We start from the raw sequence: 115,343 nt of genomic DNA on the forward strand, positions 1-115,343 counted from the left end.
CAATTCAATATGTTTATGAACTTTTTTATCTTTCTTTCTTAACGCGTTTCCTTGCTAAGCGGGTGCAAATATAAAACCCTTTTTTAATCCCACAATGCTTTTTTTCGTTTTTTTTAAAAAAAATTTTAATCCCTTTTAATCAATCCAAAATATTACCTGTAGAACGTATTGCCGCAAACATATACTACCGTTTTTAGCGGCTGCAAATATACCACCATTTATTATCCACAAACAAACTTTTTTAAACCTTTTTTTAAACCTTTTTTTTATTAAGCACTAAACACCTTATATACCAACACTTACATCTCAAATCTTTTTTGACTTTATATCTAATTAACCCAATAGATAAAGCCCGTTTGAATATTAAATGTAATTTATATCTGTATATGTAGTACTTAATATGACAATATTTAGTTTAATACTATTGTAAACTTATAAATTTATGAAGTACTTTTTCCCCGATTAATTAAGAAATTCAAACTAACTTTTGCTATTTCTGAGAAAACCTTTAATCTTCTCTTTAAACAATCTAACCTTAAACTTTCTAATTCGTTTACTTAATACTTTCTTCGCTTTTGGGGTTAACTTCACATGTTTTAAAATAGGCTCAAGCGTATTTAGTGTTTGGCTAATGCGATAAGCCTTTGATTGGCCCGACCACACTGAATCATTATGAATTCTGTAAACCCCCATTACTTCATTTAAATATTTGATCTTTTTATCCTGTACTTGAATAATAAATAAAGGCCAATCTCCCATAGGTAATAAGTTAAACCAATTTGGCAATTCGAAATTATTACGCATAACAACGGTATTAGTTGCAATAAAATTTCTTATTAAGATATCTTCAATGGTCGTTGTCTCTGCAGTATCACCCACAATAAAATCATCCCCAAAAACACCTTCATTTTGATAATATATTTTTGATGTATTAAAACAGATATTATAATCCTCATGATTTTCTAGGAAGTCAACTTGCTTTTGTAATTTTAATGGATCCGTCCAATAATCATCCCCATCACATAATGCGATATACTTCCCTTTTGCCTTTGGGAACATAAAACTAGACCATGGCATTTTTTTTTGTGAATATTGATTTTCAGTTTGAAGTATAGGTACTATTCTACTATCCTTTTTAGCATAATCCCTAATAATTTCGGCGGACATATCTGTAGAAGCATCATCATGAATTATAATTTCTATTGGAAAATCTGTTTTCTGCATCAAAAAGCCTTCTATAGCTTCTTGAATAAACTTTTCATTGTTATATGAAGTACAGCAGATACTTAATAATGGCTCCATCTAATATGATATTTTTAGTGTTCTAATTGGTTTTTAATAAATATCACATATTCTACTATTCATAGCTAAACTATAATCCATACTTTTTTTTGTAAAGAAATTGTGCAAATTCAAAATCAATTTGAGTATCCACATCCGCAGCCTCTTCTTGAGAAACTTTCATAAAATAGGGCTTAGAACAAATAACATTCTTAGCCTTTAACATGGCTTCTCTATTCGCTATAACTAAACCAAATGTTGGAGCTAAATATTCTGGCAGATTTTGTGAATTAGGTGCGTTTTTGGGGTCGTAATTAATTGCTTCCCCATGATGCCATAAAAACTCTTTGACAACTTTAACAGACATTAAACTATTGCAGTCATTATAATAAAACTCATTAATAGCCTTTAAATATGACTCCGTCTCAATTAATGGCGCAGTGACCTGGGCAATCATAATATTTTCAGCTTCAGTAACTCTGGCTAAATACTCATGAAACTCACTATTTGAACATTTAGAACTTGCAAAATAAGGTTCTCTTTTACAATACTTAACACCCTTTTTTATTGCTATTTCAATAGCATAATCACTGTCCGTATTAACAATTATATCGTCTAAAGGTAACTTTAGAACTTGATCTAATTTATGTTCAAAAAGAGATTTGCCTGCGAATGGCTTAAAATTCTTATTATTAACCCTTTGAGACCCTGCCCTCATTGGAATTACAGCAACTAATTTTTTCATAACATTTACACCTTATTCTATTGAGTCGTTTTTAAATTTATTTGTAAACTACAATTTCATAATTATTCTCTTTTTGAATTTAGTTAGAATAAACAAAAAGAAACAAAATTAATCTTTTTATCAAGCCTAGCCTAATTGGAGCAAATTCATCCCACAATAGAAACTAATCTTAAAGGGTTCAGTACCCCTTCAATTCATTAATAAACGATTCTATAGATTTCTTCTGAATCGTTTTTATCTCACTTATTTTACTCAGGTTGATAATTTTATTTTTGTTTTTAGAATAACTAATAAGCTCAAATGGATATATTTTCATTTCCCACAAGCCCTTACTTGAATTTGAAATATTTTGAATATTTTTCTCATTTTCAACTATTTTTTTCAAATCTTCCTTATCATCCTTAAAAAAGTGATGTCCGTAAGAATTTGTAAAATCAACACCTATAAGGTAAATCTTATCAAACCCCATATACAAAGCTAAAGGTATTGCTCCTTCTGGAACCACGCTAGTAACGGATGTAACACCTTCCTCTATTTTAAATGGGTTATTATAAACATCGCTTAATCTATTCCATAGTCTAACATTGGCCATACTATGGTCAGCACTCGTTTCAAAATGAAATAATTCAATATCATTTTTGGTTAATTTCTCCCTAAGTTTTCTCTTGTCCTGATTCCATATCAAATTAATGAATGTCACTCCCCCTTTATTCCTTAATGCCTTAAGAGCTTCATCTAGCCAAGAGAATTGGGCGTCCACAATTACATTATAATCTGGAACATAATGTTTATAAGACGAATTTGTACCGATAACAGTAAACTTTTTTAACACCTCCACTGGCAAATCTTTTAAAGATGGTCCAGCCCCCATTATTATACAAGATTCTCCTTTATGCTTATTTCTAAAAGGCGCTATTTTTTTTTTAAAGAGCCTTTTCCTAAAAGGCTTTCGAACTAGATTATCAATAACATTGCTTAAATTCATGATTATTAATTTATCATATCAGGAGCAAAAACAGGTATGCCATGAGTTTTAGCTACATCATTCCGTTCTACGTAACTATCGTCAATAAATATTGCCTTATGCCCTTCTATATATTTTGATTTTTTAGATTTATCATCAATATGAATTACCTCATCAAACAAGTTACTAAGTCTATACTTGGCCAAAGATTCATTAATATCAAATTCATGACGGGTAATTAAATATACATTTTTTTCTTCGTTTATCCATTGATATATCTTAGCTACCAATTTGACATTAACCTTTCCGTCAAGCACTAAACAATCATCAAAATCTACATACACCTTATCAAATTCATAGTCCATTTTAACGACTACATCTAAGGCTCTATCAATCTCTATATTCAAATTATTTTCAAGGATGTTAACATCATAATCAAATGCATCAAAAACACTAAGTAAAGCAAAATTTACACCTTTATACCTGTATAACAAAGAAGACCCTCCCATACGAGAAGCCACCTCCATTAATGCCAACTTATTATTGACATCTCTTTTAACTTGGAAAAACCATGCCCCCCTGAATACTAATTTGGAGTTAATAATTTTCGCAAATTCTTCAAATTCTGTTCTTTCATTAGGATCGATAGAAACTGTATTCACTGAAATTCCAGTCCTTGTTCTTCTCCGCGGCCTAGGACCTACAAACATGAGCTCTCCCTTTCTGTTTGTAAAACAATCTACGGTATACTCTTCACCTGGTAAATAATCACAAATAATACAATCTCCCCATATTTTTAAATGATTTTCACCGTCATCGAAAGATTCAATAATTTTTGCTCCTTTGGAGCCATAGCCAATAGTAGGTTTAACAAAAACAGGAAAACTTTCTATTTCACCCAAGTCCTTATAAACTTTAGGAATATTAACAAGGTTTTCTAAACGAGAATATGTTTCCTTTTTTGACGAACAAACTAGACTTGTCTTAAGAGGTGAAGAAATAATTTTACAATTCAACTGGGATTCTAAAGGCTTCAGAAATGATATTAACATATCCATTGCTGGATAAATAGCATCTATGCTATGCTCGTCAATAAAATTCTTTAAAAAGGAAACAAAATTGGGTTTTGAAATAAAAGGAAAATTACCATAATAGTTTTCAAAAACAAATTTGCCATGATCATCAATACTGCTACCACCTATTAGATGAACATGCCTACTAAACTTCAGTGAGCGATGAATTTCAAGCCCCACTTCAGAACCACATGGAAAAACTAATATATTTTTCTTCATTAATTATATATTTTGAACTTATATAAAAAAGGTTAATCTTACTTTTTACCAAATAACAGAATTTGCCTGCTATACTACCCAATCGTAATATTTATAATTTCACAAATATTATCAACATCATCTTCGGTAAGATCAAAATACAACGGCATACACAATATTCGTTTTGAAATATCCTCAGCAATTGGCATGTATTGACCACTTAAATATTCTATTGTATTTAAAGCCGGGTAAAAATAACGTCTTGGAAAAACATCTTGTTCCCTTAAAGCTTTTGTAATTTTATGCAACTGCCGTTCTGATTTAAAAACAATCGGCATATATGCATAATTATATTCTACTTGTTTTTTTATCTTTTGAAAAGACAGGTTATTATTCCCTACTAAATGCTCCATATATCTATCATACAAGTACCTCCTTCTATATAAAATCTTATCAAAGTAAGGAAAAACCGCCAACCCCATGGCAGCTTGAAGCTCGCTCATTTTAGCGTTTATCCCTAACCCATGAAAAGCTTCCTGTCCATCATGTCCAAAATTATGATGATAAAACATGATATCATACAATTCCCTATGTCTTGTAAACATCGCTCCTCCTTCTCCGGTATGAAATATTTTTGTAGCATGAAAACTACAGGTACTGATATCACCATATTCAAAAATAGACTCATTTTTATAAGTCACACCAAAAGCATGGGCAGCATCATAAATGACCTTAAGATTATTTCTATCAGCTATAGCCTGAATCGCCTTTACATTACAAGGATTGCCAAACACGTGGGTTGCTATAATAGCAGTCGTCTTTTTGGTTATTTTTGCTTCAATTTTATTAGGATCAATATTAAAAGTATCTTTGTCAATATCCACAAAAATAGGTGTACAACCTTCCCATACTATACTAGATGAAGTAGCTATATAACTAAAAGGTGTTGTAATAACCTCATCTTTTAACTGCAGTGATTTAATTGCAATTTGCAAAGGTAAAGTCCCATTAGTTGTAGCAATTATATTTGAAACATTAAACTTATCACAAATTTGCCTTTCTAATGATTCAACTAATTCGCCTCTGTTAGTAAGCCATCCTTTATCCCAAGCCTTTTTTACAAACGCATGATACTCCGCTTGATTGGGCAAAAAAGATTTAGAAACATTTATCATCTAAAAAGTAATGGATTTAGGTTAAAGCAAATATAATTCTTTAGAATTGATTAACTGTTTTTATTTCATTTTTGCCCAATTCATTTCTTCCGTCATAAGATGAAACCTTTAAAGAAATTGGCCATGAGGTTTTTAAAGGTGTACAGTATATTGTAAATTTGCACAAGAAAAACACCTTTCTCTATTCCATCAAGAAATAGTTTGAAAAACAATGTTATCGTAAACCCTGTAAGAGCTTAAAATCTCAATAAAAATCAATGAATTATAAAGAAGCACTTATACATCCTATTTTTAAAGTTATTTCAAAATCAGCACAAGAATTGCACTTAGATGCTTTTGTAATTGGGGGTTTTGTTCGGGATTTTCTTTTAAGTCGTGGTGATGCTAAGGATATTGATATAGTGGCTATTGGAGACGGGATACAACTTGCAAAACAAGTTGCAAAAAACCTACCTAATAATCCTAATGTACAGGTATTCAAGACCTACGGCACTGCCATGCTAAAATACAAGGATATTGAGATTGAATTTGTTGGTGCAAGAAAGGAATCGTACACTGAAAACAGTAGAAATCCTGCTGTAGAAAATGGCACTTTAGAAGATGATCAAAACCGAAGGGATTTTACAATCAATGCACTAGCCCTAAATTTAAATGTGGCTAATTTTGGTGAATTATTGGACCCTTTTGATGGAGTTAAAGATTTGAAAGAAAAAATCATTCGAACACCTTTAAACCCGGACATAACCTATAGTGATGATCCATTACGCATGTTACGCGCCATTAGATTTGCCACGCAATTAAACTTTGTTATTGAGGAACATTCTTTAAATTCAATTACGAAAAACAATAATCGCATACGCATTATTTCTAAGGAACGCATCATCACTGAAATAAATAAAATATTAGAAAGTGATGTGCCCTCGATTGGCTTTATTCTGCTTGAAAAAACAGGTTTGCTTGAACATATACTCCCTGAAATAACAGCATTAAAAGGCATTGATGAAGTTGAAGGTCAAAGACATAAAGATAATTTCTTTCACACCTTGGAAGTGGTAGACAATATCTCTAAACATACAGAAAACCTTTGGTTGAGATGGGCTGCATTACTGCATGACATTGGAAAAGCACCCACCAAAAGATTTAGTAAAAAAGTAGGGTGGACATTTCATGGTCATGAATTTGAGGGCTCAAAAATGGTGTACCGATTATTCAAAAGGCTTAAAATGCCATTGAATGACAAAATGAAATTTGTTCAAAAAATGGTATTATTAAGTTCAAGGCCGATTGTATTGGCTCAAGACTTAGCTACAGATTCCGCGGTAAGACGTCTCGTTTTTGATGCGGGAGACCATATAGAGGATTTAATGACACTCTGTGAAGCGGATATCACGACAAAAAACCCGAGAAAATTCAACAAATATCACAACAACTTTAAGATAGTAAGAGACAAAATAGTTCAAGTTGAAGAACGAGACAAGGTTAGAAATTTTCAACCGCCCATTACTGGAGAAGAAATCATCAAGACCTTTAACTTAAAACCATCTCGCGAAATTGGAATAATAAAAGAATTTATTAAAGAAGCAATTTTAGATGGTAAGATTCCCAATGAATATGAAGCCGCACAAAAGCTTATGCTTGAAAAAGGCAAAAAACTGGGACTAAAAACGAGTTCTGAAGATGATTAATATTATAAGAACAAATGCGGAACACAAAGATTTTGTTAAACTAGTTCATTCTCTAAATGAGTATTTAAAAGTAATAGATGGTTCTGATCATGCTTTTTACAATCAATATAATGGCTTAGAAAACTTAAAGCACGTTATTATTTTATACATAAATAATACGCCTGCAGCTTGTGGCTCATTTAAGTTATTTGATAAAAATACCGCAGAAATAAAACGAATGTATACAGTTCCTGCATTTCGTGGCCAGGGTTTGGCTTCTAAAATACTGCAAGAATTAGAAAAATGGGCCATGGAAGAAGGTTTCAAATCCTGCGTTTTAGAAACTGGAAAGAGGCAGGATCAAGCGGTCTCACTCTATCATAGAATGCAATACATTTTAACACCTAACTTCGGTCCGTATAAGACGATGAGCAATAGTATTTGTTTTAAAAAAGAGTTTACTCAAAATGAAAAAAGATAACAAAAAAGTAATTTATTGGTTATTAACCGGATGTATATTAATCTTTATAATGGTGGTAGTAGGCGGTATTACAAGGCTTACACATTCTGGGCTGTCAATATCAAATTACAAGCTGATTTCTGGTACAATTCCGCCGTTAAACAATGTTGAATGGGAAGCAGCTTTTGATCTTTATAAGCAATATCCGGAATACCAAAAATTAAATAAAGGTTTTACGTTACAAGAATTCAAAGATATTTATTTTTGGGAGTGGTTACATCGCGTTATAGGAAGATTTATTGGCCTAGTTTTTCTGCTACCTTTCTTATATTTTATAATTACAAGGCAACTCACCAAAGCAACCTTAAAAAAATCTCTCGTGCTATTGACCCTAGGTGCTTTTCAAGGTTTTTTAGGCTGGTATATGGTTAAAAGTGGTTTAGTGGATAATCCTGATGTAAGCCATTTTAGATTAGCTGCCCATTTAACAACAGCATTTATAACCTTTGCCTGTACCTTATGGGTAGCTCTAGATTTACTTTTTCCTATTCATAAAAAGATAAACAAGCCGTTTAGAAACCTTTTACGTTTTGGACTATTACTTCTAATTATTCAAATTATTTATGGCGCATTTGTTGCAGGTTTAGACGCTGGATTCATTCATAATCATTGGCCTTTAATGAGCGAGGGCAAATTTATGCATCAAACGGTTTACATTGAACAAAATCCGCTTTATAAAAATTTCATTGAAGGAAAAAGTGGGGTACAGTTTGTTCATAGAGTTCTTGCATTTATCCTAGCTGGTTACATTATCGCCATTTATATAAAATCAAAGCGTCTTAATTTAACCAAATACCAATCCATGGGTATACAATACCTCCTAGTAATTCTAGTTTTTCAATTTCTGTTAGGCGTTTTTACCATATTATTACAGGTACCCGTATGGTTAGGTGTAGCCCATCAAATAGGCGCCTTCTTTCTGTTAAGCGCCATGACATTTACACTGCATCGTTTTACGAAATAAGATAAAATAGCTACCTTTGCAAAATTAATTTTATTCATTAATGGTTTATAGATTTAGAGTCATTTTAGATAATGACACAGATGAAGATATCTTTCGAGATTTAGAAATTCTAAAAAGCGACACGCTAGAAGATTTACACAATATTGTGACGCAATCTTTTGGATTTGACGGTACGGAAATGGCTTCTTTTTATATAAGCAATGATCAATGGGATCAAGGTGAAGAAATCTCTTTATTTGATTTAAGTGAAGACTCATCTGCCCGTTTAATGAATGAAACCACATTAGACAATGTTGTTCATGAAAAAAGTACAAAACTTATTTATGTTTACGACTTTCTTAATATGTGGACTTTCTATGTAGAATTAGCAGAAATTGTTGATCAAACAGAAGGACATGATTATCCGAATCTTATGTTTGTTCAAGGCCAAGTACCAGAAAATGCTCCAGAAAAATTATTTGAAGCTGACCCAAACGATGATTTTGATGAATTTCAGGACGGGATTGATGTTGATGATTATGATAATCTAGACTTTGACGAAAACTGGAATTAAAGGCGTTTAGTGTCTTAAATTGACGGGATTGACATTTTCATAATTACGCGTTAAAAACTCCAAGGAGTATTTAACTATATCCCCCATGTTTTTACTCTTCTTAAAGTTTACATCATGCGTATAATCAAAGATGGTCATTTTTAATAGTTTCACATGTTCGCGTGTTGAAATTTCATCACTTCCCATGCAATCTATTAGCCTCCCCACTCGATTGTAAAAACTCTTTAAACGTTTTACAACTATAGAACGTTCTTCTGTTTTATATTGGTCAATGGATAATTTTTGTATACTATTAGCCACCAATTTTACCATTTCATAGTTTTCTTTAAAATACTGTGGTCTGTAAATATTAAACTTTCCTTCATAAGATTGCTGGTCAAAATCTATAGCTCTAATTTTATAAACCACCTTATCAAAATCATGTGTTGGAACTATAACATAATTATAAGATCTCATATCTCCTAGCAACCTTATCATGCAACGTTCATTAAACTTAACAAACTCTTTGGCTATTTGAGATTTTTCACGTTTACTGCAATTTGGCAACATATTTTTAATAAACTCATCACCAGGAATACCAGCAATATGCTCTTCAATTAACGTGTTTTCATAAACCAAAAAATTTAAATTATAAGGCGATAGCATATGTTCTAATTCCAAGCCATAAATACGGGAAGCATCAGCGGTTTTTACATAGAAATAGATGGAATTGTCATTTAAAACATTTCTTATTTTTATTCTAAAAGGCCTAGAATTACCAAAGGTGCAATAATCAATGGCATCAACACTCAAAAAAGGCAAGATATTCTCATTACCATCAGAATGAAAAATAGTATACACTTTTTTTAAGGCCGACTCAATTTCCTCTCTTTCAAACTCGTTGTAATAAACACGTATCCATAGGGTATCATTTTCGTTCTTATCATACACAACTATAGAACCCTGAAAGCGCAATAGGTCATCGTAAAAAATAGGTATTTTAATATTACGGTTGTATTTTGTTAAATACCTATCTAATTTTGAAGAAATAGGAAACGATGGTTTTCTTTTAGATATTTTTAAATCTTGCATAGTCTTAATCTTATTCAAATTTAAGGCTTTTAAAGATATCTTGTAACAAATTTTAATCACTTTCGTCATATCTATAAACTAACTCATGCCTTCTATTAGAATGCATAAAAAATATGATTCTTTGGAACCAATTCTCACAATTACAAATCTCACGAAGAAATTTGGTTATTTAACAGCTGTTAAAGATTTATCCTTCACCATAAATAGAGGAAATGTTTATGGTATTTTAGGTCCCAACGGCAGTGGAAAATCTACCACTCTAGGCATTGTTTTAAACGTGGTTAATAAAACAGCAGGTAATTTTCATTGGTTTGACGGAAATATAAGTACACATGATGCTTTGAAAAAAGTAGGCGCCATAATTGAGCGTCCCAATTTTTACCCTTATATGAGTGCCGCTCAAAATTTAAAACTGGTCTGTAAAATTAAAGGTGTAGATTATCAAAAAATTAATGAAAAACTTGAAATTGTTGGACTTTTAGATAGAAAGGACAGTAAATTCAGAACCTATTCTTTGGGCATGAAACAACGATTAGCCATAGCCTCTGCCCTACTAAATGATCCTGAAATCCTTATTCTAGACGAACCTACAAATGGCTTAGACCCCCAAGGTATTCATCAAATTAGAGAAATCATTAAAAAAATAGCAGAAAAAGGAACGACCATTCTATTAGCTTCCCACCTGCTTGACGAAGTTGAGAAAGTATGTTCTCATGTAGTTGTGCTCCGGAAAGGCGTAAAATTATACGCCGGCAGAGTTGATGAAATGATTTCTAGTCATGGTTTTTTTGAATTAAAATCAACCAATGAAACTAAACTTATAGCCCAATTAGAAAACCACAAATCATTTAGTAAAATCATATCAAAAAATAACCTAATAACAGCCTTTTTAAACGAACCTATGAAATCAGAAGACCTCAATGAATTCCTATTTAAACAAGATATCATTCTGACTCATTTAGTCCAACGTAAAGAAAGTTTGGAGGAACAATTTTTGAAATTAACTGATAATTCTTAATTCAACAAAAAACAAAAACTAATGTTCCGACTTTTAAACCTAGAATTACAAAAGTTACTGCTTAATAAAGCAAGTAAAGTACTCATTTTCATATCTTTCATTTTACCGTTTTTTGTTATACTCCTTTCTTCATTAAAATTTAATGTGTTTGGCTTTTTTACTTTAGAATTAGGCGAATTAGGTATTTTTAACTTCCCAATCATTTGGCACTTAACTACTTTTTTTGCTTCACAATTCAAATTTTTCTTCGCCATTGTAGTGGTTAGCATGATTGGTAATGAATACAGCAACAAGACCTTAAAACAAAACCTTATTGATGGATTAAGTAAAAAAGAATTTATACTATCCAAATTTTATACAATTGTATTCTTTTCACTAATTTCTACATTAATTATAGGTGTAATTTCATTGTGCATTGGTTTGTATTATTCCAGCTATACTGAAGTTTCCATAATATTTAGAGAAACAGAATTTCTTTTGGCCTATTTTATCAAGCTAGTTGGCTTTTTCAGCCTTTGTCTCTTTTTTGGCATGTTGGTAAAGCGCTCTGCATTTGCATTAGCCTTTTTATTTATTCTTTATATTATTGAATGGATTATTTACGGACTTATGATGTGGAAACTCAATGCTGACATAGCAGAAAAAATACAAAACTTTTTTCCATTAAAATCCATGTACAAATTGATTGACCAACCCTTTCAACGTATTGCAATGTCGAAATTTCCTGATAAAGGAAATTTATCTTATGATTATGGCGCTCATGGTTATGAAATGCTTATTGTCCTTTGCTGGACAGCATTATTTATATTTTTATCTTATAGATTGTTAAAAAAGCGTGATTTATGATATCTTTGATAGCGTTGCTATAAAAGATGAAAAAAGCCCTATTCCTAATATTCTGCGTATTACGCCTGACCACATATGCACAAAATGAAGCTACAAATTGGTATTTTGGTTTCAACTCGGGGATCAAATTTAACTTAGCCAATAATACGGTTTCTGCGCTTTCTGATGGAAAGCTAAATACAATTGAAGGTTGTGCCACAATATCAGATGATCTAGGTAAGCTTTTGTTTTATACGGATGGCATCACTGTATGGAATAGAAATAATGATATTATGCGCAATGGTACTGGATTGCGTGGCGACCCTTCAAGTACGCAATCTGCAATTATTGTTCCTAAGCCTAATAGCGATACTATTTATTATATTTTTACAGTTGACGATCATTCCTTTGACTTTTTTGGTAATCCCCTACCCCATTATGGCTTAAATTATTCGGTTGTTGACATAAGTCTAGATAACGGTTTAGGAGAAATCATATCCAAAAACATCAATCTGCTCCAAGAATGTTCTGAAAAAATTACAGCCGTCATAAAAAATTGCATTACCGGTTCTATTTGGGTAATAGGCTTTGCTTCACAAAATAGTAACACAGACATTTTTGATACTTTTCACGCCTTTGAAATTGGGGATTCAGGAGTAAGCCCATTCGCTGTTAAATCCACTTTTAATATAAGTATTTTAGATAAACGCGGGTATTTAAAACTATCTCCAGATGGGACAAAAATGGCATGCGCCAATGCCATTGATGGCTTATATTTATATGACTTTGATGCGAACACGGGAAAAGTTAGTAACCAAATTCCTTTAACTATAGATTTCAAAGCCGATAGGCCTTATGGTGTTGAATTTTCTCCGAATAACCAATTGCTTTATGTGAGTTCCTCAAATGATTTTTTTGACTTTGAAAACCCAAGAAATAATGATATTGAATCAAATCATAAATCTTTATTAACCCAGTTCAACCTTAACGCTACTAATATTGATGCTTCTGCAATTACTATAGATGATAGGAATTTGTTTCGAGGAGCACTTCAGTTAGGACCTAATGGTAAAATCTATAGAGCCCTAAGTGGTACATATTTTAACGGAAAAAATGCACTAGGAGTAATCAATACCCCGAATCAACTTGGTGTTGCCTGCGACTACAAACATAACGCAATTAGCCTAGGGGCTTCAGAATCATCACAAGGTTTACCACCTTTTATATCCTCTTTTTTTAACAAGAAAATCGATATCATAAAAAATGGCAAGAGTACCAGCAGCTTGGGATTATGTGCTGGGGATTCTTATACACTTTCTGCTGATATAATTCCAAATGCCACCTATTCATGGACACGTGACAAAATAGAATTATCTGAGACAAGTTCAACATTGGAAATTTTAGAATCAGGGTATTATGAAGTTTATATTAACCCAAACAATGGTGACTGTGCCATTGAGGGAGAAGCTTTTGTCACCTTTAACGCTAATCCAGAAGCTCTGAACAATACCCTATTGCAATGCGATGATGACAGTGATGGTTTGACTATTTTTAACCTCGAAGAGAGTATCTCTGCCTTAACAAATAATAAGCCAGACAGAACTGTGAAATTCTTTTCAAACGCATCCAGAACTAATGAAATATTAGAGGACGCCTATAGAAACACTACGAATCCTCAAACCATTTTTGTTAAGGTTATTGATGATATTACAGATTGTTTTAGTTTTTCTGAATTAACCTTGGAAGTTAGTGTAACAAGCGCTGAGGATTTTGATTTGACTGTTTGTGATGATGATGGTGTTGAAGATGGCCTTCACAGTTTTGATCTCAACCAAGCGGGTAATAATATAACAGAAAACCTATCTTCGGATTTAACCATAAATTACTATGAAACTTATAATGACGCTCTTTTAGAGCAAAATAAACTCAATACGTCCTACAGCAATACCACACCAAACTTTCAAACTATTTTTGCACGCCTTGAAAACAATAATAGTTGCTATTCCATTAATTCTATAAACCTTATTGTTAATGCCCTTCCTAACATCACCTTTGACGAAGAGACTTTTTATTGTTTGAATACGTTTCCAAAACCTATAACAATTAATGCAGGGGATTTAGATTCAATTAATAGTTATTCCTATCAATGGTCTACAGGAGAACGTTCTCATGAAATAAATGTAAATGAAATAGGAATTTATTCGGTAACAATAACCAATAGTTTTGGATGTTCCAAAACAAAAAGAATAACTGTTGCTCCTTCCAATATAGCAACTTTTGAGTCCGTTAATATTACTGATGCCTCTGAAAACAATACTATTACTGTAATAACCTCTGGTGATGGCGCCTACCAATACCAATTATTGGACAGCAAAAATTCCGTAATAACACCTTTTCAGGACAGCAATATTTTCTTAAATGTTTTTCCCGGCATTTATACTATATCGGTTAGAGATACTAAAAATGATTGCGGAATCACGACCAATAAAGTATCTGTTATTGGGTTTCCTAAATTTTTCACACCTAATAATGATGGTTATCATGATACTTGGCAAATCTATGGCGTGTCTGAAATGTTTCAACCGAATACTAAAATTCAAATTTTTAACAGATATGGGAAATTAATCAAAGAGTTAAATCCCCTAGGAGAAGGATGGAATGGCTCTCTAAACGGTATAAAATTACCCGCTGATGATTATTGGTTTTCGGTCACATTACAAGATGGTAGAGTGTATAAAAACCATTTCGCTCTAATTAACTAAAAGGAACATTTTTTTAACCTACGTTGATTTCTGCCTACAGGGAATTACTTGTATTTAAAAAGCCTAATAATACCAAATGCTATAAAATTGGTCTAAAAACCGTAAAAATAATGTTATGAAATCAGGCAATCTATTAAACCTTTTGTCCTTTGTAAAGTCATATTTAATTAAATAACTTATTTTAGTAGCCGTTCTTGGTAAAAAGACCCTAATAAAATAGCCCTAACTAAAAAAATGCACCTGCTAAATTACAAACTGCATATCCTCCTGTTTCTGTTCCTATTTTCGGGATATTTTGGTTTTTCCCAACTAAGTAAAACACATTTTATACCACCTTTAACAAGTTCTTCTTTTGGTAATGCAAATCCAGATGATCAATATATTTATTTATCTACAACCAGTAAAGCTGATGTTGCTTATACCATAATACCTATAGGCATGCCATCATCTAGTAACATAACAGGTACCGTATCAAATACCAATACTCAAGAAATTCCAATAGGCTCAGGAAACAGTCAATTATTTATTGCTTCAACAGAAAGCAGTACAGTGGTAGGTAACAAGGGCTATATTATTGAGGCCGATGCGCCAATCTATGTATCTGTTAGAATGAATGCTGGTGGAAGTGCCCAGGCTGGTGCTTTAGTGAGTAAGGGTATTTCAGCTCTGGGAAACACATTCAGGGTAGGAAGTTTTACCAATCAAAACCCACAAAGTAATTATTTGAATTTTGTTTCAGTGATGGCCTCTGAGGACAATACTAGTATTACATTCGATAACCTTCCAGCTGGGTTAATCATAAAAAACTACACAGGAACCACACCGGTAACTTCAACTTTAAATAAGGGTGAAAGTTACACTATAGCCACCAATAGTTTTGATTCGGTTATAAATCAAGATGGACTAATAGGTACCCTTATCACTTCAGATAAACCTATCGCAGTTAATTGTGGTTCAGCAAATGGTAGTTTTGGAAGTGGTGGAGGCCGCGACTACGGTATAGACCAAATAGTAGGCCTATCAAAAGTTGGAAAAGAATATATTTTTGTTAGAGGTGATGGCGATAATGAATGGGAGAACGTTCTACTTGTTCCTCACACAACAGGAACCACGATAAAAATTAATGGAGGCCCTGCAACCCCAATTTCGTTTCCTTATACTGTAATTGAAGGCAATCAATTTAACACAAACGGCAATCTTTATATAGAAACCTCTGAACCTGTTTTCGCTTATCAAGGGGTTGGAGGCTTAGGAAATAATGGTTCTCCAAGCGAAGCCAATCAAGGTATGTTTTTTGTACCTCCTCTAAGTTGTGAAACAAGGGGTAATCTTGATAACATAGCCAACATTAACAATATTGGTAATACCAATTACCAAGGCGGAATTTCAATAGTAACTAAAGTAGGTGCCACAATTACCATTAATAACAACCCCATTAATACAACACCAAGTGCTGTTGATGGAAAACCTGATTATGTTACTTACAAGATAAAAGGTTTAAATGGTAATATTTCTGTTCAAAGCTCGGACGAATTGTATTGTGCCTATTTCAATTATAATGGCGCTGCCACTTCAGGTAGTTTTTATTCGGGCTTCCCATCAGCTCCTGAGATTAGTTTTGACCCACAGTTTGAAACCTTAGGTAATTGTATTCCTAATATCACTTTAGAAGCGGCAAATGCAGAAAACTTTGACAGTTTTAAGTGGTTATTTGATGATGGTTCTGGATCAGGTTTTATTGATTTAATGATAAATATTCCGGAATTTTCGCCTTCAATTCCCGGTAAATATAAATTAGTGGGTATTATCACCTGTACCGGTGAAGAGCTTGAATCAATAGAAATTCCTGTTAGTATTTGTCCTGATGATCGCGATAATGATGGTATTATTGACAATTTAGATATTGATAATGATAATGACGGTATCCTGAATTGTACAGAATCTAAAGGAGATGTAGTTATGGACTTATCCAACACAAGACCTCCTAGACTTATATTTCAAGATGGTTCGATTAATTCAACTATAGCCACAGACAATATTGTTATAAACCGAACAACCCCAGGCAATAGCTCAATTAGACTAACGGCTACCGGAAATATTATAAGTACCATTCCTCCAGACACAAACGGAGAGAATAGCTATGACATGACATTTACTGAATCCGTTAATATAAAATTATCTGAAGACACCGCTTACATTCATACTTCGGTTTCAAATGAAGTCTTCATATTCAAAGTTTTACCGGTAAACAAAAACATCACTTTAGTTGATCCAGACAATAGATTACTGGTTGACTCTAATTTTGACGGCCTTTTTGAAACGGGTGTTACTCAGATATCTGGATCAGAAATTCATTTCAAATACAATCCGAATCCTAATGGCAATACACCCTATGAATTTCGAGCAAATCAGGTTGATGGATTTCAATTTATTCACAACCTTCAAAATACTTTAGATACATCAAATTTTCAGACTCAAATGGCTTTGACTTGTTTTAAAAACGATAATGACCTTGATGGGATAAAAGATTCTTTTGACTTGGATAGTGATAATGATGGTATTCCTGATATTTTAGAAGGCGAAGGGCAAGTTTTAACATTAAGCGGCATTGACGCCAATAATGATGGCCTTGATGATCAATTTGAACCAATTAAAGTTCCTTTAGACAGCGATATCGATGGTGTTTTTGATTTTTACGATCTGGACAGTGACAATGATGGTATTTATGACTTAGAAGAATCTGGTAGTGCACTCAATGACACAAATCTAGATGGTATCATTGACAATATTAATGCGACTATTGGCGTCAATGGTTGGGATGATAATGCAGAAAGTGCTCCTGACAGCAACCTAATAGGTTTTGAGGTTAGTGATACAGATTCTGATAAATCCTTTAATTATTACGATTCTGATAGTGATGGCGATAGCTGTAGCGATGTTATTGAAGCTGGTTTCTCAGATGGAAATAACAATGACTTTTTGGGCGATTTACCACCAACGGTAAATGAAAATGGCGTAGTTAATAATGCAAATGATGGCTATATCACACCTAATGGTGCCTATTTAGACTATGCACCACTCTCCATAACATTACAACCCACTAATACCCAAATATGTTTGTTCGCTTCAGGTATGATGTTTGTGGACTCTCCCGAGGCTGAAACATTTCAATGGGAATTCAGTGTGGATGGAACAAATTGGACTCCTATTTCAGATGACTTGATATATAGTGGTTCTCAAACAAATACTTTAAATTTCACTAATATTCCATCAAGCATTGATAAATATTTATATCGCGTAAAACTTGATAGAATTGGGAACACATGCGGGCTATATTCTGATGTAATTGAATTGACTATCTATCCTTTACCCAGTGTAAATATCCCAAGTATATATACACAGTGCGATGACGTATCAAATGATGGTCAAGCATTTTTCAACTTAACATTAAATACTATTAAAGAAGAAATTAACCCAAATTACAGTGCTGAAAATTTAGTTTTCACTTATTACGAATCTGAAAATGAAGCTGAATTGGACACGAATAGAATCGCCAATCCTGAAGCCTATCAGAATAGTTTAGGGTCCGCTATTGAAACGGTTTGGATTCGGATTGAAAATCCTAATAACTGTTTTAGCGTGGTATCTTTAAACCTTCAAGTTAGTCCTTCCAGTACTGCCTTAGAAGCCTACACACCAGACGCCTTCTACCGTTGTGATGACGGCGCAAATGTAAGGGATGGCATTTCAACATTTGATTTCTCAGAAATTCAAACCTATATCAAGGATGTTATTTTTGCGTCATTCACGGTTTCCGTTCAATTTTATGAGAGCCAGTCAGACGCCGAACTTGAAATTAATCAAATACCAGACATAACTAATCATCAAAACACCAACTCTCCAAATAACCAAGATATCTGGGTTCGTGTAAAAAGTGATGCCGGGAACGATTGTCTTGGGCTCAAAGTGTTCCCTAACTTACTCATTGTGGAACAATTACCGGTTGCAAATTCAGTAACCATAGACAGTCAATGTGATTATGATTTAACTGATGATATCCTTTCTTTTCCTTTCGATACTGCTGAAATCGAAAATAATATACTAGCTGGTCAGGACTCTAATGCCGTAATTATAACATATTTTGATGCTACCGGAGTCATGTTACCAAGTCCATTACCAAACCCATATTTGAGTACCAATCAAACCATAAATGTTCGCGTTACCAATGCAATAACCTCAGCTACTAATGGACCCTGTTATGATGAAACAACATTAACGTTTACGGTACATGAACAAGCTATAGCAAACCCAATTATCGATCAAATAGCTTGTGATGGCTCCGCTGGAGATATTGATGATGATGGTTATTATCCATTTGACACATCCAATTTCACAAATACCATTTTAGGATCTCAATCAAACATGGCTATTTACTATGACTATATAGATGAAAATGGCACCTTACAAGTTAAACAGTCCAGCCTACCAAATCCGTTGATTTCAAAAAGTCAAGTTATTAAGGCTGAAGTTATAAACCCAATTAATAATGGTTGTTCTGATTTTACAGAAATCACTTTAACGGTAAACCCATTACCAGTCTTCTCGGTTGAGACGCCAAGACTAGTTTGTTCATCTGACCCAAACTTTTCTATTGTTCTTGAACCATTTGAAGAGAACACATCTGAAACATTTCAGTATAAATGGTTTTGGACAAGTTTAGATGAATCAACAAAAAATGAGTTTATTTCAAATGACCGTAGAATTACAGTTTCTAAACCTGGTACTTATAGCATCGTATTAACAAAAACAGACGGTACCGGTTGTTCTAGTAGTCAAGAAATATTTGTTGATGCCTCAGAATTGGCTACAATCACAGCTGATGATGTCACCATTAATGACCTGTCAGAAAATAACACGGTTACCATAGATACCACAAACTTAGGTTCTGGAAACTATCAATATGCTTTAAAATCTGAGGATTCAAACTTCATTACTTATCAAAATGATCCAGCTTTTTACAATGTGATTCCAGGCTTCTATTCCATTTATGTTAAGGATGACATTTGCGGCACAGCAACCTTAGATATTGCTGTAATTGGTCATGACAAATTTTTTACGCCAAACGGCGATGGTTATAATGATTACTGGAAAATAGAAGGGCTGTCATCAACAAGTCAACCCAATAGTGTGATTTTAATCTATGACCGCTATGGTAAATTGTTAAAACAACTCACGATAAACTCTAATGGTTGGGATGGTACATTTAATGGGGCAAAGCTTCCTTCAGATGATTATTGGTTTAGAGTAATGTTGGAAGATGGTAGAGAATTTTCAGGTCATTTTACCTTAAAACGGTAATTTACACCCCTAAAAAAACCGTTTTATCGTAAATATCTGATTTAGTTCTATCTCGCCGTGATATTCTTCATTTTTTTAAATAAATTTACTCCCTCTCTTAGTTTATCTTATGCGCATGTTTTGCTAAGATTAATGAAAATTACCATAAGCATGAAAACTATTTTTTCACTAACCTTATTGCTTGGCTTATTAGTTAACTTTACAACTAATGCGCAACAAATTACTACGGATAGTTCGGCTTCTTTGGAAAGTCTTATATCTAATAATCTAGCAGAAGGTTGTGTTGAAATCACCAATATAACTTCTTCTGTTAATGGTAGCAGTAGTAACATAGAAAGCTATGGTTATTTTGAAAAAGGCGCATCAAATTTCCCTTTTGAAAATGGCATTGTACTTTCAACAGGTAACGTGAATTCAGCTGGAAATGTGGTTAACACGGAAATTTTAGCTGAAGGCGATGATAATTGGAAAACCGATACAGACCTTGAAGACGCCCTAAACATATCAAATACAATAAATGCAACCTCCGTAGAGTTTGATTTTGTATCCTTCTCTAATCAAATTCAATTTAACTATCTCTTAGCCTCAGAAGAATACTATCAAAACAACCCTTGTGAATACTCTGATGGATTTGCATTCTTAATCAGAGAAGCAGGCAGTTCAGATCCTTACCAAAATATTGCTCTTATTCCAGGAACTAATACCCCTGTAAACACAAAAACGATTCATGAAAATATTGTGGGTTTTTGTCCTGCTGAAAATGAAGCTTATTTTGACAGATTAAATTCTGGTGACACCAACTTTAATGGAAGAACAAAGGTACTCACTGCTAATGCTGCAATCACACCAAATGTAAAATATCATATTAAACTAGTCATCGCTGATCAAACCGACTACAAGTTTGATTCCGCCGTTTTTATTGAAGGTAATAGTTTTAATGCGTCTGTAGATTTAGGTCCAGATATTTCAACCTGTGCTACAACAGTTGACTTAGATGCTAATATTAATAACAACCAGGCAACCTATAGTTGGTTTTTAAACGATGTCCTAATTCCCGGTGCAACTGACCCTGAATATAAGGTAGAAGCCTCTGGGCGTTATACTGTACAAATTACAATCCAGGTAAATAGCACCTCTTGTATTATTACAGATGATATTGAAATCACGCTAGAAGGAGAACAAGTTTCTACAGGAATTCAAGATTATATTCTTTGCGATGACAAAAGCAATGACGGCATAGAAACGTTTGATTTTAATACTAAAAACGATGAAATTAGGTTTTCTGTCCCTAGTGGTAATTACGTGATTTCATACCATACTTCTAATAATGATGCCGTAAATAAAACAAACAGCTTACCGCCTGCATACGAGAATAAAGCAAATCCAGAAACCATTCATGTAAGAATTGAAGATATTGACAATGGCTGTCTTGCGTTCTCAACATTTAACTTAATGGTAAATGAAGTTCCAGATGTTACAGCTCCTGAACCTTTAATTGTTTGTGAAGATCTTGATAATGATGGATTTGTTATTATTGACTTAACACAGGCGGATGATGGGATTACAAATAATGATAGCACGCTTCAAGTGACCTACCATTATTCGCAGGAAGATGCGGATAGTGGTTTTTACCCTATCTATCCCCCATACCAAAACACAAACCCAACAGACACTCTATTTGTGAGAGTATACAATCCTTTCACTGGCTGTCATAACACAACGACCATAGAGGTGACGGTAAAACCAAATCCAAAAATCAACATAGAAGATCCCCATTGGATTAATGCCTGTGAAGAAAACTCAGATGGCTTTGCTGTTTTTGATTTAACTACTGTTTTGGGCAGTATCTTAAATGGTGTTACTGATGCCGGTACCACATTTCATTTAAATGAAGAAGATGCTATGTCCGGTCTTAATAAGATAGAGAACGTTACAGATTATGAAAATGTAAACATAAACACGCAAATAATTTATGTTAGAGTGGAAGATGCCGAAACAGGTTGCTATTCAATTACCACTGTTCAGCTCACAACAAACTTAGTACAAAATGGTAATGATTATGACCGATATTCAGTTTGTGATGATATATCTAACGACGGCATTGAAGATTTTAACCTCTTAGAAATTGAGGAGGACATAATAAGAGAATATGGCGCCAATTTAGAGGTGATTTTTTATAGAAGTCAAGAAGATTTAGATGCCGAAATCAATCCTTTGAACAAAGCTATTCCTTTAACAGTTAACACAAGCCCAACGACCATTTACACTCAGGTTGTGGATGATTTATGTATAGTAAATTTACTAATAGATTTAGTAATAAATCCTGCATTAGAGCTACCAGACATAAATAGTTTGGACTACTGTGATACCGATACTGATGGTTTTACGTCTATAGTCCTTGAAACCTTTAATGCAGAACTAACTCAAGGCATATCTCCGGTAACCATCAATTACTATTTATCTGAAACAGATGCGCTGAATGACGAAAACAGATTACCTGAAACGTATTTTAATGATGAGAATCCAAAAGAAATCTTTATTAGAGTTACTAACCCTCAAAGTGGTTGTGTCGCTGTTAAGCCCATTCAACTTAATATAATTACTGCTCCGGCAGTAAATTTTCCGGATCCAATAATTATTTGTGATGATGATCAAGATGCTTTTTCTATTATTGATTTAACTCAAATAGTACCAGATATTGTTTCAGATACGTCCAATTTAGAAATCTCTTATTTCGATGATTACGGAAAAGCGTTTAACAATCAAAACCCTATTGATACTCCTGAGTCATTTAATGCCACCAATCAAAATATTTATTTTAGAGTAGAAAGCACAACCACATCTTGTTTTAACATTTCAACTGTTTTTGTTAATGTAAATACGCTTCCCGTATTTCCAGATATTAGCACTTTTGAAAACTGTGAATCAGATGGAAATGAAATAACCGATTTTTATTTTTATACTAAAGATACCGAAATTCTTAATGGACAATCTGGAAAACAGGTGCTTTACTTTGAAACCGAGCAAGACGCCATTAACAGAACAAATGAAATTGATAAGTTTAATGCCTATGAAAACAAATCAAACCCTCAAGATATCTTCGTTAGGGTTGAAAGTATATCTGACCAAGATTGCTATGGTACTTCTTCATTTGATTTAGAAGTAGGTTCTATTCCGCTATTTAATGAGCCTGAAGATTTTCGAGTTTGCGACGACATTTCAAATGATGCCATAGAAATATTTGACCTTAATTCTAGAATTGAAGCTATGAAGGCAGGCATCAATGATAATTTAACCATAACACTTCATACCAGTAGTTTTGATGCAGAAAACGGATTTAATGAAATAGATCCGGTTTTCTCTAATACGGTCAATCCCCAACAAATTTATGCTAGAATTACAAATGGTACCTATTGTCATGGTACCACCTCATTTGCCCTTAGCGTGGTTCAAGTTCCAAATACCACAGAACCTTCACCATTAAGAGTCTGCGATACTGATTATGATGGTTTAGCTACTTTTGACTTAACCCTATCTGAGCTGCAAATTTTGGATCTAAGACAAAATAATCTAGAAATAACATATCATACGTCACAAACCGGAGTAGATAACCATACAGAAATTATTACTGATCCTGAGAATTTCAATAACCTAGCAAATCCTTCGCAAGTATTTATTAAAATCAACAATGTCATATCAGATTGTTATGTAAGCCTACCTATTGATCTTGTTGTCGATTTACCGCCACCTATTATAAGATTTGACACCTATGAAATATGTGATAACCCCAGTCGTTATTTCGACCTTAACACCATTAATTCTGAAATATCCGATAATGATTCTGACGCAATAATTTCATATTATTCGAATGATACAGATGCAGAAAATGGTACTAATGCAATAAGTACAGATTATAATTATGTAACCACTAACGACACCATTTTCCTAAGAATAGAGTCTGCAAGTAGAGGTTGTCATTATGTATATCCTTTTCAACTTAAAATCAACCCTTTACCTATTGCCAATCAACCAAACGATCTTGAAATATGTGATGATTCAACTGCTGATGGCTTTGAGTTCGTAAACCTAGCTTCTGTGAATAACAGCATTTTAGGAGGGCAAAACCCCGTTGACTTTACGGTATCCTATTATGATAACTTGGCTTCTGCTAATTCTGCTATTTCTAGCTTATCAAGTAATTTCAACACCCAAAATGGCCAAACAATATACGCTAGAATAGAAAATAATGTAACGGGCTGCTATAGCACCACACAATTTAACACCATTGTTCACCTCTACCCTAATAATGTAGACCCGCTTGTACAGTGTGATGTTGATTATGATGAAACTGTTGTATTTGATATTTCTACAAACGAAGCTGCATTATTTGCCATACCTTCAGATAACATTATTGTTTCGTTTTATGACAATTTAGATGACATCGATAACGACGCAGCAGCCATTTCAAATCCAACCAATTATACCAATTTATCACAACCTCAGAATGTATATATTAAAGTTTTTAATATCTCGGCTAATTGCTATAACATAATAAGTCAAGAACTTATTGTAACATCACCTCCCGAAATCATAAGGTTTAACACCTATGAAATTTGTGATAACCCGACCAAATACTTTAATTTAAGCACCATAGACAATATCATTGTTAACAATGACTCTGATGCACTAATAAGTTATTATAGTACTGCGTTAAATGCAGAAAATGGCATTGATGCATTAGGTTTTGATTACAACTACACAACCACAAGTGACACTATATATATTAGAATTGAATCTCGTTCAAGAGGTTGTCATTATGTATATCCCTTCCAACTCATTATAAACCCATTACCAATCGCGATCACACCAAATAATATGGAAGCCTGTGATGATGATTATGATAATAGTTATGAATTTGATTTGACACAGCAGAATAGTCAAATTATTGGCAATCAAAACGCTAATGACTTTGAAATCTCTTATTTCTTAGACGAAAACAACGCCAATGGATTAATAAATAAACTGAATGATTTTCACACGGTAAATACGGATGCACAGATATATGCCCGAATAGAAAATAAAGTTACAGGGTGTTACAGTCTTACCAATTTCTTAGTTTTCGTTAGAAGAAAACCAGTAAATAATATTGAAGATCAGGTAATCTGTCTCGACAATTTCCCATTGCAAGTAAATGTAGACACAGGCTTTCCAACAGATACTTATCTGTGGTTACCAGGTGGGCAAACCACGCCGGAAATAGATATTACAGAAATTGGAGATTACAACCTAACCGTTACCTCAGCTTTTGGATGTGTTACTTCGAAATCATTTAATGTTATCGAGTCAGAACAAGCGACAATTGAATTTGAGGAAACCGTAGATTTTTCAGACCCTAATAACATCACCATTACAATTAGTGGTATTGGAGATTACTTATATCAAATAGATGATGAAGAACCACAACGTTCCAATTTCTTTGATAATGTTAGATTGGGATTACGAAAAATTACAATCATAGATTTAAATGGCTGCAGCTCAGTAACTAAAGATGTCATGGTTTTTGACACGCCCAAATACTTTACGCCCAATAACGATGGCTATAATGATACTTGGCATATTACGGGGGTTGACCAACTTAATGGAACACTTATTTATATTTATAACCGTCAGGGTAAATTGCTAAAAACACTACCTCACACGTCCATTGGTTGGGATGGCACTTATAATGGCGCCAATATGCCTGCAGATGATTACTGGTTTAATGCTGACATTAATTATAAAGGAGAACGTCTAAATCTTCAAGGACACTTTGCTTTGAAACGATAGCATAACTATTTTGCTTAATTTTGCCATATGCAATTTAAAATAGAATCCGAATTCAAACCTACAGGTGACCAACCTGAAGCTATAAAACAATTAGTACATGGTATTTCATCTAATGAAAAGTATCAAACCTTACTAGGAGTAACAGGGTCAGGGAAAACATTTACGGTTGCCAATGTCATTGAAGAAGTGCAAAGGCCAACCTTAGTTTTAGCTCATAACAAAACGCTTGCTGCACAATTATACTCTGAGTTTAAACAGTTCTTCCCTAACAATGCTGTGGAATACTTTGTGTCTTATTATGATTACTACCAACCAGAAGCTTACATTCCTGTTACTGGCGTTTTTATAGAAAAGGATTTATCTATAAATGAGGAAATTGAGAAAATGCGCTTGAGCGCAACCTCTTCCCTACTTTCTGGACGCAGAGATGTGTTAGTAGTAGCATCCGTTTCCTGTATTTATGGTATTGGAAACCCTATTGAATTTCAAAAAAGTGTGATCTCCTTGAAACGCGACCAAGTCATTTCAAGAACAAAATTACTTCATCAATTGGTGCAAAGTCTTTACTCTAGAACTGAAGCCGATTTTAGACATGGTAATTTTAGAATAAAAGGAGATACTGTTGATATTTTTCCGAGTTATGCAGATGACGCATTTAGGATTCATTTTTTTGGCGATGAAATTGAAGATATTGAGTCATTCAATATTCAAACAAATCAAGTGGTTGAAAAATATGATCAACTCACTATATACCCGGCAAACATGTTTGTCACATCGCCTGATGTGCTCCAAAACGCAATCACTGCCATTCAAGATGATTTGGTGAAACAACACGATTATTTTAAAGAAATTGGCAAACATCTAGAGGCCAAACGTCTTAAAGAACGTACAGAATTTGACCTTGAAATGATTCGGGAACTTGGTTACTGCTCAGGTATTGAAAATTACTCACGTTATTTAGATCAAAGATTACCCGGAACAAGACCCTTCTGCTTATTAGACTATTTCCCAGATGATTATTTAATGGTAGTTGATGAAAGTCATGTCACCATTTCTCAAGTACACGCCATGTATGGTGGTGACCGCAGTAGAAAAGAAAACTTAGTAGAATATGGATTTAGATTACCGGCTGCAATGGATAACAGGCCTCTTAAATTTGAAGAATTTGAGGCCATTCAAAGGCAAGTGATTTATGTAAGTGCTACCCCTGCAGATTACGAACTACAAAAAACAGATGGTGTTTACGTAGAACAAGTGATAAGACCAACAGGCTTATTAGACCCAATAATTGAGGTTCGACCAAGCTTGAATCAAATCGATGATCTCATTGAAGAAATCCAGCAGCGTATTGAAAAAGATGAACGCACATTGGTAACGACCCTAACCAAACGTATGGCAGAAGAGCTTACTAAATACCTTGATCGTATTCAAATAAGATGTCGCTATATACACAGTGATGTAGATACGTTGGAACGTGTTGAAATTATGCAGGATTTACGTAAAGGACTATTTGATGTTTTAGTTGGTGTTAATTTACTTCGTGAAGGTTTAGACTTACCTGAGGTATCCTTAGTTGCTATTCTGGATGCAGATAAAGAAGGCTTTCTGCGCTCGGCGCGTTCTTTGACACAAACCGTAGGCCGCGCTGCTAGAAACCTAAACGGTAAAGCCATAATGTATGCTGACAAAGTAACAAAAAGTATGCAGAAAACCATTGACGAAACCGCATACAGAAGAGAAAAACAAATAGCCTATAACACAGAAAATAATTTAAAACCTCAGGCCTTAAATAAGAATTTAGATAACGTTCTGACTAAAAACTCTGTAAGTACATACAGTTATGAACTCGAAGCTGCCAAGGCTGCTGAACCAGAAAGTTTGTATTTGAGTAAGCCTGAACTTGAAAATAAGATTCGCGAAAAAAGAAAGCTTATGGAACAGGCTGCAAAAGCACTAGATTTTATCGTTGCAGCTAAACTCCGTGATGAGATTAAAAGTTATCAGGATAAACTAGAAAAGCTAAAAGTGTAACTTTTAGCTTTTCTTTTCCCAAAAAGTGGGCAACATGATACTCCCACCTATCTTTGCTATTAATTATATTGGGTTTTAAAAATATCTATTAATACATCTGGTGGTACAATTTTATTAGGAAAGCTTTCCATTAAATAGAGTACCTTGGTAATAGATTCATGACTCAGCCCCATTCTTAATCCAAAATTGTATAATTTTATAACGCTCTTAGAGTTATTGTCTTCATTAGATTCCTGCTCTATATTCATTAAAAGAACTAGTCTATGAAACTGTACAATACGCTCACTATGAGATTTTAAATGGGTATAAGTTACAGGGTGATTAATTAAATATTCAAAATCAGTACGCGTAATCTCTAGCTGTCTAGCGACACCTAATAAAAAATTATACTCCATATTTCTTATATCTTTGTCATGTTTTGCAAAAGCTATCATTTCAGACAAAAGACTTAATTTTTCTACTCTATTAACCATTACTTAGTGATTTCTTATTAATAATATAAAGTTACACAGAAGAGCCTTTTAATAATCCCTGATTATTCGTCACTTATCGAAAACAAGGACGTATTTAATCGTGATTTTGTTATACTTTATCAACCCTTCTATTTTTTTATCCTAAAAAACAGCACTTCATCTTTTGTAACCTTCTAGGATAACCGCGTAAAAAAACACCTGTAAAGTATTACAATACAGGTAATTAACAATTATTTTCGCAGCAAAATTCGTACGTTTTTTAGATTTAATAATTAAAGTATCTTTACACATTCAACAAAACGCCAATTAGCATGGTTACTCTAGAAGAAATCGATGAAATGCATCAGCTAAAGGCTTTAGAATTGCCACCCTATGACAAATAATGATATTCTAAAAAAATTACGCGTTGCTTTAAAACTTCGTGACGATGATATTGTAAAAATTTTAGCTCTTGTAGATTTTAGAATATCTAAAAGTGAACTTGGTGCTTTTTTCCGAAGAGAAGATCACCCAAAATATGTAGAATGTGGGGATCAAATTCTAAGAAATTTTTTGAATGGCTTAGTTATTCATATGCGAGGTCCTATGCCTCCCAAACAAAAATCGACTCCCAAAGGAGAAGGTAGAAAACAAAAAAAAGAGTAACTCCTAAGGGTTACTCTTTTTAATAACTATTATTTAAATATTAGCTAAGCTAATACCTGCTGTACTTTATCAGCGGCCTCTTGAAATTCAGTTGCACTCATTACGTCTAATCCTGAATTATCAATTAACTCTTTTGCTATATCAGCATTTGTTCCTTGCAAACGTACAATAATAGGTACATTAATATTCCCCATATTCTTGTAAGCATCAATAACACCTTGAGCTACACGGTCACAACGTACAATTCCACCAAAAATATTAATTAAAATCGCTTTAACTGCTGGATCTTTTAATATGATTTTGAAAGCAGCCTCAACACGTGCAGCATCCGCAGTTCCTCCTACATCTAAAAAGTTAGCCGGTTCTCCCCCTGCTTGCTTAATTAAATCCATAGTAGCCATTGCTAACCCTGCTCCATTCACCATACACCCAACATTCCCGTCAAGGTCTACATAATTTAAGCCTAATTCACCAGCTTCAACTTCAATGGCACTCTCTTCACGCACATCTCTTAAATCAACATAATTTTTATGTCTGTAAAGTGCATTATCATCAATAGTTACTTTCGCATCTACCGCCATTATTTTATTATCGCTTGTTTTAAGTACAGGATTGATTTCAAATAAAGATGAATCTGATTTCACATAAGCTGTATAAAGATTAGTAACAAACTTTGTCATCTCTTTAAAGGCTAAACCAGATAATCCTAAATTAAACGCCACGCGTCTTGCCTGAAATGGCATCAAACCAACTGCAGGATCTACTTCTTCTGTAAAAATTAAATGTGGCGTTTCTTCAGCTACTGTTTCAATATCCATTCCTCCTTCTGTGGAATACATGATCATATTTCGTCCTGTACCTCTATTTAACAGCACAGACACATAAAACTCACTGGTTTCCGATTCACCTGGATAATATACATCTTCTGCAACCAATACTTGATGCACTCGTTTACCTTCTGCTGAAGTTTGCGGAGTAACTAAATCCATTCCAATGATTTGTCCAGCTATTTCTTCAACCTCTCTTAAGTTTTTAGCAAGCTTAACGCCTCCTCCTTTTCCTCTTCCACCTGCATGGACTTGAGCCTTTATAACATGCCAACTAGTTCCTGTTTCACTAGTTAATTGCTTTGCTGCTGCCACTGCTTCTTGAGCATTTTGGGCAACAATACCTCTTTGGATGCGTACCCCAAAACTGTTTAATATTTCTTTACCTTGATATTCGTGTAAATTCATAATATGCTGTATAATTATAAGAATCACAAATGTAAATAATAGGCTTAACTTACCCTAATATTTAATTATTAAAACTTTTAATATTTATTGACACATTGTAATTGTTAAATAATTAACAAAATGTTTATTTTGTATAATATTTCATCTAATGCTTTGTAATTTTCGATAAAAAAATATCTTTGACAAAAATTTGAATATTATGTTAGAAAATCAATTGCTGAAAATTGCACAAGATTTCGGAAGTCCAGTTTATGTATATGATGCTGAAAAAATAGAATCTCAATATCATCGATTAACAAATGCCTTTAAAAGCGTAAAACATTTAAAACTTAATTATGCTGTAAAAGCATTATCTAACATATCTATTTTAAAGCTTTTTAAATCTCTAGGTTCAGGAATTGATACGGTGTCTATACAAGAAGTTCAATTAGGGTTAGCTGCAGGGTTCTCTCCAGAACAAATTATATTTACACCAAATGGTGTTTCTTTACAAGAGATAGAAGAAGCGGCCCAGTTAGGTGTTAAAATTAATATTGATAATTTATCTATTCTAGAACAGTTTGGAACTAAACATCCTAAAACACCTGTTTGTATTCGTATTAATCCCCATGTGATGGCTGGTGGAAATGCCAATATTTCGGTAGGCCATATTGACTCTAAGTTTGGTATTTCCATACATCAAATACCTCATATTTTGCGTATTGTTGAAAATACTAAAATGAATATCAATGGTATTCACATGCATACGGGTAGTGACATCTTAGATATTGAGGTATTTCTTTATGCGAGTGAAATATTATTTGACACAGCAAAGCAATTCAAAAATTTAGACTTTATTGATTTCGGTTCTGGGTTTAAAGTACCTTATAAAGAAGGTGATATTGAAACCAATATTGAAGAATTAGGTAAGAAATTATCAAATAGATTTAATGCGTTCTGTAAAGAGTACGGTAAAGATTTAACCTTGGCTTTTGAGCCTGGAAAATTCTTGGTTAGTGAATCTGGTAGCTTTTTAACTCAAGTTAATGCTGTAAAGCAAACTACGTCTACTGTTTTTGCTCAAGTGGATTCAGGATTTAATCATTTAATTCGCCCAATGTTTTACGGTTCTCACCATGATATCGTTAACATTTCCAATCCTAATGGACGTGAACGTTTTTACACCGTGGTAGGCTATATTTGTGAAACTGATACTTTTGGAAATAATAGACGTATAAACGAAATTAAAGAAGGGGATATACTTTGTTTTAAAAATGCAGGGGCTTATTGTTTCTCAATGGCCAGTAATTATAATTCAAGATGCAGACCAGCAGAAGTACTGTGGTATAATAACAAAGCACATGTGATAAGAAAACGAGAAACGTTTGACGATATATTAAGGAATCAAGTAGAACTTGATTTTTCACCTAAAAAGGAAAAAGTCATCGCATAACTAAAAAAAGCGTTTCAATTTTGAAACGCTTTTTTTGTCTAATATAGTTATTGAATTTATTGTTTAATAAACCTCTTATTAATTATTCCCCTTTGGGTTTGTATTGAAGCGACATACATACCTGATGGCAAATGGCTTACATCTACAATCGCTTTTTTAGTTTCAAGCTTTAAAATTACCCGTCCAGACAAATCTGAAATACTGATGGCATTAACTTCTACTCCGTCATTAGCACTTAATCTAAGTATATCTTTCACTGGGTTATTGGTTAATTTTAAATCGGCTTCAATTCCCTTAAACGTTGTTGTACTTAAAACAGATGATGATAAACTTTCCATAGTTGTATTATCAATATTGGCAAGGGGGACTTGAAGACGCGTAGATCTAAAAACAAGATCATCACTATTTGCGTCATAATAAAAGTATGTAGTCTGAGTACCAGTAGCAGGAACAAGTCCTCCAACCAAAAGATTTAAATTTTGCACAATTTTCAAACGCGTAACAGCACCGTCAAAAGCTTCTAGTTTTAAAATACCCCATGCGTCAACTGCTACATCAATAGTGCTAGAGTTTAATATATTACCTGAAACTGGTCCTGTAAACGTACCCTCTAGATCGTCAGTATTGGAATAACCATAACTTAAAGGAAAAGCGCCTATAACGGCAAAATTAGTATAAGACAGTTGAATACCTGATGACAATGCAGATGTAACAGATAATACATCATCGGTAGTATTTAGTCCAATTTCACTTATTAAAATAGAACCTTCACTTGTTCGAATTACTGAGTTAGGAGGTGTTTCAACAAACGTATCGGTTAATAATGTTGTTGTTGCCGCAAGTCCGGTAAAATCCCAAGACACATTAGCTCCTGTCGGCGATTGATCAATAGCTCCTGTTAGCAAATAATATTGAGAACCTGTGGCACTTTGAAATGACTCAATGTCCGCTTGAGAAAAACCATGTAAGTTTATAAATACTAGTAATGTCGTTATTATTCTTAATTTCATGAGAATTTGTTTTATTGTTTTAATTTAAACATAACAAAATTACAAAAAAGGAGTTCCCGCATATCGTAGTTATCCTACAGTATGTAGAATATATAATAAAACTTGAATTAGAGGTTTTACATAAATATTGATTATAATATCCCGGTCGTAATCCAATTATGAGTTTCCCAAATTGGTGGATTAACACAAAACTGATAAACAAATGTTAACGCAATTTTAATCATATGCCATTTTTCATATGTTTTCCGAAAACAAGTTGTTAATATTCAATATTTTAAACTATCTTAAAAAACAATACCCTAAATCTTTTTGTTAGTTACAATTCAAAAGATATAATTATGAGAAAATTCAATGGTATTTTTCGTGTGGTGTTCTGCTTCTTTTCTAAACATTTTTATCATACATACCACACGCCTTAGTTTTTTAGCTCTAACTTATGCTTAGCTTTAATTCTATGATATTTATCTAAACCAACCAATTTGAAATTAAAAACCTTACAATTAGAAAGAAACAGGCTATTCCTTTCTGAAAATCCAGTACTACGTTACATAACTTTCTCTACACTTTATATAGCCCAAGGTATCCCGGAAGGCATTACCTTTTTTGCTATTCCGGCATGGTTGGCAATGAACAATAAAACACCTACTGAAATTGCGAGCTTTGTAGCCGTTATTGGCATACCATGGAGTTTTAAAATTCTTATGGCACCATTCATGGATAGATTTACCATACTAGCTATGGGGCGAAAAAGACCCTGGGTTATTTTTGGTCAACTAGGATTAATAGTTAGTTTTTTGTCTATTGGCTTAATTCATGATCCTTTAAATAATCTAAACGAATTAATGATTGCAGGCTTCTTTATTAGCTTTTTTGGAGCCTTTCAAGATGTTGCCACAGATGGCATGGTCATAGACGTTGTACCTCTGCAGGAACAGGCAAGAGCAAATGGTTTAATGTGGGGGTCTAAAACTATTGGAACAGCTTTATCTTTAGTCATTGGCACCGCACTTATTAATATGTTAGGATTTACAAGTGCTGTTTCTTCATTATCTATCGCCGTTGCATTTATTATACTTGTACCTGTATTCATAAGAGAACGATCTGGAGAAAAATTAATGCCATGGACAGATGGTAAAGCCCATGAAAATTCAAAAAAATCCCAACTAAAAAGCTGGAAAAAAATAATTACTAGCATTTTAAAAGTAGTTATTCTACCTTCCACTATTATAATGGGAATTGCCTCCATTATAAATGGCGCCCTGTATGGTATGGTTGATACGCTTTTACCTATTTTTACCATTCAACAATTGGGGTGGACCAATACATCATATTCCGAAGTTTATTCAATTACTTCTGTTGTAGGCGGTATTTTTGGTATGTTCGCAGGCGGGGCGCTTGTTGATTTTTTTGGGGATAAAAAGATGATTATTATTTATCTTTTTATAATAATGGTTTTAATTGGCGGTTTGGCCTTTTTACCCCATTTCTGGAGCAATGATAAATTTATCTTTGGGTTTATCTTACTTTACTCCTTGTTTTATACATTCTTATGTATTGGTATGTTTGCGGCAAGTATGAAACTATGTTGGCAGGTTGTTGCAGCAACACAATTTACAATGTTTATGGCACTTTCAAACATGGGCCGTGCCATTGGGTCTGGTCTTGTTGGCACACTCAAGGATCTCATGTCTTGGGAGTATGTTTTATTATGTACTGCTTTATCTCCTCTATTTACTATAATACTCGTTAAAATTATCAACTTTAAAGAACACAGAAACAAACTTAACACCTTCAACAAAACCTAAACACTTAATAAACAGACACTTAATTACAATCCCGATTATTACAAGATAAACACTGCTTTTTTAATAAAATTTTACTAAATTTAGAATTCTCTTACTAACCACCAGAGTACAATTCTCAATAGTTGAATTAATAGCATAGACCAGCCCTAAATTGATTTTTTAATTTTAAACGCATTAGTATTAAAACACTGAATGCAATAAAACTGTAACTATTTAAAATCAATTATAACCAAAACCAAAATTATGCGAAAATTAATTCTCACACTGCTATTAATTCCAATGGTAGTATTGTCACAAGAAAATGAAAGCTTTTTATTAAACATGAGCGAAATTAGCGTTAAATATGGGCATACAGCTCAATTTATTGAGGGTGTAAAATCCTGGAAAAAATGCTACAAGGAAAACGACGGAAAAGAGCCATGGAATATGTGGAGAAGAGTACAAGGTAAAGGTAGCGTTTTTACTTTAACAAGCGCAATGGCCAACTGGGCGGAAATGGATGAAGATAGCGACCCGGCAGCAAAAGCATGTCGCATGACTGTCGTTAATTCAATTAGACCGCATGTAAAAGGCATTCATTACAATATTGCCAGATCCATGCCTGACTATAGTATGGATAAATTACCTGAGGGTACTACCGTTGTATGGGTTTACAGTGTAAAAGTTAATAATTCAACAGATTTCAAAGATGTAGTTAAACAAGTAAATACAGCTCTTAAAAATGCTGAAGGTTCTTCAAGAGGCCTTTGGTATGGCGTTGTTGGCGGTGGTCCTGATGTTCCTGATTACTTTGTATCCACACCTTTCAAAAATTTTGCTGACTTAGACAATGATCAAGACGGTGTTTGGAAAATTTATGAAGATGCTAATGGCAAGAAGAAAACTGATGCCTTAAGAGCGAAATTTAGAGCTTCAGTTTCAAGTGACTGGTCTTACATGTATGAGCTTATGCCAGAACTTTCATTTTAATCACATTCTAGAATCAAATAATACAGTAATGCTTAATACCATCTAAGCATTACTGTATTATTACAAACCAAGAGTTCGAAAAAAGGAAACATTTCCATATTACCTGATGTTTTATTTTTTATAATGTCGTTTTCTTTTGGTATTTTACTAAAGTATGGCCTATTTTTTCAACCTGCTTTAGCTATTAAGAATATACTATCTAAGTTTATCTCCTTCTTTTCGTAACCCTTTTTTTTTGGTTTAACATGCAATTCATTAAGATGATAACCAAACTGAAACTATCAATTATTCCTGCATCGTGGCTAATTTCAATAGCCTTAACTTTTTTAGAATTGTATGGCACACTAAACCAGAATATTTTATGGTCTATTTAGAACATGATGGATACTTATGGGGTGAACATAAAATGTTAATTAAAACACTAAGGACCAGCGATTTAATTCTATTAAGTAATTCAAGAACAGGATATAATTTTAGCACGAATGTTTGGGGAAGAAATAAAAGATATTAAATCAATACCTCTTTTTTGGAAAATATACTAACAAGCGATGGCTATTTAATAAAACAACAACCAAAACCAACCAGAAAATGAAGTTAAAACAATCGTTAATAATTGCCCTTATATTCGTAATTATAGGCATCACTTCTTGGGAATCCTACTGGCGGGCTCAAGGGCTACACCCAACGTTAAACGATGAGAAAGCTCTATGGGCAATGACCAGAGCTAAAGTAGAAGAAGCCACAAAAGAAGATGTTATAATACTCGGCTCTTCTCGAGCGTATTTTGATATTCAAGTGGGACAATGGAAAAATGAAACCGGAAAAGAACCTTTACAACTAGCTTCTACAGGATCTTCTCCTCTACCGACCTTTCATGACATTGTAAATAACACAGAATTTAATGGAACTATAATTGTAGGAGTCACACCTGGCTTACTATTTTCAACCACCTATCCGAAGGCATTTCCATGGGAAAGACCGCAATCTAAGGTAGACTTTTACTTTAACAGAACTTATGCGCAAAGGCTCAATTTTTTATTATCTGTTCCATTACAACAAAATTTAGTTTTAATGTCAGCCGATGAAGAAGAATGGAATGATGATATTGATCTAAAAGCCTTATTAAAGCGTATTAATTGGGGGAAACTCGATACACTTCCTCCAACGCCTCCATTCTATAATTTTGGAGATGTATCGCTTCCTAGAAATATGAGCATGATGCCGAGAGCTGCAACTGATACTGCCTTTGCCAACTCCATTATAAAAGTATGGCATTTCTTTGGTAAGGGCTCACCCCCACCAGAAAAAGATGCCACCACAGCGTTCTTTATGCACGATGTGAAAAAATTCAAAGAAAGAGGTGGTAATCTTATTTTGGTGAGACCGCCTTCAAGTGGGGGCGTACGAATTGGAGAAAACATGGGGTTACCCCGCGACAGATTTTGGGATTCTTTAGTCCATGTTGCTCAGGTAAAAAGCTACCACTTTGAAGATTACGCCCAGTTAAAAAACTTAACCTGCCCTGAAGAATCACACCTATCTCTTGAAGATGCAAATTTTTTCACCAAAGAACTCGTAGAAATTTTAAAAAAAGATAACGTTTTACCTAACCATAAAACCAAATAATTATGCTTTTTAACTCATTAAGTTTCATTTTATTCTTAATCATTGTTTTAGTGCTATACTATTCCAAATTATTTGGTTGGACGAACAAAAAAAGAATGCTCTTGCTATCCAGTTATGTCTTTTATGGCTTATGGAATCCGCCATTAGTCATACTATTATGGATTTCAACCATGATTGACTGGACAGCTGGTAAACAATTAGCTGTTGAAGAAAATCAAACGAAGCGCAAAATGTGGCTTATTTTAAGCATGGCCGTTAATCTAGGGTTTTTAGGATTCTTCAAATATGGTGATTTCTTACTAGAAAATTTTGTAATCATAGTAAATAGTATAGGCATAGATTTTCAAGCGAAACCAATGGATATTATTCTTCCTATGGGAATTTCGTTCTATACCTTCCAAACCATGTCCTATACCATCGACATGTATAAAAGAAAAACTGAACGTGCTAGGACCTTCCTTGATTTTGCTTTGTATGTTACATTCTTTCCGCAGCTGGTTGCCGGTCCTATTGTAAGAGCTAAAGACTTAATTACACAGTTTTATGAAGAGAAAAAAGCTACTTCAGAACAATTTATTTGGGGGCTGTTTCTTTTAACTATTGGGTTATTTCAAAAAGTTGTAATGGCAGACACCTTGCTATCTGAAACAGCTGATAAGGTATTTGGCTCAAAAGAATTACTACATGGTGTAGATGCGTGGGTAGGCACCATTGCCTTTTCCGGGCAAATATTTTTTGATTTTGCTGGTTATTCTACCTGTGCCATAGGCATTGCGCTCATGCTAGGGATTGTATTACCAGACAACTTCAGATACCCTTATGCCTCCTTGGGGTTTTCCGATTTATGGAAACGTTGGCATATATCATTATCCAGTTGGTTAAAAGACTATTTGTATATCCCTTTGGGAGGAAACCGTCATGGCATTACCAGAATGTATGTAGCACTTATGCTTACCATGCTCATAGGTGGTCTTTGGCATGGAGCTGCTTGGACTTTTATGGTTTGGGGTGGTTTACATGGGACATACCTCATTTTAGAACGTTTGCAAAGACGGTATATACCTTTTGAAATAACTAAATGGAATGGTATATTCCTCGCCTTTATCACCTTTAGCTGTGTTAATATTACATGGGTTTTCTTTAGAGCAAGATCTTTTAAAACAGCTTGGAACATGATAAAATCTATGTTTTACGCACAATCTGAAGGTGCAAAAATACTAGATACTTTTAGCATCATAAAAGTAACCGTTGTAATTGCTATATTATTTTTGTGTCATTGGATTATGAGAAATACCTCTATGAAAGAAGTGTCTTTAAAAACACCGCCCTATATTTTGGGTATTGTTTGGGCCATCATGACCTTTTTAATAATTATTGCTCAAGGGAGTGGTGAACAGTTTATTTATTTTCAGTTTTAGAAATAAGGACTAAATTTAGAAAACAAAAGATGCAAAATACGCTATTGCATTAACATTCTACTAAAATATAAATATGGAGTCCATGTGCTTATTCGAAACTTATTTTTGATCTGAAATCACGACCTATTGATCGCTACTAAAAAATGTACAACGTCCCAATAAGCAACTTAACTCTAAACGATAAATTATATGACGACATTACAACCGACAATTAGGGCATGCTTTAGTAAATTAATACTATTCATATATGATTAAATCTACCAGAATTGAATCCATTGACATTTTGAGAGGGCTGGTCATGGTGATCATGGCTTTAGATCATACTAGAGACTATTTTCATTACGACGCATTTGTTAATAACCCTACTAATTTAGAAACCACCACCCCTTTTCTATTTTTTACTAGATTTATCACGCACTACTGTGCCCCTGTATTTGTGTTTTTAGCAGGAACATCTGCTTATCTGTACGGCACTAATAAATCAAAAAATCAGCTTTTTAAATTCCTGATTACGCGTGGTATATGGTTAATCATTCTTGAAATTATATTAAACAATCTTATCTGGCAATTCAATCTACATTACAATTTAATTGTATTACAAGTTATCTGGGCTATTGGGCTTAGTATGTTTGTTTTGTCCTTTCTAATTTATCTTCCTAAAAAAGCTCTACTTATTGTAGGTGTTATATTGGTAGTAGGACATAATAGCCTAGATGGAATAGTTATGCAAAACACGAATTTTAAATCTATTATTTGGTACATTTTACACCAAAGAAACAGAATTATTTTAGATGCAGATCATTCTCTAATTTTCGCTTACCCAATTATGCCTTGGCTTGGTTTAATGATATTAGGCTATTGCTTAGGAACACTTTATAAAAAAGGTTTTCCTGCTACCAGAAGAAAAAAATATTTACTTGGACTTGGTATAACCAGCGTTATATTATTTTTTATTGTAAGAGGCATTAATATATACGGAGATCTAAAACCTTGGAGCGTTCAAGATAATCCAGTTTTTACATTTCTATCATTTATGAACGTAACCAAATATCCACCTTCATTACTATACATTTTAGTTACTATAGGCCCTGCTCTTTTGTTTTTATATGCGATTGAAACTATTAAAAACAAAACAACAGATTTCCTAATTGTTTTTGGTAGGGTACCACTTTTTTACTATTTCATGCATGTACTTGTTATTCATACACTAGCCATTCTAGCAATTATAATATTTAGTGATAACTGGCAAATTATTACATCATTGTCACCTCCTGGTCTAGCTAAGCAAGGATACTCTTTGTTTATTGTTTATATCGTCTGGATAGGTGTTATAACTATACTCTATTATCCTTGTAAAAAATACATGACATATAAAGCAAACAATAAGAATAAATGGTGGTTAAGTTATTTGTGATTTTTATAGAAAAGAATAACTAAAATGAGAATGAATAAGATCTACCTATATCTAACAAACCTTTTGTCTGTCTTTTCTATTTATCCTTCCCCATCTTTACAAGAATGACAAAATCTTTAATAGTTATATAAAAATAAATCAAATCCCTTTATGACAAAATCAACACGAGTTCAATCCATTGATATTTTAAAAGGTGTGGTAATGGTGCTTATGGCACTTGACCATACACGTGACTATTTCCATTATGATTCTTTCCTCTTTAGTCCTGAAGACCCAGAACAAAGTAGTCTACCTATATTTTTTACGAGATGGATTACCCATTTTTGCGCACCAGCCTTTAGTTTATTGGCAGGTATGTCTGCCTATATGGTAAGCAAAAGAAAAACTAAAATACAGCTATCCCAATTTCTAGTTAAAAGAGGTCTTTGGTTGGTATTTATTGAATTGACCATCGTAAACTTTGCTTGGTATTTTGATATAACCTTTTCCAGTCCCGGTCTATTTGTAATCTGGGCTTTAGGCGTAAGTATGATTGCTTTAGCTGGGCTAATATATTTACCAAGGAACTATATATTAGTTTTTAGCTGTGTTTTAATTTTCGGACATAATCTATTAGATACCGTACATTATGATGGCAGTATATTTTGGGCCATATTACACGAATATCATTCATTTGATTTAGGCAACGGCTATGATTTTGAATCTGCTTATCCACTTATTCCATGGGTAGCTGTTATGTCTTTTGGTTATTATTTGGGCGCCTTCTACAATACATCTTTTGATGCTCAAAAGAGAAAAAGAATTTTCAATATTTTGGGCACATCGGCTATAGCCTTATTTATAATTTTAAGGTTTACAAATATTTATGGAAATCTAGTCCCATGGACAACATATGACAGCATATCTAAAGATTTAATTTCTTTTTTTAATCCTGCCAAATATCCACCTTCATTAACCTATTTATTAATGACTTTAGGAGTCACATTTATTTTTTTGGCTAATACTGAGAAGTTAAAAGGAAGGCTCACAGAATTTTTCAAAACCTTTGGAAGAGTGCCATTCTTCTATTACATTATACATATTTACTTAATTCATGTCTTGGCTTTAATTTATGCTGAGTTATCAGGCTTTGGATGGGAAGTCATGATTTTAAAAAATTGGATGACAGAAACTCCCGCCCTAAAAGGCTATGGTTTAAATCTTGGTTTAGTATATTTAGTTTGGATTAGCATCATTATTATTCTTTACCCCATTTGTAAAAAGTTTGACCAGTACAAACAAAATAATAAAGATAAATGGTGGCTTAGTTATTTATAATTTATTAAATTCAAAACATATGAAGACAGCATTAACCCTAACACTATCCATTCTTATTGGTTTTCAATTGAATGCGCAAGAATTCACTAATCAAGTGAAGACTTTTATATCTGTAGACACGACCCTTGTAGCCATAACCAATGTGACTGTTATTGACGGAACGGGTAATAGTATTCGTTATAACCAAACGGTAATTATTAATGAAGATAAAATCCAAGACATTGGAGATTCCACATCTATAACGGTTCCTCAAAATGCTCTAAAGATTGATGGCACTAATAAAACGGTTATACCCGGACTCGTGATGTTACATGAGCATCTATTCTACACAAAATTCTTTGAAAATTGGTTTAGTGTAGGGCAAATGACCTTTTCTTTTCCAAGACTATATTTGGCAGGAGGTGTTACTACCATGCGAACCGCAGGAAGTATTCAACCACAATCTGATTTAAATGTAAAAAAATGGATTATTGCAGGTAAAATGACTGGACCTAAAATGGATGTCACAAGTCCTTTCATTGAAAGAGAAGGCGCACCAATTGCTGAATTAGGTTTTATTGAAGACACTGACGAAGTTGGTGAAATTGTTAATTTTTGGGCAGATCGGGGGGTGACATCTTTCAAACTCTATAATAATATTACTAGAGAAGACATGAAACTGTGTATTAAGCAAGCGCATAAACGAGGAATGAAAGTTACCGGTCATTTATGCTCTGTTACCTACGAAGAAGCGTCTAATCTTGGTATCGATAATTTAGAGCATGGTTTTATGGCTGCATCAGATTTTATTAAGGATAAAGAGCGTGACCTATGCGATCCATTTGAAGCCAGAAATTCTTTAACAAATGAACCTGTTGATAGTCCTCAAATAAGTACTCTTATTGATTTACTCATAAAGAATGGCACCACAATAACTTCTACGCCCAACGTATTTGAACCTTATACCAATAGGGAACTAATTCCTGGTGGCGGAGAAAGTGCAGTCACTCCCGAGGTACTAAAAGATGTTAAAAATATTTATGATCGCATGATTGATAAAGACTCATTAAACCTAGCGCGATTTAACAAAAACTTCACTTGGCTTAAACGTTTTTATGATAAAGGAGGTAAACTTGCTGCAGGTACAGATCCTACGGGAGCAGGAAGAACGGTCGCGGGTTATGCCAATCAACACACCATAGAACTTTTTGTTGAAGGCGGATTCGGGCTTACAGATGCTATAAAGATATGCACCTTAAACGGAGCGACCTATTTAGAACAACAAGATTCTATTGGCACAATAGAATCTGGTAAAATTGCCGACCTTATTTTAATTGATGGTGATTTAGAAACCAATATTAAAAATATTCGAAACATGGAAATCATCTTTAAAGACGGTATTGGTTTTGACTCAAAAAAAATGTTTGAATCTGTTAAAGGAAAAGTTGGTCTAAACTAATACAATACCAATAATCAAATCAAAAGAAAATGCATTCTACTCCTTTAGTTTTCCCTGAAAAACACTCACTTTAGAATTAAAAGGATTACCTGATGCACGTCTTAACATGACCACCTGACCGCAATGCCATAATGCATCGGCAATAGGGCCGTTGATAATATTCCAAAACGGCACTTCAGTTTCATCAAGTTTTATTGGTTCTTCCACATTATGCAAGGCATTAGAAACTTTTTTCAAATTCAATAAGGTTTGTTTACGCTTTTCAATAAAGTTCAGTTCGGAAGTATTATTATCTTTATCATTAGATAATATACTATTACGGATAAACTTAGACAAACCATATAGGTGCTCAATAGTTTCCGCACTCGTTCTCCCCGATTCACTTGCTTTATGTGCTAAATCCTTTTCTGTTAGTCCTTCTGTTGCCCAATAATATCTAAAGCCTAAACCATCTATCATTCTGGCTGCTACTGTCTGACTTGTATATACCTCAGGACTTGCGGGTATTTCATAAAATGGCAAATCATTTGTTTTTACTTGTGCCATAACCATTGTAGTTATTAATAAGGAAAAAATTAAAATACTCTTTTTCATACTTTCTTTAGGTTTTAAAGTCTAAAACACAATCACACCTTTAATTACTGTCTTGCTCAATTAGGGCAAAAGAACATATAGCGTTACCGTAATTATCTCAATTTCCTTTTCTAATATAAAACTATTATTTTTTTATATTATCAAGATTTGATATTGGGTTGACCCCATATTTATCAAATAAGTAAACCAATGATGTCATTGTGGCGGCTCCCAATTCTAACTCCCTTTTGTTTATTGCATCAAATGTATCATTGCTTGCATGATGATGATCAAAATAACGCTGACTATCAGGACGTAAACCCGCCAAAACATTAGATTCTGTTTTAAGCGGACCAACATCTGCTCCACTGCCACCTTTTTCAAAATAATGAATTAAATAAGGTTTAAATAAGGGCTGCCAATTAAGCACTTGATTAAAACTGGCATCCGTACAATCAAAACTAAAACCTCGCGGAGTGAAACCACCAGAATCACTTTCTAAGGCAAAAATATGATTTTCGCCCTTTTGCTTTGACTCTTGAGCGTATTTCTTACCGCCTCTTAAACCATTTTCTTCATTCATAAACAACACGACTCTAATACTCCGTTTTGGTTTAATACCAGATGTTTTCAACAATCTTAGAACGTCCATAGATTGCACCACTCCAGCACCATCATCATGAGACCCGTCACCTAAATCCCAAGAATCTAAATGTCCTCCTACTAAAATATACTCATTAGGGAATTCACTTCCTTTTATTTCTCCAATGACATTGTAGGACTGAACATCTTTTAACTGTTTACAGTTTTGTTTGAAATAAAACTTGGTATTCGTATTCAGTTTAAGCATGGTACTTAATAACTCAGCATCATTTGTACTAATTGCCGCCGAAGGAATACGCTTATTTACGGGTAAATCATCATAAGTCATACTTCCGGTATGGGGTAAATCATCAAGACGCAAATTCATGGATCTTACAATGACTCCAGCTGCACCATACTTAGCTGCCTCCACGGCACCTTTGTAACGCTGATTAACACATCCACCATAGGCCTCATAAGTTAAAATTAAGTCTGCTTGCATAGGACGGTTATAAAACACAATTTTGCCTTGAATACTATCCTTACCTAATAGTGCTAATTCTTCAAAGTTTTTTACCTCAACAACATTGGCCTTTATACCTAAGGCAGGCGTTGCAATTGAACCGCCTAAAGCACAAATATTTACTGTATTTGTTTTTCCTAGAGCGGACTCAATATAGCCATACTCCTTTGTTCCTCTTATCCAACGTGGCACCATTACAGGTTGTAACCATACCCTATCAAGACCTAGATTTTCAAGTTCTGCCTTGGTATAAGACACAGCTTTTTCTGCGCCCAAAGAGCCCGATAACCTACTCCCAATTTGATTGGACAAATGATTCAGCCAATCATAACTTTTACCATTGGTTAAAGATTGTTTGTATATTGTTTTAAGAACATCGGCATCTGTTTGAGAAGCAACATTTAAAGTAAGACATAGGGTTAGAAGTACAAAGGCAGATTTCATTAGTTTCATAAGCAATTCCAGAAGTGATATAATTAGTTTTTAAAAAGACATTTGAATTTCTCAGTCAAACATAAAAAATAAACAAAACTTATTCATTATTAAGCTGCTGTTTATATGCTTCGATATGCGCTTTTATGTCATCATCAAGTTCAGGTTCTTCAATGTCAGAATATGCACTTAAGGTGTCATAAATAATTTTTGCGACAATATATCTAGCGCTGGGTTTGTCATCAGCCGGAATGGCATACCAGGGTGCATGTGGTTTAGACGTTTTGTTTATAGCCTCTTGATAACAGGCTTGATACGCCTCCCAAAGTTTGCGTTCTTTTAAATCTCCTGGAGAAAATTTCCAGTTCTTTTCTTGCTTATCCAAGCGTCGTAAAAGTCTGCTTTTTTGTTCTTTCTTAGAGAGGTTTAAAAAGAACTTAAAAATAAGTGTTCCATTTTCTGATATGTGTTTTTCAAAGTTATTAATTTGTTCGAAGCGTTTTTCCCAAAAAGCATCATCAATATCATCCACACTATTTATATTTGGATTATTTTCTCCCATTATATACTCTGGATGCACTCTAGTCACTAGCACATTTTCATAATGTGTTCTGTTAAAAACACCGAACTTACCACGTGCTGGCAATGCGATATAATGCCTCCACAGATAATCATGTTTTAACTCCAAGGAAGTAGGCGTTTTAAAACTATGCACCTCAACACCACGAACATTAAAATCTTTGAAAACTTCACGGACTAAACTATCCTTTCCTGCAGTATCCATACCTTGTAAACAAATTAAAACAGCGTATTTGCCATGAGCATAAAGCACATCCTGAAGTTTACCTAACTTCTTTCTAATATGTTTAAGTTCCTTTTCAGCATCCTCAATAACTACTTTAGTTTCAAAAGTTTTAAGAGAAATGTTTGAGTTAACCTTATAATTATCCATTAATAATATTTTGTTTGGATTAAATATATAAAATAACCATTGATTTAATGACTGTTATTCTAATTGTTTCATGAATTTACATTCTTAAGAATAAACTTAAACTTAGTTTTCAAACCTCTTTAATAATCAAACCATTAGAGTCAAAAGAATTATAAGGATTCTATTCGCAAAATCCTTAGTAATAACAAAGTTGACATGGTCCTTATTATTAGGATTACAACCCTCATTGAACACTTAAAACCATCTATTTCACAATCAGCACTACACGTTTAATTAACTAATTATCAGTTAATTAAAAATTAAAACCCTATCTATTCGATGAACTACACGCCTAAACACATGATTTTTAATACATTCGTGACACCTATTTATGACTTTAACCTCAATTTTATGAAAAATGCTTTGCAATTTTTTTTCATCATAATCCCTATAATTATGGTAGGACAAACTAAGTGTGATGACGCCAACTCTTACCTTGTTAGTGCCTATTCTCATGTCAAGAATGCGTATGAATCTAACAATATTAGTCATTTAAAATATTACGCCAATCGCTCTTTAGAATCTTTTAAGCTATCAAGGGTGAACTTAAAAGACTGTAATTGTGATGAAGTTTTAGAATTAAATCAGAAGGGCATTGATATTCTAGCAAAGGTTGAGGCAACCACCACTTTTGAAGATGGTCGTTTCTTTGTCAATAGAGCCAGAAAAATTGGAAAAGAAACGGTTATTGCATTAGATAAATGTTCCTTTTCAACAGCCTCAGAAATAGTAAAGAACCTTTCAGATCCAGACCACGAGACACTATCCGTGCTTAAACAAGAACAGATGAAACTTAATGAGCAACAGGAAGCTTTAAAGCGTCAAGAACAAGAAATAAAGATGAAACTAGCAAGACAAAAAGAAAAGGAATTATTGCTAAAAAAACAACAACTAATTAGTTCTTATAAATTAGTAATTTCATCTAATATAGAAACTTATAACCAAACTTTAACGCTTTGTAGCTGTGATCATACCAAATTGATTACTCCAAAATTGACGGAAGATATTTCCACCAAAACTATTGATGCAATCAAAAGTTATTACACCAATAACTTAAAAGAATTGGCTTCTAATTATTTATCAGAGCTTAATATGTGCAACTAATCAAAGCTTGGTTATTCATCTAAGACCTAACCAAATTAAAACAATCTTCTGTTACTTACTCGCAAATAGCTTAACATCCTGTTCACTAACCTCACTCCCACCAAGAATTATTAGGCGTTCTATAACATTACGCAGTTCGCGAATATTACCAGTCCAATCATATTCTTGAAGTAACTTAACAGCTTTACTTGTGAATTCCTTCTTCACAACACCTTGTTCATCAGCTATTTTCTTAGAAAAGTGAGCTATTAATAACGGAATATCATCTCGTCTATCATTCAATGCAGGCACTTTAACAAGTATTACTGCTAATCTATGATATAAGTCTTCTCGAAACCTACCTTCTGCAATCTCCTTTTTTAAATTCTTATTTGTCGCGGCTATAACGCGCACATCCACCTTTATATCTCGATCACTTCCCACACGTTGAATTCTATTTTCTTGTAGAGCTCTAAGCACTTTTGCTTGAGCAGATAAGCTCATATCCCCTATTTCATCTAAAAATAAAGTCCCCTTATTTGCCGCCTCAAATTTTCCAGCTCTATCTTTATTGGCACTAGTAAAAGCGCCTTTGACATGACCAAAGAGTTCACTTTCGATAAGTTCACTGGGAATAGCTGCACAGTTAACTTCAATTAAATTAGCCTTTGCTCTATGGCTTTTTTCGTGTAACCAATGGGCAACAAGCTCTTTCCCTGTACCATTTGGCCCAGTAATTAACACACGTGCATCTGTGGGCGCCACCTTATCAATAATATCCTTTATTTGAGCAATGGCTTCACTCTCGCCAATCATTTCGTACTTCTTGCTTACCTTTTTCTTAAGAATTTTATTTTCTACAACTAATTCTTTCCTATCTAAGGCGTTTCTAACGGTATTCAATAAACGGTTTAAATCTGGCGGTTTAGATATGTAATCGAAGGCACCAAGGCGCATGGTATTTACAGCGGTATCTAAATCACCATGACCAGATATCATAACAATTGGGGTTTCTGGTTTAATCTTTTTAACAGCCTCAAGAACCTCAACTCCATCCATTTTGGGCATTTTAATATCACATAGAACCAAATCAAAATCATCCTTTTTAATTTTCTCGATCCCTACTAAACCATCTTCTGCTTCTTGAACCTTATAGGCTTCATTTTCTTCCGATAGGATTTTTACAAGCACACGCCTTATGGCTGCTTCATCTTCAATTACTAAAATTTTTGACATATTATATTTTAAATTTAAGTCCCGTTCTTAAATAAAACGCATTCACATCGTTTAACCTAAAAACTTCATCTCTATTTTTATTTCTTAAAACATTATTGAGCCTAAATGTAAACCCGGTATACATATAAGCTGCTAAATGTTCTGTAAAGCAATATTCATACCCAACTCCCCCCACAACAACAGATAATGAAATATATTCTGAATCTTGTCCATTTATCGTCGGTGGATCTTGTAAATGTGCCATATATCCATCAAGACCAACAAACGCCTGAATATTACTTTTTTCACTAAACGTATATTTAATATTGGATTTAGGAATCCCGGCATTATAGCTCCATGATTCATTAATTAGTCTTGTATAACTCACAAAAGGTAAAGGAAAAGGTAACCCTGTTGTAGCATTATACGTAAGACCTATAATAAGCCGGTATGGATGTTCAAGACTGGAATCGTTTATTCGGTTATCGATTAAAAATACACCACCATTAATAAAATAATCATCAGCAGTTAAAGGGCTTGTTAATGTAGAGGCAATCCTTGGATTAAACTGAATGCCTGCCCGCCATTTTTCATTCCATTTAAAAGTATAACCAAAATTCAAGTCTATCACATGAATTCTATCCAATTTTGAGGTTTCAAACGGATAGTCATCTTCTAAATTGAGAATAATACTATTATATTCGCCACCAACTATTAAGTACTTGTCTTTTTTGAGCTTTATGGGATAATTTAAAATAGCTCTAAATCGCGTATACTGATCCTCAGATTTACTTGCTGGAATAAAGGAATATTCCAATCTTGCTAAGTCTGTAATTTGTGCCTGACCATAGTATAAACAAAAAAAGAGAACCCAAACCATTGTTCCCTTGTTTTTCTGTTTTACCATAATGATGACGTACCTTTTAACTTATTCTACTCTTGATTTGGAATAATATGAATATCCCTTTGAGGAAAAGGAATACTTACTTGATGCTCTCTAAATAATTTGTCTATTTCAAAACGCACATCACTCTTGGGAAATTGTGCTTTAAAGCTATCATTAATGGTGAATACCAATTTAAAATCTAACGAACTATCTCCAAAATCAGTAAATATCACCGTTGGTTCTGGTGTACTTAATACATCTGGATGTGTACTAGCCGCCTGTAAAAGTAGTTTTCTTACTAACTGGACATCACTACCATAAGCTACGCCAACCGTTACAGACTCTCTTGTGGTTGTACCATTTTGAGTCCAATTAAACAGCATATTAGTTAAATAGAAATGATTTGGAATAACCAAAACTCGATTATCTATGGTTACCGCCCGAGTTGTTCTTAACTTTATTTCAATGACACGACCCACTTTCCCGTCTATCTCAATAATATCTCCCACTTGTACTGACTGATCAACAAGAATAAAAATACCCGAGATAATATCTTGAAAAAGTGTTTGCAGTGCCAGACCTATACCAATAAGTAAAGCCGCAGATGCCGCAAAAATGGCGGTAATATTAATTCCGGCAGAATCTAAGACGATTAACAAAACAATGAGATAAATAACCCATCTCACAAAGGAAAAAACGGTATTAAACTTCGCCTTATCTTCACCAGGCATTTTTCTTGTTACCAATCGTTTTACCCATCTTAGAACGTAGGTAGTTGCCATTAAAACAAGAGCAACCAACAAAACGTACTTTACTCTTAGTTCAATATCGTGGGCTTCGTTACCAACCCCATAATTAAAGTCAATGATCTTATATTCTAGAAAATTTACAAACTTTTCCCAGAATGAACTTTCGGTAATAGCATCACTTACCTTATCTACATGATTTTCTATTTTTCCTTCTGAATTCTGTTTTTGCATGCTAGTACTTAATCCATTTTATTAACTCTTTATAGCTTGGTTTTTTACCATACATTAATATCCCTACGCGGTAAATTTTTGCAGCAAACCAAACAGTTACTATAAAAGTACCAATTAAAAGTAATAGTGACACTATTTGCTGCCATAAAGGTACGCCAAAGGGTATGCGCATAAGCATTACAACTGGCGATGTTAAAGGAATAAAAGAAAATATTGTAGAAACCGTGCCATGGGGGTCTTCAATTACTGTGAAAACTCCTATATATACAGCTAATACTAGTGGCATAATAATTGGCATCATAAACTGCTGGGTGTCAGTCTCATTATCGACAGCCGCTCCAATAGCCGCATAAAAAGAACTGTAGAGTAAATAGCCGCCAATAAAAAACAAAATAAAGGCTATTACTAAATTCACTAAGGGTAAGCTAAAAAAAGCATTTGCAGCATTCTGAATTTGAGCATTAATCTCTGGATTTTCCATAGCCTGATTAACGATTTCCCTTTGTGGGGTCTGCAATTCAGTCATATCAACACCAAAAAAAATAGAAGTTAATGAAACTAAAACACCTCCCAAAATAAGCCATATGACAAACTGTGTAATTCCAGCTAACGAAGTCCCTATAATTTTCCCGAGCATTAATTGAATAGGCTTTACTGAAGAAATGATAACCTCAATAATTCTGCTGGTCTTTTCTTCGATAACACTTCGCATTATCATGTTACCATAAATAATAATAAACATGAATAATAAATAGCCCGCTGCACCGCCAAAAATAAGTTTAATAACACTATCAACTTTTGAGGTCTTTTCCCCTTCAAAACTTTCTTGCAAGATATCAACCCTAATTTTTGATGCATTAATCATATCTATATCTACCCCTTTCCGCTTAAGGTTTAAATTAGTAAGTCTTTTTTCTAGTCTGCGCTCTAAGTCAGTTATAAACCCAAGTGAAGGCGCCTCTTTAGAATAAAATGAAATAGTATTCTCATCATCCTCTGTGCTCACATTTAAGGAAATATGCAATAAACCGGTTCCATCTGTTTCATTGACTAATTTTTTAGCATCCTGCAGTGACATGTGCTCCAGAATATTATAATGCGTATGCTCCGTATTATTAAACATATCCTGAACCAGACCTGTTTCATCTAAAACCGTAACAACTCTGATTTTATCCTTATTCAATTGAGACAAATAAGCAACTAGAGCAATAAGTCCCATAAAAATTATCGGGCTTAAAAACGTCATAATTATGAACGACTTATTCCTAACCTTAGTAAGGTATTCTCTTTTTATTATTAGAGGTAAATGATTCATTTAATTATTCTTTACAGTTTGAATAAAAATATCGTTCACGCTAGGTATTAATTCAACAAAGTGAGACACCGTAGCTTTTGAGGTTAAATAATTTAATAAGGCATTTGGGTTCTCATCTTGATCTAGTTTGATATTAAGTTTTAATTCATTTTCTAAAGTTTTAAAATGAGCATTAGAAACACTAAATTTCTCAGCTATATCTTGTTTCAATACGTCATGATTCTCACTTCTTAAACCAACTTCAAACGTATTTATTTTATAGGCACGTTTTACATCAACAAGCTTTCCATCAAGTATTTTATTGGACTTATGAATAAGCGCAATATCATCACACAATTCCTCAACGGATTCCATACGGTGTGTTGAAAAAATGACTGTAGCGCCAAGGTCTCTTAAGCGCAAAATTTCATCTTTAATTAAATTGGCATTTATTGGATCAAAACCAGAGAAAGGCTCATCAAAAATGAGCAACTTAGGTTCATGAAGAACAGTGACTACAAACTGTATTTTCTGGGCCATACCCTTAGAAAGTTCCTGAATTTTTTTGTTCCACCAATCGCCAATATCAAGGCGATCAAACCAAAATTTCAATCTACTGTTAGCCTCTGTCTTACTTAATCCTTTTAATTGCGCTAAGTACAATGCTTGCTCTCCAACTTTCATTGATTTATACAAACCGCGTTCCTCGGGCAAGTAACCAATATCTTTAATGTGCATTGGGCTTAGAAAATCTCCATCCAAATGCACCGTACCTGAATCAGGCATGGTAATTTGATTAATAATGCGTATTAACGTAGTTTTCCCTGCGCCATTAGGGCCAAGCAACCCAAATATACTGCCTTTTGGTACTGCAATTGAAACTTCATTTAAGGCCTTATACTCTCCAAAATGTTTCGAAACCTTATTAACCTCTAGTAAATTATTCATCATTGCTTAGTTGAAAAAAGTAACACATGTAATTTTTGCTAAGTAACACTTTTAGTATAACATATGAATTTCTTGTTACAATTTTTTGTGTAAAATATTCATAAAAACAAAACCCACCCTCAAAAAAATTAAGGATGGGAAAAAAATTGCTATGAAAAAGAAAAATTATCACTAAAAGAATTAGTGATAGTCAAATATAGTTTTTTTTTCAATACTAATAGCAAAACTATTAGAATTCTTAGTCGATATATCAAAAAAAATCCGCATAAAAAGCGGATTTCTTAATTTTATTATGTTCTTTTTAAGAAAACATATCTTTTACCTTCTCAAAGAAAGACTTATCAGAACTTTCAGGTCTTGGTGCAAAATGCTCATCGTCTTTCATAGCTTCAAAAAATTCTTTTTGTTGCTTATTTAATGTTTTAGGTGTCCAGACATTAACATGTACTAGTAAATCTCCTTTACCATAGCCATTAATACTAGGTATTCCTTTACCTCGTAAACGCAGTATTTTTCCAGATTGTACTCCGGCCTCAACCTTGATTCGTACTTTTCCTGTTACAGTATCAATTTCTTTTGATGTTCCTAATACGGCATCAGGGAAACTCACGTATAAATCATAATGTAAATTATCGCCTTCACGTTGCAAAGAATCATGATCAACTTCCTCAATAACCACAATTAAATCACCAGAAATCCCATTTCCAGGAGCCTCATTACCTTTACCTGAAACTTTGAGTTGCATACCATCAACTACACCAGCAGGTATTTTTATGGATACCGTTTCCTCTGAAACTTTTAACCCTTGGCTATCAGCATCTTTCGGTTTTTTATCAATACTTTGTCCTGCACCGCCACATGCATTACAAGGAGCCGACGTCTGCATTCTACCCAAAATAGTATTTGCTATTCTTGTAACCTGGCCACTACCGTTACAAGTTGAACAGGTTTTATATGTAGTTCCAGGCGCTTGTACTTTACGTTTAACTTTAACCTTTTTCTCTACACCATTTGCTATTTCATCTAAAGTTAATTTAACACGTATCCGAAGGTTACTTCCCTTTGCACGACGTTGACCTGCGCCACCGCCAAAACCAGAAAAGCCACCACCAAAAATATCACCAAATTGACTAAAGATGTCATCCATGTTCATACCGCCACCCCCAAAGCCGCCGCCGTTTTCAAAAGCTTGATGACCATATTGATCATAGCGCGCTTTCTTATTGTCATCACTCAATATTTCATAAGCTTCTGCCGCTTCTTTAAAATTAGCTTCAGCCTCCTTATTGTCAGGATTTTTATCAGGATGAAATTCTATCGCCTTCTTTCTGTAAGCTTTCTTTATTTCAGAAGCACTTGCTCCTTTATTAATTCCTAATACTTCGTAATAATCTCTCTTAGCCATACTTTCTAATTATTGTCCGATAACAACTTTTGGGAAACGAATAATTTTTTCACCTAATACATATCCTTTTTCAACGATATCAATGATTTTTCCTTTCAGGTCTTCTGTAGGTGCTGGAATTTGTGTTATCGCCTCATGCTTGTCTGCATCAAAAACATCGCCTTTTTCTACTTCCATTGGCTTCAAGCCTTCTTTTTCTAGAGTACTTACCAATTTTTGATATATTAATAACACTCCTTTTCTTAACTCCTCTGCTTCTTTGTCATCTTCAATGTGACTTAAGGCGCGTTCAAAATCATCAAGAACAGGAAGTAATGTTTTCATTACACCTTCACTTGCCGTTGCAAATAATTCAATACGTTCTTTTGATGTCCGTCTTTTATAATTTTCAAACTCTGCGAATAAACGTAAAAACTTGTCCTTCTCTTGTTTTACTTCTTCCTGTAGTTTTTCTTCTACGGTCTGCTCTTCAACTTCAACTGCTTCATTTGGCGCAACTTCAACTTGTTCGCTTTCCACTGTATTTTCTTTATCTTTTTTACTCATCGTAAATTCAATTTTTCAATCCTAAAATTTAAGTTGGCAAAAGTACTGCCAATATTATAAAAATGTCATAATGTCATCATTTTTTTTTCACAGTTCTGTTTAACTTCCTTTCTGGTATAAAAATGAGCGCTTTGAGTTAGCACGGCAAATCTTGGATTAGAATATAAAAATGAAATGTTTTCGTTTTATTCTCGTCATTGTTAGCATGACATCATTTGTTATGATATGCTGGAAAAACCAACCCATAAAGTAATACTTAGCATAAATTTTAAATGTTATTAGGGTCGCTTTATTTTAACAAATTATTCAACGCTGATTCGAGATAGTTGTATTTAAATACAAACCCTTTATGCTCTATTTTTTTTGAACTTACACGCTGACTTTCGAATAATAACATATGCATATCACCCAAGATAATTTTCATAAAAAACTTAGGAATATTTGGCATAATCAAAGGTCTTTTTAAGACACCAGCAGTTATTTTAGTTAATTCTTGATTACTTACGGGGTTTGGCGCAACACCATTATAAACTCCTCCAATCTTCTTTTCAAAAAGGAATAAAAATATGTTTGATAAATCTTCAATATGAATCCAAGACTGCCACTGTTTACCGTTACCAAAAGCAGCTCCCACACCAAATTTAATAGGCCTTACAATCTCAGGAAGCACACCCTCGCTTTTAGCTAAAACTAGTGCTATTCTTATCTTAGTAACCATAATCCCCAATGCAGAAAATTCATCTACTGCTCGTTCCCAAGCATCTGTTACTTCTCCTAAAAAAGATGTGTTCTTCTCTTTAAAGGATTCTTCATAATAATTGGTCAGGGAATTTGGATACACACCAATGGCACTTGCAGAAATAACTTGCTTTATATTGTGTTTCTCTCCCTTAAGTGTGTTAATTAATAATTTAGTAGAAACGGTTCTGCTTTCTAAAACCAGTTTTTTATACGTTGGGGTCCAACGTTTTGATAAAGAAGCTCCTGCTAAATGTATAATGGCATCAACGTCCTCAAAGCAATCCTTATCCAATTCTTGATTTTTCGGATTCCAGTAAAAGCCTTTATAGTTAGGTATTTCCTGTATTTTAGATTTTCTTGTGGTTAAATAATTAACTGAAATATTCTTTTCATGGCAGCGTTTCACAATTTCTTTGCCAACTAAACCCGTTGCCCCAGTGATTAAAACTCGCATTTTCTTTTTTTCTATAAATTTACGAAACCACAACAGGGATTACCACCGTTTTATGGTAGCTTTAACAATTAGAAAGTCTAAAACTTAATTATCTTTCTTGATTCCTCTTAACATCTCACGCTTTCCTGGTGGACCAGGCAATCTTTCAACGATAAAACCTACGGCCTGCATAGCCCGTCTTACGCTTCCTTTTGCTGAATACGTGACCAGAACGCCATCCTTTTTTAAGGCATTGTACATTTTTAAGAAGATATCTTCCGTCCATAATTCTGGTTGTACTCTAGCTCCAAAGGCATCAAAGTAAATAATATCAAAAACCGCCTTATCTTCTATCTCCTTAAATAATTTTTGTTTCTTGGTAAGCGAAAAATAAGGAGAAACTTCATGCTTATTTTCCCAAGACATTTTATGGATCTTATCAAAACGAATGGTTTCTCTTTCAGCTTGCAACTGCTTTACGTAATTAAGTTGTAAAATCTCTTCCGCAGAAACAGGATAAGCCTCAACACCAACATAATGCATGGGTTGTTTTAATTTTTCAGCTTCCAATAAAGTGATAAACGCATTTAATCCAGTCCCAAATCCAATTTCCAAAATGCAAATTTTGTCACTTTGATTCCAAGTCTCTTCATTATAATAATGCAAACCCTGTTTTATAAATACATGATATGCTTCTTGAATAGCACCATGTTTAGAATGGTATTGCTCGTTCCATTCCGGAATATGTATGGTTGATGAACCATCAGCAGTTATTATTATTTCTCGTTTCATTAAATAAAACCTTAAAACACTATACCTATGACTCCGCAAAAATACACCTAGTTTTCCAACCTTCAAGATGTAAAACTAAATTCTTATTTTCTAGATTTGGTTGTTCCTTTAACACAGAGTTCTTAAGCAAGCTGTAATAAAAGGGAACTAGCAAGATTCTCAGGAACTTTTATCTTTTAACGTCTAACTTCTTCGTGTAGATTACATCAATTCATAGATGGTCATGAATACGCAATATTTGACTTGCTCACATAAATGTTTCAATTTTAAAGGATTTATTAAAATATACCATTTTTTGAATTTGAATTTACTTAAATTTGTATCATAAAATTACTAGACATGAGCGCTATAATCAACGATATCGAGATTATAAAAGCCAAAACTACAAAGATTAATGATGTAGATTTTGACAATTTAAAATTCGGACATGTGTTTTCAGATCACATGTTAGAATGCAATTATGAAAATGGTAAATGGCAAACACCTAAGGTGGTGCCTTACCAAGGGATTACATTAGACCCGTCTGCAAAGATATTTCATTACGGTCAATCTGTATTTGAGGGAATGAAAGCTTATAAAGATGCGGATAAAAATGTTTGGTTGTTTAGGCCTTTAGAAAATTTTAAACGACTAAATATTTCTTCAAAACGTTTGGCAATTCCGGAGCTTCCAGAAAATTATTTCATGGATGGCTTACAAGCACTTTTAGAAGTTGATAAAGACTGGATTCCTACAAACGAAGGTTCTTCATTATATATAAGACCTTTTGTATTTGCTTCTGGCAATGGATTTCATGCATCTCCAGCTGACGCTTATAAATTTATTATATGTACAGCACCTTCTGGATCCTATTTTGCAGGAGACGTTAAGGTGCTAATAGAAGAAAAATATTCACGTTCTGCAAATGGCGGTGTAGGTTTTGCCAAGGCTGGCGGAAACTATGCTGGACAATTTTATCCTACACAATTAGCCATTGAAAAAGGATATCAACAAGTTATTTGGACTGACGACAATACGCATGAGTATATTGAAGAGGCAGGTGCCATGAACATATTTGTTCGCATCAACGATACCTTAATTACAGGACCAACTAGTGATAGAATATTAGACGGTATAACTCGAAAAAGTATTATTGAGCTTGCTAAATCAGAAGGCATTCCGGTTGAAGTTAGAAAAATCACAGTAAGTGAAGTTGTAGAAGCGGCCAAAAATGGTTCGCTAAAAGAAATGTTTGGTGCAGGTACAGCTGCGGTAATTTCCCCGATTTCAGGATTCGGATATAAAGAGGCCGATTATGACTTACCTCAATTAGAAGATACTTATGCAGCTTATTTGAAAAAGCGCATTACAGATATACAAACTAATAAAGCTGAAGATCCATTTGGATGGAGATTTCAAGTGAAATAAGGAATAAAAAAAGGAGCCAAATGGCTCCTTTTTTTATTTTTCCAATATAGATTGAATATTAGGTTTAAAATAATTAGGTCCCTTTAACACTTTACCATCTTCACGGTAAATAGGCTGTCCGTCCTCCCCTAACTTACTCATATTACTGCGTTGAATCTCATTAAACACTTCCTCAATTTTATGTTGCATTCCATGCTCTATAATTGTACCACATAAAATATAAAGCATATCTCCCAAAGCATCTGCAACCTCAACCAAATCATTATTATTAGCCGCGTCTAAATACTCTTCATTCTCTTCTCGCATCAATTTATAACGTAACATATTTTTAGCTAAACCTAAATCTGCTTTGGGGCTTTCTAAATGCCCTATTTTAAATGCCGTATGAAACGCCTTTACTGCTTCTATTTTTTTCTTCATAAATTATTCGTTTGTCATTCCCGTTAAGACAGGAATGTCACCATTATTAGTTAAATTTGCCTAAAAATAATGATATGTTTAGTAATGGTCAAATCATTTTTGGGGTTTTATTTTTTATTGTCTTTGCCATAATTATTGGCTATACCTACCGAAAAGATTTAAAACTCCACAAACGCTTTTATAGCGGTAGCATTTGGATTCTTGCGGCTTTTATTGCTTTTATATTGTTTATTTCTGCTATTAAGTTTTTTCTTTAAGCCACCTTTACTACGGTTTTTATTACTATTCATCGATGTTTTTAGACTTAGAAAATTTGTTTTTTGTAGGTTTATTATTCTCTCTATATTTTTTTTAAACTTCGGTTTATTTAAAAGCATCTTTAATTAAACCTTTTTTTCCTTCTTAAGAAGCTGTTTTACTATATAAGTAATCTTATAACTATCTTTCTTCAAGAATATAAAAACTAAAATTAATAGCAAGTTCAAATTAGAGCTAATTCCATTCGCTTATGCGAAAGAATTTGTAATTAAATCAGAATGTACTGGATGCGAAAAAAAGTAATAAAAAACACTTTGAATACAAATAAATAAAATTCTAAACCCTCTCAACATGAAACAAATATTATTTTTACTTACTTGTAGTGCATTTATTTTAAGTGCTTATTCCCAAACTATTACAATAACTTTTGACGGACAGATTGCAAGTGCTGGAAATAATGCACCTCTTGACAGAGTTCTTATTGAAAATTTGACCAATAATGAAAGTAGAGAATTGACCTCAATATTTGAAATCAATTTGTCACAAGCACTTAGTTTAGAAGATAATGTCATTAATAATACAAAAGGAGGCTTTCAAAGTATTTACCCGAATCCATTTGAATCTGACTTAAATATTAATATTTATTCAGATGGTATTGGTTCTACAGAACTAAGCATATATAATTTATTGGGACAGGAAATAGCTTCGTTCTCAAAAGAATTGACGCTTGGAATCCATTCGTTCGAATTCTCAGCAAATAGTAATGGGATTCATTTTCTAGTTATGAATGATAATGGAAATACGTACACACAAAAAGTGGTTTCAAACAATAACGTAAATGCTTTTGTTAAGCTTACGTATAATGGTAACGATATAAAACAAAATACAAGCAAAAATGCTTTCACTAAAAATTCTAAGCTAAATCCATTATATGAAATAGGAGATATTTTAAAGCTTACAGGATTTTCGGGTAAAATGACGAATACAATATACTTAACACCTCGGATTAGTCAGAATGTAACGTTTCAATTTTCTGATTATTTTAAATTTGAAGAGTATTTAATTGAAACTAGTCCCCCTAGTTTTGTAGATATTATGTTTTCTGTTACCGACCAAAAAAATCTTGGGGTAGATTATTTATCTGGAACTGATTTTAATGTACTAGAAGATGGTAATACAATTTCACCAACAGAAACCTTCAGATGTATAAAAAAATTAGATGAAGTAGCGTACGAACAAAAAATTGTAATAATGCTGGATAATAGTGCTAGTGTAGCGAGTGTACTACCACAAATAAAGTCATCTGCAATTTCTTTGGTAAACCAAATACTAAACAATCCCGTTATAACCAATCAAGAAATAGCAATCTATAGCTTTTCCAGTAGCACTACTCTTATTCAAGATTTCACTGATAACGTTATGGATATTGAAAACGCAATTAACAGTATCAGTTTTGGTTTTCCTTCAACAAACTTATATGGCTCATTAATAGAAGGTTTAAATAAATTCTCTAATAATTATAGTTTAGACCTAATAGAAGAAGGTTATTTAATTGCTTTAACAGATGGCGACGACACGCAAGGTTCAAGTACCTTAACACAGGTAGTAGCTGCAAGAAATCAAAAGCGTGTATTTATGTTAGGATTGGGTAATGAAGTAAATCCTGAAAACTTAAATCAAATTGATAATACTGGAACGTCTTTTAGCTCCATCGCGTCGATAGACGATTTAGAAGCAGAATTTGAGCAGATCAGTTTAGATTTAATTCAATATGCTAATAGCTTTTATTGGCTTAACTACTTATCGCCAAAACGTAACGGTGGGCATACCTTAACCATAGGACTTCCTACAAACACAAATACAGATATCGACAAACAAATAGATGGTAATTTCAGTGCCAATGGTTTTCAAGATGCCCTATTTGGTGTTTATGCTAATATTAACGCGCAAAATATTTACGGCATTGATGAGGTTATTTTTGATTATCAAGGAAGTCCATTAGAACCTTTTGCAATTGAGGCTGTAAGCTATTGGGCATTCAATTGCCCTAATTTTACATGGAGTATTGCTGATATGAGCGTTGCAACTATTGAAGTTGATCCTATTGACTCTTCAAAAGCAACAATAATTCCTCAAACTACAGTAGCAAGCGGTACTATTTTAACTTTAACGGATGAGGCAAATAATTATACTAAAGAGATTGTTATTAGAGTTACAGATCAGTTGCCTATTGTGGAGACTTTAAGTATCTCAAATGTTACAAATTCTGGCGCTAATGGAGTTGGGGAAATTATTGATATTGGTGATTCTAATTTAATTAATAAAGGGTTTTGTTGGAGTATTAATCCTAATCCTACAATCTCAGATGTGAATTCAGTTAATAAACAAAACGTATCCGTCTTTAGTGTAAATTTAAGCGATCTAAAAAGTAATACAACTTATTATGCTAGAGCTTTCGCAACAAACAATTTTGGCGTATCTTATGGTAATGAAATTAGTTTTTTAGCTCCTGAAGGGCTACCTCAAATAATAACTGACTCATTTACTAATTTAACAGCAATTTCTGTAAGACTAAATGGAGAAGTAACAGACGAAGGAACTAATAATTTTATAAAAAGAGGAATCTGTTGGTCAAATACAACGTTTACTCCTACCATTGACAACGACAATCTGGAAAATGCAGGAGGTAAAGGGGATTTCTTTATCGATGTAACAAGCTTATTTCCAAATACAACATACTATTACAGAGCTTATGCTATTAATGATTTAGGAATTACTTACGGTGAATCACTAACGTTTCAAACTAAAACTGGGATACCTCAATTATCAATCAATAATATTACTGATATTACTAACAATTCAGCACAGACTAGTGGTAATACATCTTCAAATGGGGCAGAAATTATTGAAAAGGGGACTTGTTGGAGTACAAGTATAAACCCTACTTTATCTGATAATTTTACAACTGCCGGTCCAGGAAATGGTTTCTTTACCTCTATTATTAATAACCTGCAACCAGGTACTACCTATTACGTGCGAAACTATGCAACGACCAGTTTAGGTACTACGTTCAGTTTTGAAAGAAATTTTACAACCAAAGATATACCTAATTTAGAACAACTGATTATTACCAACACTTCGGTGGATAGTGCTCGAGCTTTAAGTTCGTTATCCTCGGACGGCGACTCTGTAATTACCGAAATTGGGTTTTGTTGGAGTTTAAATCCTAATCCTACAATACAAGATAACGTATCATTCGTTTCGGATGTAATAATAAATTCTAGTTTTTCTAAAGTCATTGATGGTTTAAATGATGATACAACATACTATATAAAGTCTTTTGCCACAAATCAATATGGTACCGGATATAGCGAAGAACAAATTTTCTCAACGAAAAGTGCAACATTTATTGGAAATATACAATTTACGTCACAAAATGAAATTGATAACTTTGCATTAAATAGATATCGCAGAATAACAGGTAATTTAACTATTTCGAACTTTATTGATTCTAATGCTATAACTTCTTTAGCCTCACTTTCTGATTTAACCACTGTAGAAGGTGAATTAAACATTTCAAATAACCAAGCTCTACAAAATTTAAATGGTTTAGAAAATATTACAAACTTAGGTGGTCTTTTTATGCGGAATAATAATTCAATTGTTAATTTATTTGGACTCCGGAATTTAAATATTGTAAATGGAAGGTTTGTTTTATTCGAAAATTTGAATTTAAGTAATATAAATAATTTAACTAAGTTGAGTGATATTAACGGCTACATAACCATAAGTGCAAATGGAAACATCAATAGTCTAAGTTTATTATCTAACATAGAACAATGCAAGGGAGATTTAACAATAAATGCTGAAATTTATGATTTAAATGATTTAAGTAATTTGACTTCAGTAAAAGGAAATATTATGATGGCTAATTGCCAAAATTTAAGTAATCTAAATGGTCTAAGTAATTTAATGGAAGTCACAGGTGAAACAATCAATTTCTTTAACTGTAACCTCACTCGTTTAGATGCTTATTGCGGCCTTAAGCCACTATTTACTTCTGGTGCATTTAGTGGAAGATTAACAGCAGAGTCTATAAGTTCTCGCCCAGTCACAATTCAGTCTATAATTAATAATGATTGTAATTAACGACGCTATCCTAAAAACTGCTATTAAAAAAACCCTCTCCGTTATGAAAAAACTATTTTTAAATTGCCTATGCTTATTAATTCTAACTTTATGTGCCCAGGCTCAAAACCCAAATATTTCTCGTGATGCACTTTTCTATCCTAGTCAACAAATAAATGATCCAAATACTTCTGGTTTTAATGAGTTTGGAGCAATAACAAAAATACAAGGGCAAACAATGGTAATAACTGCTCCTATTACTAAAGTTGTATACGTTTATCGAAAAACAAGTACCAATGGTTCTTGGCAGTTAAATAAAACGCTAAAACCATCATCATCTGGATGCGGTACAGGTAATTGCACCCAAGGTTTTGGAACTGGAGTTGCTATTGCCCCAAACGAACGTATTATTGTTATACATGGCAGCAAAGGCATTTATATATACGAGAAAACAAATACTGGTATTTGGAACCAATTTGAAACGCAGTTCATTTCAATGACAGGAAATTGCGATGGCAAGTTTTCAATCGCCATTTCAGAAGTGTTAAATTTTCAAGGAGCTAATAATTCGGGAGTTAGAATAGCTGTAGGTAGATGTGATATTAATAATCAAAGTGGAGTCACAACAGTCTTGCATAAAAGACCTATTAGTTCTGTTAATCCAACTAAAGTATGGCAACAAGAAAAAACAGTCTCTAGATCAGGAGGCAATATAAGGAACACTTTCTTTGGTAACGCATTAGCTTGGTCTGGTTCAACGTTATTTGTTTCTGCTCCAGGAGAAAATGATGGAAGAGGTGTAATATATACTTTTAGAGTTTATGAAGAAAATAGTGGAATCGCAGGGTTTAGAATGAATGTTGAGCATGTAAAAAGTTTGTCTTCAACTGATTCAAGACCAAATGATCTTTTCGGTTCTACGTTAATAGCAAACTCAACTAGGCTAGTTACATGTGGAGGCAAGAAAGCTTATGTTTTTTACAAAAACACTTTAAATCCCTTAAACCACTATTGGCCGCAAACTCCGGATAAAACTTTAATATCAAAATCTAGTACTTCAAATTTTGGAAAAGACCTCACTTTTACTACTTCTGGTTTCGCTATTGGAACGTCTTCAAAAGAAGTCTATAACTATGAATTTTCTGGTAGCACTATAAGATTACGAGAAATTATTAAGCCCGAATCTGTGTTTGATCAGCCTTTGGATATATTCGGTGGTTCATTGGCTGCAAGTGGAAATGACTTATTTGTTTATTCAAAGTCTCAATCAAATTCACGATCTTTTGTTCGGCAACTCGTTAAAGCGAATCCTATAACTACTAAATCTATATTAACTAATTTTTATAGAGCCACTGGTAGAAGTAATTGGAGCAATAACAATGGTTGGGATACTACTCAAAAAATAAGATATTGGTATGGTGTTTCTACAGATGTGATTAATGGTACTGAACGGGTTACAGCACTATCGCTTTCCAATAATAATTTAAAAGGAAGGATACACTCACAACTCGATGAATTAGATTACCTAACTAGTTTAGATTTATCCAATAATGCTCTTAATAGCAGCATTCCTGATTTCTCATCAAATACAAACTTAACAGATCTAAATTTAAGCAATAACAATTATCAATTTGGTGATTTAGAAGATAATTTTACTGATTATCAGGATGCTTTAGGGGCGAATTATGTTTATGCTCCGCAAAAAGAACTTCCATCAAAACCTGATTTTTTAGCAGGTCTTGGCGAACAAATCTCTATACCAGCTGATGTTTCAGGTACACAAAACAACTATATATGGTATAAACGTAATGCTGACAATACTTCCAACGTAGTTAGTACTTCAGAAACACTTACGCTAATTATGGATAGTTCTAGTTTTGGAAGTTATTTTCTAGAAGTAACAAATAACTTAGTTCCTAATCTTAAATTAACATTACCAGATTTTTCCATCAGTCAAAGAGGGGCAGATTATGAAGCACTTTTGGCTTTTTACAATGCAACCAACGGAGCTAATTGGACAACTAACACAAACTGGTTAGATAACACACAACCTATTTCAACATGGCATGGTGTTACCGTTGAGAATGGTAGGGTGGTTAATTTAAATTTAAACAATAACAATTTATCGGGTTCAATTCCTGCCGAAATAGAAGGTTTAACGTTTCTGAAAACCCTTTATTTATATAATAATCCATTGAGTGGAACAATTCCATCAGAAATTGGAAATCTTTCAAACTTGGAGGCTTTAAATTTGAGTTTGAATAGTCTTACCGGTAGTATTCCGAGTGAATTAGGTTTACTATCGAACCTAAAGAATCTTATACTAAATGACACCAATTTGATAGGGCAGATTCCTGAAACCATTGGGAATTTATCTAATTTGGAATCATTGCGATTGGTAAGAGTTCCTTTAAGTGGTGCTTTACCATCTGAATTGATGAATTGTATCAATCTTAAGGATATTTTAATTTCAGAAACTAATATTGAAGGAGCTATTCCTAGCGAAATCGGACAGTTACAAAATTTAACACGTTTATTGATTTATCAAAATACTAATATGTCAGGTGAAATCCCAGAAGAATTGGGTTCGATTTCCAGCTTACAATACATATCAATATTTGAAAACAATTTAGACGGTAATATACCAAACTCATTAACTAATCTGCAAAACTTAATTACTCTAGAATTGAGAAATAACAATCTTACTGGGTTTATTCCTGATTTTACTAATTTAAGTCAGTTAGAGTATCTTTTGTTAGGTTACAACAAATTTCAATTCGGAGACTTAGAACCAAACTTTAATTTTTACAAAAGTAATCTTTCTAAATTTGATTATGCACCACAAAACAGTGTAAGTAAATCGGAATACATACAAGGTGACATTGGATCCACAATAGTGTTAAAGGCAGATAATTCAGGTATTAATAATACCTATCAATGGTATAAAGATAATACCTTGTTACCTGGCGAAACTAATATATCACTAGAATTAACTAACGTACAGCCCTCTGATTATGGATCGTATTTCTGTGGTCTTAATAACACGCTAGTAGTTGATATGACCCTATTTTCAGATTTTTTTGAGATTGGTAACTTAAAACCTGTTCCATCCACAGCTATCCCAGATCCAAATTTCGAGCAACTACTAATAAACTTAGGGCTAGATTCTGGTGCTCTTAATGGCGGAGTGCCAACTGCTAATATAGAAAATGTAACTATTTTGGAAGTTCCTAGTGCTAATATTTTTAATCTTGCAGGTATTCAGGATTTTACAGCTTTAGAAGAGTTTTCATTAGCTTCAAATACCGTTAATAGTTTAGATTTTAGCTCTAATCCAAACTTAAAAAAGGTTACTATTTATAATAATCCCATTTTTTCTGTAAATCTTACTAAAAATGCATTGCTCACAGATTTGATTGTTTCAAATACTACAGGACTATCATTAAGCGCTATTGATTTAGCTCAAAACAACAACCTTAAAACATTAGATTTAAGTACAAATAACATTTCATCCATAAACTTGAATAATAATGCCAAATTAATTTTATTACGAATTGGTAATAACCCAATCAATTCATTGGATATATCTAAAAATTTAAATCTAGAAATATTAAGTACTTGGTCAACTGCCATTACTAATCTAGACTTATCTAATCATAAACATCTTAAAGAATTAAGATCTTATTCAGGAGAATTAACCAATTTAAATTTAAAAAATGGAAATAATTCCAGTATTGATTTTATAGATGTTTCCAGTAACCCCAATTTGACATGTATCGAAGTTGATAGTCCATTTTCAGCACTAGCAAATACCAATTGGATCAAAGATCCTACGCCTACCACAATTTACAGTTTAGACTGCACAAGTGAAGTTGCTTTACAAGAGGAAGAAAGAAATACATTAATTAGGTTTTATAACGCAACGACTGGCGCTAATTGGTTTAATAACTTAAATTGGTTAAGTACAGAACCTGTTTCTAAATGGTCTGGCGTAACAGTGAATGAATTTAATAGAGTCAAAGAATTAGTGTTGGTAAACAATAACCTGACAAGCACAGAACCTTTGGATTTAGGTTCTTTAAGTGAATTAGAAATTCTATCTCTTGCAAACAATAATATAAGTAGTCCAAACTTATCGGGATTTAAATTCCCGCAGCGTTTAACCAGTTTGATAATACCAGGTAATAATATATCAGGAAATATCCCGGCGACAATTACAAATTTGTTAAATTTAAATACCTTAATACTTAGTGCTAATAATTTGGATGGTTCAATTCCATCTGCAATAGGCAATCTTAGCAATTTAAACATACTTTTTCTTCAGGATAACAATTTATCAGGAGCGCTACCTGATAACCTAGGAAATTTAACTAATCTAGAGGTTGTTAATTTATCAAACAATGCCTTAAGCGGCTCCTTGCCGTCAAATATCTCAAATCCAAATCTTATCAGATTTTTTATAAGTTTCAATGAGTTTTCTGGTTTATTACCAGATTTTAGTGGTGCACCATTAGAACAATTATGGGTTGACAATAACAATTTCTACTTTAGTGATCTACTGCCATTAGTAGAATCTAATATTGTAAACTCTTTTTTATACTCCCCGCAACGTACTAAAGATGTTGCTCAAAATCTCGAGTTTGCCATAGGGGCAGATATCGTTTTAAATATTGATGACACCAACCTTAATAAAACAAAATCCCTAAAAGGAATAGGAGATGAATACCAATGGTTTAAAGATAGTATTGAAATAAATGGAGCAAACCAAGGCAGTTTTACTATTGTTAACGCTCAAGAACTAGATAGTGGTATTTATCATTGTGAAATAACCAACCCCTTGTTACCCGACCTTATTATAAAGCGAGCAAACATTACCATAATTATTGATTCAAATTTGAGCTTGAAAGAAATTGATAACACTGATGCCACAGTATTTCCTAACCCAACTAAAAATACCCTAAATTTAATATTAAAAAATTCCAACAAAGCTGATCTTAATATCTATGATATTCATGGCCGACTAATATCAAGACAAAAAATAAAATCAAAAACATCTATAATTGACACATCACATTTGAATTCTGGTTTATATTTATTTGAGATGATCACTAAAAACTCGACAATTATTAAACGTATTGCAAAGCGGTAAATGTTGTCATTGACTTTATTTGAGTCAATATCATGATCTAATATTTTGATGTCTTTTTGTTTTTATTACAAAGCACGTGCTAATAGAAAATATTTAAAGCTAAATAAAAACTTTTATATTACTAGCATTGCGATATCGGTATCCTTCATGGCTTTTATTTTGTTTATGCTTATTAATTGATTTTGAAATGATATCATATATCCTAATCAAGTACCAACCTTAATGGGGACTATTAAATATTGATTTTGATACTAAAGTAAAAGGGATAGACCTAAATTTGGAGTCCGGAACATATTTCTTTGTACTTTAAAATAATGAAGAAAAATTGAATTTTAGATTTTTAGTTAATTAATATTCGTTATTAATAAAAGGTAATAGCATATTTTGTCAAGACAAGACAAGACAAGACAAGACATAATCCTTCTTGAACATCGAATCATTGACAATTCATGATTTAAACGGTAAGCTAATAAACACTGTTGACATGCCTTTGAACAAAATAAACTTAAGAAATTTAAGCTCAGGTGTTTACTTTTTAAAATTTAAAATTGACAACGTGCATATTATGAAACGTCTAATAAAAGAATAGCAAAAACTATAGCTCTTTAACAAGCCTAAAAATCTCCATTTATTTGGAGGTTTTTAGGCTTGTTAATAAAGTAAATACAACACCTAATCAATAATGAATTAAACTTTTAAATTTAATTGCTATTCACACGCAACCTTTTTAACATATAGGCATCTAATTATTAGCTATTAAAACTAAAACCATACTAAAACATGCAGATCTTGCTAATTTTAAGCGCACTTATTCTTGTTAATATACTACTACTCGTTTTTAGTGTTAACAAGAGAACCGATCCTTAAGTTTAGTATTTAGAGTTAAGGCTCTGATATTAAATTATTTCTTTTCATTTAATGCATAAAAAAACAGAACCTAATTAAAGATTCTGTTTTTTTATGTCTATTATTTCTTAATTGACTTCAGGTAAGAAATTATAATTTTTACTATAATCTAACATTTGCCCTTCGAATGTTTCTGGCTGTTCAACTGTAATTGCAATTATTTCTCCGGCATCATTTTTTTCTGGAACAAGCACGGGGTTTACAAAACCGGAGTATGGTGCAGAATTAAACTGTTTATTTCTTTCTAGTACTTCTGCATGGATACTTTGATCAACTTTTACTCCATAGCCTTCTACCAAAGCTTCTACAGCTGCGTAATCACCTTCTGACTTAATACGTTGCGTTTCTCTTAATAATTCACCAAATAATTCACGTAGCTTGGCATAATCATTTATATTATAATATGTTTTACCGTTTCGGGTTACCTTTTCGATAACATTATCTGGCTGTCCTTTTTCAAAAACCCAAGCAGAAATCCATTGTCTGTTACGCATATGCGCCTCTTCAACATCATCACCCAGATTTAATCGAACTAATTGCATCATTAAACCATTTCTGATATAGCCATCATAGCTTGCTCTTCCTGCGGCTTCCCAATCCTCTACTAGGCCCAATTCTTGAAGCTTCACATCGTATTGATAATATAGAGCTACCAAATCAGCTCTACCCTCTTCTAAAGTTGATGCATAATTTTTTAAGGTTTCTTTGGTCTCCCCTACTCCAGGGTTTAATTGACCAGAAGCATGACCAACAACTTCATGCAACGCTGTATGCAATTTATCAGCCAATTGACCGTACTTTTCTTCCAATTCTAGCTCCTCATCGTCATGAACAAATTCTTGTAATCTTCCTGATCCACCAGCATTATTATAGGCATTTGTTATGTTTCCTAAAGAAACCGATTTGCTTCCCACTGCAGCACGTATCCAATTTGCATTAGGTAAGTTAACACCAATAGGTGTACTTGGTGATGCGTCTCCGGCTTCACCCGCCACGCTAACAACTTTATAAGTAACTCCAACCACATTTTTCTTTTTATGAGCATCCATGAGTGTAGAATTATCCTCAAACCACTGAGCATTATCTGATAATACTTTCATTTTTTGAGACATATCGAAATCATTTATTTCAATAATACTTTCATAAGATCCTCTATATCCTAACGGGTCATTATACACTTCAATAAAGCCATTGATATAATCAATATTCCCCTCTGTGGCTCCTGTCCATGCCACATTATAATCATCCCATGTTTGTAAATCACCAGTTCTATAATACTCAATTAATAAACCCAAGGCTTTACCTTGCGCTTCATTTTCAGCAACCTCTTGCGCTAATTCTAGCCATTTTATAACTTCATCAATTGCAGAACCATAAAGACCACCTGATTTATAAATACGTTCTTTTAATTGTCCATCTTCCTTTATTAATTGAGAATTTAAACCAAAAGCTATTGGTCTTTCTGCATTTGGAGATTTCTTTGTTTTATAAAAACCTATAACATCATCATTGGTTACACCTTCACCATAAAAGTTAACAGCCGATAGTCCCACATTGTCAATGCCTTTTGCTTGATTCACTTTCTTTGAATCAGCATCATTAAAAATAACTTCAAACGCCTCTCCTTCTAAAACTGTATTTGTAGCCTCTGAAATTTCTTTCAAATAATCAGAATTGAAATCTGGTTTAATTTTATCATTTGAATAATGATGATGAATACCATTACTAAACCAAACCCGCTTCAAATAGACCACAAAAGCATTCCATGCTTCAGTTGACTTATCTCCAGAATAATTAGTGTAAACATGCTCTAGAGCTTTTCTTATAGTAAGATTATGTCTATAGTTCTGGTCCCACATTATATCTCTTCCCGATAACCCGGCCTGAGTAAGATAATACACTAATTTTTGTTCTTTTAGGGTTAGATTTTCCCATCCCGGAATTTGATATCTTAATACTTTAATGTCTGCAAATTGCTCAACATTATAATCAAAGGCTTCAGTTTCCTCCTTAGCAGTAGCAACTTCCGATGTTTTTTGCTTATCATTTGCACATGACCATAGTATCACACTAATAAACAGTACATTTAAAATTGATTTTAGCTTCATTTCATTTAAATTATAATAGGTTACTTATAAAAATACAGTTAAAAAGAACTTATTGATTATCAATTAAAACTAAAAATTCAACTTTAACTACATAATAATTATCAATAAGAGTGCAAATGTAATAATTTATTAATAAAAATTTTAAAATGATTATATTTGGTTTTATTATCCCACAATTCATTTACAATGAAAGCTTTTAAATATTTTATATTCTTATTATTGATTGTTTTTATAGGATTAGCCATCTTTATTGCTGTTCAACCCAATGAGTATAGTTTTTCAAGAAATAGGGTTATTAAAGCGCCAAAATCCATGCTTTATAAAAAAGTAAATGATTTTAAAAATTGGCCCGACTTTTCCCCGTGGATAGAACAAGAACCTGAAGCCACTCTAACTTATGGCGAAAAATCATTTGGCGTGGATGGAAATTACTCTTGGAATGGTGAAGTATTAGGAGAAGGAAAGATGACCACAATTGCCGTTGAAAAAAATAAATCTATATCGCAGCACATTACATTTATTAAACCTTTTGAATCACAATCTGATATCAATTGGACTTTTGAAGATACTGAAGAGGGTATTAATGTGACTTGGGCCATGAAAGGCAAACAAGATTTCATGACTAAGATGTATACTACTTTTGCTGGTTCTATTGAAGAAAATACAGCTTCTGATTTTGATAGAGGTTTATTTAAATTAGACAGTATTGTGCATGCCGACATGAAAGTGTTTAGTATTAAAGTTAATGGCGTTACAGAACATGGTGGTGGTTTTTATTTGTATAATACTACTTCATGTAAAATTTCTGATTTATCTGACAGAATGCAAGAAATGATGCCCAAGGTTATAAACTATGCTCTGAGTAACAATATACAACTAGCTGGCTCTCCTTTTGTTAACTATCACAAATGGGATGAAGCTAATAATGCTGTCATGTTTTCTAGCTGCGTGCCAACTACTGAAAAAGTGGTTTCAAATGAGCCTGATATTTTAACTGGCCAATTAAATCCTTTTAAAGCGATAAAAACAACTTTAAAAGGAGATTATATCAATTTGAAAGCGGCTTGGGATACTACCATGAAATATATTCCTGAAAATGGTTTGGAGTTTGAAGAAACAGGTCCAAATATTGAGTCATACCCTACAGACCCGAATAATATACCAAACCCAGCTGATTGGATTACAGAAATATATATTGCAGTCAAATAAACATGAAACAACTCATCTTAGTTTTTGTTGGTGGCGGTTTTGGAAGTGTATTACGCTTTATTATTGGCAAATATCTTAACAATGCTGAAACCGGTATTCCGTATGGTACTTTTGCAGCTAACATTCTTGGTAGTTTACTAATTGGTTTTATTTTAGGCTTTGCGGCTAAAAATGAAGTCCTCACACAAAATCACACATTACTTTTGGCAACGGGGTTCTGCGGGGGATTAACAACCTTTTCAACATTTGCCTATGAAAACCACGTGTTTTTACGATCTGGTGATTTCTTGAGCTTTGCCGTATATACTTTTGCAAGTTTTATACTCGGTTTTTCAGCAGTTTTTGCCGGAATATATTTGATTAAATAAACCAAAAAGAAGTCCTACTAATGTTTTTTAAAAACCTTTACACCAGCTTCAATCCTTACCTTTAAATAATTTTCTCGCGGTACTAATGGACATGAATATTTATCATTATAGGCGCAATAAGGATTGTAGGCTTTATTAAAATCAATAATCATAGTGTCATTCCTAGGAATTTTAGCATCAATATAGCGTCCTCCACCATAACTTTCTACGCCATTAGTTTCATCTAGAAACGGCAAAAACAAATAATCTTCAGAACCTTCGACATCAACCAAACTTTGGTTTTGATAGATATTCAGTTTAAATTGTTTTCCCTTTAATTGAAATACTAGCTCGCCATATTTTAAATACTCAGGGAGTCGGTCTGTTGTTGTTTTCATTTTAAAAGGCTTCTCATTTGGTGTGCGTATAAACCTAGCCTTTACAACAAACAAAGAATCAAATTGAAAAAAATCTAAACCTTCAAAAGTCTTTCGGTCCTTCTTTTTTAACGGTGATTCAGTTACATCCTTAAATTGAGCATTTAATTCCCTTTGAAATGCCGTATCGCCTTTCAGCACTCTTTTTTCTTTTGTACAGCCTAAAATCAATTGAGTACAAAAAAGAAATATTACTATTTTATTCATTTGCTTTCTTAATTTATTCTTATAACATGAACCATGAGAATATAGGTCCACGCATATTGATTTGTACTGCTAAAATAGAACATCTATTGCTTGCTCGACTTTATACTTAAAAGAAAAAATTTTATCAAGTCAACATCCTTCCTATGTAAATCACAAATTATTGCAATGCTTAACCCAGTTCCTGATAAATACGTCCTTTGACACCTAATTATTGTATCGGTACTGTAATGATGCGATTCCAATGTTAAGGCTTGTACTAATCACAAAGCAAAAATAACCGACACCTAAGCAACTAAAACGAATAATATTGGGAAGCATTTCGTAAATAAATCAATTCATAAATATAAATTACAATTATTTTAATTAGCTTTGGTTCTTCAAAAGAAAAAAAAATGATGTATAACGTCTCAATTTGTAGAAAGCAATCGACCTCTTTAAAGAGAAAGCGTTGGGCTTGTCTTATATTGTGATGATATTATAAAGTATATACAATATGTAAAAGTCCGACTGTAAAGTCGGACTTTTTTTTTGCCCATTACCTACTCATAAAACATATTTAAAACGTGAACATAGAAACTTGAACAATTAGAACTAATGAAAACCTTAATTACCAATTACCTAAACACTTTTAAAGGCTTATCTACTGAAGTATGGTGGCTATCACTAATAACGCTTATAAACAGAGCTGGAACCATGGTGATTCCGTTTTTATCGCTATACCTTAGAGAAAGTCTTAACTTCTCCTATAATCAGGTTGGTTGGGTAATGAGTGCTTTTGGAATAGGTTCAGTTATTGGTTCTTGGATGGGTGGAAAACTCACAGATAAAATAGGCTACTATAAAGTGATGGTTTTTAGTCTAATTTCTACCGGTTTACTTTTTATCGCACTGCAGTTTTTAACCACCTTTAAATCCTTTTGTTTTGGTATTTTTCTTGTTATGCTCGTAGCAGATAGTTTTCGTCCTGCCATGTTTGTTGCTCTTAGCGCATATAGTAAACCTGAAAACAAAACACGTTCTGTAACCCTGATTAGACTTGCCATTAATTTAGGTTTTTCAGCTGGACCTGCCATTGGCGGGCTCATCATCACGACACTCAGTTATGGTGGATTGTTTTGGGTTGACGGCATTACTTGTATAGCCGCAACATGGGTACTCATTAATGTTTTAAACCCAAAGAAAACGAAAACTTTAGATGACGTTAAAACTAACAACCCAAAATCTGCCTATGCTGATAAAGCATTTTTAATATTTCTCCTAGCTATGGTTTTATTTGGAATAGTATTCTTGCAATACTTTTCAACCATGCCATTATATTACAAAGATATCCATAAGTTAAGCGAACTTGATATTGGAATAATTCTAGGTATGAACGGTTTTTTAATATTTGTTTTTGAAATGCCTTTAATCAAATGGCTAGAAAATTCAACATTCACAAAAACAGGTCTTATGTTATTTGGAGCTATTCTTACGGGACTAAGCTTTCTGATTCTGAATTTCACGTCATGGTCTGGAATTCTGATTATTGGAATGCTATTAATGACCTTTGGGGAAATGATTGCCTTTCCTTTTTCGAATGCATTCGCCATGGACAGAGCCAAAAAAGGAAATCAAGGAGAATATATGGCGTTATATTCCATTGCATTCTCTGTTTCTCATATATTTGGCCATAATGCAGGCATGCGTTTGATTGATCAACTTGGCTTTGATAATACTTGGTATATCATAACCTTACTTGCAGCACTTTGCGTATTTTTAATATTTATTTTAAGTCGATATTTAAACGCTAAAAAGAAACTAAAACAAATTTAATATTTTGAAAACGGAGAAGAAAGATATTGTAATAATTGGAGGGGGGCCCATAGGAATAGCTTGTGCGCTAGAGTTTCAGAAAAGAAATTGGGATTATGTGGTGATTGAAAAAGGGGCACTAACCAATTCATTATTCAATTACCCCAAAAATATGACCTTTTTTTCTACTTCTGAAAAATTAGAAATTGATGACATTCCATTTATAAGTAATAATGCAAAACCTAATCGAGATGAAGCTTTAGAATATTACAGACGGGTTACTACATCAAACCAACTTCAAATTAATTTATATGAAACGGTTAATTCCGTCCAGAAAGGGGCACAGCATTTTACCATTGAAAGTAGTAAGTCAACATACATCTCAAACCAAGTCATTTTATGCACCGGATTTTATGATATTCCAAAAATGCTAAATATTCCAGGAGAACAATTAAATAAGGTTACGCACTATTATAAAGAAGCGCACAACTACACCTTACAAGATGTGGTAATTGTAGGGGCTAGCAACTCTGCAGTAGACGCAGCCTTGGAAATTTATAGAAAAGGCGGAAGAGTGACTATGGTGGTTCGTAGCGAACACATTGGTGAACGGGTAAAATATTGGGTTCGACCGGATATTATAAACCGCATAAAAGAAGGTAGCATAAAAGCCTATTTTAACTCTGAAATTAAAAGCATTGAAGACCATCAAATTAACATATGTACTCCTGATAAGGACATAGAAATTCCTAATGATTTTGTAATTGCACTAACAGGTTATCTTCCTAACTTTGATTTATTGAGCCAGAGTGGAATAACACTGTCTGATGACAAAAAAGCGATTCCAAATTATAACCCAGAAACCATGGAGTCAAATGTGCAAGGGCTATATCTGGCAGGGGTGATTTGTGGTGGAAAAGAAACACATAAATGGTTTATCGAAAACTCCAGGATTCACGCAAAAAAAATTGCCGAACATATTGAAAGCATAAAAGAATAATGAATTTAAATCAAGTCACCATACCCGCTTTGGATGTTGAAAAAGCCACTGAATTTTATAAAACGTTAGGGTTACGCCTTATTGTGGATGCGCTCCCAAGATATGTCCGATTTGAATGTCCAGATGGGGATGCCACATTTTCTATTCATAAAGTTGATAAATTACAAAAAGGCTATGGTACCACTATTTATTTTGAAGAAAATAATTTGGATGCATGGGTGACCCAACTTCAAAATAAAGGTATAACATTTAATGAGTTGCCTAAGGACCAAAGTTACTTATGGCGGGAAGCTCGACTGCAAGATCCTGATGGCAATCAGATCATATTGTATTATGCAGGAAAAAACAGAAAAAACCCGCCTTGGCGAATAAATTAAAATGTTACTTGAGAGGCACAACTGCTTTCTGCTTAACCACTCGAGACAAAACAATTTGCGTTTTAGATTCGCCATAACTAATTAATTGGTCAATAAAAGTTTCAAGGTGCTTATGATTTTTCAAAACCACTTCCATAACAATATTTTCATCGCCAGTAATTCGGTAACAATTAATAACTTCATCATAAGTTTTAACCTTTTCTAAAAAAGGTTTAAGTTTTCCCATAAAAGCCCGTAGGGTAATAATCGCTTTTAATTGATATCCTATTTCAAAAGGAGAAACAATAGTTTTATAAGCTTCAATAATACCTAAATCTTCCATCTTTTTTATGCGCTCAGAAACAGCAGGTGAACTTATACCTACTTGCCTTCCTATTTCTGCATTTGAGAGCCGTGCACTTTGCTGTAAACACTTCAAAATCTTTTCATTAAGGCGATCTACAATCATTCGAAAGAATTTTAACTATATTAAATTAATATTTAAAGCAAATATAGTGTTTTACTTTAAAACCTAAAGTTGAATTTCAATTCTTGTCAGTAATTTTGAATAAAATGCTAAGAATAAAAGAAGATGTCAACTAATACCCCACTAAATCTATCGGAATTACCGATTTATCAAAAAGCTTTAGAAATTTTTGCGCTTTCTCAGGACATTTCGGGCTATTTAAATTATGACTTATCAGAATTAAAAGCTGATGGTTCTGAGGACAATAATATTTATTTTTCCGGCGATATTATTCAACAATCAGTGTCATTGGCACCAGAAATATTGAATGCTGAACTTGAACGTCATTCTGAAAAACGTCATAAGCACATTGCTTCTTTAAGAAAGTTAACCAATAGACTTTATAAAAACTCCTACCGTCTTGAGCGTTCAAACAGTAATGGAAAAGACTTTTTGCCTATTTTAAGAAGTGAACTAAAGAAATTCAAAAAGCTTCAAAGTTCTTGGATGCTCACTCTATAAATATAGGAGTTATGCCGATATAAAATTCAAATGAAGAACTTCTATCTGAAGATAGCAGTCTAAAGACCGTTATTTACTAGTTGGCATTAAATCTAAACCCATCGTTTTTTCTGCTTTTTATTTAAGATTAATTTCGAGGCTGAAGCCTCCTTTATTAATTCCTGCATACACATAAGCGAATAATCATCAACCATCCCCATTAATAAAACATTGGAAAACAGGCAATATAGTCAAGACAAGTCCATAATTCACCATACTCTGGCAAAACGAATTTTAAAAGTAAGATTACATATTTCTACGGTACTGCCCGCCTACCTCAAATAATGCTTTAGTGATTTGACCTAAAGAACAGACTTTACAAACTTCCATTAAAGCCTCAAAAATATTTTCATTATTAATGGCACCCTTCTGAAGATCACTCAACAAACCTGTAGTATCATAATCTTTATGTAGATTTTCTAGAGTTTTAATTTGATATTCCTTTTCTTCTTCAGTGGCTCTTATTACTTCCGCAGGCAATACTGTTGGAGAGCCTTTACTACTTAAAAACGTATTCACACCTATAATTGGAAATTCACCATTATGCTTCAAAGTTTCATAATACAAACTTTCTTCTTGTATTTTACTGCGTTGATACATGGTTTCCATAGCGCCCAAAACACCACCTCTATCTGTAATCCTATCAAATTCAAGCAAAACAGCTTCCTCAACTAAATCTGTTAATTCTTCAATGATAAAAGAACCTTGAATTGGATTTTCGTTTTTCGCTAAACCTAATTCTTTATTAATAATAAGTTGAATAGCCATAGCGCGACGCACAGACTCCTCAGTTGGCGTTGTTATTGCTTCATCGTAAGCATTGGTGTGCAAAGAATTACAATTATCATAAATAGCATAGAGAGCTTGCAGTGTTGTCCGAATATCATTAAAATCAATTTCTTGAGCATGTAAACTACGCCCGGAGGTCTGAATATGATATTTTAACATCTGAGCTCGAGGATTTGCAGCATACTTATACTTTAATGCCTTGGCCCAAATTTTTCGAGCCACTCTACCAATAACCGCATATTCTGGATCAATGCCATTTGAAAAAAAGAAAGATAAGTTGGGACCAAACTTATTAATATCCATCCCTCTACTCAAATAATATTCCACATAAGTAAAACCGTTGGATAAAGTTAAAGCCAACTGCGTAATAGGATTTGCCCCCGCCTCAGCAATATGATACCCCGATATAGAAACCGAATAAAAATTTCGAACGTTATTATTAATAAAATACTCCTGAACATCCCCCATTAATCTCAAGGCAAATTCTGTTGAAAATATACACGTATTTTGAGCTTGATCCTCCTTTAAAATATCAGCTTGAACAGTTCCCCTTACCTGAGAAATGGTTTTCAATTTAATAGTTTGATATACTTCTTTCGGTAAGACTTGATCTCCTGTAACACCCAATAGCATCAAACCTAAACCATTATTCCCTTCTGGCAATTCACCATTATACTTAGGTCTATCTTTTCCTTCATACAATTTGGCAATCTTGGCTTCCACTTCTTTCTCAAGACCATGTTCTTTTATATAGACCTCGCATTGTTGATCTATAGCAGCATTCATAAAAAACCCTAAAAGCATAGGAGCAGGACCGTTAATAGTCATGCTTACAGAAGTCATAGGGTTGGCTAAATCAAAACCTGAATATAACTTCTTGGCATCATCTAAACAACAGATAGAAACACCTGCGTTTCCTATTTTACCATAAATATCAGGCCTATAATCTGGATCATTACCATACAGTGTGACACTATCAAAAGCTGTAGACAAACGTTTGGCTGGTAGGCCAGCACTGACATAATGGAAACGTTTATTTGTGCGCTCTGGACCACCCTCTCCTGCAAACATTCGGGCAGGATCTTCTCCTGTTCTTTTAAAAGGATAGAGCCCTGAAGTATATGGAAACTCACCAGGAACATTTTCTTGTAAACTCCATTTTAAAATATCGCCCCAAGCTTGATATTTAGGCAGAGCTACCTTCGGAATTTTAGTGTGTGATAACGATGTGGTTTGGGTTTCAATTTTAATTTCTTTATCTCTAACCTTGAATGCATAAATAGGACTTTTGTATTTGTTAACAATTTTGTTCCAGTTTAGTATAATGTCCCAATTGTACAAATCCAAATCCATCTTAATTCTATCAAACTCAGTAAAAAGAAGTTTAATAAAATCTCCCTTGCCTTCATTTATTTTATTGATAATTTCATCTTGAACAAGTCCTTGTTTACTTAATACTTCAAACTCATTTTCTAACGAAATATTTGCCACAGAACATATGGTTTTAAAAATACCATATAATTTTTGAGCCACCTCCGATTGATCATTCGCTTTCTTGTCATAGGCTCTATTGTTTTCGGAAATCTCAGAAAGATAACGCGTTCTAGATGGCGGAATTACATAAACCTTCTCGCTCATTTCACTAGAAATGGTATAATTAGAGTGTAAATCAGCGCCTGCTCTATCTACCAATTTATTCATGACCGCTTTATAAAGCGTATTCATTCCTGGGTCGTTAAATTGTGAGGCAATTGTTCCAAATACAGGCAAATTTTCTTGTGGCGTATCCCATAAATTATTATTCCGCATGTATTGCTTTTTCACATCACGTAAGGCATCCAAAGCTCCTCGCTTATCAAACTTATTAATGGCTACTAAGTCTGCAAAATCAAGCATATCAATTTTTTCTAATTGAGTGGCTGCTCCAAATTCGGGCGTCATTACATATAATGACACATCAGAATGCTCAATAATTTCAGTATCAGATTGCCCAATACCAGAAGTTTCCAAAATAATTAAATCATACTCAGCAACTTTTAATACCTCAACAGCCTCATTAACATGTTTAGACAAAGCCAAATTTGATTGACGTGTTGCCAAACTGCGCATATAAACTCGAGGCGAATTGATGGCGTTCATTCTAATTCTATCCCCTAATAAAGCGCCTCCGGTTTTACGTTTTGACGGATCAACAGAAATAATTCCAATTGTTTTACTTGGAAAGTCAATTAAAAATCGCCTAACCAGTTCATCTACTAAACTTGATTTACCAGCACCACCCGTACCCGTTATTCCTAAAACTACGGTTTGCGACTTTTCATTCTTCTTATGTATTTTAAGTAATGTATCTTTTGCAACTTCAGGAAAATTTTCCGCCGATGAAATCACTCTCGCTATTGCCTTAACCCCTTTATTTTTCAATTGACCAACCTCAACATCTAATTCATTTCCAATTGCAAAATCAGATTTCTTAACTAAATCATTAATCATGCCTTGCAGCCCCATTTCTCTTCCGTCATCTGGAGAATAAATTCGTGTAATGCCATAATCCATGAGTTCTTTGATTTCTGATGGCAAAATAACGCCGCCACCTCCGCCAAAAATCTTAATATGCCCTGCACCTTGCTCTTTTAGAAGATCAAACATATATTTAAAATACTCATTATGACCACCTTGATATGATGTCAAACAAATAGCATTCACATCCTCTTGTATAGCAGTATTAACTACTTCCTCTACACTGCGATCATGCCCCAAATGAATAACCTCTACACCAGTATTTTGAATGATCCTTCTCATTATATTTATGGAGGCATCATGACCATCAAAAAGAGATGCAGCGGTAACTATTCGTACTTTGTATTTAGGTATATATGGTTCTTGTTGTATCATTCGTAAAAACTCTTGTGATTTCAAGTTGCAATTTAAGAAATATTCAAAAAAATCAAGCATTTACGCATGATTATCTAAAACTATTCTTAAATGTTTACAAAAGATAATTTTAACTAAATTTGACCGACCAAATACTGATTAACATGAATAAAATAACCATTCTAATTCATTGTACAGATAGATCAAACATCATAGCATCTATTACCAGCTTTATTGCTAATAAAGGTGGTAACATTGTTTATGTTGATCAATATGTTGACAGAGAACAAAACATATTCTTTATGCGTTTGGAAAGTGAGTTTGTCTCTGAAGATTTTTCTACTGAAGATTTTAAGCTAATGTTCAAGACCGATTTAGCTGATACCTTTGAAATGAAATGGCGCATGTATTCTTCTGAAAAAAAGCCAAAAATGGCCCTTTTTATATCCAAGTATGACCATTGTTTATATGATATTTTAGGACGTTATAATTCAGGAGAACTAAACTTAGAAATTCCGTTTATTATAAGTAATCATACAGATTTAAAACCTATTGCAGATAGTTTTAACATACCTTTTTATCATATTCCGGTTACCAAGGCGACGAAACAAGAAGCTGAGGATAAACAACTAGCATTATTACAAGAACATAATATAGATTTTATTGTCCTTGCACGTTACATGCAAATAATATCTGACAAACTGATAAGTAATTATTCAAATAAAATAATAAATATCCATCATTCGTTTTTACCGGCCTTTGTTGGTGCCAAACCTTATCATTCTGCTTATAAGCGTGGCGTAAAAATTATTGGAGCTACAAGCCATTATGTTACCGAAGAGTTAGATGCAGGCCCTATAATTGAACAAGATGTTACAAGAGTGTCTCATGCTCATAAAATAACAGATTTAATCACAAAAGGACGCGACTTAGAAAAAGTTGTATTAGCCAACGCGATTAAACTTCATGCCAACAGAAAAGTGATGGTACATAATAATAAGACCATTATTTTTACATAATGTAGCACATACCCCATTTTTGAATGTATTGGTTTCAATACAATTCATTCAAGAAATACGGGATAATTAAACCGTTATAGCCGCTTCGATATCTTGTTTTGTTAATAATGCGTTAAAGGATTTCGTGCATAGTGCTGAATTAAAAATGTACATTTCTGCAGAAAACACACATAAAAAAACCGCCCAAAAACTTAATATATTAAAAGAAGGTTTTGTGTATACGGAACAATAAACCATTTCACATCAAAGAAAAGGCCAAGCATATTTTTGGTTTTTTCACTTTATTTCTTCAAACAGTTTATATTTTGGAATAAAAAATGTATATTTAAGTCATTGAATATCAGACCAAAAATGAACAGAATCGATTCATTAAAAATTCATCAAGTTGAACTCATCAAGAAATACAAAAGTCTCGTTGAACAGGCTTATAATTTTCGTCAAACGGATTCTGCGCTTAGCGACATCTCAGAATACAGAGCCATTAAACTACTTAATAAGCTCAATAGATTAAAATATCTTCATAGAGAACAACAGCAAAAAGCTGTATAATTTTTATCATTTCTTTAACTTTTCTTGCACATCTATAGAGACAGTAGCGCCGTAACTATAGTAAATAAATATTACAGACATGAATACAATGATAAAAAATCACCAGAAGAAATTAAAAAAGAAGTATAAACAACTTATAGAATTAGCCTATAATTTAAGACAAAGTGATGCTTCATTAAGCGACGCTTTAGAGTACAAAGCAATTCTTTTACACAATAAAATTAACAGATTAAAATACCTTAACAGAGAGCCATCTCAATCGCTATTTTAAATTTCATAATTTTTTAACCTTTTAATTACATCTAAATTAAAGGTTTACACGTACTTTATATAAACTAAAAGAACGTTATGAAAACACATTTTTGTAGAGTTGGTAAAATAAAGCCCAACTTAAATAAGCTAATAAGCTTAAACAAACTAGAAAACAGAATAGCAAATCTTGTTGAAGATAAAACTAAGATTGATTATTCTGAAGATTTGAACGGAGCGATTTAAAATAATGAAACGCTTTTACAAGTCTTGAACCGTACCAAGAAAACATTTCTCCATCCGCTAGCATAATTGTGGTTTTGGGAAAGTGTTCTTGCACCTCCTTTATGTGCACTTCCTTAAACGGAAATGGTTCTGAGGACAACAGTATTAAGTCAATTTTTAAATTTTGACCTTCTACTTTCATATCTATTTCTGGATATCTTGTTTTTTCCTTAAAAACATTTTCAAATTTATTCAATTGGAGCAAATAATTAATAAACGTTTTATTTGCTGCAACCATCCACGGTGCCTTCCAAATAAAATAGCCTACTTTGAGGACTGGCATATTTCTAGTAAAATATTGAAATTCATCAACCTCTTTTTCAATAGCTTCAATTATTTGAGAAGCTCGCTTTGCCTTATTAAATATAGCTCCATAAACCCTTGTTAACTCGAGACTATCTTTAATACTATAAATATCAGAAACATGCACAGTGCAAATGGACTGGCACACCTCAACAATTTCCCTGGTATTTTCCTCCTTATTACAAAGAATAATATCTGGTTGAAGGTTTTTTATTTTATTGATATGAATTTGTTTCGTTCCACCAACCACGGCTACCTCTTTTCGTATATGTCCCGGGTGTGCGCAAAACTTTGTAACGCCAACCAATGACCCTTGTAAACCTAAATCACAAAGTAATTCGGTCTGACTTGGAACCAATGAAACAATACGTTTTGGAACTTTTTTTAAAGAAATAGTTCTGTTTAACTGATCTTGGAGTTTCATTATTCTAAGATTGCCACGTCGTGCTTCCTGACAATGATGTTGATTAACTTAAAATCTGCGCCATCTCCTTTTGAAGTTCTTCTGCTTTTCCTGCAGCAGCACTCGCAAAATCAGTCCCTTTAGAAGCATAAATTATACCTCGAGAAGAGTTAATGAGTAAACCAATGGAATCGGTCATACCATATTTACAAACGTCTTGAAGATTACCACCTTGAGCACCAACACCAGGAACTAATAAAAAACTATCAGGAATGATTTTTCTAATATCTCCCAAGTACTCAGCTTTTGTAGCCCCTACAACGTACATTAGGTTTTCAGAGTTTTCCCAAGTTTTAGAAGTTTCCAAAACTTGTTTATAGAGTTCTTTACCCTCAACAGTCTTTGTTTGAAAATCAAAAGCACCCTGATTAGACGTTAACGCCAAAAGAATAGTATGCTTATTTTCAAAAGCTAAAAAAGGCTCAATAGAATCCTTACCCATATAAGGAGCAACAGTTACAGAGTCAAAAGCTAAATCTTCAAAAAATGCCTTAGCGTACATGGTGCTCGTATTCCCAATATCACCACGTTTAGCATCTGCAATGGTAAAAATTTCTGGATGCTTATCATTCAAGTAATTAATGGTCTTTTCCAAGGCTTTCCAGCCTTTTAAACCATAAGCCTCATAGAAAGCTGTATTTGGTTTATAAGCAACACACATATGGTGTGTTGCATCAATAATGGCTTTATTAAAAGCAAAAATAGGATCTTCTTCGCTTAAAAGATGCTCCGGAATTTTATTCAAGTCCACATCTAATCCAATACATAAAAAGGATTTCTTTCGCTTGATTTCTTGTACGAGTTGGCTTGTAGTCACGTATTATATTTTAAATCTGATCATTATTAGCCTTCAACTTCTCTGTATTTTCAGCCAATTGTAATTCATCAATAATTTTTTGAATATCTCCATTTACAATATTGGACAGATCATAAAGGGTCAATCCTATTCTATGATCTGTAACACGTCCCTGTGGATAATTGTAAGTTCTAATTTTCGCACTTCTATCACCACTAGTTACCATTGTACCACGTAATGCAGCGTCCTCTTCCATCTTCTTAGCCAATTCTAAGTCATATAATCTTGAACGTAATACTTTAAACGCCTTCTCTTTATTTTTATGTTGCGATTTCTGATCTTGACACTGAGCCACTAAGCCTGTTGGAATATGTGTCAAACGTACTGCAGAATATGTCGTATTTACGGACTGCCCACCAGGTCCTGAAGAACAGAAAAAGTCAATACGAACATCTTTAGGGTTAATTTCAACATCAAATTCCTCGGCTTCAGGAAACACCATAACCGTAGCAGCACTCGTGTGCACTCTACCCTGAGTTTCCGTTTGAGGAACACGCTGTACTCGATGTACCCCGGCCTCGAACTTTAAAGTACCATATACATCCTCCCCTGTAACTTCAAATTGAATCTCCTTAAAACCTCCGTTTGTACCTTCACTAAAATCAACTGTATCAACGCGCCATCCACGACCTTCACAGTATTTTGTATACATTCTAAATAAGTCTCCGGCAAAAATACTAGCCTCATCACCCCCAGTTCCTGCACGTAATTCTACAACAGCATTTTTAGCATCTTCTGGATCTTTAGGTATTAATAGCACTTTTATTTCTTCTTCCAATGCTGGGATTCCCTCTTTAGCTTCATCATATTGCATTTTGGCCATGTCTACCATTTCGGCATCACTACCATCTGCAATTATTTCTTCAGCTTCGGCTAAATTATTAGTCAGTTCAATATATTGCTCACGTTTTTCCATAAGAATACGCAAGTCCTTATATTCTCTATTTAACTCAACATACCGTTTTTGATCTGTTATGATATCTGGTTGAATAATTAAATCACTAACCTCATCAAAACGTTGTTTCACTATTTGTAATTTCTCTAACATCTGCCTTTTTTAATTGGAAGTCAAAAATACGATAATTTATGAATTTTTAATGATTGCAATCCGCCCTAATAGCACAATAATAAAATAACTTTTAACATTAAGCGTTATTACAGTTACTTATGCGGCAATTGATTGCAATTTTCTTTTTTTACAGACCTTTTCTCATTTGGTCTATTGGCATAAACCTATTTTTTTTGTCCGTACACTTTCATGTTATCCCTATTCTACTAATTAAAATAATTCTGATTGGTTTTTTATGGTACATTTTAAACGAAACTGATGGTAAGCGCAAACTTATTTTTTACAAAAACTTGGGCCTTTCAACGTTTAAGCTATTTTCTTTGGTATTCATTATAGATGCTATCTTTTCGTTACCTTTCTTACTTATATTGCAAGAATTTATATGATCCTAGAAATAGATAATGTTGAGCTTTATTTTAAAGAAAAATGTATTTTACAAGGCATTTATTTAAAGGGCGAAATAGGACAGGTTACTAGCATACTTGGTAGCAATGGCTGTGGAAAAAGCTGTTTATTAAACATTATTTTTGGAAATTTAAAACCGAAGTACAAACTGATACGACTAAATAACAAGCCTATATTAAAACCGCTATACCGAACTAAATTAGTAGCTTATTTACCTCAGCACCATTTCATACCGAAGGCCATGAAACTAATACTAGTTTTCAAAATGTTTAACATAAACTGGTACGATTTCATCATTTATTTTGAAGCTTTCGAAATTTACAAAAATCATAAATTTGGAAATTTATCAGGTGGTGAACGTCGGATTGTTGAAACCTACATCATTTTAAGAAGCCATAGAAAAATCATATTACTTGACGAACCTTTTTCTCATCTAGCACCTCTACAAATTGAAACTTTTAAAAACATAATTTCTGAGGAAAAACATCAAAAAGTCATCATTTTAACCGACCATATGTATCAACATATTATTGATGTTTCAGACCATCTTTACCTCCTTAAAAATAGACACATCAAACCTATTAAAGATTTAAAGGATCTAGAAGATTTCAAATATTTAAGCACAGGTAGTTTAAACTAAATAAAAAAGGGAACCTTCAGGCTCCCTTTTTTAGTGAATAATACTTAAAAAAATTATCCACATTTAGAAGAACCACAATCTTTACAGGTTAAGCATCCTTCTTGGTAAATTAAATTTTTAGATTTACAATTATCACAAGCTTGCCCTTTGGCTTTAGTACCATCGGCAACATAACGTTTTAAGGCCCGACCAACGCCATTTTTCCAGGTGTTTATTGACTCACTATCTAATTGCAAACTATTTATTAAGTCCACAATATTATCAATAGGCATTCCGTGACGCAACGTACTAGAAATTAATTTGGCATAATTCCAAAATTCGGGATTAAACTTATGAGATAAACCTTCAATTGTGGTCTTATATCCTCTTGTATTCTTGTATTGAAAATCATAACGCGATGCGCCTTGTTCATCCCTATTTTTAATAATCAATCCTTTATTTACCCATCTTGGAATTAAAATACCATCTTCATCATCAACTAAACCGGTAAAAACCTCATATGGTTTGTCATCAATTAATCCAATAAATGCAATCCACTTTTCTTTATTATTTTGAAAACGCACAACGTCTGCTTCCAAAATCTGTGGTCGCTTTATAGGGAATGCGGTAAGCTTATCTTCTAACTGGTCTTCCTTTTTCTCTTCATTAGAAATTAAAACCCCAGAACGCGAACCATCTCTATATACCGTAACGCCTTTACAACCTACTTCCCAAGCTTTCATGTACAATTCACCCACCAAATCTTCAGACACATTGTTGGGTAAATTAATAGTCACACTAATGGAATGATCTACCCATTTTTGAATAGCACCTTGCATACTAACCTTACTCAACCAATCGACATCATTAGAGGTTGCCCCATAATAAGGCGATTGCTTTATAAGTCCATCTATTTCTTCTTGTGAATAATTTTTAGAGCTATCAATTCCATTGACTTCCATCCATTGTTTGAATCTATGATGGAATACCACATATTCTTCCCAAGAATCCCCAACTTCATCAACAAAATCAACCCGAACTTCTTTATCATTAGGATTCACCTTTCTTCTTCGCTTATAGACAGGCATGAATACGGGCTCAATACCAGAGGTAGTTTGAGTCATTAAACTAGTCGTTCCGGTTGGAGCAATAGTTAAGAGCGCAATATTTCTTCTGCCGTATTCCAACATTTCATAATACAATTTACTATCAGCTTCTTTCAACCTTTGAATAAAAGGATTATGCTTTTCGCGCTCGGCATCAAATATTGAAAAGGCCCCACGTTCTTTTGCCAAATGTACTGATGAACGATAAGCCTCAATAGCTATAGTTTTATGAACTTCTAATGAGAATGCATTTCCAGCTTCACTTCCATATTGAATACCTAATGCAGCAAGCATGTCCCCCTCAGCAGTAATACCTACGCCTGTTCTCCTACCTTCTTGGGCTTTTTTTCTAATATTCAACCATAAATTATGCTCAGTCGCCTTCACTTCATCCAACTCGGGATCTGAATCAATTTTCTTTAATATATTATCAATTTTCTCAAGTTCTAAATCAATAATATCATCCATTATTCTTTGCGCAATGGCGACATGCTTTTTGAATAATTCAAAATCAAACTCAGCTTTATCCGTGAACGGGTTCTCCACGTATGAAAATAAATTAATAGCTAACAATCTACAAGAGTCGTATGGACACAATGGTATTTCACCACATGGGTTGGTAGACACTGTTTTATAACCAAGATCAGCATAACAGTCAGGTACTGATTCATTAATAATAGTATCCCAAAATAAAATACCTGGTTCAGCAGATTTCCATGCATTATGTACAATTTTTTTCCAAAGCGCATTAGCATCAATAGATTTCGATACTTTTGGATCAGCACTAAACACAGGATATTTTTGCGTATATGAGTCTCCATTTTTAACAGCCTGCATGAAATCATCATCAATTCTTACAGACACATTCGCGCCAGTAACCTTACCTTGTTCTAATTTTGCATTGATAAAATCCTCTGAATCCGGGTGATTTATAGACACAGATAACATCAATGCTCCACGCCGACCATCTTGCGCTACTTCTCTAGTAGAATTTGAGTAACGCTCCATAAAAGGGACAAGTCCCGTAGAGGTTAAAGCAGAATTTTTTACTGCTGATCCTTTTGGACGAACATGAGACAAGTCATGTCCAACCCCACCGCGACGTTTCATAAGTTGCACCTGCTCTTGGTCAATTTTCATGATGCCTCCGTAAGAATCTGACTCTCCTGAATTACCAATAACAAAACAATTTGACAGAGAACCTATTTGAAATGGGTTTCCAATACCAGCCATAGGGCTCCCTTGTGGTACAATATATTTAAAGTCTTTAATTAAATCAAAAATCTCTTCTTCTGTATAAGGATTGGCATATTTTGCTTCAACGCTTGCAATTTCCCTGGCAATACGCTTGTGCATATCATTAGGGGTTAATTCATAGAGATTTCCTTCTGAATCCTTAAGCGCATATTTATTGAGCCAAACACGAGCTGCGAGGTCATCATTTTTAAAGTATTTCAGTGATGCCTGAAAAGCGTCTTCTTGAGAATAAGTTTTAGAGGGTTTTTGGGTAAGTTTTACTTTCATTGATCGTTTTAAGTTTTAAGCGGGTTACATTATTAGCGAAGCCTAAATAAACCATAAATATACAACTTAAAACATGACATAAATCATAAAGTTTACACCTAAAAACAATCAACACACTGATTTACAGATGTTTAATTATTTATCAACACAAAAAAGTTAACAAATAAATCAAATAAAATTTACATTTTTAAAAATCAAAAGCTATACCAATACCCAAAAACTGCTTCCACTGCACTTTAGCACCGGCCTCATCAAACTCCCCTTCAATTTCTGAAGGTTTTTGCGTTTTTACATCATCATCATACCTTAAATGCGAGCCAAAAGTAGCTTTAACAAAGCTATTTACTTTAAAGTTAAAATCTAACCGCCAATCCACATCAATATTACCAAACTGATTTAAGTAGTCAGAATACAAACTCAATTGGTTTTTAACATCAATATTTTTAGCCAATTTCATCTCGTAACTATTGGTAAGTAGTATCCCGAATTCCTTCCTAAATTGTTCTCCAGGAACAAGTATATTACCTTCGTCATCATACTCCGCAGGTCTAACACCAAAAGAACCAGCGTTAGCCAAAACTTCGTCTAACACAAAAGTTCCTTTTAAAGTTAAAGGGGAAAAGTAAAAAGACAATTCTTCCATATTTCTACCATATTCAATACCCCCTCCAAAAAACACATACCCAGGAGCCATAAATTTTGAAATGGGCTCATCTGTATTTGGATACTTATAACCATTGGTCAATTGGGTCCTAAAGTTAAAACGCGCCATATAGTACCAATTAGATCTATCGTCAGAGTGATATCCTAAATTAGAGTTCACCTCAAATAAGTCATCGGTTTTTCTAGCTTCTTGATCCTCTTGGGCATTGACACCATAACGCAAATGAGCATCATTATTCCAGACAAAGAATTTATCCTTATAATTCAACTTGGTTTTTAAATCTATAATACCCGAAATAGAATTTGTACCACCCGCATTCCAATTTACAAACACGGCTTCATTAATTAAGAAAGCAGCTCTATTCTCATAAATCCATTGCGGACCAGTGTACTCACTTTTTTTTTCTTTAATAAAAAGCCAATTGGGCTGCCCAAAGGAGGCGGAGTAAAAGAAAATAAAAACAAGAATTACAAGGGACCTCATCATAGGCTAAAATTAATTTTTACAAATCACCTTATTATCAAGAATTATTCCATTCCAGCAAAAAAGAGAATTAATTTAATACGTAAACTCTCCAAACTCAGATTTTATTGTAAGTTTTTTATCTTTTGAGGCTTCAACTCTACCAATTATTTGAGCGTCAACATTAAATGATTTTGAGATTTGAATAATTTCTTCGGCCACATCTGGCGACACATAAAGCTCCATCCTATGTCCACAATTAAATACTTGATACATTTCTTTCCAATCTGTTTTAGACTGCTCTTGGATTAATCTAAACAATGGCGGTATTGGAAACATATTATCTTTAACAATATGAAATTGATCTACAAAATGAAGAATTTTTGTTTGAGCACCACCTGAGCAATGCACCATACCATGTATTGCCTCACTGGAATATTGGGATAGAATCTTCTTAATAATTGGTGCATAGGTACGTGTTGGTGACAACACTAACTTCCCAGCATCTATAGGAGAGCCCGCAACAGCATCAGTTAATTTTACACCACCAGAATAAACTAAATCTTCTGGAACAGCAGAATCAAAACTTTCTGGATAGCTTGCAGCTAAATACTTACTAAACACATCATGACGCGCAGAGGTTAAACCATTACTACCCATTCCCCCATTATATTCTTTTTCATAAGTAGCTTGACCAAAACTCTCTAAACCAACAATGACATCACCTGCTTGAATATTTGCATTATCAATAATATCAGAACGTTTCATTCTTGCGGTTACCGTAGAATCTACAATAATTGTTCTTACAAGATCTCCAACATCTGCAGTTTCTCCACCTGTTGAATGAATGGTTACACCAAATGATTTCAAATCCTCAAGTAACTCCTCTGTACCATTAATAATTGCAGAAAGCACTTCGCCAGGAATCAAATTTTTATTTCTACCAATGGTAGAAGACAACATGATATTATCAGTGGCACCAATACACAATAAATCATCAATATTCATAATTAATGCATCCTGTGCAATGCCTTTCCAAACTGAAATATCACCAGTTTCTTTCCAATACATATATGCCAAAGACGACTTTGTTCCAGCACCGTCAGCATGCATCACCAAACAATACGCATCATCATTTGTAAGATAATCTGGAACAATTTTACAAAATGCTTTAGGGAACAGCCCTTTATCTATGTTTTTAATGGCATTGTGCACATCCTCTTTTGATGCAGAAACACCGCGCTGGGCATATCGTTTTGAAACTTCTTGACTCATAATATTTTATTGTAATGCAAAGAAAAGGAATATTTTAAAAAGTAATCGTTTTTAATCAAAATATGAGCGTCAATTTATCAACGAGTTTTCAAACAAAACCAATCCGTCTATTTAATCAAAAAAAAGAATAAAGGTATTGTATTGACACCGCTCTCCACGCTACAACTAGCTGAACAAAGCTATATTCAAGAATAATTGACAGAAGAAAAAACTAAGCGTGTATAAATTTAATTCAACTCTTGATTCTTGGTATAGGCGCGCCATTTTTCAACACAATTTTGCATATCCTCTGGCACGGGCACTTCAAATCGCATAAACTCACCTTTTGTAGGATGTTCAAATCCTAAGGTTTTTGCATGTAGGGCTTGTCTTGGCAATACTTTAAAACAATTGTCTACAAACTGTTTGTATTTAGTAAAGGTGGTTCCTTTTAAAATTTTATCACCACCATATCGTGCGTCATTAAAAAGCGTATGACCAATATGCTTCATATGCACTCTAATCTGGTGCGTGCGTCCGGTTTCAAGCTTACAAGAAACCAAGGTAACATAACCCAAACGCTCTAACACCTTATAATGCGTAACAGCAGGCTTACCTCTATCAGCCTCATCATCAAAAAAAACTGTGTTTTGTAGTCTATTTTTAGGGTGACGACCAATATTTCCTTCTATTGTCCCTTCATCTTCACTCATATTACCCCAAACTAAGGCAACATATTCGCGTTCACTTGTCTTATTCGCAAATTGCGCCGACAAATGAGCCATAGCATTTTCGGTTTTAGCAACCACTAAAAGACCACTAGTATCCTTATCAATCCTATGCACCAATCCAGGGCGCTCACTGGAATTATTAGGTAATTTATCAAATCTATATATCAAAGCATTTATCAGGGTACCAGAATAATTACCATGTCCAGGATGCACAACAATACCTGCAGGTTTATTTACCACCAGCAAATCATCATCTTCGTAAACTACATCAAGATAAATATCTTCACCTACTAATAAATTTTCAAATGGTGGATGTTTAAAAAGTACCCGAATTTTGTCTTCTGGCTTGACTTTATAATTCGATTTTACAGGCGCATCATTCACATAAATACTTCCGTCTTTAGCAGCCGCCTGAATTTTACTTCGCGTTGCATTTTCAACAAAATTCATTAAATATTTATCAATACGCAAAGGTGCCTGCCCCTTATCTACAGTAAAAGCATGATGTTCATAAAGATTATCTTCGTTTGGTAATTGCGGTGTATAGTCATTCATAATTTAAGGCCTTTGCCCATTACCAAGTTCCAAATCTATAATTGCAGTTTTAGCTAACTTATCTCCAGCTTTAATTTTTTTTCCTTTATGAGATAATTTCAAAACAATGTCCTTTCCTATATTGTCAACATAGGTGATTTTTCCAATTTTAAAATCCAACGCTTCTAACGTAGGTTTTACTTGACGAAATGTTTTATCAATTAATCCTTCAGGAATTATCATTTTTCTATACCCAGATGGATTCAGGGTAATATATATTTTTCGATCTTCTTTAACTTTAGTACCCGCTAGTGGTTCTTGCTCTATAACTGAAAACTTAGGGTAATCCGGATTATAATTTGCCGAATCTTGAATCTTCATAACAAGCTTATTATCTTGTAAGGCAACCTGAGCCACACTAATAGACTTTCCTTTTAAATCTGGAACGGTCTGAAACTGGCCATGATTTGTGGATACGTTTAACCACTTTAACAACACAAAACATATAACCACAATAGCCACTACTGCTAATAGTATTTGTTTTAAAAAAGTTTTACTCGTTATAAATTTAATCAGACTCATTTATAGAATTTTCTGTTAGGCAAATATATAAAAACAGAACTGTTTTTTGTTTTGCAATATATATGATATTTTAGCTCGACTTATAATAAATACGCTTTATTATGGGTTTTAGATTTTAAATAAATTAATAAGCATATAAAAGGTTACCTGTTTAAAGGGAATCCCCTAATAGTAAATTCAATGAAAAAAAACATTGCAATCATTATGGGCGGTTATTCTAATGAATATAAAATTTCATTAGCTAGTGGAAATGTGGTTTACGAAACCCTAGACACCAATAAATACCAAGCATACCGCATCCATATTTTTAAAGATAAATGGGTTTATGTTGACAACGAAAACATAGAGTTCCCCATTGACAAAAATGATTTTTCAATACATATTGACGGCTTAAAAATCACCTTTGATTGTGTTTTTAATGCAATTCATGGCTCCCCTGGTGAGGACGGCTACATGCAAGGCTATTTTGAATTGCTAAACATTCCTCACACCAGTTGCAATATGTATCAAGCCGGTGTAACTTTTAACAAACGAGATTTACTCAGCATATTAAAGCCTTACGGTATTAAAACTGCTGAATCGTATCATCTAAACCTCGGTGAATCATATAATGAAGACACCATAATTGGCAAGGTAGGCTTGCCCTGTTTTGTGAAAGCCAATAAAGCAGGAAGTAGTTTTGGAGTCAGCAAAGTCCATGAAAAAGAAAAATTGAAACAAGCAATTGATGTTGCTTTTCAAGAGGACAATGAAATTATCATTGAGTCTTTTTTAGACGGTATTGAAGTTTCTGTTGGTGTTATTACATACAAAGGAAAAAGTAAGGTACTCCCTATTACAGAAATCGTTTCAGAAAATGATTTTTTTGATTACGAAGCAAAATACCTTGGCAAATCTCTAGAAATCACGCCAGCTCGACTAACAAAAGAACAGGAAGTTAAAGTTACACATGTGGCAAAAAAGATATACGAAGTATTAAAAATGAAAGGTTTTAGCCGAAGTGAATTTATTTTTAAAGAAGGCGAACCTCATTTATTAGAAATGAATACTGTTCCAGGCCTAACACGAGAAAGCATTTTACCTCAGCAAGCTGCAGCAGCAAACATTTCGTTAACCGATTTGTTTGACAATGCCATTGAAGAAGCCTTAAAATAATTAATAACTATCTTTGAAATATCATCAAAACATAAATAGACATCACATTACTGGAAACATAAAATATGCACTATGAAGCGAGCTTTATTTCCGGGATCTTTTGATCCCCTAACCTTAGGTCATCTTGACATAATTACCCGTGGCGTCACGCTGTTTGATGAAATTATAGTAGCCATAGGTGTCAATGCTGAAAAAAAATACATGTTTTCACTGGAGGAACGCATAAAATTTATTGAAGACACTTTTGCTCATGAAGCTAAAATAAAAGTGGTAGCCTATGAAGGCTTAACAGTAGATTTTTGTCAAAAAATTGATGTTTCATTTATTTTACGTGGTTTAAGAAATCCAGCAGATTTTGAATTTGAAAAAGCCATCGCGCATACTAACAGAGATTTAGCACCAATTGAAACAGTATTTTTATTAACTTCCGCCGACACTTCATATATTGCCTCCAATATTGTACGTGATGTAATCAGAAATAACGGCGATTATACCAAACTAGTACCAGAAGCTGTTAGAGTACAATAATTCAACATGGTCTTAGGCAACCAGAAACAACCGCATGATAGTTTATTAGTAAATCGTTTTTGAAAACTCTTTTACCATGAACCGTTTAAGGAAAAATAACCTATAATAAAAACAGCCTTTTTGATAGGAAAATCTAAAACTTATATTCAGAAAGTCCTTTGGTAAAGGCTTCCGGATTTTCAGCCAAGTGATACCTAGGATCATCAATATCTTCTACGATAACCTCCCTAAATTTAGGGTTAGACTTATACAATAGAATTTTACAATCTTCACTTAAATGCTTTAATTTTATCTTTTTACCCGCAGCCTCATATTTACTAACTAAGTTAAAAATAGCTTCAATAGCTGAATGATCACTAATTCGAGACTCTACAAAATCAACCTCAACATGTTCTGGATCATCTTTAACATCAAACTTCTCATTAAAAGCAATAATAGAACCAAAAAATAAGGGACCCCAAATTTCATAGACCTTAGTACCATCTTCACGTACACGTTTACGCGCTCTAATACGTTTTGCATTTTCCCATGCAAAAACTAAAGCCGAAATAATAACCCCAACAAAAACGGCTATAGCTAAGTCAAAAATAACTGTAACTGCAGACACAACAACCAAAACAAAGGCGTCCGATTTAGGTATCTTTCGCATGATTCTAAAACTAGACCATGCAAAAGTCTCAATAACCATCATGAACATAACCCCAATTAATGCTGCTATGGGAACTTGCTCGATTAATTTATCAGTAAATAAGATAAAGGTTAATAAAGTAAGCGCCATCATAATTCCGGATAATCTTCTACGGCCACCAGCTTTAATATTAATTACCGTCTGACCAATCATACCACAACCTCCGGTACCTCCAAAAAGCCCAGACATAATATTACCAGCTCCTTGTGCAATACATTCGCGATTTCCATCGCCCCTAGTTTCAGTAAGCTCATCCACTAAGTTCATTGTCATTAAAGACTCTATCAATCCAACGGATGCCGCCAAAAAAGCATAAGGCAAAATAAAACTAAGTGTATCAAAATTAAAAGGTAACTTTTGCCATAACTCAACATTAGGTGTAGGGAATTCCCCTTTTAAACCCGTACCTCCTCCTTCAATAATATAAGAACCAACGGTTGAAACATCCATATTAAAACCAACCACAATTAATGTCGTTACCAATATAGCTGTTAAGGCTGCAGGAATTTTAGTGGTAATCTTAGGCAATACATAAATAACACCCATGGTAAGTGCCACTAGGCCAATCATGATGTATAATTCAGTACCACTCATAAAAGTACTAACATATTCTTTCACGCCCTCTGGAGATATATGTAATGTTTTGTGTGAAAACATTTTAACTTGTGCCCAGAATATCACAATAGCAAGACCATTAACAAATCCCATCATAACAGGATGCGGAATCAATCTTACAAACCGTCCTAGCTTAAAAACTCCTGCAAGGATTTGAATAACCCCCATTAAAACAACACAGGCCATTAGGTAGAAAAAACCCATATTCTCTATAGGTTGATCAAATAACATTCCTTTTGTATGACCTTCAGCAATCATGCCAACAAAAATTACGGCAACTGCTCCTGCCGCTCCTGAGATCAATCCGGGTCTCCCTCCAAAAATAGCGGCTACTAATCCAATTATAAAGGCTCCCGAAAGCGCCATTAAAGGATCTATTTGAGCCACGAAGGCAAAAGCCACAACTTCAGGCACCATTGCCAATGATACAGTAATCCCAGCTAAAATGTCATTTTTAGCGTTTGCTGTACGTTTAATTATAAATTCAGTCATGGTTGTTTTTTTGAAGGTGCAAATTTACGTTTAATATATTGACGTGCAAGAAGAAGTAATATAAATTATGACACATTCAATCACTGTAAATCAAAGATTGCTTATTCCTGTATATAAAATCATGTAAGTTAAAATAAATCTAAACATAATAATCCTTAAATGACTTGCGGGTAATTAGTGCTCGTTATATCCTAAATATAGACTAATCTTTATCATTCCTTTTTCATATTTTTAACTTTATCTCCGAGGAACTATTATGTGATGGCTAAATTACCAGAAAAAAAAGTAAGAATTAATGCTGTTGATGCTTTACGCGGCTTCGCTATTATGGGTATTATGCTTTTACATAGTATTGAACACTTTAACTTTTACGTATTTCCGGACAAGAACACACAACCAGATTGGCTAAATAACCTAGATGAAGGTGTTTGGGACACTTTGTTTTTTATTTTTGGAGGAAAGGGCTATGCTATTTTTGCTGTTTTATTTGGTTTTACATTTAGTTTAATGTTCGCTAAACAACAAAACCTAGGCAAAGACTTTGGATTCCGATTTTTATGGCGAATGGTACTTTTAGCTGGGTTTGCTTTTATAAATGGACTTTTCTTTCCTGGTGAGGTCCTACTTATGTATTCTATAGTTGGCATCATCCTTTTTTTAGTAAGAAAATGGCGTGAAAAGGCATTACTTTTTACCTCCTTGTTTTTTCTGTTACAACCTATAGAATGGATACATTATTTTGTATATCTATTCGATAATGAATACATGGTACCACAAACCCAAATGAGTAGTTATTGGGGTTTCATAATAGAAGGACAATTAAGTGATTCGTTTTTTGAGTTAATAAAAAACAATACACTGTACGGACACAAAGTTGCTCTTCTTTGGGCGTATGGGGTTGGTCGATTATTACAAACTGCTGGGCTTTTTGTTTTAGGGTATTGGCTAGGCAAAAAGAATTATTTCAGAGATTCAGTAAAAAGTAGAATGTTTTGGAAAAAAACTTTAATGCTTTCCATACTAGCCTTTATTTCTCTTTACATGCTAGAGTTAAATATGAAAGCAAATATCACTGAAAAAATTTATAAAGACACCCTTGTTAAGGCAATTGACATGTATGGCAATTTAGCCTTTACCTTCATTTTAATATCCGTTTTTCTATTGTTATACAAAACAACCATATTCAAAAAATCAACTAACGGGTTACGTCATTGCGGCAAAATGAGTTTAACCGCCTATGTTTTTCAATCGATTGTAGGTAGTTACGTTTTTTATGAATACGGCCTAGGATTAGGTCCATCATTAGGCCATACCAAAAGTTTTTTACTCGGAATATTACTTTTTGTGATTCAGGTGTATATTTATAAATACTGGCTAAAAACCTTCAAACAAGGTCCACTAGAAAAACTCTGGCACAAATTAACTTGGCTAAAAACTAAATGAATTTATATCAATAATTTTATATTGGCATAAGAATTTTCAAGAGCCGCCAGAGCTTGATCATTATTCAACCAAGCCACTTTGGTAATACCCTCATTCTCCTGAGCATGTAATTTACCATTAAAACTTGTTTTCATTTCGAACCAATACGTCACTTTAATTCTATATTGCCCATTACGCTTGAAAATATGATAGGTCCTATCTAAAGGTTTGCTAATACTCAGACCAGTAACCCCTGTTTCCTCGGTCACCTCACGCATAGCTGTTTCTTCAATAGTTTCTTTTCGTTCTGCCTTTCCTTTTGGCAAATCCCATTTATCATTTCTATAAATAAACAATATTTCCCCGCTATCATTATAGACTTTTCCTCCTCCTGCAATGACACAAGGCAACTTTTTTAAAAATTTTTTAATGAGCTTGTCTTCATTTTTATGTATCAACCTTACTTCTTCTAAAGAAGTATTATTAAGTTTTTTTATAACCTTAGCCATATTCACTGTTTTAAGTAAATAATTCTTAAAGTTAGTTTCCTTCTCAACTATTGCAGTTAAAACAATTGGCTTATCTCCAACAAAAACTTTATACATAGTTTACCACTATTAAAAAATTGAATACGGTAAAAATATGATTTTTACCTAGACCCAAAACATTGTTGAAAAATATTTTTTTTTATCACTAAGTGGCATTCTCTAAAATTAAATTTATATGTAATTTTGCATCTATGATTTTTAACAAAAACACCGCAAAAAAAACAGCTGAAGTTTTATTACAAATTAATGCAATAAAGCTCAGTCCCAAAGAACCTTTCACTTGGGCTTCTGGCTGGAAATCACCAATTTATTGTGACAACCGTATTGTACTATCTTTTCCTCCAATACGTAATTACATCCGAGAAACTATGGCCAACCATATTGAAAAACAATATGGAAAACCAGATGTTATAGCGGGTGTAGCCACAGGGGCGATTGGGATTGGCATGCTAGTAGCTCAATATCTCGATTTGCCTTTTATTTATGTTAGACCTGACGCCAAAGGTCATGGACGTAAAAATCAAATTGAAGGCTTTATTGAAAGCGGACAAAACGTTGTTGTTGTGGAAGATTTAATTAGCACAGGCAAAAGTAGTTTGAATGCTGTAAAAGCATTAAAAGAAGCTAATATAAACGTAAAAGGTATGGTAGCTATATTTACCTATGGATTTGATGTGGCTGCCGAAAACTTCAAAAAAGAAGGCATTATGCTACAAACCCTAAGTAATTACGATAATCTTTTAGAACAAGCCCTTGATACCAACTATATTTCTCAAAAAGAATTAGAGACTTTGTCTGAATGGAATACCAATCCCAGCGAATGGAATGCTATTTAAAGCCAAATTTCTTTAATTTAGCACAAAACTCGTATAACTTTATAACAATCAAGAATTTAACAATACTATGAATTTAGAATCTCCAAAAATAAATGTTGGTAAATCTCCAGAAGATGTTTGTGCTTTTTTAGCTGATATAAAAAATTTCGAATCTTTAATGCCTGAGAATATTAGTAAATTTGAAGTACTATCAGAGGACACCTTCATATTTGCCTTAAAAGGTATGCCCGAAATTGTTTTGAAAAAGAAGGAAGTTATCCCTCCTAATAAAATAGTACTAGGTGCAGCAGGTGGAAAATTGGATTTCTCACTTGTAGGACATATTAATCAGGTAGATGATAATTCGAGCGAAGTACAATTAAGTTTTTCAGGTGATTTTAATCCCATGATGGCCATGATGATTAAAAGCCCTATCACTAAATTTATTGAAACTTTAGCTACGAATATACCTTCGTCAATCTAATACAAAAGCGTTATTTCTTTCAAATCATAATGCTGTACTACTTGATCTTCAAGTAGTACTTGTAATTTTCCCGATTTAGAAACACCTTTAATAAAACCAGAAAACATAGAACCTTCAGCATCCTTAAATGTTGAAGGTTTATTTTTTCTAAACAAATAAGATTCATATTCTTCTTTCAAAGATTTCAATTCGTTGCGCTCTAATCTTTCAAAAGTCACCTTTAAATTCTGAATGATACTAACCGTAATTTGGTCCATATCATAATCGATACCCGAAATCCTTTTTAAAGATGATGCTTGAGGTAATTTCTCAAAGTCAGTCTGATTTACATTGAGACCTATACCAATAATAGATGACTCAAACACGCCTTGTTTCATGACATTTTCAATCAATATCCCACAAATCTTCTTATTGGCTGACATAATGTCGTTAGGCCATTTTACACTTAATCGAGGTATTGAAATTAATTCTAAGGTTTTCATTAAAGCTAAAGCCGCTGTCATACTGACGTAAAAAAAGTCATTAGGACGTACTCCAACCAATCGCTTATAAACACTAAAAGTCAGATTTTTAGAAGGTTGAGACTCCCAAATAGTTCCCAATTGACCACGTCCTTGAGTTTGAACCTGAGCAACTACAGCTGTAAAATCCGATAGTGTCTCTTGAGTATATAAACGTCGTAAATAGCTATTTGTAGAATCAGTGGCATCAAGTTTGACTATACGCATGCAGAATATATTGGTTTTCTATTAAATCTTATGATTAATTTAAAGTATAAAGAACCAAAAAAATAATAACTTTGCACAAAATTTAAATAATTTAATGGCGAAAGAAAAAATTAACGCAGACGAATTAATATCAGTAATAATTAGTGGCATTGAAGATGTTAAAGGTAATGAAATAAATATTTTAGATTTAAGAGATATTGAAAACACAGTTTGTGATTACTTTATTATTTGCGAAGGAACTTCAAATACGCAAGTAAACGCTATAGTTAATTCCATACAGAAAAAAGTCAGCAAAGAGCTTAAAGACAATCCTTGGCATACCGAAGGTGCAGATAATGCAGAGTGGGTGTTAATTGATTATGTCAATGTTGTTGTTCATGTATTTCAAAAACATATTAGAGAATTTTATGACATTGAAGGCCTTTGGGGAGACGCAAAAACCACTATTATAGAAACAAGTTACTAAAACATTGAAATGGCAAAAGAAAACAAAAATATAAAAGACAAAAAACCTAAATTTAGTCCTTATTGGGTATACGGTATTCTAATTGCTGTGTTTTTAGGGTTTCAACTGTTTAGTGGCGGAAGCTATCAAGATGGAAACCTAACTACGCCATCCGACTTTTTTAAATATTTGCAAGATGGTGACGTTGAGCGCGTTGATATTGTTAAAAACACACGGGTTGCCAAAGTATTTTTAACTAAAGATGCTGAATCAAAAGAGATTCACAAAAATTCAAAACCTCAATCTTTTATACCATCTGCAACCAAATTACCCAACTATAGATTTGAATTTGGTGATTTACAGAATTTTGAAAACAAATTAAATGAATCTACAAAAGATTTAACGGACAAACCTGTTATCACTTTTGATACAGAAACCAATGATTGGGGCAACTTACTCATGGGCATCTTGCCATTCATTCTTCTAATAGGTGTTTGGATTTTTATTATGAGACGTATGTCTGGTGGTGCTGGTGGAGGCGCTGGTGGTCAAATTTTTAATATAGGGAAATCAAAGGCCAAGTTATTTGATCAAAATACAGAAGTAAAAACAAGTTTCAAAGATGTTGCTGGATTAGAAGGGGCAAAAGAAGAAGTACAAGAAATAGTAGACTTCCTAAAATTCCCTGAAAAATACACTTCACTTGGTGGAAAAATTCCAAAAGGCGCTTTACTTGTAGGCCCTCCAGGTACAGGTAAAACCTTATTAGCAAAAGCAGTAGCTGGTGAAGCCAAAGTACCATTCTTTTCACTATCAGGATCAGATTTTGTGGAAATGTTTGTAGGTGTAGGCGCGTCTCGTGTTAGAGATTTATTTAAGCAAGCCAAAGAAAAATCACCATCTATTATTTTTATTGATGAGATAGATGCCATAGGTCGTGCTAGAGGTAAAAACGCCATGTCTGGTAGCAATGATGAACGTGAAAATACCCTTAACCAATTATTAACTGAAATGGATGGTTTTGGCACCAATACAAACGTTATTGTGATTGCTGCAACAAACAGAGCAGACATTCTTGACAAAGCACTTATGCGTGCAGGTCGTTTTGACAGACAAATCTATGTTGATCTTCCTGATGTGCGTGAACGAGAAGAAATATTTGAAGTTCATTTAAGACCACTGAAAAAAGCGAAAGATTTAGATTTAGATTTTCTTTCCAAACAAACACCTGGTTTTTCTGGAGCAGATATCGCCAATGTTTGTAATGAAGCTGCCTTAATTGCTGCTAGAAATGGTAAAAAAGAAGTTGACAAACAGGACTTTCTTGATGCAGTAGACCGTATCATTGGTGGATTAGAAAAGAAAAATAAAATTATAACGCCTAGTGAGAAAAAAGCAGTGGCCTTTCATGAAGCCGGACATGCCGTTACAAGTTGGATGTTGGAACATGCTGCCCCATTAGTTAAAGTTACCATTGTACCACGTGGTCGTTCTTTAGGTGCAGCCTGGTATTTACCAGAGGAGCGTTTAATTGTGCGCCCTGAACAAATGTTGGATGAAATGTGTGCTGCTCTTGGTGGTCGTGCTGCAGAAAAAGTAATCTTTAACAAAATTTCAACTGGAGCATTAAGTGACTTGGAAAAAGTCACTAAACAAGCTAGAGCAATGGTTACCATTTATGGCTTAAGCGATAAGATTGGTAATCTTACTTATTATGATTCGGGTCAAAGTGAGTATGGTTTTACAAAGCCCTACAGTGAGAAAACAGCAGAACTTATAGACAAAGAAATATCTGATATTATTGAAGAACAATATCAACGGGCTATAAATTTACTTGAAGAACATAAAGATAAATTAACAGAGCTTGCAGAAGTTCTATTAGAAAAAGAGGTGATTTTTAAAGATAACCTCGAAAAAATATTTGGGAAACGACCTTTTGAAAAAGAGGAAAAGGTTAATTCTAAAGAAAAAACAAATAGCGAAGAGGAAGAATAGACTGAAACTTATTTGTTTTGTTAAGGTTATAGTAAAAATCTTAAATTAGTCGTAAGGTTAATTTAAGATTTTTTATATTTGATAAAGTACATAATAGTCTGGGTTAATAGCAAATAATTAAATGAGTCTTTTTAGAAAATTTTTTGGTTCCAAATCTAAACGATCTGAAGAGGAATTAAAATCTGATGACAGAGGCAGATATATGCCAGAAATAAAACTACCAATAGATGAAAGGTTTACAATAAACTTTAAAGCTAATGGCGGTAAATTCTTGTATTGCGAAAATTTAAATGAAGCCTTTGAAAACCTAGGACATATTATTGAAGAAAATGAGTGGTCTGAAGAGCAGGTCTTAGTATTAGATTCCAATCTCGACGATAAATTTAAAAGCTGTGATTTATTGTCAACTAAAAACATAAATACTTCAACTTTTTTCTTAACCACCTGTGAAAACCTCATTGCTAATGATGGCTCATTATTAATTTCATCAAAACAAATTTTTGAAAAGAAACTTCCCGAATTACCTTTTAATGTGGTTGTGTTTGCTACTACAAGTCAAATTGTTGAAAATATAGGAGAAGGACTAAGAGGAATAAAAACCAAAAACAAACAAAAAATACCTACCAATATTACAACCATAAAACATTTTAAATCTGGTAATGAAAAAGATTTTCTAAGTTATGGTAGTAGCGCAAAAAATCTCTACCTTCTGCTTCTAGAAGACTTATAGGATGAAAGAAACCCTTACCCGATTACTCTCTGGATTACTTTACGTGTCATTATTAGTGGTTTGCTTGTTTTTTGAACAGGCTCTTATTGGCCTTTTTTTTGTTTTTGGATTAATTTGTATGGGGGAATTCCTTAGACTTATTCAGCTTAAAAGCTACGTTCCTTATCTAATTTTCACCCTCCTATTTGGCATTTTTGGTTATTGGCAAACGGTTTTAAATACAGATCAGGGATTGAATGAAGCTATTCAAATCCTAATGGTACTTTCAATTTTTGTAAATCTATTTTTAATTAAAGATCTTTTTTCTGAAAAAACAATTCCATTGTTCAGCACCAAACGATTTTTGCTTACTACTTTTTATTTATCAAGCGCTTTCGTATTTTTAATATTGATTGCAAATTATTACCAAGCCTATAATCCACAGATATTATTAGGGGCTTTTATTTTGATTTGGGTTAACGATACATTCGCTTATTTAGTGGGTAAAAACTTTGGGAAACAAAAGCTTTTTGAAAGTATATCCCCAAAAAAAACAGTTGAAGGATTTCTTGGTGGACTATTCTTTTCATGCGTTGCAAGCTATTTTATCGCTACCTTTACGGAAACTTTGGGTTTTACTAACTGGCTAATATTAAGTATCATTATAAGTGTGTTCGGAACCATTGGTGATTTAATAGAATCCAAATTTAAAAGACAAGCAAAAGTTAAAGATAGTGGTGTTATTATGCCTGGACACGGTGGTCTTTTAGACCGCTTAGACAGCATTATATTTGCAGCGCCGTTCATATATTTATTTTTAAGAATACTACATTATGTTTCATAAAGAAGGTCATAAAATTATTATCATTACGCTCATATTCGTTGTGGGCTGTTTTCTTTTGGCTGATACTTACATCGGTCAAGCGTGGCTTAGAACTGTAATCATGATTGGATTATTGCTAGTCTTAATCTTAATTTTACAGTTTTTCAGAAATCCAAAACGTCATTCTGTTATTGATGACAAACATGTACTCTCCCCGGTTGATGGCAAAGTTGTAGTAATTGAAGAAGTATTTGAAAAAGAATATTTTAAAGAAAAGCGCTTACAAGTAAGCGTTTTTATGTCACCATTAAATGTGCATGTTACGCGCTACCCTATTAGTGGCAATGTTATTTTCAGCAAATACCATCCTGGAAAATATTTAGTGGCTTGGCACCCAAAAGCTAGTGAAGAAAATGAACGTACTACTGTTGTTGTAGAAAATGAAACTTACGGTAAGGTCTTACATCGGCAAATAGCTGGTGCCCTAGCTAAACGTATTGTAAATTATGCCAAATTAAACAACAAAGCTATTCAAGGTCAAGACTCAGGCTTTATAAAATTTGGTTCTAGAGTAGATTTATTTTTACCATTAGACACTAAAATAAAGGTTAAATTAAATCAAAAAGTGAGTGGTGGCGAAACCGTTATTGCTGAAAAAGGCTAATGAGCGATAAAGATTTAGACATAAGATTTCAAGAGGCCGTAGATCGGGTTAACAAACATGAAGAACCTTTTCCTGCGGACACGCTTTTAAAACTTTATGCCTATTATAAAAAAGCCACTAACGACTACAGAAAGCCAAAAAGTAAGAAGCCAATCATCAATGCGTTTAAGACAAATGCGCTTTTTCAGGCGAGAGGACTGGATGTAGATCAAGCGAAACAATTTTATATTGATTTAGTTAATAATTATTTCTTGTACAGAGAGTAAGACTCAGGCTTTTTGGTGTTTTTTTACAAGCAATGCTCTATAATTGTTAATCCCTTTTACTGTACTCGAAAGAGACTCATAGTGTTAGCCGCATTATAAATCCGATTTACATAACCAAATTTAGTATGTGTTGAATAATTTGTAACTTACAGGTTACAAATGTCGACAGCATATAACTTTGGGATTACATGAATAAAAAATAAAAATTTTATTCATACCATGTATTCCATGCTAAGGTTCTACTAATCTTATACAGAAAGGTTCTGAACGATATAAAAATCTTGAATATGATTAAAAACATATTAAAAACTGCGGTAATATTTCTAATAGTATTTTTTTATTCCTGCAAGCAGGACAACTCAAAAAACAAGCATATTAAAATTACTCAAGATACTGAGACTGTTGAAAAGGTTCCAATTATAGACCCCAAAACGCCTGTAGATGATTACGCAAAACAAAGTGTAGACGACGCCTTAGCAGAAAAATTAAAAATCTACATATCCACCCAATTTTTAAACAAAGAGGATTTAAATATCATATCAGATAATCAAAGAAAATTTCAGTTATACAAAATAGACTTAAACAATGATGGAGAAAATGAAGTTTTTATAAACTTTTTGACTTCATATTTTTGTGGCACTGGAGGTTGTACGCTTTTATTACTCAACAACAACCTCGAATTGATAACAAAATTTACTACTACTCGAACTTTATTTGTGGAACAAACATTTCAAAATGACTGGCGGGTTATAATGACGGAATCTCAAGGGAGCTGGAGAAAACTCATTTTTGATTCTGGCTCTTACCCATCAAACCCTTCCATGGAAGACATAACAAATGAGTTTCCAAGCGGACATGCGGAAGTATTATTTGATGAAATTTACAGTAAAGCAAAAACATATTTATTCTAAACCACATGCATATCATGTAGGATTCGTACCTCTTTTTGCTAAAGAAGTTCCCTAGAGATTTAATCGTCGCTTAACCTCCATTTTACTTTATTTCTTATCTTTAAGTCCATACAAGTTTAATAGTTAGGTATATGCCATACCCAAATAAATAATTATCACCTCAACAGAATGTATTACTACTAAAAGTAGCATTGAGAAATTATAATGAAAAAAAGTAAAAAACTATCTACACTTGCCTCAACAGCCATATGTGGCAATGACATAAGCTCATCTGTATTATATGTATCGGCGCTGGCCATTGCTTTTGCAGGTCAGTATGCTTGGATTACCCTTCTTATTGTGTCATTGGTTCTTTTTCTATTTAGAAAAATTTATGGAGAAGTAGTTGGAGCATTGCCCTTAAACGGCGGTGCCTATAATGCACTTTTAAATACCACCAGTAAGTCCGTGGCCTCTTTTGCAGCTACTTTAACCTTATTATCCTATATGGCTACCGCAGTCATTTCTGCAAATGAAGCCATTCATTACCTCCATCATTTAATTCCTGCGATACCCATCATTATTTCTTCTATAATTTTATTAATCTTTTTCACTCTTTTGACCATTGGCGGCGTTTCTGAGTCAGCGAAAGTGGCTATTGGGATTTTCCTTTTTCATTTAACATCTTTTGCCATCCTAAGCGCATTTATCACTTTCTATCTTTTTAATAATGGCATCAGCATATTTATTGAAAACTGGCATCTGCCCGTTACGGGAGGCAGTATTAGCAATGCCATTTTTCTTGGATTTGCAGCTTCAATGCTAGGCGTTTCTGGCTTTGAAAGCTCTGCCAACTTTGTAGAAGAGCAACAACGCGGTGTATTTCCAAAAACACTAAAAAATATGTGGATTATTGTGAGTATCATTAATCCCCTTGCGGCCTTGTTTGCTCTATCCTTATTTGCCATGCCCTTATTGCAAAGTGAGGCCTACCAAAACACCTTATTAATTGAAATGGCCTCTCATGTGGGCGGAAACTGGTTAGCTATTATCATTGCTATTGATGCATTTTTAGTTTTAAGCGGAGCGGTACTCACAAGTTTTGTTGGTGTTTCCGGACTATTAGAACGAATGGCCCTTGATCGTATTTTACCACAATTTTTTCTAAAGAAAAACAAAAAAGGAAGTTCTTACCGCATCACTATTGTTTTTCTGCTGCTTACTATATCGGTTTTACTTATCACCAAAGGCAATGTAAAACTTTTGGCTGGCGTTTATACAATTTCATTCCTATCCGTAATGGCGCTTTTTGGAATAGGTAATATTCTATTAAAAGTAAAACGGCATAGATTACCTCGCCCTGAAAAAGCAAGTTGGTTCGCAATCATTACAGCTATTACTGCGGTAATCATTGCGTTGATTGGAAACCTCATTATGCAACCTAAAGTGGGCGTTCCTAGTAATTTATCAGTGTTTTTAGAATATTTCATTCCTGCTATTATTTTGATAATAATAATGCTAAACAGAACCATTTTATTAAAGTTCTTGTTGAAACTAATTCATTCCGTTTTTGATCCTTTCAGAAGATTTGTTCTAAATACCGATAAAAAAATTATCTCTATTATTGATGATATCAATTCCCAAGAATTTGTGTACTTCACAAAAAATGATGACGTTGAAACATTAAACAAAGTCATGTTATACATTAAAAACAATGAGCACACCAAAAAAATAAAAATAGTTACGGCTACAAAACATGGTTTTGAGGTTCCTGCTCAATTTAAAAACGACATAGACGTGGTGGATAGGGAATATCCAGAGATAAAAATTGAACTTATAGAACTTAATGAAGATTTCACTCCTGAGTTAATTCATAAGCTATCAAAAGACTGGGACATTCCCATTAACTTTATGTTTATAGGATCGCCGGGGAATAGCTTCCCTTATAAAATTGAAGAGTTAGGTGGTGTGAGATTAATTATCTAATATGATGTATTCACTAAAAAAAGCTTCTTACGACTTTTCCTTGTAACTTAAAACATCCTTTCTAATAGTTGAACGTATTTATGAACCCCATTAATATATTAATTGAAAAAATAGAGGATGAAAACCTTTGGCAAAAAGTAATACACTTAGAGCGGAATGAATATTTAAAAGTCAAAGGTAGTATTGACACAAATATCTATTTGGTGGTACAGGGGAGTTTAAGAATATTTGTAATTGATGAATACGAAGAACACACCATCAGGTTTGGCTATAAAAACAATCTTATAGCCTCATTAGATTCGTTCCTAAATGAACAACCTTCAGACTTCTATATTCAAGCACTTAAAAAAACAATAGTAAAATCCATCAGTAAAAAAGAATTTAAAACCTTTATTGAGTCATCTGAAGCGCACAAAAGTATTTGGTTAAATATTCTAGAAAGTTTCGTTTTACAACAAATGGAAAGAGAACGAGATATACTTACCTCTTCTCCTATTGAAAGGTATCATAGAGTATTAGACAGAAGCCCTCAACTATTCCAAGAAATACCTAATAAATATATTGCTTCGTATTTACGAATGACCCCTGAAACACTTTCAAGAATTAAAAAATCTTAATTTCAATCAATCTTTTTAATGAATTATCTATTGACCTTTGCCTTAAAACAAATACTATGGCATTAGCAACTAAAGAACTTTTACAAGACCTGTTAGAAATCACTCGTGCAAACTTAAATAGCGCCGAGCAATTAAAACAACAACCTATTACGATTCTAAACGAGAGACAAAATCCTGAAAGCTGGAGTGTATTAGAATGTATTGAGCACCTTAATCGGTATGGCGATTTTTATCTTCCTGAAATAACAGAAAAAATAACAAACACGTATTACAAGCAGAGTACAACTATCTTTAAAAGTAATTGGTTAGGTAAATATTTTAGCAAGTCAGTAGCTTACAAAAAGAATTTATACAAAATGAAAACGTTTAAATCAATGAATCCAATAAATTCAAATCTCGACATTGCTACCATTGATAAATTTATAGAACAACAGCATCGGGTAATTGCACTTTTAAATAAATCAAAACATGTAAATCTTGACAAAACCAAAACTGCTATTTCTATTTCAAAATTAATAACCTTAAAATTAGGGGACACTTTTAGAGTACTCATTTTTCATAATGAAAGACATGTAAAACAGGCCCTAAATACATTAAATGCGGTGAGAACGAAATAATACTGCACTTGCAAATTAGGTCTTTATTTGGGTCGGGATTGCTATAGGACTATTTGGTTTCACGACTGAACCTACTGCAGATGCTCCTGAAAAGAATTCTTATATAAAATTCTATTAAAACATTACAACTTTCGGTTGAATCTAAAAATCTCTCCCGATTGTTCAACGTGAAAAAAAGCACAGTTAGAATAATGTACAATTTTAAATGTTGAATGATAATCGAAACCGTCACTTTCTAAAATAAATATGGCATCCACATCAATATTTCCATAAGGAGAAATTCGTCTATACCGATATTCAAACTGCTTAGACGTGGCATACAACTCATACCAAGCCCCAGAACCAATTCCTGAAAGCCATTGCGCATTATCGTCCAAACCAGCAACAGCCTTAGGCTCTAGTGATCCTGCTACAGACGGCTCATGATTTCTTAATTTATCAAAAAAACAACGAAGGTTTTCGCGGTTCTTGGAACCTGTGTATTGAGATATCATACCATTCTCAGTGACTTCATAAACATACTGTTCTGTATCTGCTATTAACACATTCCCAATGGTACTTGGTGTAAACCATTTTGAGTTTTTGAGTTTCTTTCTAATAGAAGCATTTGTAACGGAAGCAATCAAAGTATCTGTAACAAAACGAGCACAATTACTGGCATTTTTAATAAAAGCCGCATAACGAACAAAATGCATGTTTTGCATTTCTGTTATATATGACCTTGCCAGATTATAATCAACAGCATTACAAACTGAGGCCACTAATTTCCCTTCACCATGTGTTAGTTTAGGATGGGTTGCTAAAAACTCCAAAATAGAATTGATGTTTGCAATAGAATCGCCTGCCATACTAGCCTGCATGGGAAAATGCAATTCATTATCTGTATCTCTTCCTCGTACGCGCCCTGTGGATTCCGTAGTTATATAACGACCAAAATCATAGTATTCTAAAACGCCCGTTTCTTTTTCTATTAGAACCAAAGCCGCATGACCAGCCCGCAAGTAATTCTTTTTGCCAATGCCTATATATTTTAAATAAGGCGAAAACCATTCTTTAGATACCATAACAACGGTATCTGGATAGGCCAATGTTAAAATTATTCCAGTATTATTCATTTACAACTTCCGGTACATTGAAGACTTTTGTTGTAACTATATGACTATCCAAATGCTCATAACGCATCTTTAAGTTACCATGATCTTTTTCGACTTGAGTAATGCTTGTTGTTTTTACAAAACCCCGATCCATAACCACACCATAATCTTCGTTTCCCCGACCTGCCGATTTATGAAAACCTAATAAGGCTTCTGAATCCAATATACTCTCAGATTTAAAGGCTTCAAACCAAGCATTACGCTCTTGTTTCATAACTGTAGAATACAAAGTAGATGATGACCATATTTTTGATTCCAATGGCAAATCCGTAAAAAACTTTTGCTCACCATCCCATACCAATTCATAAAATTTTAAATCCGTATTCCAATCTGAAATCACAATGGTAAAAGGTTCTATATCATTAAAGTCATAGCTATTAACTGTATTTACAATATCATCTGAAAGCATAAAATCATTTGCCACCACCCCTCTACTCATTCTATAACTTGATTTCCTTTGATGCAAATCAAACCCTCCGTTAAGCACGCATACTACTCTATTTTTTTCGCTGATACCAATCCAAGTTCCACCTGCCAATTGATCCTTTGGGAATAACATTTTGGTGCCATTCACCTCGTAATAATCGGGAGCAAGCGCCATTCTATCTGGAGCTTCATCGCGATTTTGAGTTATAACAAATCCTTTATTTTCTTTTGGAATTATAGTAAGAGTACACATAAAACATCTAGTCTAAAAAGCGCATAGCAACTTACAAAAAATAAATAAAATTTAACGCGCTTTTAAGAAGTGTCTCACTCAATTTATCATTTGAAAATTCTTAAATTTGCAGCATATTTACTGAATAATTTTTAATAAAAAACCTAATATCATGGGAAAAGGCTTTTTTAATGTTCCAATAGCGGTTAACGAACCCGTAAAATCATATGTTCCAGGTTCGCCTGAAAGACTTGCAGTTTTAGAAGCATACAAGACAATGTTTAATAGTACAATTGATGTTCCATTATATATTAATGGCGAACATATTACTACAGGAAATACTAGAACAATGTCTCCACCGCATGATCACCAACACGTTGTTGGCACATACCATGTTGCGGAGCAATCTCATATTGACGATGCTATTGCAACCGCTTTAGAGGCTAGAAAGACATGGAGTCAAATGCCTTGGGAGCAACGTGCAGGTATATTTTTAAAAGCGGCAGAACTGATAGCTGGTCCTTACCGTGCTAAAATAAATGCTGCTACTATGATAGCCCAATCTAAAACGATTCATCAAGCAGAAATTGATGCTGCCTGTGAGTTTATAGATTTCTTACGTTTTAATGTGCAGTTTATGACTGACATTTATATGGAACAACCTGAAAGCACGAGTGATGCTTGGAACAGAATAGAATATCGCCCTTTAGAAGGTTTCACTTATGCTGTAACTCCATTTAACTTTACAGCTATTGCTGGAAATTTACCAGCATGTATGGCTTTAATGGGTAATGTTGTGGTTTGGAAACCTAGTGACAGTCAGGTGTACTCTGCTAAAGTTATTATGGATGTATTTGAAGAAGCTGGTGTACCTCCCGGCGTTATCAATGTAGTTTTTGGCGACCCTGTTATGATTACCAATACGGTTTTGGCAAGTCCTGATTTCTCAGGGTTGCACTTTACAGGTTCTACATTTATTTTTAAAGAACTTTGGAAACAAATTGGAAATAATATACATAATTATAAAACCTACCCAAAAATTGTAGGAGAAACTGGAGGAAAAGATTTCATTGTTGCACATAAATCTGCAAACCCTATTCAAGTAGCCACAGCTATAGTGCGTGGAGCTTTTGAGTTCCAAGGTCAGAAATGTAGCGCTGCCTCTAGAGCTTATATCCCAAAAAGCTTATGGGCTGATGTCAAAGCTCAGGTTATAAAAGATGTTAACTCATTTAAAATGGGATCTCCTGAAGATATGGGCAATTTCATTACTGCGGTAATACATGAAGGTTCATTTGATAAATTAGCGAAATATATTGATGCAGCGAAGACAGATTCAGATGCTGAAATTATAGTTGGGGGTAATTATGATAAAAGTAAAGGTTATTTTATTGAGCCAACAGTTATAGTAACAAGTAACCCTAAATACACTACCATGTGTACGGAGTTATTTGGTCCTGTTATTACCATATATATTTATGAAGATGATGCCTATGCTGAAACTCTGAAATTGGTAGATGAAACAAGTGAATATGCACTAACTGGTGCCATATTATCTAAAGACAGATATGCGGTTACTCAAGCAACAGAAGCTTTACAAAATAGTGCAGGTAATTTCTATATTAATGATAAACCTACAGGTGCTGTTGTAGGGCAACAACCATTTGGTGGCGCTAGAGCATCTGGAACGAATGATAAAGCGGGAAGTGCTCAAAATTTACTGCGCTGGGTATCTCCAAGAATGATTAAAGAAACATTTGTTACTCCTACGGATTACCGCTATCCATTTTTAGGAGAATAAAATATCATATTCAAAATAAAACAGAAAAATCCCAATAAAAAGTTATTGGGATTTTTTTTGCATTACATATACACAATGCAACAAAATTTAATTTCTAGTGCCTTACGATAATTGAGCCTTAAAAGACGATTACACCTCTATAATAATAAGGGATATTATTCAGTCTTAAGATTACCCGATGGTCAAATACAAAGACTCATGAATAAGAGTACTAAGTAAAAAAATAGTAATCCTCTAATCCGCAAATAATTCAGGAAGTGCTAGAGATAAGCTAGGAAACAATGTAACTAAAATGAGCACAATAAAACTGACCATTAGAAAAGGAAAACCAGCTTTACTAACAGAGGTTATGGACACCTTTCCTATACTTGAGGCAACAAATAAACAAACCCCAACTGGCGGGGTCGTTAAACCAATTATTAAATTTAATACAGCTATTACGGCAAAATGAATAGGATCAACATCTACCGCCAATGCCACTTTTAAAAGGATAGGGAACAAAATCAATAAAGCTGCTATAGTTTCCATAAAGGTGCCCACAGCAATGAGTAACAAATTTATTAAAAGCAATACCATATACTTATTTGTTGTGAAACCTAAAATTTCACTAGAGATGGTCTGCGGTATTTGCTCAATAATTAAAATCCATCCAAAAAGATTAGCAAACCCAACTAAAATCATTAGTGAGGCTGAAGATTTCATTGAATCCAAAAAGACAATTTGGACATTCTTAAAGTTCAATTTCTTATAAACAAAACGACCAATTATCAGTGCATATATAATTGCTACTACTGAGGCCTCTGTTGGTGTAAATATGCCTCCTATAATTCCAAATAAAATAATAAAAGTCATTAATAGAGACCAAAACGTGTCAAAAAAACCTCTGGCCACTTGCTTAAAACTACTTTTAGGGTGCTTAGGATATTTTTTTCGTTTTGAAATAAAATAGGCTGTTAACAACAATCCCAATCCCAGTAAAATACCTGGAATAGCACTTGCCAAAAATAATTTACCTACTGACAAACCGCTTAAGGTTGCCGCAATGATCATGGGAACGCTTGGCGGAATTATAGGACCTACAGTTGACGAGGCAGCAGTCACCGCACATGAAAAACTTGAGTCATACCCTTCTTTTTTCATAGCCGGGATTAAAATAGACCCCAAACTAGCAGTATCTGAAATGGCAGTACCAGATATGCCTGCAAAAAGCATTGACGCTCCAATATTTACTAAAGACAAACCGCCCCTTATATGCCCCAATAAATGGTTACAAAATCTAATGATTTTTTCTGTTAAACCACCCTGATTCATTAAGTTACCCGCTATTATAAAACCAGGAATACTAAGCAATATAAACACATCAATTCCTGAATACATTTTCATTGGTACAACGATCAATGGTGTCCCTTTAAAAACCAAATACAATAAACATGAAAGGCCTAAAGAAAAAGCAATGGGATACCTCAAAATCAAGCAAACCACAAAAACAATTATTAAAATCCAAATCATTTTTTATCTGATTTAAGGGATTGTAATATTTGAATTAAAGCATAATAACATATTGCACTAGACATAATAAAAATACTAAAGAAGGCAAAACCCATATTAAACTCCATACTTGGCGATCTTTCAGGCATACCAAGTATAATTAGTTGAATACTAAAAATCATTATTAGACCAAATAATATAAAAGTCACAAAGGGAATAGCAAAAAGTATTCGTCTCTTAATTTTTGGATTAAAACGGTTAAAAAACATATCTAAATGGACATAATAATTGTTTTTTAATGCCAGACCTGATGCAAAAGCAATGGCATATATAAAAAATAATCTTGAAGCCTCTTCTGTCCACGATGGCGCATTCTCTAGAAAAAACCGCGCATATATCTGAAGGACTACTGTAAATACAAAACCACTTGTGCTCCA

91 protein-coding genes (1 of these 91 running past the window's edge) are annotated in these 115,343 nt (G+C 33.6%); 50 read left to right on the forward strand and 41 right to left on the reverse strand.

The genetic code is table 11. The features are described 5' to 3' along the window. Nucleotides 1–480: 480 nt before the first annotated feature. The 5 genes from IE051_RS06195 to IE051_RS06215 form a co-directional block, all read right to left on the reverse strand. On the reverse strand, nt 481–1,302 hold the full coding sequence (locus tag IE051_RS06195) for a glycosyltransferase family 2 protein (protein WP_189359926.1): 822 nt from the start codon (nt 1,300–1,302) through the stop codon (nt 481–483). 70 nt (nt 1,303–1,372) lie between these two features. Further along, on the reverse strand, nt 1,373–2,026 hold the full coding sequence (locus tag IE051_RS06200; RefSeq protein WP_189359927.1) for an acylneuraminate cytidylyltransferase family protein: 654 nt from the start codon (nt 2,024–2,026) through the stop codon (nt 1,373–1,375). A gap of 178 nt (nt 2,027–2,204) precedes the next feature. Continuing rightward, nucleotides 2,205–3,011: a 6-hydroxymethylpterin diphosphokinase MptE-like protein gene (locus tag IE051_RS06205; RefSeq protein ID WP_189359928.1), complete on the reverse strand. Its 807-nt coding sequence runs from the start codon at nt 3,009–3,011 to the stop codon at nt 2,205–2,207. A gap of 5 nt (nt 3,012–3,016) precedes the next feature. Further along, nucleotides 3,017–4,282, reverse strand: a complete 1,266-nt coding sequence (locus tag IE051_RS06210) for an ATP-grasp domain-containing protein (protein WP_189359929.1) — start codon at nt 4,280–4,282, stop codon at nt 3,017–3,019. 74 nt (nt 4,283–4,356) lie between these two features. Next, on the reverse strand, nt 4,357–5,436 hold the full coding sequence (locus IE051_RS06215; protein ID WP_189359930.1) for a DegT/DnrJ/EryC1/StrS family aminotransferase: 1,080 nt from the start codon (nt 5,434–5,436) through the stop codon (nt 4,357–4,359). 257 nt (nt 5,437–5,693) lie between these two features. On the opposite strand from IE051_RS06215, the gene IE051_RS06220 reads away from it, so the two are divergent. Genes IE051_RS06220 through IE051_RS06235 form a run of 4 tightly spaced genes read left to right on the forward strand, consistent with a single transcriptional unit; the run spans nt 5,694 to nt 9,137 of the window. Beyond that, nucleotides 5,694–7,121, forward strand: coding sequence for a CCA tRNA nucleotidyltransferase (locus tag IE051_RS06220; protein ID WP_189359931.1), 1,428 nt, complete (start codon nt 5,694–5,696; stop codon nt 7,119–7,121). Continuing rightward, nucleotides 7,114–7,581, forward strand: a complete 468-nt coding sequence (locus tag IE051_RS06225; RefSeq protein ID WP_189359932.1) for a GNAT family N-acetyltransferase — start codon at nt 7,114–7,116, stop codon at nt 7,579–7,581. Before IE051_RS06220 ends, IE051_RS06225 begins: the two co-directional genes overlap by 8 nt. After that, on the forward strand, nt 7,568–8,584 hold the full coding sequence (locus IE051_RS06230; RefSeq protein ID WP_189359933.1) for a COX15/CtaA family protein: 1,017 nt from the start codon (nt 7,568–7,570) through the stop codon (nt 8,582–8,584). The genes IE051_RS06225 and IE051_RS06230 overlap by 14 nt, the downstream gene beginning before the upstream one ends. Nucleotides 8,585–8,624: 40 nt before the next feature. Continuing rightward, nucleotides 8,625–9,137, forward strand: a complete 513-nt coding sequence (locus IE051_RS06235; protein ID WP_189359934.1) for an IS1096 element passenger TnpR family protein — start codon at nt 8,625–8,627, stop codon at nt 9,135–9,137. Between the two features lie 6 nt (nt 9,138–9,143). On the opposite strand, the gene IE051_RS06240 is transcribed toward IE051_RS06235, so the two are convergent. Next, nucleotides 9,144–10,208: a hypothetical protein gene (locus IE051_RS06240; RefSeq protein WP_189360388.1), complete on the reverse strand. Its 1,065-nt coding sequence runs from the start codon at nt 10,206–10,208 to the stop codon at nt 9,144–9,146. Between the two features lie 121 nt (nt 10,209–10,329). Here IE051_RS06240 and IE051_RS06245 point away from each other — a divergent pair, with 121 nt between their 5' ends. The 6 genes from IE051_RS06245 to uvrB all read left to right on the forward strand — a co-directional run bounded on the left by IE051_RS06245 (nt 10,330) and on the right by uvrB (nt 28,028). Further along, nucleotides 10,330–11,226, forward strand: coding sequence for an ABC transporter ATP-binding protein (locus IE051_RS06245; protein ID WP_189359935.1), 897 nt, complete (start codon nt 10,330–10,332; stop codon nt 11,224–11,226). 21 nt (nt 11,227–11,247) lie between these two features. After that, nucleotides 11,248–12,072 (forward strand): ABC transporter permease, encoded by an 825-nt coding sequence (locus IE051_RS06250; RefSeq protein WP_189359936.1) that lies wholly within the window; start codon nt 11,248–11,250, stop codon nt 12,070–12,072. A 26-nt stretch (nt 12,073–12,098) separates the two neighbouring features. Continuing rightward, on the forward strand, nt 12,099–14,813 hold the full coding sequence (locus IE051_RS06255) for a T9SS type B sorting domain-containing protein (protein ID WP_189359937.1): 2,715 nt from the start codon (nt 12,099–12,101) through the stop codon (nt 14,811–14,813). Nucleotides 14,814–15,047: 234 nt separating this feature from the next. Continuing rightward, nucleotides 15,048–20,171, forward strand: a complete 5,124-nt coding sequence (locus IE051_RS06260; RefSeq protein WP_189359938.1) for an FIDD domain-containing protein — start codon at nt 15,048–15,050, stop codon at nt 20,169–20,171. Between the two features lie 150 nt (nt 20,172–20,321). Further along, the gene (locus tag IE051_RS06265) at nt 20,322–25,997 is read left to right on the forward strand and encodes a T9SS type B sorting domain-containing protein (RefSeq protein ID WP_189359939.1); all 5,676 of its coding nucleotides are present in this window, start codon (nt 20,322–20,324) and stop codon (nt 25,995–25,997) included. 27 nt (nt 25,998–26,024) lie between these two features. Continuing rightward, a complete protein-coding gene (gene uvrB, locus IE051_RS06270; RefSeq protein ID WP_189359940.1) occupies nt 26,025–28,028 on the forward strand; it encodes an excinuclease ABC subunit UvrB in 2,004 nt (667 codons plus the stop codon). A 59-nt stretch (nt 28,029–28,087) separates the two neighbouring features. On the opposite strand, the gene IE051_RS06275 is transcribed toward uvrB, so the two are convergent. Then, on the reverse strand, nt 28,088–28,501 hold the full coding sequence (locus IE051_RS06275) for a TerB family tellurite resistance protein (protein WP_189359941.1): 414 nt from the start codon (nt 28,499–28,501) through the stop codon (nt 28,088–28,090). Nucleotides 28,502–28,873: 372 nt separating this feature from the next. Here IE051_RS06275 and IE051_RS06280 point away from each other — a divergent pair, with 372 nt between their 5' ends. Next, nucleotides 28,874–29,146 (forward strand): DUF1456 family protein, encoded by a 273-nt coding sequence (locus tag IE051_RS06280; protein ID WP_189359942.1) that lies wholly within the window; start codon nt 28,874–28,876, stop codon nt 29,144–29,146. 44 nt (nt 29,147–29,190) lie between these two features. Here IE051_RS06280 and sucC read toward each other — a convergent pair whose 3' ends face one another. After that, on the reverse strand, nt 29,191–30,381 hold the full coding sequence (gene sucC / locus IE051_RS06285; RefSeq protein WP_189359943.1) for an ADP-forming succinate--CoA ligase subunit beta: 1,191 nt from the start codon (nt 30,379–30,381) through the stop codon (nt 29,191–29,193). A 199-nt stretch (nt 30,382–30,580) separates the two neighbouring features. Here sucC and lysA point away from each other — a divergent pair, with 199 nt between their 5' ends. Further along, nucleotides 30,581–31,813: a diaminopimelate decarboxylase gene (gene lysA / locus IE051_RS06290; protein WP_189359944.1), complete on the forward strand. Its 1,233-nt coding sequence runs from the start codon at nt 30,581–30,583 to the stop codon at nt 31,811–31,813. Between the two features lie 56 nt (nt 31,814–31,869). Here lysA and IE051_RS06295 read toward each other — a convergent pair whose 3' ends face one another. Further along, complete coding sequence (locus IE051_RS06295) at nt 31,870–32,823, reverse strand: T9SS type A sorting domain-containing protein (RefSeq protein WP_189359945.1); 954 nt, start codon at nt 32,821–32,823, stop codon at nt 31,870–31,872. Nucleotides 32,824–33,302: 479 nt separating this feature from the next. Here IE051_RS06295 and IE051_RS06300 point away from each other — a divergent pair, with 479 nt between their 5' ends. From IE051_RS06300 to IE051_RS06330, 7 genes are all read left to right on the forward strand, one after another. Further along, nucleotides 33,303–34,628 carry an MFS transporter gene (locus IE051_RS06300; RefSeq protein ID WP_189359946.1) on the forward strand — a complete coding sequence of 442 codons (1,326 nt, stop codon included), beginning with the start codon at nt 33,303–33,305 and terminating at the stop codon, nt 34,626–34,628. A 243-nt stretch (nt 34,629–34,871) separates the two neighbouring features. After that, entirely contained in the window at nt 34,872–35,597 is a 726-nt protein-coding gene (locus IE051_RS06305) for a hypothetical protein (protein WP_189359947.1), read from the forward strand. A gap of 588 nt (nt 35,598–36,185) precedes the next feature. Further along, nucleotides 36,186–37,223, forward strand: a complete 1,038-nt coding sequence (locus IE051_RS06310; protein ID WP_189359948.1) for a hypothetical protein — start codon at nt 36,186–36,188, stop codon at nt 37,221–37,223. A gap of 2 nt (nt 37,224–37,225) precedes the next feature. Continuing rightward, nucleotides 37,226–38,641: an MBOAT family O-acyltransferase gene (locus tag IE051_RS06315; RefSeq protein WP_189359949.1), complete on the forward strand. Its 1,416-nt coding sequence runs from the start codon at nt 37,226–37,228 to the stop codon at nt 38,639–38,641. Between the two features lie 247 nt (nt 38,642–38,888). Next, nucleotides 38,889–40,055 carry an acetyltransferase domain-containing protein gene (locus tag IE051_RS06320; protein WP_189359950.1) on the forward strand — a complete coding sequence of 389 codons (1,167 nt, stop codon included), beginning with the start codon at nt 38,889–38,891 and terminating at the stop codon, nt 40,053–40,055. A gap of 150 nt (nt 40,056–40,205) precedes the next feature. Then, nucleotides 40,206–41,372, forward strand: a complete 1,167-nt coding sequence (locus IE051_RS06325; RefSeq protein WP_189359951.1) for an acetyltransferase domain-containing protein — start codon at nt 40,206–40,208, stop codon at nt 41,370–41,372. Between the two features lie 19 nt (nt 41,373–41,391). Then, the gene (locus tag IE051_RS06330; protein ID WP_189359952.1) at nt 41,392–42,810 is read left to right on the forward strand and encodes an amidohydrolase family protein; all 1,419 of its coding nucleotides are present in this window, start codon (nt 41,392–41,394) and stop codon (nt 42,808–42,810) included. A 36-nt stretch (nt 42,811–42,846) separates the two neighbouring features. Here IE051_RS06330 and IE051_RS06335 read toward each other — a convergent pair whose 3' ends face one another. The 3 genes from IE051_RS06335 to IE051_RS06345 form a co-directional block, all read right to left on the reverse strand. Beyond that, nucleotides 42,847–43,404, reverse strand: a complete 558-nt coding sequence (locus IE051_RS06335; protein ID WP_189359953.1) for a hypothetical protein — start codon at nt 43,402–43,404, stop codon at nt 42,847–42,849. Nucleotides 43,405–43,528: 124 nt separating this feature from the next. Next, nucleotides 43,529–44,932 carry a M20/M25/M40 family metallo-hydrolase gene (locus IE051_RS06340; protein ID WP_189359954.1) on the reverse strand — a complete coding sequence of 468 codons (1,404 nt, stop codon included), beginning with the start codon at nt 44,930–44,932 and terminating at the stop codon, nt 43,529–43,531. Between the two features lie 88 nt (nt 44,933–45,020). Beyond that, entirely contained in the window at nt 45,021–45,872 is an 852-nt protein-coding gene (locus tag IE051_RS06345; protein WP_189359955.1) for a PPK2 family polyphosphate kinase, read from the reverse strand. 318 nt (nt 45,873–46,190) lie between these two features. Here IE051_RS06345 and IE051_RS06350 point away from each other — a divergent pair, with 318 nt between their 5' ends. Continuing rightward, nucleotides 46,191–47,015 (forward strand): hypothetical protein, encoded by an 825-nt coding sequence (locus IE051_RS06350; protein WP_189359956.1) that lies wholly within the window; start codon nt 46,191–46,193, stop codon nt 47,013–47,015. A gap of 51 nt (nt 47,016–47,066) precedes the next feature. On the opposite strand, the gene IE051_RS06355 is transcribed toward IE051_RS06350, so the two are convergent. From IE051_RS06355 to mnmC2, 9 genes are all read right to left on the reverse strand, one after another. After that, the gene (locus tag IE051_RS06355) at nt 47,067–48,230 is read right to left on the reverse strand and encodes a sigma-54-dependent transcriptional regulator (protein ID WP_189359957.1); all 1,164 of its coding nucleotides are present in this window, start codon (nt 48,228–48,230) and stop codon (nt 47,067–47,069) included. A gap of 1 nt (nt 48,231) precedes the next feature. Next, nucleotides 48,232–49,116, reverse strand: a complete 885-nt coding sequence (locus IE051_RS06360) for a DUF6268 family outer membrane beta-barrel protein (RefSeq protein ID WP_229796745.1) — start codon at nt 49,114–49,116, stop codon at nt 48,232–48,234. Nucleotides 49,117–49,142: 26 nt separating this feature from the next. Then, complete coding sequence (locus IE051_RS06365) at nt 49,143–50,075, reverse strand: mechanosensitive ion channel family protein (protein WP_189359958.1); 933 nt, start codon at nt 50,073–50,075, stop codon at nt 49,143–49,145. 1 nt (nt 50,076) lies between these two features. Next, a complete protein-coding gene (locus tag IE051_RS06370) occupies nt 50,077–51,390 on the reverse strand; it encodes an ABC transporter permease (RefSeq protein WP_189359959.1) in 1,314 nt (437 codons plus the stop codon). Continuing rightward, nucleotides 51,391–52,317, reverse strand: coding sequence for an ABC transporter ATP-binding protein (locus IE051_RS06375; RefSeq protein WP_189360390.1), 927 nt, complete (start codon nt 52,315–52,317; stop codon nt 51,391–51,393). It lies immediately after the preceding gene. A gap of 301 nt (nt 52,318–52,618) precedes the next feature. Next, entirely contained in the window at nt 52,619–53,722 is a 1,104-nt protein-coding gene (dnaJ, locus tag IE051_RS06380) for a molecular chaperone DnaJ (protein ID WP_189359960.1), read from the reverse strand. A 9-nt stretch (nt 53,723–53,731) separates the two neighbouring features. Continuing rightward, nucleotides 53,732–54,268 (reverse strand): nucleotide exchange factor GrpE, encoded by a 537-nt coding sequence (locus IE051_RS06385; protein WP_189359961.1) that lies wholly within the window; start codon nt 54,266–54,268, stop codon nt 53,732–53,734. Between the two features lie 289 nt (nt 54,269–54,557). Further along, nucleotides 54,558–55,463: a TIGR01777 family oxidoreductase gene (locus IE051_RS06390; protein WP_189359962.1), complete on the reverse strand. Its 906-nt coding sequence runs from the start codon at nt 55,461–55,463 to the stop codon at nt 54,558–54,560. Nucleotides 55,464–55,547: 84 nt separating this feature from the next. Continuing rightward, the gene (mnmC2, locus tag IE051_RS06395) at nt 55,548–56,234 is read right to left on the reverse strand and encodes a tRNA (5-methylaminomethyl-2-thiouridine)(34)-methyltransferase MnmC2 (RefSeq protein WP_189359963.1); all 687 of its coding nucleotides are present in this window, start codon (nt 56,232–56,234) and stop codon (nt 55,548–55,550) included. A 339-nt stretch (nt 56,235–56,573) separates the two neighbouring features. Here mnmC2 and IE051_RS06400 point away from each other — a divergent pair, with 339 nt between their 5' ends. Then, entirely contained in the window at nt 56,574–57,641 is a 1,068-nt protein-coding gene (locus IE051_RS06400) for a branched-chain amino acid aminotransferase (protein ID WP_189359964.1), read from the forward strand. 33 nt (nt 57,642–57,674) lie between these two features. On the opposite strand, the gene IE051_RS06405 is transcribed toward IE051_RS06400, so the two are convergent. Continuing rightward, the gene (locus tag IE051_RS06405) at nt 57,675–58,061 is read right to left on the reverse strand and encodes a pyrophosphohydrolase domain-containing protein (RefSeq protein ID WP_189359965.1); all 387 of its coding nucleotides are present in this window, start codon (nt 58,059–58,061) and stop codon (nt 57,675–57,677) included. A 609-nt stretch (nt 58,062–58,670) separates the two neighbouring features. Between IE051_RS06405 and IE051_RS06410 the strand changes: the two genes are divergently transcribed. From IE051_RS06410 to IE051_RS18755, 3 genes are all read left to right on the forward strand, one after another. Then, complete coding sequence (locus IE051_RS06410; protein WP_189359966.1) at nt 58,671–62,468, forward strand: T9SS type A sorting domain-containing protein; 3,798 nt, start codon at nt 58,671–58,673, stop codon at nt 62,466–62,468. Nucleotides 62,469–62,511: 43 nt separating this feature from the next. Next, nucleotides 62,512–67,596, forward strand: a complete 5,085-nt coding sequence (locus IE051_RS06415; protein ID WP_189359967.1) for a T9SS type A sorting domain-containing protein — start codon at nt 62,512–62,514, stop codon at nt 67,594–67,596. Nucleotides 67,597–68,035: 439 nt separating this feature from the next. Further along, entirely contained in the window at nt 68,036–68,185 is a 150-nt protein-coding gene (locus tag IE051_RS18755) for a T9SS type A sorting domain-containing protein (protein ID WP_373294348.1), read from the forward strand. A 385-nt stretch (nt 68,186–68,570) separates the two neighbouring features. Here the strand turns inward: IE051_RS18755 and IE051_RS06425 are convergent, their stop codons facing one another. Beyond that, nucleotides 68,571–70,610 carry a dipeptidyl-peptidase 3 family protein gene (locus IE051_RS06425; RefSeq protein WP_189359969.1) on the reverse strand — a complete coding sequence of 680 codons (2,040 nt, stop codon included), beginning with the start codon at nt 70,608–70,610 and terminating at the stop codon, nt 68,571–68,573. Nucleotides 70,611–70,796: 186 nt separating this feature from the next. Between IE051_RS06425 and IE051_RS06430 the strand changes: the two genes are divergently transcribed. Beyond that, the gene (locus IE051_RS06430; RefSeq protein WP_189359970.1) at nt 70,797–71,819 is read left to right on the forward strand and encodes an SRPBCC family protein; all 1,023 of its coding nucleotides are present in this window, start codon (nt 70,797–70,799) and stop codon (nt 71,817–71,819) included. A 2-nt stretch (nt 71,820–71,821) separates the two neighbouring features. After that, on the forward strand, nt 71,822–72,187 hold the full coding sequence (gene crcB / locus IE051_RS06435; protein WP_189359971.1) for a fluoride efflux transporter CrcB: 366 nt from the start codon (nt 71,822–71,824) through the stop codon (nt 72,185–72,187). A 17-nt stretch (nt 72,188–72,204) separates the two neighbouring features. Here crcB and IE051_RS06440 read toward each other — a convergent pair whose 3' ends face one another. Next, a complete protein-coding gene (locus IE051_RS06440) occupies nt 72,205–72,810 on the reverse strand; it encodes a DUF1684 domain-containing protein (RefSeq protein ID WP_189359972.1) in 606 nt (201 codons plus the stop codon). Between the two features lie 594 nt (nt 72,811–73,404). Between IE051_RS06440 and IE051_RS06445 the strand changes: the two genes are divergently transcribed. Genes IE051_RS06445 through IE051_RS06455 form a run of 3 tightly spaced genes read left to right on the forward strand, consistent with a single transcriptional unit; the run spans nt 73,405 to nt 75,978 of the window. Continuing rightward, a complete protein-coding gene (locus IE051_RS06445; RefSeq protein WP_189359973.1) occupies nt 73,405–74,622 on the forward strand; it encodes an MDR family MFS transporter in 1,218 nt (405 codons plus the stop codon). Nucleotides 74,623–74,626: 4 nt separating this feature from the next. Next, entirely contained in the window at nt 74,627–75,601 is a 975-nt protein-coding gene (locus IE051_RS06450) for a YpdA family putative bacillithiol disulfide reductase (protein ID WP_189359974.1), read from the forward strand. Next, nucleotides 75,601–75,978: a VOC family protein gene (locus IE051_RS06455; protein WP_189359975.1), complete on the forward strand. Its 378-nt coding sequence runs from the start codon at nt 75,601–75,603 to the stop codon at nt 75,976–75,978. Before IE051_RS06450 ends, IE051_RS06455 begins: the two co-directional genes overlap by 1 nt. A 4-nt stretch (nt 75,979–75,982) precedes the next feature. Here IE051_RS06455 and IE051_RS06460 read toward each other — a convergent pair whose 3' ends face one another. Next, nucleotides 75,983–76,426, reverse strand: coding sequence for an Lrp/AsnC family transcriptional regulator (locus IE051_RS06460; RefSeq protein ID WP_189359976.1), 444 nt, complete (start codon nt 76,424–76,426; stop codon nt 75,983–75,985). 123 nt (nt 76,427–76,549) lie between these two features. On the opposite strand from IE051_RS06460, the gene IE051_RS06465 reads away from it, so the two are divergent. Next, nucleotides 76,550–76,945, forward strand: a complete 396-nt coding sequence (locus IE051_RS06465; RefSeq protein WP_189359977.1) for a hypothetical protein — start codon at nt 76,550–76,552, stop codon at nt 76,943–76,945. Nucleotides 76,946–77,230: 285 nt separating this feature from the next. Here IE051_RS06465 and IE051_RS06470 read toward each other — a convergent pair whose 3' ends face one another. Then, a complete protein-coding gene (locus IE051_RS06470) occupies nt 77,231–80,665 on the reverse strand; it encodes a methylmalonyl-CoA mutase family protein (RefSeq protein WP_189359978.1) in 3,435 nt (1,144 codons plus the stop codon). A 143-nt stretch (nt 80,666–80,808) separates the two neighbouring features. On the opposite strand from IE051_RS06470, the gene purU reads away from it, so the two are divergent. The 3 genes from purU to IE051_RS06485 all read left to right on the forward strand — a co-directional run bounded on the left by purU (nt 80,809) and on the right by IE051_RS06485 (nt 82,483). Then, nucleotides 80,809–81,663, forward strand: a complete 855-nt coding sequence (gene purU / locus IE051_RS06475) for a formyltetrahydrofolate deformylase (RefSeq protein WP_189359979.1) — start codon at nt 80,809–80,811, stop codon at nt 81,661–81,663. 351 nt (nt 81,664–82,014) lie between these two features. Then, nucleotides 82,015–82,212, forward strand: a complete 198-nt coding sequence (locus IE051_RS06480) for a Lacal_2735 family protein (protein ID WP_189359980.1) — start codon at nt 82,015–82,017, stop codon at nt 82,210–82,212. A 79-nt stretch (nt 82,213–82,291) separates the two neighbouring features. After that, nucleotides 82,292–82,483: a Lacal_2735 family protein gene (locus tag IE051_RS06485; RefSeq protein ID WP_189359981.1), complete on the forward strand. Its 192-nt coding sequence runs from the start codon at nt 82,292–82,294 to the stop codon at nt 82,481–82,483. 183 nt (nt 82,484–82,666) lie between these two features. Here the strand turns inward: IE051_RS06485 and IE051_RS06490 are convergent, their stop codons facing one another. From IE051_RS06490 to prfA, 3 genes are read right to left on the reverse strand one after another with little or no spacing between them, the layout of a single operon-like run. Then, complete coding sequence (locus tag IE051_RS06490; protein ID WP_189359982.1) at nt 82,667–83,473, reverse strand: ABC transporter substrate-binding protein; 807 nt, start codon at nt 83,471–83,473, stop codon at nt 82,667–82,669. Nucleotides 83,474–83,516: 43 nt separating this feature from the next. Then, the gene (gene pyrF, locus IE051_RS06495; protein ID WP_189359983.1) at nt 83,517–84,329 is read right to left on the reverse strand and encodes an orotidine-5'-phosphate decarboxylase; all 813 of its coding nucleotides are present in this window, start codon (nt 84,327–84,329) and stop codon (nt 83,517–83,519) included. 10 nt (nt 84,330–84,339) lie between these two features. Continuing rightward, on the reverse strand, nt 84,340–85,416 hold the full coding sequence (gene prfA, locus IE051_RS06500; RefSeq protein WP_189359984.1) for a peptide chain release factor 1: 1,077 nt from the start codon (nt 85,414–85,416) through the stop codon (nt 84,340–84,342). A gap of 403 nt (nt 85,417–85,819) precedes the next feature. On the opposite strand from prfA, the gene IE051_RS06505 reads away from it, so the two are divergent. Further along, complete coding sequence (locus tag IE051_RS06505) at nt 85,820–86,482, forward strand: ATP-binding cassette domain-containing protein (protein WP_189359985.1); 663 nt, start codon at nt 85,820–85,822, stop codon at nt 86,480–86,482. Between the two features lie 53 nt (nt 86,483–86,535). Here IE051_RS06505 and IE051_RS06510 read toward each other — a convergent pair whose 3' ends face one another. The 5 genes from IE051_RS06510 to IE051_RS06530 form a co-directional block, all read right to left on the reverse strand. Further along, a complete protein-coding gene (locus tag IE051_RS06510) occupies nt 86,536–89,091 on the reverse strand; it encodes an adenosylcobalamin-dependent ribonucleoside-diphosphate reductase (protein WP_189359986.1) in 2,556 nt (851 codons plus the stop codon). Nucleotides 89,092–89,278: 187 nt separating this feature from the next. Further along, nucleotides 89,279–90,241, reverse strand: coding sequence for a DUF3078 domain-containing protein (locus IE051_RS06515; protein ID WP_229796746.1), 963 nt, complete (start codon nt 90,239–90,241; stop codon nt 89,279–89,281). Nucleotides 90,242–90,313: 72 nt separating this feature from the next. Next, nucleotides 90,314–91,492, reverse strand: coding sequence for an AIR synthase related protein (locus IE051_RS06520; protein ID WP_189359987.1), 1,179 nt, complete (start codon nt 91,490–91,492; stop codon nt 90,314–90,316). A 227-nt stretch (nt 91,493–91,719) separates the two neighbouring features. Then, nucleotides 91,720–92,757, reverse strand: coding sequence for an RluA family pseudouridine synthase (locus IE051_RS06525; RefSeq protein ID WP_189359988.1), 1,038 nt, complete (start codon nt 92,755–92,757; stop codon nt 91,720–91,722). A gap of 3 nt (nt 92,758–92,760) precedes the next feature. After that, complete coding sequence (locus IE051_RS06530) at nt 92,761–93,318, reverse strand: PASTA domain-containing protein (RefSeq protein ID WP_189359989.1); 558 nt, start codon at nt 93,316–93,318, stop codon at nt 92,761–92,763. A 180-nt stretch (nt 93,319–93,498) separates the two neighbouring features. Here IE051_RS06530 and IE051_RS06535 point away from each other — a divergent pair, with 180 nt between their 5' ends. Continuing rightward, a complete protein-coding gene (locus IE051_RS06535) occupies nt 93,499–94,473 on the forward strand; it encodes a D-alanine--D-alanine ligase (protein WP_189359990.1) in 975 nt (324 codons plus the stop codon). A gap of 72 nt (nt 94,474–94,545) precedes the next feature. Beyond that, nucleotides 94,546–95,001 (forward strand): pantetheine-phosphate adenylyltransferase, encoded by a 456-nt coding sequence (gene coaD, locus IE051_RS06540; protein WP_189359991.1) that lies wholly within the window; start codon nt 94,546–94,548, stop codon nt 94,999–95,001. 133 nt (nt 95,002–95,134) lie between these two features. On the opposite strand, the gene IE051_RS06545 is transcribed toward coaD, so the two are convergent. Then, the gene (locus IE051_RS06545) at nt 95,135–96,796 is read right to left on the reverse strand and encodes a SulP family inorganic anion transporter (RefSeq protein WP_189359992.1); all 1,662 of its coding nucleotides are present in this window, start codon (nt 96,794–96,796) and stop codon (nt 95,135–95,137) included. A gap of 261 nt (nt 96,797–97,057) precedes the next feature. On the opposite strand from IE051_RS06545, the gene IE051_RS06550 reads away from it, so the two are divergent. Next, nucleotides 97,058–98,239, forward strand: coding sequence for a DUF418 domain-containing protein (locus IE051_RS06550; RefSeq protein ID WP_189359993.1), 1,182 nt, complete (start codon nt 97,058–97,060; stop codon nt 98,237–98,239). 2 nt (nt 98,240–98,241) lie between these two features. Here IE051_RS06550 and IE051_RS06555 read toward each other — a convergent pair whose 3' ends face one another. Continuing rightward, nucleotides 98,242–98,823, reverse strand: coding sequence for an NUDIX hydrolase (locus tag IE051_RS06555; protein ID WP_189359994.1), 582 nt, complete (start codon nt 98,821–98,823; stop codon nt 98,242–98,244). Nucleotides 98,824–98,957: 134 nt separating this feature from the next. Between IE051_RS06555 and pyrE the strand changes: the two genes are divergently transcribed. After that, nucleotides 98,958–99,602, forward strand: coding sequence for an orotate phosphoribosyltransferase (gene pyrE / locus IE051_RS06560; protein ID WP_189359995.1), 645 nt, complete (start codon nt 98,958–98,960; stop codon nt 99,600–99,602). A 67-nt stretch (nt 99,603–99,669) separates the two neighbouring features. Then, nucleotides 99,670–100,065 (forward strand): SRPBCC family protein, encoded by a 396-nt coding sequence (locus IE051_RS06565; protein ID WP_189359996.1) that lies wholly within the window; start codon nt 99,670–99,672, stop codon nt 100,063–100,065. Here the strand turns inward: IE051_RS06565 and IE051_RS06570 are convergent. Then, nucleotides 100,062–100,793: a biotin--[acetyl-CoA-carboxylase] ligase gene (locus IE051_RS06570; protein ID WP_189359997.1), complete on the reverse strand. Its 732-nt coding sequence runs from the start codon at nt 100,791–100,793 to the stop codon at nt 100,062–100,064. The genes IE051_RS06565 and IE051_RS06570 overlap by 4 nt on opposite strands. 94 nt (nt 100,794–100,887) lie before the next feature. On the opposite strand from IE051_RS06570, the gene rsfS reads away from it, so the two are divergent. From rsfS to IE051_RS06620, 10 genes are all read left to right on the forward strand, one after another. Next, nucleotides 100,888–101,259, forward strand: a complete 372-nt coding sequence (gene rsfS / locus IE051_RS06575; RefSeq protein ID WP_189359998.1) for a ribosome silencing factor — start codon at nt 100,888–100,890, stop codon at nt 101,257–101,259. A gap of 9 nt (nt 101,260–101,268) precedes the next feature. Then, complete coding sequence (ftsH, locus tag IE051_RS06580) at nt 101,269–103,233, forward strand: ATP-dependent zinc metalloprotease FtsH (RefSeq protein WP_189359999.1); 1,965 nt, start codon at nt 101,269–101,271, stop codon at nt 103,231–103,233. A 121-nt stretch (nt 103,234–103,354) separates the two neighbouring features. Continuing rightward, nucleotides 103,355–103,963 (forward strand): LUD domain-containing protein, encoded by a 609-nt coding sequence (locus tag IE051_RS06585; RefSeq protein ID WP_189360000.1) that lies wholly within the window; start codon nt 103,355–103,357, stop codon nt 103,961–103,963. A gap of 1 nt (nt 103,964) precedes the next feature. Further along, nucleotides 103,965–104,786 (forward strand): phosphatidate cytidylyltransferase, encoded by an 822-nt coding sequence (locus IE051_RS06590; protein WP_189360001.1) that lies wholly within the window; start codon nt 103,965–103,967, stop codon nt 104,784–104,786. Next, nucleotides 104,776–105,429, forward strand: coding sequence for a phosphatidylserine decarboxylase family protein (locus IE051_RS06595; protein WP_189360002.1), 654 nt, complete (start codon nt 104,776–104,778; stop codon nt 105,427–105,429). Before IE051_RS06590 ends, IE051_RS06595 begins: the two co-directional genes overlap by 11 nt. Continuing rightward, nucleotides 105,429–105,695, forward strand: coding sequence for an acyl-CoA-binding protein (locus IE051_RS06600; RefSeq protein ID WP_189360003.1), 267 nt, complete (start codon nt 105,429–105,431; stop codon nt 105,693–105,695). Before IE051_RS06595 ends, IE051_RS06600 begins: the two co-directional genes overlap by 1 nt. 287 nt (nt 105,696–105,982) lie before the next feature. After that, entirely contained in the window at nt 105,983–106,606 is a 624-nt protein-coding gene (locus IE051_RS06605; RefSeq protein ID WP_189360004.1) for a hypothetical protein, read from the forward strand. Between the two features lie 204 nt (nt 106,607–106,810). Then, on the forward strand, nt 106,811–108,571 hold the full coding sequence (locus IE051_RS06610; protein WP_189360005.1) for an APC family permease: 1,761 nt from the start codon (nt 106,811–106,813) through the stop codon (nt 108,569–108,571). Between the two features lie 80 nt (nt 108,572–108,651). Further along, nucleotides 108,652–109,188 (forward strand): Crp/Fnr family transcriptional regulator, encoded by a 537-nt coding sequence (locus IE051_RS06615; RefSeq protein WP_189360006.1) that lies wholly within the window; start codon nt 108,652–108,654, stop codon nt 109,186–109,188. Nucleotides 109,189–109,244: 56 nt separating this feature from the next. Continuing rightward, nucleotides 109,245–109,805, forward strand: a complete 561-nt coding sequence (locus IE051_RS06620; protein WP_189360007.1) for a DinB family protein — start codon at nt 109,245–109,247, stop codon at nt 109,803–109,805. 122 nt (nt 109,806–109,927) lie between these two features. Here the strand turns inward: IE051_RS06620 and IE051_RS06625 are convergent, their stop codons facing one another. Both IE051_RS06625 and IE051_RS06630 read right to left on the reverse strand, forming a co-directional pair. Then, the gene (locus tag IE051_RS06625) at nt 109,928–110,920 is read right to left on the reverse strand and encodes a DUF6695 family protein (RefSeq protein ID WP_189360008.1); all 993 of its coding nucleotides are present in this window, start codon (nt 110,918–110,920) and stop codon (nt 109,928–109,930) included. Further along, entirely contained in the window at nt 110,913–111,638 is a 726-nt protein-coding gene (locus IE051_RS06630) for an NRDE family protein (protein WP_189360009.1), read from the reverse strand. Before IE051_RS06630 ends, IE051_RS06625 begins: the two co-directional genes overlap by 8 nt. Before the next feature lie 151 nt (nt 111,639–111,789). Here IE051_RS06630 and pruA point away from each other — a divergent pair, with 151 nt between their 5' ends. Further along, nucleotides 111,790–113,418, forward strand: a complete 1,629-nt coding sequence (gene pruA, locus IE051_RS06635) for an L-glutamate gamma-semialdehyde dehydrogenase (RefSeq protein ID WP_189360010.1) — start codon at nt 111,790–111,792, stop codon at nt 113,416–113,418. Between the two features lie 234 nt (nt 113,419–113,652). On the opposite strand, the gene IE051_RS06640 is transcribed toward pruA, so the two are convergent. Next, nucleotides 113,653–114,927 carry a TRAP transporter large permease gene (locus IE051_RS06640; protein WP_189360011.1) on the reverse strand — a complete coding sequence of 425 codons (1,275 nt, stop codon included), beginning with the start codon at nt 114,925–114,927 and terminating at the stop codon, nt 113,653–113,655. Beyond that, nucleotides 114,924–115,343, reverse strand: the 3' portion of a protein-coding gene (locus tag IE051_RS06645; RefSeq protein WP_189360012.1) for a TRAP transporter small permease. 48 nt of this gene lie beyond the right edge of the window; only the last 420 of its 468 coding nucleotides appear in the window; its start codon lies off the right edge, out of view; it ends in the stop codon at nt 114,924–114,926. Before IE051_RS06645 ends, IE051_RS06640 begins: the two co-directional genes overlap by 4 nt.

This window comes from Algibacter mikhailovii (assembly GCF_014651495.1).
GTDB lineage: Bacteria > Bacteroidota > Bacteroidia > Flavobacteriales > Flavobacteriaceae > Algibacter_E > Algibacter_E mikhailovii.

Excerpts from the sequence above, each read along its gene's own strand:
- IE051_RS06585 (WP_189360000.1), top strand. The coding sequence starts at position 103,355 with ATGAGTCTTTTTAGAAAATTTTTTGGTTCCAAATCTAAACGATCTGAA.
- IE051_RS06350 (WP_189359956.1), top strand. The coding sequence starts at position 46,191 with ATGAACTACACGCCTAAACACATGATTTTTAATACATTCGTGACACCT.
- coaD (WP_189359991.1), top strand. The coding sequence starts at position 94,546 with ATGAAGCGAGCTTTATTTCCGGGATCTTTTGATCCCCTAACCTTAGGT.
- IE051_RS06550 (WP_189359993.1), top strand. The coding sequence starts at position 97,058 with ATGGCTAAATTACCAGAAAAAAAAGTAAGAATTAATGCTGTTGATGCT.
- IE051_RS06235 (WP_189359934.1), top strand. The coding sequence starts at position 8,625 with ATGGTTTATAGATTTAGAGTCATTTTAGATAATGACACAGATGAAGAT.
- IE051_RS06615 (WP_189360006.1), top strand. The coding sequence starts at position 108,652 with ATGAACCCCATTAATATATTAATTGAAAAAATAGAGGATGAAAACCTT.
- IE051_RS06365 (WP_189359958.1), bottom strand. The coding sequence starts at position 50,075 with ATGCAAAAACAGAATTCAGAAGGAAAAATAGAAAATCATGTAGATAAG.
- IE051_RS06280 (WP_189359942.1), top strand. The coding sequence starts at position 28,874 with ATGACAAATAATGATATTCTAAAAAAATTACGCGTTGCTTTAAAACTT.
- IE051_RS06305 (WP_189359947.1), top strand. The coding sequence starts at position 34,872 with ATGCGAAAATTAATTCTCACACTGCTATTAATTCCAATGGTAGTATTG.
- IE051_RS06230 (WP_189359933.1), top strand. The coding sequence starts at position 7,568 with ATGAAAAAAGATAACAAAAAAGTAATTTATTGGTTATTAACCGGATGT.
- IE051_RS06445 (WP_189359973.1), top strand. The coding sequence starts at position 73,405 with ATGAAAACCTTAATTACCAATTACCTAAACACTTTTAAAGGCTTATCT.
- IE051_RS06255 (WP_189359937.1), top strand. The coding sequence starts at position 12,099 with ATGAAAAAAGCCCTATTCCTAATATTCTGCGTATTACGCCTGACCACA.
- IE051_RS06455 (WP_189359975.1), top strand. The coding sequence starts at position 75,601 with ATGAATTTAAATCAAGTCACCATACCCGCTTTGGATGTTGAAAAAGCC.
- IE051_RS06510 (WP_189359986.1), bottom strand. The coding sequence starts at position 89,091 with ATGAAAGTAAAACTTACCCAAAAACCCTCTAAAACTTATTCTCAAGAA.
- IE051_RS06620 (WP_189360007.1), top strand. The coding sequence starts at position 109,245 with ATGGCATTAGCAACTAAAGAACTTTTACAAGACCTGTTAGAAATCACT.
- IE051_RS06440 (WP_189359972.1), bottom strand. The coding sequence starts at position 72,810 with ATGAATAAAATAGTAATATTTCTTTTTTGTACTCAATTGATTTTAGGC.
- IE051_RS06430 (WP_189359970.1), top strand. The coding sequence starts at position 70,797 with ATGAAAGCTTTTAAATATTTTATATTCTTATTATTGATTGTTTTTATA.
- IE051_RS06595 (WP_189360002.1), top strand. The coding sequence starts at position 104,776 with ATGTTTCATAAAGAAGGTCATAAAATTATTATCATTACGCTCATATTC.
- IE051_RS06325 (WP_189359951.1), top strand. The coding sequence starts at position 40,206 with ATGACAAAATCAACACGAGTTCAATCCATTGATATTTTAAAAGGTGTG.
- crcB (WP_189359971.1), top strand. The coding sequence starts at position 71,822 with ATGAAACAACTCATCTTAGTTTTTGTTGGTGGCGGTTTTGGAAGTGTA.
- IE051_RS06385 (WP_189359961.1), bottom strand. The coding sequence starts at position 54,268 with ATGAGTAAAAAAGATAAAGAAAATACAGTGGAAAGCGAACAAGTTGAA.
- IE051_RS06205 (WP_189359928.1), bottom strand. The coding sequence starts at position 3,011 with ATGAATTTAAGCAATGTTATTGATAATCTAGTTCGAAAGCCTTTTAGG.
- IE051_RS06590 (WP_189360001.1), top strand. The coding sequence starts at position 103,965 with ATGAAAGAAACCCTTACCCGATTACTCTCTGGATTACTTTACGTGTCA.
- IE051_RS06405 (WP_189359965.1), bottom strand. The coding sequence starts at position 58,061 with ATGAAGAAAAAAATAGAAGCAGTAAAGGCGTTTCATACGGCATTTAAA.
- IE051_RS06390 (WP_189359962.1), bottom strand. The coding sequence starts at position 55,463 with ATGCGAGTTTTAATCACTGGGGCAACGGGTTTAGTTGGCAAAGAAATT.
- IE051_RS06250 (WP_189359936.1), top strand. The coding sequence starts at position 11,248 with ATGTTCCGACTTTTAAACCTAGAATTACAAAAGTTACTGCTTAATAAA.
- IE051_RS06215 (WP_189359930.1), bottom strand. The coding sequence starts at position 5,436 with ATGATAAATGTTTCTAAATCTTTTTTGCCCAATCAAGCGGAGTATCAT.
- IE051_RS06240 (WP_189360388.1), bottom strand. The coding sequence starts at position 10,208 with ATGCAAGATTTAAAAATATCTAAAAGAAAACCATCGTTTCCTATTTCT.
- IE051_RS06275 (WP_189359941.1), bottom strand. The coding sequence starts at position 28,501 with ATGGTTAATAGAGTAGAAAAATTAAGTCTTTTGTCTGAAATGATAGCT.
- IE051_RS06570 (WP_189359997.1), bottom strand. The coding sequence starts at position 100,793 with ATGCGTATAGTCAAACTTGATGCCACTGATTCTACAAATAGCTATTTA.
- IE051_RS06355 (WP_189359957.1), bottom strand. The coding sequence starts at position 48,230 with ATGTCAAAAATTTTAGTAATTGAAGATGAAGCAGCCATAAGGCGTGTG.
- IE051_RS06195 (WP_189359926.1), bottom strand. The coding sequence starts at position 1,302 with ATGGAGCCATTATTAAGTATCTGCTGTACTTCATATAACAATGAAAAG.
- IE051_RS06535 (WP_189359990.1), top strand. The coding sequence starts at position 93,499 with ATGAAAAAAAACATTGCAATCATTATGGGCGGTTATTCTAATGAATAT.
- IE051_RS06605 (WP_189360004.1), top strand. The coding sequence starts at position 105,983 with ATGATTAAAAACATATTAAAAACTGCGGTAATATTTCTAATAGTATTT.
- purU (WP_189359979.1), top strand. The coding sequence starts at position 80,809 with ATGAATAAAATAACCATTCTAATTCATTGTACAGATAGATCAAACATC.
- IE051_RS06525 (WP_189359988.1), bottom strand. The coding sequence starts at position 92,757 with ATGAATGACTATACACCGCAATTACCAAACGAAGATAATCTTTATGAA.
- IE051_RS06515 (WP_229796746.1), bottom strand. The coding sequence starts at position 90,241 with ATGATGAGGTCCCTTGTAATTCTTGTTTTTATTTTCTTTTACTCCGCC.
- IE051_RS06415 (WP_189359967.1), top strand. The coding sequence starts at position 62,512 with ATGAAAAAACTATTTTTAAATTGCCTATGCTTATTAATTCTAACTTTA.
- IE051_RS06360 (WP_229796745.1), bottom strand. The coding sequence starts at position 49,116 with ATGGTAAAACAGAAAAACAAGGGAACAATGGTTTGGGTTCTCTTTTTT.
- IE051_RS06530 (WP_189359989.1), bottom strand. The coding sequence starts at position 93,318 with ATGAGTCTGATTAAATTTATAACGAGTAAAACTTTTTTAAAACAAATA.
- IE051_RS06520 (WP_189359987.1), bottom strand. The coding sequence starts at position 91,492 with ATGAGTCAAGAAGTTTCAAAACGATATGCCCAGCGCGGTGTTTCTGCA.
- IE051_RS06505 (WP_189359985.1), top strand. The coding sequence starts at position 85,820 with ATGATCCTAGAAATAGATAATGTTGAGCTTTATTTTAAAGAAAAATGT.
- IE051_RS06295 (WP_189359945.1), bottom strand. The coding sequence starts at position 32,823 with ATGAAATTAAGAATAATAACGACATTACTAGTATTTATAAACTTACAT.
- IE051_RS06470 (WP_189359978.1), bottom strand. The coding sequence starts at position 80,665 with ATGATACAACAAGAACCATATATACCTAAATACAAAGTACGAATAGTT.
- IE051_RS06625 (WP_189360008.1), bottom strand. The coding sequence starts at position 110,920 with ATGAATAATACTGGAATAATTTTAACATTGGCCTATCCAGATACCGTT.
- IE051_RS06425 (WP_189359969.1), bottom strand. The coding sequence starts at position 70,610 with ATGAAGCTAAAATCAATTTTAAATGTACTGTTTATTAGTGTGATACTA.
- IE051_RS06480 (WP_189359980.1), top strand. The coding sequence starts at position 82,015 with ATGAACAGAATCGATTCATTAAAAATTCATCAAGTTGAACTCATCAAG.
- IE051_RS06320 (WP_189359950.1), top strand. The coding sequence starts at position 38,889 with ATGATTAAATCTACCAGAATTGAATCCATTGACATTTTGAGAGGGCTG.
- IE051_RS06310 (WP_189359948.1), top strand. The coding sequence starts at position 36,186 with ATGAAGTTAAAACAATCGTTAATAATTGCCCTTATATTCGTAATTATA.
- IE051_RS06330 (WP_189359952.1), top strand. The coding sequence starts at position 41,392 with ATGAAGACAGCATTAACCCTAACACTATCCATTCTTATTGGTTTTCAA.
- dnaJ (WP_189359960.1), bottom strand. The coding sequence starts at position 53,722 with ATGGCTAAGAGAGATTATTACGAAGTATTAGGAATTAATAAAGGAGCA.
- ftsH (WP_189359999.1), top strand. The coding sequence starts at position 101,269 with ATGGCAAAAGAAAACAAAAATATAAAAGACAAAAAACCTAAATTTAGT.
- uvrB (WP_189359940.1), top strand. The coding sequence starts at position 26,025 with ATGCAATTTAAAATAGAATCCGAATTCAAACCTACAGGTGACCAACCT.
- IE051_RS06340 (WP_189359954.1), bottom strand. The coding sequence starts at position 44,932 with ATGAAATCTGCCTTTGTACTTCTAACCCTATGTCTTACTTTAAATGTT.
- rsfS (WP_189359998.1), top strand. The coding sequence starts at position 100,888 with ATGGCGAAAGAAAAAATTAACGCAGACGAATTAATATCAGTAATAATT.
- IE051_RS06610 (WP_189360005.1), top strand. The coding sequence starts at position 106,811 with ATGAAAAAAAGTAAAAAACTATCTACACTTGCCTCAACAGCCATATGT.
- IE051_RS06485 (WP_189359981.1), top strand. The coding sequence starts at position 82,292 with ATGAATACAATGATAAAAAATCACCAGAAGAAATTAAAAAAGAAGTAT.
- IE051_RS06555 (WP_189359994.1), bottom strand. The coding sequence starts at position 98,823 with ATGTATAAAGTTTTTGTTGGAGATAAGCCAATTGTTTTAACTGCAATA.
- IE051_RS06545 (WP_189359992.1), bottom strand. The coding sequence starts at position 96,796 with ATGACTGAATTTATAATTAAACGTACAGCAAACGCTAAAAATGACATT.
- pyrE (WP_189359995.1), top strand. The coding sequence starts at position 98,958 with ATGATTTTTAACAAAAACACCGCAAAAAAAACAGCTGAAGTTTTATTA.
- sucC (WP_189359943.1), bottom strand. The coding sequence starts at position 30,381 with ATGAATTTACACGAATATCAAGGTAAAGAAATATTAAACAGTTTTGGG.
- IE051_RS06260 (WP_189359938.1), top strand. The coding sequence starts at position 15,048 with ATGCACCTGCTAAATTACAAACTGCATATCCTCCTGTTTCTGTTCCTA.
- IE051_RS06200 (WP_189359927.1), bottom strand. The coding sequence starts at position 2,026 with ATGAAAAAATTAGTTGCTGTAATTCCAATGAGGGCAGGGTCTCAAAGG.
- IE051_RS06600 (WP_189360003.1), top strand. The coding sequence starts at position 105,429 with ATGAGCGATAAAGATTTAGACATAAGATTTCAAGAGGCCGTAGATCGG.
- IE051_RS06460 (WP_189359976.1), bottom strand. The coding sequence starts at position 76,426 with ATGATTGTAGATCGCCTTAATGAAAAGATTTTGAAGTGTTTACAGCAA.
- IE051_RS06375 (WP_189360390.1), bottom strand. The coding sequence starts at position 52,317 with ATGAATAATTTACTAGAGGTTAATAAGGTTTCGAAACATTTTGGAGAG.
- IE051_RS06410 (WP_189359966.1), top strand. The coding sequence starts at position 58,671 with ATGAAACAAATATTATTTTTACTTACTTGTAGTGCATTTATTTTAAGT.
- IE051_RS06315 (WP_189359949.1), top strand. The coding sequence starts at position 37,226 with ATGCTTTTTAACTCATTAAGTTTCATTTTATTCTTAATCATTGTTTTA.
- IE051_RS06465 (WP_189359977.1), top strand. The coding sequence starts at position 76,550 with ATGTCAACTAATACCCCACTAAATCTATCGGAATTACCGATTTATCAA.
- IE051_RS06345 (WP_189359955.1), bottom strand. The coding sequence starts at position 45,872 with ATGGATAATTATAAGGTTAACTCAAACATTTCTCTTAAAACTTTTGAA.
- IE051_RS06630 (WP_189360009.1), bottom strand. The coding sequence starts at position 111,638 with ATGTGTACTCTTACTATAATTCCAAAAGAAAATAAAGGATTTGTTATA.
- IE051_RS06225 (WP_189359932.1), top strand. The coding sequence starts at position 7,114 with ATGATTAATATTATAAGAACAAATGCGGAACACAAAGATTTTGTTAAA.
- IE051_RS06335 (WP_189359953.1), bottom strand. The coding sequence starts at position 43,404 with ATGAAAAAGAGTATTTTAATTTTTTCCTTATTAATAACTACAATGGTT.
- IE051_RS06265 (WP_189359939.1), top strand. The coding sequence starts at position 20,322 with ATGAAAACTATTTTTTCACTAACCTTATTGCTTGGCTTATTAGTTAAC.
- IE051_RS06400 (WP_189359964.1), top strand. The coding sequence starts at position 56,574 with ATGAGCGCTATAATCAACGATATCGAGATTATAAAAGCCAAAACTACA.
- prfA (WP_189359984.1), bottom strand. The coding sequence starts at position 85,416 with ATGTTAGAGAAATTACAAATAGTGAAACAACGTTTTGATGAGGTTAGT.
- lysA (WP_189359944.1), top strand. The coding sequence starts at position 30,581 with ATGTTAGAAAATCAATTGCTGAAAATTGCACAAGATTTCGGAAGTCCA.
- IE051_RS06210 (WP_189359929.1), bottom strand. The coding sequence starts at position 4,282 with ATGAAGAAAAATATATTAGTTTTTCCATGTGGTTCTGAAGTGGGGCTT.
- IE051_RS06370 (WP_189359959.1), bottom strand. The coding sequence starts at position 51,390 with ATGAATCATTTACCTCTAATAATAAAAAGAGAATACCTTACTAAGGTT.
- mnmC2 (WP_189359963.1), bottom strand. The coding sequence starts at position 56,234 with ATGAAACGAGAAATAATAATAACTGCTGATGGTTCATCAACCATACAT.
- IE051_RS06220 (WP_189359931.1), top strand. The coding sequence starts at position 5,694 with ATGAATTATAAAGAAGCACTTATACATCCTATTTTTAAAGTTATTTCA.
- IE051_RS06640 (WP_189360011.1), bottom strand. The coding sequence starts at position 114,927 with ATGATTTGGATTTTAATAATTGTTTTTGTGGTTTGCTTGATTTTGAGG.
- IE051_RS06490 (WP_189359982.1), bottom strand. The coding sequence starts at position 83,473 with ATGAAACTCCAAGATCAGTTAAACAGAACTATTTCTTTAAAAAAAGTT.
- pruA (WP_189360010.1), top strand. The coding sequence starts at position 111,790 with ATGGGAAAAGGCTTTTTTAATGTTCCAATAGCGGTTAACGAACCCGTA.
- IE051_RS06565 (WP_189359996.1), top strand. The coding sequence starts at position 99,670 with ATGAATTTAGAATCTCCAAAAATAAATGTTGGTAAATCTCCAGAAGAT.